This is a genomic window from Streptomyces hawaiiensis, from assembly GCF_004803895.1.
Taxonomy (GTDB): Bacteria; Actinomycetota; Actinomycetes; order Streptomycetales; family Streptomycetaceae; genus Streptomyces; species Streptomyces hawaiiensis.
This window is the reverse complement of the sequence record NZ_CP021978.1, coordinates 1822283-1936581: the sequence shown is the minus strand read 5'-3', so window position 1 is coordinate 1936581 and position 114299 is coordinate 1822283. Positions and strand designations below refer to the sequence as shown.

102 protein-coding genes, 1 tRNA gene and 2 pseudogenes (1 of these 105 cut by a window edge) are annotated in these 114299 nt (G+C 71.5%); 60 read left to right on the top strand and 45 right to left on the bottom strand.

The genetic code is table 11. The annotated features are described in order from the left end of the window. The first annotated feature begins 49 nt into the window (after positions 1–49). On the top strand, positions 50–856 hold the full coding sequence (locus CEB94_RS08950; protein ID WP_175431656.1) for an SGNH/GDSL hydrolase family protein: 807 nt from the start codon (positions 50–52) through the stop codon (positions 854–856). Between the two features lie 4 nt (positions 857–860). Here the strand turns inward: CEB94_RS08950 and CEB94_RS08945 are convergent, their stop codons facing one another. The 4 genes from CEB94_RS08945 to CEB94_RS08930 form a co-directional block, all read right to left on the bottom strand. Next, on the bottom strand, positions 861–2525 hold the full coding sequence (locus CEB94_RS08945; protein WP_246111758.1) for a serine/threonine-protein kinase: 1665 nt from the start codon (positions 2523–2525) through the stop codon (positions 861–863). A gap of 115 nt (positions 2526–2640) precedes the next feature. After that, complete coding sequence (locus CEB94_RS08940; RefSeq protein ID WP_175431655.1) at positions 2641–4230, bottom strand: HoxN/HupN/NixA family nickel/cobalt transporter; 1590 nt, start codon at positions 4228–4230, stop codon at positions 2641–2643. Next, positions 4227–6176, bottom strand: coding sequence for a tetratricopeptide repeat protein (locus tag CEB94_RS08935; RefSeq protein WP_175431654.1), 1950 nt, complete (start codon positions 6174–6176; stop codon positions 4227–4229). The genes CEB94_RS08940 and CEB94_RS08935 overlap by 4 nt, the downstream gene beginning before the upstream one ends. A gap of 101 nt (positions 6177–6277) precedes the next feature. Further along, on the bottom strand, positions 6278–7810 hold the full coding sequence (locus CEB94_RS08930; protein ID WP_175431653.1) for a DUF4331 domain-containing protein: 1533 nt from the start codon (positions 7808–7810) through the stop codon (positions 6278–6280). Between the two features lie 226 nt (positions 7811–8036). On the opposite strand from CEB94_RS08930, the gene CEB94_RS08925 reads away from it, so the two are divergent. From CEB94_RS08925 to CEB94_RS08915, 3 genes are all read left to right on the top strand, one after another. Beyond that, positions 8037–8579: a sigma-70 family RNA polymerase sigma factor gene (locus CEB94_RS08925; protein ID WP_175431652.1), complete on the top strand. Its 543-nt coding sequence runs from the start codon at positions 8037–8039 to the stop codon at positions 8577–8579. Next, entirely contained in the window at positions 8576–9394 is an 819-nt protein-coding gene (locus tag CEB94_RS08920) for an anti-sigma factor (protein ID WP_175431651.1), read from the top strand. The genes CEB94_RS08925 and CEB94_RS08920 overlap by 4 nt, the downstream gene beginning before the upstream one ends. A 126-nt stretch (positions 9395–9520) precedes the next feature. Further along, a complete protein-coding gene (locus CEB94_RS08915; protein ID WP_030850794.1) occupies positions 9521–9787 on the top strand; it encodes a hypothetical protein in 267 nt (88 codons plus the stop codon). A 177-nt stretch (positions 9788–9964) separates the two neighbouring features. Here the strand turns inward: CEB94_RS08915 and CEB94_RS08910 are convergent, their stop codons facing one another. Together CEB94_RS08910 and CEB94_RS08905 are read right to left on the bottom strand one after the other, a co-directional pair. After that, positions 9965–10747: an ABC transporter permease gene (locus CEB94_RS08910; protein ID WP_175431650.1), complete on the bottom strand. Its 783-nt coding sequence runs from the start codon at positions 10745–10747 to the stop codon at positions 9965–9967. Then, entirely contained in the window at positions 10744–11709 is a 966-nt protein-coding gene (locus CEB94_RS08905; protein ID WP_175431649.1) for an ATP-binding cassette domain-containing protein, read from the bottom strand. The genes CEB94_RS08910 and CEB94_RS08905 overlap by 4 nt, the downstream gene beginning before the upstream one ends. Positions 11710–11772: 63 nt before the next feature. Between CEB94_RS08905 and CEB94_RS08900 the strand changes: the two genes are divergently transcribed. After that, positions 11773–12531, top strand: a complete 759-nt coding sequence (locus CEB94_RS08900) for a TetR/AcrR family transcriptional regulator (RefSeq protein WP_175431648.1) — start codon at positions 11773–11775, stop codon at positions 12529–12531. Here the strand turns inward: CEB94_RS08900 and CEB94_RS08895 are convergent. The 3 genes from CEB94_RS08895 to hmgA all read right to left on the bottom strand — a co-directional run bounded on the left by CEB94_RS08895 (position 12528) and on the right by hmgA (position 15893). Then, positions 12528–13682, bottom strand: coding sequence for a type ISP restriction/modification enzyme (locus CEB94_RS08895; RefSeq protein WP_175436945.1), 1155 nt, complete (start codon positions 13680–13682; stop codon positions 12528–12530). The two genes, CEB94_RS08900 and CEB94_RS08895, sit on opposite strands and share 4 nt — an antisense overlap. Before the next feature lie 26 nt (positions 13683–13708). Beyond that, a complete protein-coding gene (locus tag CEB94_RS08890) occupies positions 13709–14458 on the bottom strand; it encodes a GntR family transcriptional regulator (protein WP_175431647.1) in 750 nt (249 codons plus the stop codon). Positions 14459–14546: 88 nt separating this feature from the next. Further along, entirely contained in the window at positions 14547–15893 is a 1347-nt protein-coding gene (gene hmgA, locus CEB94_RS08885) for a homogentisate 1,2-dioxygenase (protein WP_175431646.1), read from the bottom strand. A 153-nt stretch (positions 15894–16046) separates the two neighbouring features. On the opposite strand from hmgA, the gene CEB94_RS08880 reads away from it, so the two are divergent. The 11 genes from CEB94_RS08880 (at position 16047) to CEB94_RS08830 (ending at position 30424) form a co-directional block, all read left to right on the top strand. Continuing rightward, positions 16047–16643, top strand: coding sequence for a hypothetical protein (locus CEB94_RS08880; RefSeq protein ID WP_175431645.1), 597 nt, complete (start codon positions 16047–16049; stop codon positions 16641–16643). Continuing rightward, entirely contained in the window at positions 16640–17260 is a 621-nt protein-coding gene (locus CEB94_RS08875) for a TetR/AcrR family transcriptional regulator (RefSeq protein ID WP_175431644.1), read from the top strand. The genes CEB94_RS08880 and CEB94_RS08875 overlap by 4 nt, the downstream gene beginning before the upstream one ends. Before the next feature lie 101 nt (positions 17261–17361). After that, entirely contained in the window at positions 17362–19629 is a 2268-nt protein-coding gene (locus tag CEB94_RS08870; protein WP_175431643.1) for a molybdopterin oxidoreductase family protein, read from the top strand. Positions 19630–19763: 134 nt separating this feature from the next. After that, positions 19764–21218 (top strand): CitMHS family transporter, encoded by a 1455-nt coding sequence (locus tag CEB94_RS08865; RefSeq protein WP_175431642.1) that lies wholly within the window; start codon positions 19764–19766, stop codon positions 21216–21218. 24 nt (positions 21219–21242) lie between these two features. Then, entirely contained in the window at positions 21243–22562 is a 1320-nt protein-coding gene (locus CEB94_RS08860) for an MFS transporter (RefSeq protein WP_175436944.1), read from the top strand. Between the two features lie 100 nt (positions 22563–22662). Then, entirely contained in the window at positions 22663–23250 is a 588-nt protein-coding gene (locus CEB94_RS08855) for a hypothetical protein (RefSeq protein ID WP_246111757.1), read from the top strand. 484 nt (positions 23251–23734) lie between these two features. Then, on the top strand, positions 23735–24682 hold the full coding sequence (locus tag CEB94_RS08850; RefSeq protein ID WP_246111756.1) for a class F sortase: 948 nt from the start codon (positions 23735–23737) through the stop codon (positions 24680–24682). 198 nt (positions 24683–24880) lie between these two features. Further along, a complete protein-coding gene (locus CEB94_RS08845) occupies positions 24881–26221 on the top strand; it encodes an ABC transporter ATP-binding protein (protein ID WP_175431639.1) in 1341 nt (446 codons plus the stop codon). 125 nt (positions 26222–26346) lie between these two features. After that, the gene (locus CEB94_RS08840) at positions 26347–27735 is read left to right on the top strand and encodes an aldehyde dehydrogenase family protein (protein ID WP_175431638.1); all 1389 of its coding nucleotides are present in this window, start codon (positions 26347–26349) and stop codon (positions 27733–27735) included. 31 nt (positions 27736–27766) lie between these two features. Continuing rightward, positions 27767–28849, top strand: a complete 1083-nt coding sequence (locus tag CEB94_RS08835) for a Zn-dependent alcohol dehydrogenase (RefSeq protein WP_175431637.1) — start codon at positions 27767–27769, stop codon at positions 28847–28849. 207 nt (positions 28850–29056) lie between these two features. Further along, on the top strand, positions 29057–30424 hold the full coding sequence (locus CEB94_RS08830) for an MFS transporter (RefSeq protein WP_175431636.1): 1368 nt from the start codon (positions 29057–29059) through the stop codon (positions 30422–30424). Here CEB94_RS08830 and CEB94_RS08825 read toward each other — a convergent pair. From CEB94_RS08825 to CEB94_RS08815, 3 genes are all read right to left on the bottom strand, one after another. Continuing rightward, complete coding sequence (locus tag CEB94_RS08825) at positions 30413–31381, bottom strand: DMT family transporter (protein WP_175436943.1); 969 nt, start codon at positions 31379–31381, stop codon at positions 30413–30415. The two genes, CEB94_RS08830 and CEB94_RS08825, sit on opposite strands and share 12 nt — an antisense overlap. A gap of 145 nt (positions 31382–31526) precedes the next feature. Continuing rightward, positions 31527–32237 carry an ArsR/SmtB family transcription factor gene (locus CEB94_RS08820; protein ID WP_175431635.1) on the bottom strand — a complete coding sequence of 237 codons (711 nt, stop codon included), beginning with the start codon at positions 32235–32237 and terminating at the stop codon, positions 31527–31529. 46 nt (positions 32238–32283) lie between these two features. Continuing rightward, on the bottom strand, positions 32284–32925 hold the full coding sequence (locus tag CEB94_RS08815) for a TetR/AcrR family transcriptional regulator (protein ID WP_175431634.1): 642 nt from the start codon (positions 32923–32925) through the stop codon (positions 32284–32286). A gap of 76 nt (positions 32926–33001) precedes the next feature. Here CEB94_RS08815 and CEB94_RS08810 point away from each other — a divergent pair, with 76 nt between their 5' ends. The 3 genes from CEB94_RS08810 to CEB94_RS08800 all read left to right on the top strand — a co-directional run bounded on the left by CEB94_RS08810 (position 33002) and on the right by CEB94_RS08800 (position 35165). Further along, a complete protein-coding gene (locus tag CEB94_RS08810) occupies positions 33002–34153 on the top strand; it encodes an acyl-CoA dehydrogenase family protein (RefSeq protein WP_175431633.1) in 1152 nt (383 codons plus the stop codon). Between the two features lie 60 nt (positions 34154–34213). After that, positions 34214–34459, top strand: coding sequence for a YiaA/YiaB family inner membrane protein (locus CEB94_RS08805; RefSeq protein WP_175431632.1), 246 nt, complete (start codon positions 34214–34216; stop codon positions 34457–34459). A 70-nt stretch (positions 34460–34529) separates the two neighbouring features. Continuing rightward, complete coding sequence (locus tag CEB94_RS08800; protein WP_175431631.1) at positions 34530–35165, top strand: TetR/AcrR family transcriptional regulator; 636 nt, start codon at positions 34530–34532, stop codon at positions 35163–35165. Between the two features lie 17 nt (positions 35166–35182). On the opposite strand, the gene CEB94_RS08795 is transcribed toward CEB94_RS08800, so the two are convergent. Further along, positions 35183–35644, bottom strand: a complete 462-nt coding sequence (locus CEB94_RS08795) for a MaoC family dehydratase (protein ID WP_175431630.1) — start codon at positions 35642–35644, stop codon at positions 35183–35185. 109 nt (positions 35645–35753) lie between these two features. Between CEB94_RS08795 and soxR the strand changes: the two genes are divergently transcribed. Next, positions 35754–36221: a redox-sensitive transcriptional activator SoxR gene (gene soxR, locus CEB94_RS08790; protein WP_175431629.1), complete on the top strand. Its 468-nt coding sequence runs from the start codon at positions 35754–35756 to the stop codon at positions 36219–36221. Here soxR and CEB94_RS08785 read toward each other — a convergent pair. After that, entirely contained in the window at positions 36178–36945 is a 768-nt protein-coding gene (locus CEB94_RS08785) for a 3-keto-5-aminohexanoate cleavage protein (protein WP_175436942.1), read from the bottom strand. The genes soxR and CEB94_RS08785 overlap by 44 nt on opposite strands. Before the next feature lie 75 nt (positions 36946–37020). Beyond that, positions 37021–37623 (bottom strand): hypothetical protein, encoded by a 603-nt coding sequence (locus tag CEB94_RS08780; RefSeq protein WP_175431628.1) that lies wholly within the window; start codon positions 37621–37623, stop codon positions 37021–37023. A 264-nt stretch (positions 37624–37887) separates the two neighbouring features. On the opposite strand from CEB94_RS08780, the gene CEB94_RS08775 reads away from it, so the two are divergent. After that, a complete protein-coding gene (locus tag CEB94_RS08775) occupies positions 37888–40686 on the top strand; it encodes a penicillin acylase family protein (protein WP_175431627.1) in 2799 nt (932 codons plus the stop codon). Between the two features lie 19 nt (positions 40687–40705). On the opposite strand, the gene CEB94_RS08770 is transcribed toward CEB94_RS08775, so the two are convergent. Beyond that, on the bottom strand, positions 40706–42022 hold the full coding sequence (locus CEB94_RS08770; RefSeq protein ID WP_175431626.1) for a serine-threonine protein kinase: 1317 nt from the start codon (positions 42020–42022) through the stop codon (positions 40706–40708). A 92-nt stretch (positions 42023–42114) separates the two neighbouring features. Further along, positions 42115–43344 carry an exo-beta-N-acetylmuramidase NamZ family protein gene (locus CEB94_RS08765; protein ID WP_175431625.1) on the bottom strand — a complete coding sequence of 410 codons (1230 nt, stop codon included), beginning with the start codon at positions 43342–43344 and terminating at the stop codon, positions 42115–42117. A 175-nt stretch (positions 43345–43519) separates the two neighbouring features. On the opposite strand from CEB94_RS08765, the gene CEB94_RS08760 reads away from it, so the two are divergent. Genes CEB94_RS08760 through CEB94_RS08750 form a run of 3 tightly spaced genes read left to right on the top strand, consistent with a single transcriptional unit; the run spans position 43520 to position 46576 of the window. Then, positions 43520–44293, top strand: coding sequence for an SDR family oxidoreductase (locus CEB94_RS08760; protein ID WP_175431624.1), 774 nt, complete (start codon positions 43520–43522; stop codon positions 44291–44293). After that, positions 44290–45954: a class I adenylate-forming enzyme family protein gene (locus CEB94_RS08755; protein WP_175431623.1), complete on the top strand. Its 1665-nt coding sequence runs from the start codon at positions 44290–44292 to the stop codon at positions 45952–45954. The genes CEB94_RS08760 and CEB94_RS08755 overlap by 4 nt, the downstream gene beginning before the upstream one ends. A gap of 28 nt (positions 45955–45982) precedes the next feature. Beyond that, positions 45983–46576 carry a TetR/AcrR family transcriptional regulator gene (locus tag CEB94_RS08750; protein WP_175431622.1) on the top strand — a complete coding sequence of 198 codons (594 nt, stop codon included), beginning with the start codon at positions 45983–45985 and terminating at the stop codon, positions 46574–46576. Between the two features lie 172 nt (positions 46577–46748). Here CEB94_RS08750 and CEB94_RS08745 read toward each other — a convergent pair whose 3' ends face one another. Both CEB94_RS08745 and CEB94_RS08740 read right to left on the bottom strand, forming a co-directional pair. Continuing rightward, positions 46749–47963, bottom strand: coding sequence for an acyl-CoA dehydrogenase family protein (locus tag CEB94_RS08745; RefSeq protein ID WP_175431621.1), 1215 nt, complete (start codon positions 47961–47963; stop codon positions 46749–46751). A 5-nt stretch (positions 47964–47968) separates the two neighbouring features. After that, positions 47969–49003, bottom strand: coding sequence for a phosphotransferase family protein (locus CEB94_RS08740; protein WP_175431620.1), 1035 nt, complete (start codon positions 49001–49003; stop codon positions 47969–47971). A gap of 199 nt (positions 49004–49202) precedes the next feature. Here CEB94_RS08740 and CEB94_RS08735 point away from each other — a divergent pair, with 199 nt between their 5' ends. Then, the gene (locus CEB94_RS08735; protein WP_175431619.1) at positions 49203–50147 is read left to right on the top strand and encodes an NADP-dependent oxidoreductase; all 945 of its coding nucleotides are present in this window, start codon (positions 49203–49205) and stop codon (positions 50145–50147) included. Between the two features lie 22 nt (positions 50148–50169). On the opposite strand, the gene CEB94_RS08730 is transcribed toward CEB94_RS08735, so the two are convergent. From CEB94_RS08730 to CEB94_RS08715, 5 genes are read right to left on the bottom strand one after another with little or no spacing between them, the layout of a single operon-like run. Next, entirely contained in the window at positions 50170–50505 is a 336-nt protein-coding gene (locus tag CEB94_RS08730; RefSeq protein ID WP_175431618.1) for a DUF202 domain-containing protein, read from the bottom strand. Next, on the bottom strand, positions 50502–50636 hold the full coding sequence (locus tag CEB94_RS41665; RefSeq protein WP_281292497.1) for a hypothetical protein: 135 nt from the start codon (positions 50634–50636) through the stop codon (positions 50502–50504). The genes CEB94_RS08730 and CEB94_RS41665 overlap by 4 nt, the downstream gene beginning before the upstream one ends. A gap of 26 nt (positions 50637–50662) precedes the next feature. Next, positions 50663–51055 (bottom strand): YidH family protein, encoded by a 393-nt coding sequence (locus CEB94_RS08725; RefSeq protein ID WP_175431617.1) that lies wholly within the window; start codon positions 51053–51055, stop codon positions 50663–50665. A 38-nt stretch (positions 51056–51093) separates the two neighbouring features. After that, complete coding sequence (locus CEB94_RS08720; protein WP_175431616.1) at positions 51094–51609, bottom strand: NUDIX hydrolase; 516 nt, start codon at positions 51607–51609, stop codon at positions 51094–51096. Positions 51610–51654: 45 nt separating this feature from the next. Then, entirely contained in the window at positions 51655–52560 is a 906-nt protein-coding gene (locus CEB94_RS08715) for a DMT family transporter (RefSeq protein WP_175431615.1), read from the bottom strand. Positions 52561–52925: 365 nt separating this feature from the next. Between CEB94_RS08715 and CEB94_RS08710 the strand changes: the two genes are divergently transcribed. The 4 genes from CEB94_RS08710 to CEB94_RS08695 all read left to right on the top strand — a co-directional run bounded on the left by CEB94_RS08710 (position 52926) and on the right by CEB94_RS08695 (position 56890). Beyond that, positions 52926–53876, top strand: coding sequence for a hypothetical protein (locus tag CEB94_RS08710; protein ID WP_175431614.1), 951 nt, complete (start codon positions 52926–52928; stop codon positions 53874–53876). 34 nt (positions 53877–53910) lie between these two features. Beyond that, positions 53911–55446, top strand: coding sequence for an APC family permease (locus tag CEB94_RS08705; protein WP_175431613.1), 1536 nt, complete (start codon positions 53911–53913; stop codon positions 55444–55446). 111 nt (positions 55447–55557) lie between these two features. After that, positions 55558–56283 carry a molybdopterin-dependent oxidoreductase gene (locus CEB94_RS08700; protein WP_175436941.1) on the top strand — a complete coding sequence of 242 codons (726 nt, stop codon included), beginning with the start codon at positions 55558–55560 and terminating at the stop codon, positions 56281–56283. Next, complete coding sequence (locus CEB94_RS08695; RefSeq protein ID WP_175431612.1) at positions 56267–56890, top strand: cytochrome b/b6 domain-containing protein; 624 nt, start codon at positions 56267–56269, stop codon at positions 56888–56890. The genes CEB94_RS08700 and CEB94_RS08695 overlap by 17 nt, the downstream gene beginning before the upstream one ends. A gap of 31 nt (positions 56891–56921) precedes the next feature. Here the strand turns inward: CEB94_RS08695 and CEB94_RS08690 are convergent, their stop codons facing one another. The 4 genes from CEB94_RS08690 to CEB94_RS08675 are packed head-to-tail and all read right to left on the bottom strand — an operon-like array spanning position 56922 to position 60725. Beyond that, the gene (locus CEB94_RS08690) at positions 56922–57953 is read right to left on the bottom strand and encodes an L-idonate 5-dehydrogenase (RefSeq protein ID WP_175431611.1); all 1032 of its coding nucleotides are present in this window, start codon (positions 57951–57953) and stop codon (positions 56922–56924) included. A gap of 17 nt (positions 57954–57970) precedes the next feature. After that, positions 57971–58735, bottom strand: coding sequence for an SDR family oxidoreductase (locus CEB94_RS08685; protein WP_175431610.1), 765 nt, complete (start codon positions 58733–58735; stop codon positions 57971–57973). Positions 58736–58748: 13 nt separating this feature from the next. After that, positions 58749–60146, bottom strand: coding sequence for a GntP family permease (locus tag CEB94_RS08680; protein ID WP_175431609.1), 1398 nt, complete (start codon positions 60144–60146; stop codon positions 58749–58751). 60 nt (positions 60147–60206) lie between these two features. Further along, positions 60207–60725: a gluconokinase gene (locus CEB94_RS08675; RefSeq protein WP_175431608.1), complete on the bottom strand. Its 519-nt coding sequence runs from the start codon at positions 60723–60725 to the stop codon at positions 60207–60209. 138 nt (positions 60726–60863) lie between these two features. On the opposite strand from CEB94_RS08675, the gene CEB94_RS08670 reads away from it, so the two are divergent. Then, positions 60864–61565, top strand: coding sequence for a FadR/GntR family transcriptional regulator (locus CEB94_RS08670; protein ID WP_175431607.1), 702 nt, complete (start codon positions 60864–60866; stop codon positions 61563–61565). A gap of 6 nt (positions 61566–61571) precedes the next feature. Here CEB94_RS08670 and CEB94_RS08665 read toward each other — a convergent pair whose 3' ends face one another. Then, on the bottom strand, positions 61572–61946 hold the full coding sequence (locus CEB94_RS08665) for a YchJ family protein (protein WP_175431606.1): 375 nt from the start codon (positions 61944–61946) through the stop codon (positions 61572–61574). A gap of 63 nt (positions 61947–62009) precedes the next feature. Continuing rightward, positions 62010–62094, bottom strand: a tRNA-Leu gene (locus CEB94_RS08660). A 195-nt stretch (positions 62095–62289) separates the two neighbouring features. On the opposite strand from CEB94_RS08660, the gene CEB94_RS08655 reads away from it, so the two are divergent. From CEB94_RS08655 to CEB94_RS08645, 3 genes are all read left to right on the top strand, one after another. Continuing rightward, positions 62290–63615, top strand: coding sequence for a M20/M25/M40 family metallo-hydrolase (locus tag CEB94_RS08655; RefSeq protein ID WP_175431605.1), 1326 nt, complete (start codon positions 62290–62292; stop codon positions 63613–63615). Positions 63616–63765: 150 nt separating this feature from the next. Beyond that, a complete protein-coding gene (chpH, locus tag CEB94_RS08650) occupies positions 63766–63999 on the top strand; it encodes a chaplin ChpH (protein ID WP_030608446.1) in 234 nt (77 codons plus the stop codon). A gap of 130 nt (positions 64000–64129) precedes the next feature. Then, the gene (locus CEB94_RS08645) at positions 64130–65185 is read left to right on the top strand and encodes a chaplin family protein (protein WP_175431604.1); all 1056 of its coding nucleotides are present in this window, start codon (positions 64130–64132) and stop codon (positions 65183–65185) included. Between the two features lie 78 nt (positions 65186–65263). On the opposite strand, the gene CEB94_RS08640 is transcribed toward CEB94_RS08645, so the two are convergent. Continuing rightward, complete coding sequence (locus CEB94_RS08640; RefSeq protein ID WP_010045410.1) at positions 65264–65452, bottom strand: DUF5703 family protein; 189 nt, start codon at positions 65450–65452, stop codon at positions 65264–65266. Between the two features lie 47 nt (positions 65453–65499). On the opposite strand from CEB94_RS08640, the gene CEB94_RS08635 reads away from it, so the two are divergent. Beyond that, positions 65500–66201: a hypothetical protein gene (locus CEB94_RS08635; protein WP_175431603.1), complete on the top strand. Its 702-nt coding sequence runs from the start codon at positions 65500–65502 to the stop codon at positions 66199–66201. A 63-nt stretch (positions 66202–66264) separates the two neighbouring features. On the opposite strand, the gene CEB94_RS08630 is transcribed toward CEB94_RS08635, so the two are convergent. The 3 genes and pseudogenes from CEB94_RS08630 to CEB94_RS08620 all read right to left on the bottom strand — a co-directional run. Next, entirely contained in the window at positions 66265–68709 is a 2445-nt protein-coding gene (locus CEB94_RS08630; protein WP_175431602.1) for a helix-hairpin-helix domain-containing protein, read from the bottom strand. Further along, positions 68706–69692 (bottom strand): aldo/keto reductase, encoded by a 987-nt coding sequence (locus CEB94_RS08625; protein WP_175431601.1) that lies wholly within the window; start codon positions 69690–69692, stop codon positions 68706–68708. The genes CEB94_RS08630 and CEB94_RS08625 overlap by 4 nt, the downstream gene beginning before the upstream one ends. 60 nt (positions 69693–69752) lie before the next feature. Continuing rightward, positions 69753–70853, bottom strand: a pseudogene (locus CEB94_RS08620) (pectate lyase family protein); the annotation flags it as partial. A 210-nt stretch (positions 70854–71063) separates the two neighbouring features. Here CEB94_RS08620 and CEB94_RS08615 point away from each other — a divergent pair. Both CEB94_RS08615 and CEB94_RS08610 read left to right on the top strand, forming a co-directional pair. Further along, entirely contained in the window at positions 71064–72119 is a 1056-nt protein-coding gene (locus CEB94_RS08615) for an LLM class F420-dependent oxidoreductase (RefSeq protein WP_175431599.1), read from the top strand. A 464-nt stretch (positions 72120–72583) separates the two neighbouring features. Next, entirely contained in the window at positions 72584–73372 is a 789-nt protein-coding gene (locus tag CEB94_RS08610; RefSeq protein WP_175431598.1) for a ferritin-like domain-containing protein, read from the top strand. Positions 73373–73383: 11 nt separating this feature from the next. Here CEB94_RS08610 and CEB94_RS08605 read toward each other — a convergent pair whose 3' ends face one another. Next, positions 73384–74379 carry a magnesium and cobalt transport protein CorA gene (locus CEB94_RS08605; RefSeq protein ID WP_175431597.1) on the bottom strand — a complete coding sequence of 332 codons (996 nt, stop codon included), beginning with the start codon at positions 74377–74379 and terminating at the stop codon, positions 73384–73386. 61 nt (positions 74380–74440) lie between these two features. On the opposite strand from CEB94_RS08605, the gene CEB94_RS08600 reads away from it, so the two are divergent. The 4 genes from CEB94_RS08600 (at position 74441) to mshC (ending at position 77911) form a co-directional block, all read left to right on the top strand. Then, positions 74441–75127 carry a histidine phosphatase family protein gene (locus CEB94_RS08600; protein ID WP_175431596.1) on the top strand — a complete coding sequence of 229 codons (687 nt, stop codon included), beginning with the start codon at positions 74441–74443 and terminating at the stop codon, positions 75125–75127. Between the two features lie 78 nt (positions 75128–75205). After that, positions 75206–75793, top strand: a complete 588-nt coding sequence (locus tag CEB94_RS08595; protein ID WP_175431595.1) for a DUF3090 domain-containing protein — start codon at positions 75206–75208, stop codon at positions 75791–75793. Further along, entirely contained in the window at positions 75757–76587 is an 831-nt protein-coding gene (locus CEB94_RS08590; protein ID WP_175431594.1) for an SCO1664 family protein, read from the top strand. Before CEB94_RS08595 ends, CEB94_RS08590 begins: the two co-directional genes overlap by 37 nt. 94 nt (positions 76588–76681) lie before the next feature. Next, on the top strand, positions 76682–77911 hold the full coding sequence (gene mshC / locus CEB94_RS08585) for a cysteine--1-D-myo-inosityl 2-amino-2-deoxy-alpha-D-glucopyranoside ligase (RefSeq protein ID WP_175431593.1): 1230 nt from the start codon (positions 76682–76684) through the stop codon (positions 77909–77911). Positions 77912–77975: 64 nt separating this feature from the next. On the opposite strand, the gene CEB94_RS08580 is transcribed toward mshC, so the two are convergent. The 6 genes from CEB94_RS08580 to CEB94_RS08555 form a co-directional block, all read right to left on the bottom strand. Beyond that, on the bottom strand, positions 77976–78950 hold the full coding sequence (locus CEB94_RS08580; protein ID WP_175431592.1) for a PAC2 family protein: 975 nt from the start codon (positions 78948–78950) through the stop codon (positions 77976–77978). Between the two features lie 158 nt (positions 78951–79108). After that, positions 79109–79780 carry a FadR/GntR family transcriptional regulator gene (locus CEB94_RS08575; RefSeq protein ID WP_175431591.1) on the bottom strand — a complete coding sequence of 224 codons (672 nt, stop codon included), beginning with the start codon at positions 79778–79780 and terminating at the stop codon, positions 79109–79111. 126 nt (positions 79781–79906) lie between these two features. Beyond that, on the bottom strand, positions 79907–81523 hold the full coding sequence (locus CEB94_RS08570; protein WP_175431590.1) for a glycerol-3-phosphate dehydrogenase/oxidase: 1617 nt from the start codon (positions 81521–81523) through the stop codon (positions 79907–79909). Positions 81524–81531: 8 nt separating this feature from the next. Next, positions 81532–83070 (bottom strand): glycerol kinase GlpK, encoded by a 1539-nt coding sequence (gene glpK / locus CEB94_RS08565; RefSeq protein ID WP_175431589.1) that lies wholly within the window; start codon positions 83068–83070, stop codon positions 81532–81534. Positions 83071–83153: 83 nt separating this feature from the next. Continuing rightward, positions 83154–83948, bottom strand: a complete 795-nt coding sequence (locus CEB94_RS08560) for an MIP/aquaporin family protein (RefSeq protein ID WP_175431588.1) — start codon at positions 83946–83948, stop codon at positions 83154–83156. Positions 83949–84213: 265 nt separating this feature from the next. Then, complete coding sequence (locus CEB94_RS08555) at positions 84214–84987, bottom strand: IclR family transcriptional regulator (protein WP_175431587.1); 774 nt, start codon at positions 84985–84987, stop codon at positions 84214–84216. Positions 84988–85289: 302 nt separating this feature from the next. Between CEB94_RS08555 and metH the strand changes: the two genes are divergently transcribed. The 4 genes from metH to CEB94_RS08535 all read left to right on the top strand — a co-directional run bounded on the left by metH (position 85290) and on the right by CEB94_RS08535 (position 93338). Further along, on the top strand, positions 85290–88805 hold the full coding sequence (metH, locus tag CEB94_RS08550; RefSeq protein ID WP_175431586.1) for a methionine synthase: 3516 nt from the start codon (positions 85290–85292) through the stop codon (positions 88803–88805). 126 nt (positions 88806–88931) lie between these two features. Beyond that, positions 88932–89633: an HAD family hydrolase gene (locus CEB94_RS08545; protein WP_175431585.1), complete on the top strand. Its 702-nt coding sequence runs from the start codon at positions 88932–88934 to the stop codon at positions 89631–89633. 409 nt (positions 89634–90042) lie between these two features. After that, positions 90043–91647 (top strand): ABC transporter substrate-binding protein, encoded by a 1605-nt coding sequence (locus CEB94_RS08540; protein ID WP_175431584.1) that lies wholly within the window; start codon positions 90043–90045, stop codon positions 91645–91647. Positions 91648–91754: 107 nt separating this feature from the next. Then, positions 91755–93338: an ABC transporter substrate-binding protein gene (locus CEB94_RS08535; RefSeq protein WP_175431583.1), complete on the top strand. Its 1584-nt coding sequence runs from the start codon at positions 91755–91757 to the stop codon at positions 93336–93338. A gap of 70 nt (positions 93339–93408) precedes the next feature. On the opposite strand, the gene CEB94_RS08530 is transcribed toward CEB94_RS08535, so the two are convergent. Then, the gene (locus CEB94_RS08530; RefSeq protein ID WP_097215673.1) at positions 93409–94080 is read right to left on the bottom strand and encodes a response regulator; all 672 of its coding nucleotides are present in this window, start codon (positions 94078–94080) and stop codon (positions 93409–93411) included. A gap of 14 nt (positions 94081–94094) precedes the next feature. Further along, positions 94095–95153: a RecB family exonuclease gene (locus CEB94_RS08525; protein WP_175431582.1), complete on the bottom strand. Its 1059-nt coding sequence runs from the start codon at positions 95151–95153 to the stop codon at positions 94095–94097. 1107 nt (positions 95154–96260) lie between these two features. Between CEB94_RS08525 and CEB94_RS41865 the strand changes: the two are divergent. The 3 genes and pseudogenes from CEB94_RS41865 to CEB94_RS08510 form a co-directional block, all read left to right on the top strand. Further along, positions 96261–97463: pseudogene (locus CEB94_RS41865) on the top strand (site-2 protease family protein); the annotation flags it as partial. Between the two features lie 53 nt (positions 97464–97516). Beyond that, positions 97517–98419 carry a tRNA (adenine-N1)-methyltransferase gene (locus tag CEB94_RS08515; protein ID WP_175431581.1) on the top strand — a complete coding sequence of 301 codons (903 nt, stop codon included), beginning with the start codon at positions 97517–97519 and terminating at the stop codon, positions 98417–98419. A gap of 318 nt (positions 98420–98737) precedes the next feature. Beyond that, positions 98738–99316: a hypothetical protein gene (locus CEB94_RS08510; RefSeq protein WP_175431580.1), complete on the top strand. Its 579-nt coding sequence runs from the start codon at positions 98738–98740 to the stop codon at positions 99314–99316. Positions 99317–99375: 59 nt separating this feature from the next. On the opposite strand, the gene CEB94_RS08505 is transcribed toward CEB94_RS08510, so the two are convergent. Further along, complete coding sequence (locus CEB94_RS08505; protein WP_175431579.1) at positions 99376–99681, bottom strand: ferredoxin; 306 nt, start codon at positions 99679–99681, stop codon at positions 99376–99378. A gap of 245 nt (positions 99682–99926) precedes the next feature. Here CEB94_RS08505 and arc point away from each other — a divergent pair, with 245 nt between their 5' ends. The 6 genes from arc (at position 99927) to prcA (ending at position 106069) form a co-directional block, all read left to right on the top strand. Further along, positions 99927–101693 carry a proteasome ATPase gene (gene arc / locus CEB94_RS08500; protein WP_175431578.1) on the top strand — a complete coding sequence of 589 codons (1767 nt, stop codon included), beginning with the start codon at positions 99927–99929 and terminating at the stop codon, positions 101691–101693. A 233-nt stretch (positions 101694–101926) separates the two neighbouring features. Then, a complete protein-coding gene (gene dop, locus CEB94_RS08495) occupies positions 101927–103438 on the top strand; it encodes a depupylase/deamidase Dop (RefSeq protein ID WP_342789594.1) in 1512 nt (503 codons plus the stop codon). Positions 103439–103616: 178 nt separating this feature from the next. Next, on the top strand, positions 103617–103835 hold the full coding sequence (locus tag CEB94_RS08490) for a ubiquitin-like protein Pup (RefSeq protein ID WP_019757212.1): 219 nt from the start codon (positions 103617–103619) through the stop codon (positions 103833–103835). A 32-nt stretch (positions 103836–103867) separates the two neighbouring features. Further along, positions 103868–104461, top strand: a complete 594-nt coding sequence (locus CEB94_RS08485) for an endonuclease VII domain-containing protein (RefSeq protein ID WP_175431577.1) — start codon at positions 103868–103870, stop codon at positions 104459–104461. Then, a complete protein-coding gene (gene prcB, locus CEB94_RS08480; protein ID WP_175431576.1) occupies positions 104413–105258 on the top strand; it encodes a proteasome subunit beta in 846 nt (281 codons plus the stop codon). Before CEB94_RS08485 ends, prcB begins: the two co-directional genes overlap by 49 nt. A 67-nt stretch (positions 105259–105325) precedes the next feature. Further along, complete coding sequence (gene prcA / locus CEB94_RS08475) at positions 105326–106069, top strand: proteasome subunit alpha (RefSeq protein WP_175431575.1); 744 nt, start codon at positions 105326–105328, stop codon at positions 106067–106069. 377 nt (positions 106070–106446) lie between these two features. On the opposite strand, the gene CEB94_RS08470 is transcribed toward prcA, so the two are convergent. Next, positions 106447–107499, bottom strand: coding sequence for a LacI family DNA-binding transcriptional regulator (locus tag CEB94_RS08470; protein ID WP_175431574.1), 1053 nt, complete (start codon positions 107497–107499; stop codon positions 106447–106449). 46 nt (positions 107500–107545) lie between these two features. Between CEB94_RS08470 and CEB94_RS08465 the strand changes: the two genes are divergently transcribed. The 7 genes from CEB94_RS08465 to CEB94_RS08435 form a co-directional block, all read left to right on the top strand. Next, positions 107546–108805 (top strand): MFS transporter, encoded by a 1260-nt coding sequence (locus CEB94_RS08465; protein WP_175431573.1) that lies wholly within the window; start codon positions 107546–107548, stop codon positions 108803–108805. A gap of 9 nt (positions 108806–108814) precedes the next feature. Beyond that, positions 108815–110176: a Pup--protein ligase gene (pafA, locus tag CEB94_RS08460; protein WP_175431572.1), complete on the top strand. Its 1362-nt coding sequence runs from the start codon at positions 108815–108817 to the stop codon at positions 110174–110176. 333 nt (positions 110177–110509) lie between these two features. Beyond that, the gene (locus CEB94_RS08455; RefSeq protein WP_175431571.1) at positions 110510–111490 is read left to right on the top strand and encodes an FKBP-type peptidyl-prolyl cis-trans isomerase; all 981 of its coding nucleotides are present in this window, start codon (positions 110510–110512) and stop codon (positions 111488–111490) included. A gap of 56 nt (positions 111491–111546) precedes the next feature. Then, entirely contained in the window at positions 111547–111918 is a 372-nt protein-coding gene (locus CEB94_RS08450) for an FKBP-type peptidyl-prolyl cis-trans isomerase (RefSeq protein WP_175431570.1), read from the top strand. A 129-nt stretch (positions 111919–112047) separates the two neighbouring features. Beyond that, the gene (locus CEB94_RS08445; RefSeq protein WP_175431569.1) at positions 112048–113025 is read left to right on the top strand and encodes a helix-turn-helix transcriptional regulator; all 978 of its coding nucleotides are present in this window, start codon (positions 112048–112050) and stop codon (positions 113023–113025) included. A gap of 17 nt (positions 113026–113042) precedes the next feature. After that, positions 113043–114110, top strand: coding sequence for a helix-turn-helix transcriptional regulator (locus tag CEB94_RS08440; protein WP_175431568.1), 1068 nt, complete (start codon positions 113043–113045; stop codon positions 114108–114110). A 101-nt stretch (positions 114111–114211) separates the two neighbouring features. Further along, positions 114212–114299, top strand: partial view of a hypothetical protein gene (locus tag CEB94_RS08435; RefSeq protein ID WP_175431567.1) — the 5' end (the start) only. 206 nt of this gene lie beyond the right edge of the window; 88 of the gene's 294 nt are visible here — the first part of the coding sequence; it begins with the start codon at positions 114212–114214; its stop codon lies off the right edge, out of view.

Genomic DNA, 114299 nt, shown 5'->3' with positions numbered 1-114299 from the left:
CGTAGCTGCTACGACGGTTATGGCAGAGATCCTGCTAAAGGGAGGTTCCATGAGACGTTCCCGATTTGTCGTCCTCGTGAGCTCGCTCCTCCTCGCCGTCGGCACCGCCCTCACCGGGGCAGCAACGGCGCAGGCGTCCTCACTCGCCGCAACTGGCGGCTATGTGGCCCTCGGTGACTCCTACTCCTCCGGAGTCGGAGCCGGCAGCTACATCAGCTCCAGCGGCGACTGCAAGCGCAGCACCAAGGCCTACCCCTACCTCTGGGCCGCCGCCCACTCACCCTCGACCTTCGACTTCACGGCCTGCTCGGGCGCCCGAACGGGTGATGTTCTGGCGAGTCAGCTCACCCCGCTCGGCGCCTCCACCGCCCTCGTCTCGATCAGCGTCGGCGGCAACGACGCCGGATTCGCCGACGTCATGACGACCTGTGTGACCCAGTCCGACAGCTCCTGCGTCTCCCGCATCAACACCGCCCGGGCGTACGTCGACTCCACGCTCCCCGGCAAGCTCGACGGCGTGTACTCGGCCATCCGCTCCAAGGCCCCCGCGGCCCGGGTCGTCGTCCTCGGCTACCCCCGCTTCTACAAGCTCGGCGCCACCTGCCTCGGCCTGTCCGAGACCAAGCGCAAGGCCATCAACGACGCCTCCGACCACCTCAACACCGCCATCGCAAAGCGCGCCGCGAACCACGGCTTCGCCTTCGGTGACGTACGCACCGCCTTCACCGGCCACGAGATCTGCTCCGGCGACTCCTGGCTGCACAGCGTCAGCTGGCTCAACATCGGTGAGTCTTACCACCCGAAGGCACCCGGCCAGTCGGGCGGCTACCTGCCCGTGCTCAACAACAACGACTGACCGCTCAACCGGAGTCCCCGTCCGAATTCGAGCCGGAATTCGAGTCGGAATCCGGGTCCGAGCCCGGGTCCGTGCCGGAAGGAGAAGGGGAGGCCCCGTCCGTCGGGGTCTCCGTCTCGCACGTCACCGAGAACGGCACCGACGCGGACGTCGTCCGCACCGGTTCCCGCACCTCGACGCCGATCTCGTTCTCGAACGTCCCGGTCTCCGCATCGGTCGTCACCCGCACCGTGTCCTGCTTCGAACGGCCGCCGTCCTCCGGGAACGACAGCGTCTTCCAGCCCCCGTCGAGCACCTGGCCGTCCTGCGTCACCCAGCGGTAGCTCACCTCGGCCGGCAACCGCCCCACCGTGAGCGTCGCCGTGAACTCGGGCGCCTGGGCGTTCGGCGGCGGACAGCTGCCCGAGTAGTCCGTGCGCCGGCCCTCCAGGGCGACCCGCACCGACTGCGGCGGCGGACTGCTCTCCTCGCTCTTGCTCGGTGTCGGCGACGGGCTGGACTTCTCGGTCCCGGTGTTCCGCGGCGGGCTCTTGGCCGCGGTGGGCGTACTCTCCCCGGCCCCCTGGTCGTTGCCGCCGGAACCGTCCCCGTTGTTCAGCAGCGCGTACGTCAGCCCGCCCACCGCGAGCGCCAGCGCGATCACGCCCGCGACCAGCACCCGCCCGGCCCTGCGGTCGCCGCCCCTGCGGTCGCCGTCCCGGCCGGTGGCCGTCGTGGGGGCGGTCGAACCGGACGGCGCCGACCGACCCGGGAACGGCATCGGGGGCGTGGGAGCGGGCTCGGGGTGGCCCGCGACCGTCGGTGGGAACGGCACCGCCCGCGTGGTGTCCGCGCGCGGTGAGCCACCCGCGGCGACGACCCGCAGATCCTCTTCGGCCCGCTCGGCCGGCAGCCGCTGCTCGGGGTCCTTGCGCAGCAGCCCCTCGATCACCGGGGCGAGCGGACCCGCCCGGTACGGCGGCGGCAGCTCCTCGTCGACGATCGCCCGCAGCGTGCTCAGCGGGGTGTCGTGACGGAAGGGGGAGTGGCCCTCGACCGCCGCGTACAGCAGCACCCCGAGCGACCACAGGTCGGACTCCGGGCCCGGCGTACGGCCGAGCGCCCGCTCCGGGGCGAGGAACTCGGGCGAGCCGATCACCTCCCCGGTCATGGTCAGCGCCGAGCTGCCCTCGACCATGGCGATGCCGAAGTCGGTCAGCACGATCCGGCCGTCGTTCGAGATCAGCACGTTGGCCGGCTTCACATCGCGGTGCAGGACCCCGGCCTCGTGCGCGGACCGCAGCGCCGCCAGCACCTCGGCGCCGATGTGCGCGGCCCGCTGCGGTGTCATCGGGCCCTCGGCGTCCAGGACCTCCGCGAGGGAGAGGCCGCGGACCAGTTCCATGACGATCCACGGCCGGCCGTCGTCCGTCGCCACGTCGTACACCGTCACCACGTTGCGGTTGGCGACCCGGGCCGCCGCCCACGCCTCCCGCTCCAGCCGCGCGTACATCCGCTGCACGTCGTCACCCGCCAGCCCGGCCGGGGCGCGCACCTCCTTGACGGCGACCTCGCGGTGCAGCACCTCGTCGCGGGCGCGCCACACCGTCCCCATGCCGCCCTCGCCGAGCGGTGCCAGGAGCCGGTAGCGGCCCGCGATCACACGCTCATGGCCCGGTTCTTCGAACACGGCGCCCCCATTCGCAGCCCGGGCGAAATCTCCATGAGGTGTCTTTTCCCCATGAGGTCGGATTTCCTCACGACGTCCGCTTTTCTCCTGACGTCCGATGCCTCACGAACGTAACTCAGCCGAGTGCGGATGCCGCCCCCTTGAACACCAGTCCGGCACCGAGAACCACCACGGCGAAGGCCGAGCCGAGCGGAGCGGTCCGGCGCACCAGGGCCGCCATCGGGCCCGCCGTCCAGCGGGGGCGTCGGTCCATGAGCCGGGTCATGCCGCTGCCCGCCTTGACGACGGCGTACCCGGCGGCCGTGAGGGTGAGCGCCAGTCCGACGCCGTACGCGACGACGAGCAGCAGCCCGAACCAGGCCTGGCCGAGGGCCGCGGCGCCGACCAGCACCACCACGGCGGACGGGCTGGGCACGAGTCCCCCCGCGAAGCCCATGAGGATCGTGCCGCGGAGGGTGGGGGCGACGGGGTGGCTGTGGGTGAAACCGCCGTGGGTGTGCTCGACCGTGTGGGGATGGGAGTGGGGGTGGGTGTGATCGTGCGGATGGTCGTGGTCGTGGTCGTGGTCGTGATGGTGGTCATGGTCGTGCGCGTGGCCGTGGTGGTGGCTGTCGTGGTCGTGGGTGTGGCTTCCGTGGTCGTGATGACGGCCGTGCGGGTGGGCGGGCGCGCGGTTGCGCAGGGCGCGGCGGACCAGGCTCGCGCCCGCCAGGGTCACCAGGAGGCCGCTGGCGACACCGAGCCAGGCGATCACCGACGGCGCCGCCGCCGAGCCGGCCGTGACCAACAGGCCCAGGGCGACCACGCCCAGGGTGTGCGTGACCGTCACCGAGGCGGCCATGGGCAGGACGTCCTTCATCCGGGCCTGGCCGCCCCGGGCCGCCGCCGTCGCGGCCATGATCGTCTTGCCGTGCCCCGGGGCGAGCGCGTGCATCGCACCCAGGACGACGGCGATGAGGAGGGCCAGCGCGGCGAAACCGGCGGTGAGGTTCTGCCGGGCCACCAGGTCGTCCAGGGCACGCGTCCAGCGGTCCGCGCCGCGCGGGAGCACGGAGGCCGCGGGAGCGTCCGACTCCTCCCCGGCCAGGGCGGCGCCGCCGGGGCGCACCCGCAGGGCGGCCGACCCGGTGTCGGCCGGGGAGGACAGCAACTCCTCCGGGTAGCTGGTCAGCTCGGCCGATATCGACTTCTCCGGCACGTCCGACGCGGCGAGCGTCATACGGTCGCCCCGCGCGGTGACCTCCCGCCAGCCCGGGCCGCCGGAGGCCCCCGCGCCGCGGAAGCCGAGGGACACCGTCTTCTTGCCCGCCGGGAGAGGAGCGGTCAGCTCGCACTCCACACGAAGAGTGTCGAGCCCCGCCTGCCCGGGCCGCACGCGCGCGTGGCTGCGCTCGGCGGTGAGGGCGACCCCGCGTCCGTCGACGGTCGCCCTGCTGTCCTCGGCGGCCGCGGCGCACCGCTCGCGGGCCCACATGGCGATGCCCAGCCGCTCGATGTCCGGCCCCGCCTGGGTCGCCGGGATCTCGGCGAGGTCCTCCACATGATGGACCCGCAGCTCGCCGGGGGCGGCGACCAGACCGTCGTAACGGTTGACGGTGAAGTTGCCCAGCGGGTGGGCGCTCGCCGTGGCGGCGGGCAGCAGGGTGAGCGCGCAGGCGGCCGTGAGGACGGCGGCGCCGGACGCGAACAGCCGGCGCAGGGTCACCGGTTGTCCTCCAGGTCCTTGAGTGCGGTACGGGCCTCGCGCGCGCCGAGGGGCGAGAAGCCGGGGTTCAGGTCCAGCGCGGCCTTCAGATGCGTGCGGGCCTCGTCTTCGCCGCCGGTGGCGCGTTCGATGACGCCGCGGTGGTAGAGGAAGGCGGCGTTGCGGTAGCCGGTGGCGGTCGCCCGGCGGGCGTACGGCAGGGCTTCCTCGTCGCGGCCGTTGACGTGCAGGGCCCAGGCGAGGGCGTCGGCGGTGTGCACGCTGTGGCGGCGCTCCCACTCGGCGCGGGCGGAGCGCAGGGCTTCCTTCTTGTCGCCGTGGTCGGCGGCGGCCATGGCCGAGTCGAGGTCGGCGTTGACGCCGCCGGCGCGGGCGAGGGCCGTCCAGGCGTCGACGAGGGCGTACTGGTCGCCGGCCTTCGCCCGGTCGCCGTCGGCGTCGCGGTCCTCGTACAGCTCGCCGAGGGCGACGAGCGGGCCGGGCAGCGGGAAGCGGGCGACGACCTGCTCCAGCCCCGTCACGGCGCCCGCCCGGTCACCACTCGCGGCCTGGGCGCGGGCGCGTCCCTCCAGGGCGGGCAGGTACGCGTCGTCGGCGGCGAGGGCACGGGCGTAGTGGCCGAGGGCCGTCTTGTACTCGCCCTGGTTCCAGGCGAGTTGCCCGAGAGCGGTGGCGACGTACGCGACGTCGGCGGGCGCGTTCGCGGAACTCAGGGCGCGCTCCAGCACCTCACGCGCCGTGCGGACGTCGCCGCGCAGCTCGTGCACGTACGCGTACCGCGTGAAGACGGGCACGCCGGGGCGCCTGTCGTCGGCGGTCTCGGCGGCCTTCGCGGCGTCGTCGTACCGGCCGAGTTCGACGAGGGCGTCGATGCGGGTGCACAGGGCGCGTTCGTTGTAGGGGTTCTGCTTCAGGGCCCGGTCGGCGTGGTTCAGGGCGCCGGGGAAGTCGTGCCGGGCGGCGGCGAGGGCGGCCTGCCCGGCCAGGGCCCGGTCGTTGCCGGGCTCCAGTGCGAGGGACCGCTTCAGGGCGCGCTCGGCCTGCGGGTACCGGGAGGGGTCACCCTTCGTGCGGGCCTGCTCGACGTAGGCGACGCCGAGGGTGGCCCAGCCGCCGAAGTCCCTCGGCTGGGCGCGGAGGTGCTTCTGCAGGGACGCGATCCCCGCGTCGAGGTCCCCCCGGGCGAGATCGCCGGGCGACAACGCCCCGGCCGCCGACACGGCGTCGACGCCGGCCCCGCGGTCCTGCACGCCCCCGATGGCGACGGCCCCACCGGTCACCGCGACCGCCAGCAGCACGGCACACCCGGCCAGATGCAGGGCCCGCCACCGCCGCCCCCCGTCGGCGGCCCGCCGCATCGCGGCGACCCGCTGACCGGCGCCGGGCTCCGTGCGGGAGTCGCTCCCTTCGGGGCAGACGCGAGACGTGCCGTCGCTGCCGGTGCCGGTGCCGGTGCGGTCCTCACCGAGTGCCGAGAGGTCGACCCGGTCCCCACCACAGGACCCAGCCGTGCCCTCGGCTCCGCCGCCTTCCGTGCGGGCGGTGCTCGCCCGGGGCCCGGCTTCGCCGGTTTCCGTGTGCGCGGTGCTCGTCCGGGTCTCGGCCTTGCCGGTTCGCGTGCGGGTGGTGTTTGTCTGGTCCTCGGCTTCGCCGGTTTCCGTACCGGCGGTCGCCGTCCGGGACTCGGTCTCCTCCTGCTCCGGGTCTGTCGTGGCGGGTTGGTTCTGGCCGGGGCCGGACGCGTCCTTCGTCGTGGCCCGTGGCACGGTCGCCCCGGCCCCGTTCGCTCCGCCCGCGGCCGGCGCACTGCCCTGCGGAGCACCAGGCTCGGCGGCCCCCGCCCCGGCGGCCGAGCCACCGTGCCGCTCCGCGGGCTCCGGGTCCGTCGACGGCGCTCGGTCGTCGCCGCGCCTCTCCGGTGTGCTGTCGGTCGTACGCGGAGGCATGACCTCTCCTCGGTCGGATGTGCTGGTGCGGGAGTCGGCGGCGCGGCCCGTGCCGTGGGGGTTGGGGAACGGGCCGCGCCGGTCGGTGGGAGCGGAGCGGGTCAGTACGCCCGGTTCCGCATGCGGCGCCACCACATCAGGGCCGCGCCGACCAGGACGATGCCGCCCGCCCCGGCCCCCGCGGACGCGGCGATCAGGCGCATGTCGTCCGAACCCTGCGCGCCGGCCGGCTGGAGCGCGTCACCGAGCTGGCTGCGGACGTCGTTGCCGCCGTCCACGCCCTTGGCGAGCGGACCGCGCGAACCCTCCGTCGGCAGCGCGACGTACGGGAAGGCCTTCTCGAACTTCTTGTCGTTCTTGTCGACCGCGTCACCGAGGTCGTTCTTCGCGCCCAGCAGCTCGCCCTCGACGACCTGGAGCGAGGCGTCGATCACGTCGTCCGTCAGGCGACGGCCGTTCGGGAAGCCCGCGTTGTCGCCGTCCAGGACACCCAGCCGCTTGGGCTTGGCGGCCGGCTTGATGGACGTGTTCAGACGCAGCTGCTCCGACGGCGTCACGTGCGGGGGCTGGTTGAGGTCCTTGACGCCCTTGAGGAACACGTCGACCAGGTCGTTGCGCGGCTCGGCGGGCGCCGGGATCTTGTAGATCGCCTCGATGAGCTTCGGCAGCTCCGGGTTGGTGACGTTCTGCAGGAACTGGGCGTCGTCCCGCGGCGCGGACGCGTTGAACTTGTCCTTGTCCTTCAGCGGGTTGACGACCTCGTTGACCAGCGGGTTGCCGAGGCGCGAGACCTGAGCGAAGTAGCCCTGGGCGTTCTTGCGCTGGGTCGTCGACCAGATGCCGACGACCGGCTGCTCGTGCGACTCGGTGATGAAGCTGTTGGGGACCTGCAGGGCGATCGAGTTGACGTTGTAGCCCTTGAGGGTGTCGTTGCCGACCTCGGAGAGGTTCCCGCCGTACAGCAGGTCGAAGACGCGCAGGTCCAGGAAGAAGGGGTCGTCGGCCTGCCCGGCGAACGTCTGGGCGCCCCCGGCGAGCTTGTGCACCGCCTGCTTGCGCAGGGTGTCGTAGTCCGGCATCGACGCCTTGCCGACGTTCGACGGCGCCACCGGCACGTCGTCGGCGACCTTGGTCTTCGACACCGCCTTCAGATTGCGCAGCTTGACCAGCTCGAGGTCGTACGTCTGCGTGATGTTGAGGTCGGCGTCGTCGAGGCTCTCGACCGGGCCCGTGTTGTACAGGAACGTCTTGTCGTTCTTCGTGTGCGTCTTGAACGTGTACCGGAAGAGGAGGTCCTCCTTCGCGTCACCGTCGCTGTCGATGCGCAGGTCGTACTGGGCGTCCTCGGCGAACGTGAAGAAGTTGGGCCCGCCGGCCGGTTCCTCGAAGGGGATCCAGTTCGCGACGATGGTCGTCGTGTCCGGCTTGTCCGGACTGACGAACGCGTACACGTCCGTGTTGTCGTACTGCGGGGTGCCCGAGATCAGCGGGGCCTCACGGTGGCTGGAGGCGGAGGCCGCCTCAGGTTCCAGCGCGGTCACACCGGCGGCTGCGAGCCCGCCGGCGGCCAGCGCGCCACAGATCACGGTCGCGATGTTCGCGCGTCCCGCGCCGGTCCTGGAGATAGGTGTCATGCCGTCCGTCCTCCGTGCCAACTTGCCTGACACACGCCATTCGGAGCGGTCGGCGAAGCGGATTGGTCGAATCTCAAACGTTCTTACGGCGCATCTGAAAAGTTGTTTCATCGCCGGCGACCCGCATTTTCGGCGCGTTGATCCGTAACCCCATCCGGAGGTGTGTGCGTTGCGAATGCCTCGTACGAGGGGACAGGCCCGGTGCGGCCTGGGAGAGGGGGACCGAGTGGGGGCGGACGAGCTGCTGTTGCGCGTGGCGGGCGGAGACCAGCAGGCCTTCGAGGAGCTGTACGGACTGGTGTCCGCCCCCGTGTTCGGGCTCGTACGGCGTGTGGTGCGCGACCCCGCCCAGTCGGAGGAGGTGGCGCAGGAGGTGCTGCTCGAACTGTGGCGGTCCGCGGCGAAGTTCGACCCGGGCCGGGGCAGCGCGATGTCGTGGATCCTCACCCTCGCCCACCGCCGCGCCGTCGACCGGGTGCGCAGCGCCCGGGCGGCCGGGGAGCGCGAGCAGCGCGAGGCGCTCCGCGCGAACCAGCCCGCCTTCGACCAGGTCACCGAGGAGGTCGAGGCCGGCCTCGAACGCGAGTGGGTGCGCCGCTGCCTGGACCGGCTCACGGACCTGCAGCGCCAGTCGGTCACCCTCGCCTACTACGAGGGCTACACGTACCGTGAGGTGGCCGAGCAGCTCTCCCTGCCGCTGGGCACCGTCAAGACGCGGATGCGGGACGGGCTGACCCGTATGCGCGAGTGCCTGGGAGGTGTGGCATGAGCCTCTTTCGCCGCGAGGATCCGCACTCGCTCGCCGCGCCCTACGCTCTCGACGCCCTGGAGCCCCCGGAACGCGTCCGCTTCGAGAGGCACCTCAGGGACTGCGGCCGCTGTGCCGCCGAGGTGCGCGCACTGACGGAGGACGCCGTCCGGCTCGCCTGGTCCGCGGCGGCCCCGCCACCGGCCGCGATGCGCGACCGGGTCATGCTCGCCGTACGGACGACTCCGCAGGACCCCGCACCGCAGGGCGCGCCGCGCGAGCCGGCACGAGCGCGTGCGACACAGCTGCCGCCGCACGTGTGGGGCGCCCAGCCGCCGCCGCGGCAGCGGCAGCGGCGCCGGATTCCGCTGTTCGTGCCCTTCGCGACGGCCACCGCAGCCGCGGCCCTCGTCGTCGCGTCGCTGTTCGCCGTGCAGGCGAACCGGGCCGAGGACCGGCTGACCGCCGAGCAAGATCGGTCACGTGAGATCGCCCACGTTCTGGCGGCTCCGGACGTCCGTGCGGGCAGTGGCCGGGACGGACGGGGCCGCATCATCGGAGTGATCGCTTCCGCCACGGAGGGGAGTGCGGTGGTCACCCTCGGCGGATACGGCGTCCCGCCGGGCGGACGCGTGCACCAGTTGTGGGCCATGCGCCCGGGCGCGCAACCGCGCTCCCTGGGGCTCTTCGAGGGCGACACGCCCCTGGTCGCAACGGGTTTGGGCACCTCCGCGACGTCACTGGCCGTGACCGTCGAGCCCGCCGGGGGATCGCCGCAGCCCACTACCCAGCCGGTCGTCCAACTCGCCCTGAAATCTGTTGGATTCGGAGAGTAATCGGAGATACATCGTCAACCCCCTTATGGGGAAGGTGAATCCTGTGACCGCGATACACGAGTGCCGGGACGGGGCGATAGGGTTAACCTGCCCGGGCCGGGTGGACTCGTACGGGTGGGGAGTGACATGGATCAGATAACAGTGCGCAGCAGGGCCAGGGTCCCTGCGATCACCTGCGGGAGCAGCGCGACCAGTTCGCGCCTCGACCGCCACCTCTCGGTGCTGGGCGGCCCTGCCGTCCCCCAGCGGGAGACGGTCGAGGCGACGTCGCTGATGCGGGAACTGACCGCGCGTCAGCCGCACGACCGCAGTGGCAGGGGTGCGCGTGTACGTCGCGTCTCGCTCTTCGCGCCGCTGCGCCGGTTGCGCCGCTCGTTGTTCGGCAGCAGGTAGGGGCCCGCGCTCGGGCGGTCACACCGCCCCGACGCCAGCGCTGCGACACCCGTCGTCCGTCATCCCCGCGGCACGCAGCGGCGCCAGGTGTGTTCCCGAGCGCGGCACGCCCCCTGTCGGTGCCTCATCCCCGCCCGGCAGTGACCGGGGGCGACGTCCGCGGCTCCGGCCGCCCGTTCACCGCTCCCCGTGCGCGTACTGACGCACGGCCAGCGGCACGAACACCCCGAGCAGCACGGCGCACCACACGAGCGACCCCGCGACGGGGTGGGCCACCGGCCAGGCCGCCCCGTCGGGCACGGGCGCGTTGCCGAACAGATCCCGCAGGGCCGTCGACACCGCGCTGATCGGATTCCACTCGGCGACCGTCCGCAGCCAGCCCGGCAGCCCGCTCGTCGGGATGTACGCGCTGGACAGCAGCGGCAGCAGGAACGTCGCCCCGCCCAGCTGACCGGCCGCCTCCTCGTTGCGGGTGAGCAGGCCGAGGTAGATCCCGGCCCACGTGCAGGCGAAGCGGAACAGCATCAGCAGCGCGAACGCCCCCACCGCCGCGAGCACGCCGCCCTCGACCCGCCAGCCCACGGCCAGACCCACCAGCAGGAACGGCACGGTCCCGGCGGCCGTGGCCACCAGGTCCGCCGCGGCCTGCCCCAGCGGTACGGCCGCCCGGCTCATCGGCAGTGTGCGGAAGCGGTTCGTCACGCCCCGGTGCGTGTCCTGGGCCGCCTGGAACATGCCGGCCATGATCCCGCCCGAGGCGGTCGCGACCAGCAGCCCCGGCACGAGGAACGACCGGTAGGCCTCGCCCGGCACCGCCAGCGCGCTGCCGAAGACGTAGCCGAAGAACAGCAGCATGCTGATCGGCATGGTCTGGGTGAGGACCAGCAGCCCCGGGTTGTTCCGCAGCCGCAGCAGCTGGCGGCCCAGCATCGCGGTCCCGTCGTACGCCAGCATGCTCATGCGGCACGCTCCTTCTCGTCGGTCGTTGCGGTCGTGGTCTCCGTCAGGCGCAGGAACACGTCGTCGAGGGTCGGCGGGCGCAGGCTCACGTCGAGCAGCGGCACACCCGCCGTGTCCAGGGCGCGCACCAGCAGCGGGATCGTGAGTGTCGGGTCCTTGCTGACCGCGCCGACGGCGTTGCGCTCGTGGTCGAACGACGGCTGCGCCCCCGTCAGCCGGTCGAGCACGGCCGCGGCCTTCGTGAGCACGCCCGCGTCCGGCACGACGACTTCGGCGTGCGCCCCGACGAGCGACTTGAGCTGCGCCGGCGACCCGGTGTGCGCGACCCGGCCCCCGTCCACCAGGGCGATGTCGTCGGCCAGTTGGTCGGCCTCCTCCAGGTACTGCGTGGTGAGCAGCACGGTCGTGCCCTCGGCGGTCAGGCCGCGCACCACGTCCCAGATGAGGGTGCGGCTGACCGGGTCGAGGCCGGTCGTCGGCTCGTCCAGGAACAGCACGTCGGGGCGGCGGATCAGGCTCGCCGCGAGGTCCAGGCGGCGGCGCATGCCGCCGGAGTAGGTGGACGCGGGGCGGTCGGCGGCCTCCGTCAGCCCGAAGCGGTCGAGGAGTTCGGCGGTCCGCCCGGCCGGTTCCCGCACCCGGTGCAGCCGGCCGAACAGCTGGAGGTTCTGGCGTCCGGTGAGGTCACCGTCGATCGAGGTGTCCTGTCCGGTGACGCCGATCCGGCCGCGTACCGCGGTGGCCTCGCGGACGAGGTCGTGCCCCGCGACCCGGGCGGAGCCCGCGTCCGGCCGCAGCAGTGTGGTCAACAGCTGTACGGCCGTCGTCTTGCCCGCCCCGTTCGGCCCGAGGACCCCGCAGACCGTGCCCTCGGCGACCGCGAGATCCAGCCCGCGCAGGGCATGGACCTGCCCGAACCGCTTCTCCAGACCCTCACTAAGTACAGCGTACGTAGAAGTCATGGCAGGACCATAGCGCACTACGTACGCTGTACGTAACTAGGATGGTGGCCGAGGTGATGACCGATGGCGGGCCGAGCGGCCGTACCCGAAGTGATCTGGGCGCGCCCCGAGCGCACCGGCCGTGGGCCGAAACCGGCGTTCACCCGCGCCGACATCGCGGCGGCGGCGGTGCGGATCGCCGACGAGGCGGGGCTGGACGGGGTCACCATGCGGCAGGTCGCCGCGGAGCTGGGCTGCGGCACCATGTCGCTGTACAACTACGTCCCCCGCAAGGAGGACCTGTACGAGCTGATGATCGACGCCATCGGCGCCGAGCACGAGATGTTCGAGCCCACGGGCGACTGGCGCGCCGACATGCTCCGCAACGCGGAGGAGACGCGCGCCATCATGTACCGCCACACCTGGGTGCCGCGCCTGATGCCGGGGGTGTTCGGCTTCAGCCCCAACACGCTGCGCTATCTGGAGCACTGCCTGGCCTGCCTCGAACCGCTCGACGTGCCGGCCGGCACGAAGACGGAGCTGATCGCGCTGCTCAACGGCGTCGTGACGACGTACACCGGGAACGAGATCGCGACCGCTGAACGCACCCGCTCCATGCCGTGGTCGGCGGAGGACGAGAACGCGGTCCGCATGGCCTATCTGGGCCGTCAGATCGCCACCGGCGCGTATCCGCGGATGACCGCGGCCTTCATGGAGCAGAGCGGGCCGGTCGATCTGGAGGCGATCTTCAGACGGACGCTCGAACGCGTCCTGGACGCCTTCGACCCCGAGCTGCGCCAGAGCGGCCCCGAGCCGCGTCAGAGCGGCCCCGAGCCGCTCTAGAGCAGCGCCAGTTGTCCCTCGGGGCCCTCCTCGGGCCCCTCCAGCACCGACGCCGGGCGGCGGGCCGCGCTCGGTACCGGGAGGACGCCCGCCTCGCGCAGCTCCGTCGCCGTGATCGGCTCGGGGAGTTCCGGCTCTTCCAGGGGCCGCAACCCGGCGAGGAGCGCGAGGACGGTGATCAGCTCCAGCAGCTCCGACGTGAAGGTCTGTGGCCAGGTGGCGGGACGGATCGCCGCCAGTGTGCCCGGCTCGGGGGCGGCGACGCGGCTCGCGAACCACTGCTGAAGGACGCGGACTCCGCCCACCTCGAAGTCCCAGGCCTCCGGCGGCACCGGGGAGATGCGGCCCTCGTCCAGGAACAGGGCCTCCTCGTCCCGGTCGTAGTGCAGCTCCACGGGCCGGGAGGGCAGCGGGGCGCGGACGTAGGGGCGGCGGCCGCCGGGCAGTTTCGGGCGTTCGCCGTCGCGGCACATCAGCCACAGCGTCCGGTGGCCCAGCTCCAGACCCCGCTCCCACGCGTCGGCGTCCCCGGTGAGCGGGACGGTGAGGTCCGGGCGGGCCGTGGCCGTGATCCAGGCCAGTACGTCCAGCGGCTGCGGGGGGCTGCCCAGGCGGGTGCCGAGGTGCTCCAGCAGGCCGGGGGCCAGGTTCGGCTCGCGGCCGCCCGGGCGCCGGAAGAGCGGGCGGACGCGGCCAGGACGCAGCAGCGGGAGCAGCGAGGTGACGAGCAGGGGCGGGGTGGCCCCGGGCGCCTCCACCACGAAGACCTGCCGCTCGTCCGCCACCCGCCACAGCTCCGGGCGGGCCGCGTCGATCAGCCGCTGGTCGGGGATCAGCCACTGCTCGTCATAGGGCGCGAGCAGGACGCGCTCCGGCTCCGGGCAGGGTCCCGAGACGCGCACCAGCTTCTCCGTGCCGCTGCCGGTCCGGCCGGGCAGCTGGCCGACGGCCGTGTGCAGGGTGCGCGAGCGGGTCGGCTCGAACAGGGCCTCGCGGTCGGGCCCCTCGGCCTTCACCAAGGCGTCCCAGCGGGCCTTCAGGGACGCCGCGTCGGGCGCCGCCGGCCAGCCCCGGCCGAGCCGCGGCGGTGCGACGGACCACGGCATGAGGTCCGCCAGCGGCGGAGCGTCGTCGTGCGTCACGCACCGCATCGTACGACCTGCAGACGACACGCGGGTCAGGTGGCGTCCAGGGTCACCGTGAAGGAGAACCGGTCCCCCCGGTAGTGGATGACGGCCACATCCAGAGCCCGCCCTTCGGGGTCATACGTCACGCCCGTGTAGTGCAGGATCGGGCTCAACAGGGGGACCTGGAGCAGCTTCGAGGTCTCCGGGTCGGCGAGCCGCGCCTCCACCGTGTCCGTGATGCGGCTGATGTCCGCCCCCACCACGTCCCGCAGCACCTTGGTCATGGGCCACCGGACGAGGTCGTCCAGGTCGATCCGCGCGGCCAGTTCGGGCCGCACATAGTTGCGGGCGTGATTCGTCGGCTCACCGGTCTTCTCGTCACTCCGCAGCCGGTGGTACGTCGAGACCTCTCGCACCTCCGGGAAGAACTCGGCGAGTTCGCCGGGCACGGGCGCGCTGCCGTGGTCCAGCAGTTCGGTCGTCATGCCGGACTGCTGGGCCACGATCGCGTCCACCGAGCCGAGCAGCCGCACCGGGGAACCCCGGCGCGCGTGCGGCTCGATGAACGTGCCACGCCGGCGGTGGCGCGTGATCAGCCCCTCGTCCTCCAGCTCCTTCAGCGCCTGCCGCATCGTCAGCACGCTCACGCCGTAGTGCCCGGCCAGCTGCTCCTCGGTGGGCAGCCGCAGCGGGTCCCGGGGCGAGCGGCCGAGGATCGAGGCGCGCAGCGACTGCGACACCTGATACCAGAGCGGCAGCTTGCGGTTCAGGACGATGGAGTCCGGGGCGAAGGAGGTCACGGGCCATCCGTACCGGTAGGAAATGATCAGTGCAAGGGGGCTTCTGACGGATCTCCGGCGACGCCGTGGAGATCCGTCAGAAGCCCGCCTAGGGGCGGAAGTGCCGCTCCAGGCCCTGCCAGACGTCGTCGTAGCGCTGCTGGAGGTGTTCGGCGCGGGCCGCGTGCGGGGTCAGGGCGAGCGGCCAGCGCGTCTCGAACATGAACGCCAGACCGTCGTCGATCTTCTGCGGCTTCAGCTCGGCGGCGCTCGCCCGGTCGAACGTCTCCCGGTCCGGGCCGTGCGCCGACATCATGTTGTGCAGCGAGCCGCCGCCCGGCACGAAGCCTTCCGCCTTCGCGTCGTAGGCGCCCTCGATCAGGCCCATGTACTCGCTCATCACGTTCCGGTGGAAGTACGGCGGGCGGAACGTGTCCTCGCCCACCAGCCAGCGCGGCGCGAACACCACGAAGTCGGCACCGGCCAGCCCCGGGGTGTCCGACGGGGACGTCAGCACCGTGAAGATCGACGGGTCCGGGTGGTCGTAGGTGATGGTGCCGAGCGCGTTGAAGCGGCGCAGGTCGTAGACGTAGGGCACATGGTTGCCGTGCCAGGCCACCACGTCGAGGGGGGAGTGGTCGTAGGTGGCCGTCCACAGGTTGCCGCAGAACTTGTTCACCACCTCCGCCGGGCCCTCGACGTCCTCGTACGCGGCGACCGGGGCGCGGAAGTCCCGGGGGTTGGCGAGCCCGTTGGCGCCGATCGGGCCCAGGTCGGGGAGGCGGAAGGGCGCGCCGTAGTTCTCGCACACATACCCGCGGGCAGACTCGTCGAGGAGGTCCACACGGAAGCGGACCCCACGCGGAATCAGCGCCACATGTCCCGGCTCCACATGGAGCAGGCCGAACTCGGTGCGCAGCAGCAGCCCGCCGCGCTCCGGGACGATCAGCAGCTCGCCGTCGGCGTCGCTGAACACCCGGTCCATCGAGGCGTTGGCCGTGTAGAGGTGCACGGCGATGCCGGTGCGCTGGGTGGCGTCGCCGTTGCCGCCGAGGGTCCACAGGCCCGCCAGGAAGTCGGTCTCGGGCGCCGGGTCGGGCAGCGGGTTCCAGCGCAGGCGGTTGGGGTCGGGCACGGTCTGGGTGAAGGGGGCGGTGCGGACCGAGCCGTTGTGGCCCCGGGTGAACGCCGGATGCGCGGCCGAAGGGCGGATCCGGTACAGCCACGAGCGGCGGTTGTGCGCCCGCGGCTCGGTGAACGCCGAACCGCTCAGCTGCTCCGCGTACAGCCCGAGCGGGGCCCGCTGGGGAGAGTTGCGGCCCTCGGGCAAAGCCCCCGGGACGGCCTCCGAGCTGTGCTCGTTGCCGAAGCCGGAGAGGTAGGTCAGCCCTTCGGCGGTCTTCCGCGCTTCCCCACGCTCGATCCCGCTCGTGCGGGAGGTACCCCCATCGCCCATGATCGCTGCTCCCTTGCCGTTCGATTCCTATGCAGTACCGTAGGATTGCGTTTTCCCCGACGCAAGAGGGGCGCGCCCCTCCTCTTGACGGATGACCCGAACCCGACTTGAGAACGATCCGCCGGACCGGACGTGTGTTCTACGCTCCCGGACATGACGTGGACACGGAGACCTCTCGCCGCGCTCGCGCTCTGTGTCCTCCTCCTGGCCGGATCCGCGGGCTGCGGCTCCGGCGATGCCCGGAAGGGCGACGCGTCGCCCACGCCGGTGGGCAAGATCCTGGAGGACCGGGACCATGAGGGGCGGCCCTATCGCGACGTCGGGCAGGAGGGCGCCCCCGACGTCGGAATCGAGGTCCAGCCCGGCACGGCCGGTGGCTGGGACGTACGCCTGACCGTGCGGAACTTCCGCTTCTCGCCGGCCGGCGCGGCGGCCCGCGCGGTCGCCGGGCGAGGCCTCGCGCGCCTCTTCGTCGACGGCCGTCCCGTCGCCCGGCTCCGCGCCCCCGCCTACCGCCTGGACGCCCGCCTCGTGCCGCGCGGCACGCACCGCCTCACGGCCCGCCTCTACGCCGACGACGGCACCGTGTGGGCGGTGGACGGCAAGCCCGTGGAGAGCACGGCCGACATCACCGCGTCGGAGCCGGGCCCGGGGGCGACGCCGGACACGGCCTCCCGGCGCAAGGCCCGGACGCAGGGCGCGGACACCGGGGGGCGAGGTTCACCGGCCCGCCCCGGAAGGGCATCATGAAGCCCGTGCCCCACGCGACATCGCTCCGTCGTGCGCCCGTGCAGCGGCGCAGCGCCGAACGCCTGACCAGGATCCTCGACGCCTGCGCCGACCTCCTCGACGAGGTCGGCTACGACGCCCTGAGCACGCGTGCCGTCGCCCAGCGGGCCTCGGTCCCGATCGGCTCGGTCTACCGCTTCTTCGGCAACAAGCGCCAGATGGTCGACGCGCTGGCACAGCGCAACCTCGAGCGGTACTCCGAGCGCGTCACCCAGCGCCTGCGGCAGGCCGGTGCGGACGGCGGCTGGCGCACGGCCATGGACGCCGTGCTCGACGAGTACCTGGAGATGAAGCGCACCGCGCCCGGCTTCTCCCTCGTCGACTTCGGCAACCAGATCCCGGTCGGCGCCCGCGACGGCGAACCCAACCACCGCGTCGCCGACCGCCTCACCGAACTGCTCTCCGGCTACCTCGACCGCGAGCCCGACGAGGATCTGCGCCGCGTCTTCCTCATCGCCGTCGAGACGGCCGACACCCTCGTGCACCTGGCGTTCCGGGTCGCGCCGGAGGGGGACGAGCGGATCATCGGCGAGGCCCGGGAGATGCTCCGCGGCTATCTGGCCCGGGCCCTCGACTGACCTCGATCCCGTAAGGCCCTCCCCGTCGGGCATACCGGTCGGTATGCTCGGGCGCGTCAGCGCGTCAGCGCGTCACCGTAGCCGCCGCCCCGGGAGGACCCGTGTCCCGCACCGCCCTGCGTATCTGCCCCCTGTGCGAGGCCACCTGCGGCCTGACCCTCACCATCGAGGGGACGCGCGTCACCCACGCCCGCGGGGACCGCGACGACGTCTTCAGCCAGGGGTTCATCTGCCCCAAGGGCGCCTCCTTCGGGGCGGTCGACTCCGACCCCGACCGGCTGCGCACACCGCTCGTGCGGCGGGACGGCGAGCTGCGCGAGGCCACCTGGGAGGAGGCCTTCGACGCGGTCGCCGCCGGCGTCCGGCCCGTCGTCGAGCGCCACGGCCCGAACTCCGTCGGGGTCGTCCTCGGCAATCCCAACGTGCACACCATGGCCGGTGCCCTCTACCCGCCCGTCCTGCTCGCCGGGCTCGGCACCCGCAGCGTCTTCACCGCCTCCACGGTCGACCAGATGCCCAAGCACGTCTCCAGCGGCCTCCTCTTCGGCGACGCGAACGCCATCCCGGTGCCCGACCTCGACCGCACCGACCATCTGCTCCTGATCGGCGCCAACCCGCTGGAGTCCAACGGCAGTCTGTGCACCGCCGCCGACTTCCCGGGCAAGCTGAAGGCCCTCAAGGCCCGGGGCGGCACCCTCGTCGTGATCGACCCGCGGCGCACCCGCACCGCCAAGCTCGCCGACCGGCACATCGCCGTCCGGCCCGGCACCGACGCGCTGCTGCTGGCGGCGATGGCGCGGGTGCTCCTCGACGAGGGCCTCGTCGAGCCGACCCCACACGTCCAGGGCATCGAGGAACTGGCCCAGGAACTGAGCGAGTTCACGCCCGAAGCGGTCGCCGGGGCCTGCGACGTCGAGGCCGGCGTCATCCGCGCCCTCGCCCGCGACCTGGCCGCCGCCCCGACCGCCGCCGTATACGGCCGCATCGGCAGCTGCACCGTCCCGCACGGCACCCTGGCCAGCTGGCTCGTCGACGTCCTGAACATCCTCACCGGCAACCTCGACCGCCCCGGCGGCGCGCTCTTCCCGCAGGCCGCCACCGACAAGACCCCGCGCCCTGCCGGACCCGGCCGCGGCTTCGCCCTCGGACGCTGGCACTCCCGGGTGAGCCGGCACCCCGAGGCGAAGGGCGAACTGCCCCTGTCGGCCCTCGCGGAGGAGATCGACACCGCCACCGAAGAGGGCGAGCCGGTGCGCGCGCTCATCGCCGTCGCCGCCAACCCCGTGCTGTCGGCACCCGACGGCGACCGGCTCGACAAGGCGCTCGACTCCCTCGACTTCATGGTCAGCGTCGACCCGTACCTCAACGAGACCTCGCGCCACGCCGACGTCGTGCTGCCCCCGCCCCCGCCCTCCCAGAGCCCGCACCACGACTTCGCCTTCAACACCCTCGCCGTACGCAACCAGGTCCGCTACACCCGCCCCGCCATCCCGCTGGAGCCCGGCCGCATGGCGGAGACGGAGATCCTGGCCCGGCTCATCCTGGCCGTCACGGGCATGCACGGAGCCGACCCCGCCGCCGTCGACCAGATGGTCATCGACCAGACCCTCGGCAAGGCCGTGAAGGAACCGCACTCCCCGGTCCACGGCCGCGACCCCCGCGAGCTTGCCGCGCTGCTCACCGGCGACACCGGCCCCGAGCGACGGCTCGACATGATGCTGCGCCTCGGCCCCTACGGCGACGGCTTCGGCGTACGACCGGACGGCCTCGGTCTGGAGAAGCTGCTCGCGCACCCGCACGGCATCGACCTCGGCCCCCTGGAGCCTCGCCTGCCGCAGCCCCTGAAGACCCGCAGCGGCCGGGTGGAGCTGCTGCCCGGCCCGATCGCGGACGACCTGCCCCGCCTGCGGGCGGCCCTGGCCGAACGCCCCGAGGGGCTCGTCCTGGTCGGCCGCCGCCATCTGCGCTCCAACAACAGCTGGATGCACAACGTGCCCGCCCTCACCGGCGGCTCCAACCGCTGCACCCTGCACATCCACCCCGAGGACGCCGAGCGGCTGGGTGTCGAGGACGGGGCGGCCGTGCGCGTCAAGGGCGCCGGGGGAGAGGTCACCGCACCCGCCGAGGCCACCGACACGATCCGCCCGGGCGTGGTGAGCCTGCCGCACGGCTGGGGCCACAACCGCCCCGGAACCCGCCTCAGCCACGCCTCCACCGACCCCGGCGTCAACGTCAACCAGCTCCTCGACGGCCGTCTCCTCGACCCGCTGTCGGGCAACGCGGTCCTCAACGGAGTGCCGGTCGAGGTGGCCCCCGCGACGGCCCCGGAAGGCGCATCCGTGACCGAAAAGCTCACCGCTCTGACCTGAGCAAAGCTGTGACCAGCAGTTTTGCGCTTATTGCTCGCACGTCAACGTCTTGTTAACGCTGCTTGAACGCACCTAACGTCTCGGACACCGCCGGCCCTGGTGGGAGTTCAAGGGCGAACGTTAGGTATCCACTCATGCTGACCATCCTCGGCTTCGCCATGATCGCGACCTTCCTGGTCCTGATCATGATGAAGAAGATGTCGCCGATCGCGGCGCTCGTGCTGATTCCCGCGCTGTTCTGCGTGTTCGTCGGCAAGGGCGCCAAGCTCGGCGACTACGTCATCGACGGCGTGACCAGCCTCGCCCCCACCGCGGCGATGCTCATGTTCGCGATCGTCTACTTCGGCGTGATGATCGATGTCGGTCTCTTCGACCCGATCGTCCGCGGCATTCTCAAATTCTGCAAAGCCGACCCGATGCGGATCGTCGTCGGCACCGCCGTGCTCGCCGCGATCGTGTCGCTGGACGGCGACGGCTCGACGACCTTCATGATCACCGTCTCGGCGATGTACCCGCTGTACAAGCGCCTGAAGATGAGCATGGTCGTGATGACCGGTGTCGCCGCCATGGCCAACGGTGTGATGAACACCCTCCCGTGGGGCGGCCCCACCGCCCGCGCAGCGACCGCGCTGAAGCTCGACGCCAGCGACATCTTCGTCCCGATGATCCCGGCGCTCCTGGTCGGCCTGCTCTTCGTCTTCGTCCTCTCCTACGTGCTCGGTGTGCGCGAGCGCCGGCGGCTGGGCGTGCTGACGCTGGACGACGTCCTGGAGGAGGAGAAGGAGACCGAGACGGTCCTCGTCGGCTCCGGCGGCTCCGACGACGGCAAGGTCTCGATGCGCAAGGGCGGCACGGCTGCCGCCACGGGCGCCACGGGTGGTGCGGGCTCCGGCACGGATGCTCCCGGGGACGCTGTGGACTCCGCCGCATCCGCGGACGACGACGGCTTCCAGGGCCTCGACCCGAACCGGGCCACGCTGCGCCCCAAGCTCTACTGGTTCAACGCGCTGCTCACGGTCGCCCTGCTCACCGCCATGATCATGGAGTGGCTGCCGATCCCGGTGCTGTTCCTGATCGGCGCCGCGCTCGTCCTCTCGGTGAACTTCCCGAACATCCCCGACCAGCGGGCCCGCCTGGCCGCCCACGCCGACAACGTCCTGAACGTCTCCGGCATGGTCTTCGCCGCCGCCGTCTTCACCGGCGTCCTCCAGGGCACCGGCATGGTCGACCACATGGCCAAGTGGATGGTGGACGTCATCCCCGGCAGCATGGGCCCGCACATGGCCCTCGTCACCGGCATCCTGAGCCTGCCGCTCACCTACTTCATGTCGAACGACGGCTTCTACTTCGGTGTCCTGCCCGTCCTCGCCGAGGCGGGTGCCGCGCACGGGGTCACCCCGCTGGAGATGGCCCGCGCCTCCCTGGTCGGCCAGCCGCTGCACATGTCCAGCCCGCTCGTCCCGGCCGTCTACGTCCTGGTGGGCATGGCCAAGGTCGACTTCGGCGACCACACCAAGTTCGTCGTGAAGTGGGCCGCCCTCACCTGCCTCGTCATCCTCGGCGCGGGCATGCTGTTCGGGATCATCTGAGCCGCTTTCATGGAGGACGTCATGGTGAGGCCCGGTGGGAACCGCGGCTGGCTGCTCCGCCTCGTCATCGCCTTCAGCTTCGCGCAGGGGGCGGTGTCGATGGCCCGGCCCGCCGTCTCCTACCGGGCCCTCGCGCTGGGCGCGGACGAGCGGGCGATCGGCGTGATCGCCGGTGTGTACGCGCTGCTGCCCCTGTTCGCGGCCGTGCCGCTGGGCCGCCGCACCGACCACGGCCGCTGCGCGCCCCTGCTGCCGGTCGGCGTGGTCCTCATATCCGGCGGCTGCGCCCTGAGCGGCGTCGCCGGCTCCCTGGGGACGATGGCCCTGTGGAGCGGGGTGATGGGCCTCGGGCACCTGTGCTTCGTCATCGGCTCCCAGTCCCTCGTCGCCCGCCAGTCCGCGCCCCACGAACAGGACCGCAACTTCGGCCACTTCACGATCGGCGCCGCCCTCGGCCAGCTGGTCGGCCCGGTCGCCGCCGGCGCGCTGATCGGCGGCGAGGACATGGCCGGCAGCAGCGCGCTCGCCCTGATCGTGGCGGGCGCCACGGCGGCGGTCGCGTTCACCTCGCTGTGGCGCATCGAGCATCGCCGTACGGCGTCCACGTCCCGCGCGGACAAGGGTGACCGGGTCCCGGTCCGGGGCATCCTGCGCACCCGGGGGGTGCCCGCGGGCATCTTCATCAGCCTCGCAGTGCTGTCCGCGACCGACATCCTGACCGCCTACCTCCCGGTGGTCGGCGAGCACCGGGGCATCGCGCCGTCCGTGATCGGGATCCTGCTCAGTCTGCGCGCGGCGGCGACGATCGCCTGCCGCCTGGTGCTGACGCCCCTGCTGCGGCTGCTCGGCCGGACCCTGCTGCTGACCGTCACCTGTCTGCTGGCGGCCCTGCTGTGCGCGGGCATAGCCCTGCCGGTGCCGGTGTGGGCGCTCGCGCTGCTGCTGGTCGCGCTGGGCTTTTGCCTCGGGGTCGGTCAGCCGCTGTCCATGACGACGGTCGTCCAGGCCGCCCCCGACGACGCACGTTCCACGGCCCTGGCCCTGCGCCTGACCGGCAACCGGCTCGGCCAGGTCGCCGCGCCCGCCGCGGCCGGGCTGATCGCCGGAGTCGTGGGTGTGGCGGCGCCGTTCGTGATGCTCGGAGTGCTGTTGCTGGTGTCGTCCGGGGTCGCCGTCCGGTCGCCGCGGGAGCCGGAGGAGGCGGGCGAGGCGGACGAGGTAGACGAGACGGGCGAGGCGGACGAGCCAGGCCCTGCGGTCGGGCCGGAGACGGGCGGTGCGGGCCGCGCGGCGCGAAGACGCCTCAGGTGTGGGGTGCCGCTGCGCCGGAAGAGCGATATCTGACGCGTCGTAGGGCGGTGCTGCGCCCTTTTCGGCGGTGGGGTGACAGAGAGTCAGGTGACGAGGTGTCTGTATGTAAATCATCTGACTTGGAGGCATGTTCATGCCCGTCGTACCCCTCGCGCGTCGTGCCGGCACCCGTACCGCCGTCCTCGCCGCCCTCACCCTCGCAGGGACCACCCTGAGCGGGGTGTCCGCCGTCGCCGCTCCGGTCCCGGGGGACAACGGAGACGTCAAGATCCACGCCAGCACGACGGCCTCGGACAACCAGCGCAACGACCCGAAGGTCTGCGACTTCTACCTCGCCGCGTTCAACTTCGACTCGGGCGAGAAGGTCAACTGGACCATCCAGACCCAGCCGGAGGTTCCGGGCGGGGCCACGCGCACCGGCAGCTTCACGGCCGACCCGACCGGCCAGGGCCGTACCGCGGCCGTCGACCTGCCCAACGGGCAGTACAAGCTGACGTGGCTCACCGACCAGGCCCACGGCGCCGGCAAGTTCAAGGTGTTCAAGGTCGACTGCCCGACCTCCAAGCCGACGACGCCGGTCGGCGGCCCGCCCGCCGGCGGTGGCGGCATTGCCCGCGGTGAGGCCTTCACGCCGGTCACCGGCGCGGCCGCGGTCGGCCTGGCCGCCGTCGCCGGGACGGTCTGGTTCCGGCTCCGTCGCCGCCCCGATGGCGCCGCGTAGGCCACGTTCCACGGATCGCTCCGCCCGTCTCGGGCAGGGCGGGGGCGCGCTCGGGTCCGACGCCGGGTCGGTGAGGCGGCGTGGAGGCGGTGCCGGGCCCGGCGCCGCCTCGGCGGTTCGGCGTGGGACCGGCTCCGGTTCCGCCGACGTGCCGTCGGGGCGGCGCGGGGGCGGGGCCGGGGCTGTCGCGGTTCCGGTGGGGCGGCGGGGCGCTGCCGCCGGCCTCGGGACCCGGTCCGGCTCCGGTTCTGCCGCCGTGCCGTCGGGGCGGCGCGGGGGCGGGGCCGGTCCTGCCCGTGTGTCGCCGGGGCGGCGTGGGGCCGGGTCCGCCGCGGCCCCGGTGGTCCGGCGTGGTTCCGGATCCGGCTCCGGCGCCGTTCCGGCGGGGCGGTACACCACAGCCGCCGGCGTCCCCGGGGCGTGGTCCCGGCGGCCCCGTAGGCCCTGGTACCGCAGGCGTGCCTACCGGCTGACGCGGACGATCGTGGTGGCCGTCTCGCTGGTGCTGGTGGTCGGCGTCTGCTGGGATCGGGGCGAAGAGCCCGGCGCGACGGTGACGGCCCTCCCGCCGGACTTCACCACGGCCGCCCACCCGGCCGGCACCGGCACCGGCACGGCCGCCCTGCCCGCCGACTCCACCGCCCCCGGCCCCCGCACCGGCCCACCCCGGGCACAGGCATCCCCTCCGGCCGCGGCCCGCGGCAACGGGCGCGCCCCCGGGCCGCCCGTCAACGGGGCCCGCACACCCGGCCCCGCCGTCAACGCCCCCGCCGCCAACGGCCCCCGCACCCAGAGGCCCCGCACCCCCGAGCCCTCACGCCCCGGGCTCCGCAAAGACAGGCCCGTCACGTCGCACCACCGGCCCGGAGCCGCCACCCCGCGCCCCGCTCCCAAGCCCGCAGCCCCACGCCCCGCTCCCCGGCCTGTCACCCCCGTCACCCGGAAGCCTCGCCCCCCGGCCGGCCTCCGCCCCCTGCCCCGCTCCCGGGCCACCCGCCTCCTCATCCCCTACCTCCGCCTCGACGCCCCGGTCATGGACCTCGGCCTCGACCGCGACCGCCGCCTCGCCGCACCGCCGGACGACGACCCCAAGCTCGTCGGCTGGTACCGGCACGGCGCCTCGCCCGGCGAGCAGGGCACCGCCGTGGCCGTCGGACATCTGGACACGGACAGCGGGCCCGCCGTCTTCGCGGGGCTGACCGAGCTGAAACGGGGCCGGATCGTCAAGGCCCGCCGCGCCGACGGACGGATCGCCGTCTACACGGTCGACAAGATCAAGTCGTACGAGAAGGCGCACTTCCCGAGCCAGGAGGTGTACGGCGCCCGGGGCCGCCCCGAGCTGCGTCTGATCACCTGCGGCGGCAGCTACGACCGCAGGAAGGGCTACTCCGGGAACGTGGTCGTCTTCGCCCACCTCACCGGCATCCGCTGACCCGGGCAGGTCCCGCCCGAAGGCCGAAACCGGGCCGTCCGCCTTCTCACCAGATGGACCGATGCCCCCGATCTCGCCCGGTGTCTTCCCCCGGCCGCACACATTCCGTTAACTTCCGTGACCCACAGCCCCGTACGACCCGCACGGGGCTTCCGACCGCGGAGCACCAGCGCCCTGATGACCCCTCGGGGGCACCCCATGACACGCGCCATCTCCCTGCACGACGTCAGCAAGGCCTACACGCGGGGCGCCCGCGTGGTGGACCGGCTGTCGCTGGACATCTCGCCCGGCGAGTTCCTCGTGCTGCTCGGCCCGTCCGGCTGCGGCAAGTCGACCGTGCTCAGAATGATCGCCGGGCTGGAGGAGATCGACGAGGGCCGGCTGCTGCTCGACGGCGAGTACGCCAACGACCTGCCGCCGTCCGGCCGGGACATGGCGATGGTCTTCCAGAACTTCGCCCTCTACCCGAACATGACCAGCCGCGCCAACATCGGCTTCCCGCTGCGCATCGAGGACCCGGCCACGGACCCCCGCCCCCGCGTCGACGCCACCGCCCGCATGCTCGGCATCGAGGACCTCCTCGACCGCCTGCCCGGCCAGCTCTCCGGCGGCGAGCGTCAGCGCGTGGCCATGGGCCGGGCCATCGCCCGCCACCCCTCCGCCTTCCTGATGGACGAGCCGCTGTCCAACCTCGACGCCAAGCTCCGCACCCATCTGCGGGCCGAGATCTCCCGGCTCACCCAGGAGCTGGGCGTCACCACGATCTACGTCACCCACGACCAGGCCGAGGCCATGTCGCTCGGCGACCGGGTCGCCGTGCTGCGCGGCGGCGTGCTCCAGCAGGTCGACAGCCCTCGCGCGGTCTACGCGCTGCCCCGCAACGTCTTCGTCGCCGCGTTCATCGGCACCCCGCGCATCAACCTGCTGCGCGGCCTGGTGCGCGCTCCGCTCGACGGGGCGATGACCATCAGCCTGGGCAAGCAGTTCCTGCGCCTGCCCGAGCCGCTCTCCCTGGACCACCAGCTCCTGCGTGTCCAGCAGGGCCGCGAGGTCATCGTCGGCCTGCGCTCCGAGGCCGTCCGGATCGCCAAGCACAGCGCGGCCCGCCCCGGCGAGGTGCCGATCACCGGCCTGGTCGAGCACGTGGAGTTCCAGGGGCACGAGATCCTGGTGCACTTTAACACCGGCTCCAGCCCCGCCGTCGTCCCCGAACTGGAGGCCCCGCGCCCCCGCCCCGGCCGCCCCGCCCGGCGGCGCCGCCGCGACGGCTCGGTCCTCACGCGGTTGCGGGAGCGGACCGGGGCCGGGCGGGCGGGCCCCGTCGTGACCCTGGACGACCCCCGGGACGACGAAGTGCGGCAGCCGTCCGCCGAGCCCCGCCTGCCCGGCGACCTCATCGTCCGCACCACCCCCGACCTCGCCCTCCGCCACGGCATGCAGGTGCCGCTCCTGGTCGACCTCGCCCACCTCTTCGTCTTCGACCGGCAGGGCGACCGCATCTGCCCGCACCCGGCCCGCCTGCCCGACCTGGGGGACTGAGGAGCCGCACACCAGGGCGAACAGGCCGTGCTGTGACGACCCGGACCCCGGGACGTCTGGCGCCGGAAAACTATCGCCGCTAGTTTATGTTCCGGACGATGACGCCCCGCCCCGGAGGAAGCGCGATGAAGGCACACGACGGCATGTACATCCAGGGTGCCTGGCGCCCCGCCGCCGGCCAGGACGTGATCGAGGTCGTGAACCCGGTCGACGAGCAGGTCATCGGCACGGTTCCCGCGGGCACCGCCGAAGACGTCGACTGCGCCGTACGCGCCGCTCGCGCCGCCCTGCCGGAGTGGGCCGCGACCCCGCCCGCCGAGCGCGCGGCGCGTCTGTCCGCCCTGCGGGACGTGCTCGTGGCGCGCGCGGACGAGATCGCCGAGACCGTCACGGCCGAACTCGGCTCGCCGCTGAAGTTCTCGCAGGCCGTCCACGCGGGCGTGCCGATCGCGGTGGCCGGCTCGTACGCCGAGCTGGCGGCGGCCTACGCCTTCGAGGAGAAGACCGGCAACTCGGTCGTGCACCAGGAGCCGGTCGGTGTCGTGGCCGCCATCACGCCCTGGAACTACCCGCTGCACCAGATCGTCGCCAAGGTCGCCCCGGCCCTGGCGGCCGGCTGCACGGTCGTGGTGAAGCCCGCCGAGGACACCCCTCTGGTCGCCCGCCTCTTCGCCGGCGCGGTGCACGAGGCCGGGCTCCCGGCGGGCGTCTTCAACCTGGTCACCGGTCTCGGCCCGGTCGCCGGCCAGGCCCTCGCCGAGCACCCCGGCGTCGACCTGGTGTCCTTCACCGGCTCCACCGCCGTGGGCCGGCAGATCGCCGCGATCGCCGCCGGGCAGGTCAAGAAGGTCGCCCTCGAACTGGGCGGCAAGTCCGCCAACGTCATCCTCCCGACCGCCGACCTGGCCAAGGCGGTCAACGTCGGCGTCGCCAACGTCATGTCCAACTCCGGGCAGACGTGCAGCGCCTGGACGCGGATGCTGGTCCACCGCGACCAGTACGACGAGGCGGTCGGGCTCGCCGCGGAGGCCGCCGCCAAGTACGGCGACCGCATCGGCCCGGTCGTCAACGCGGGGCAGCGGGACCGGGTGCGCGGCTACATCGAGAAGGGCGTCGCCGAGGGCGCCCGCCTGGTCGCCGGCGGCCCCGAAGCCCCGCGCGAGCAGGGCTACTTCGTCAGCCCGACCGTCTTCGCCGACGTCACCGAGGACATGACCATCGCGCAGGAGGAGATCTTCGGCCCGGTCCTGTCGATCCTGAGGTACGAGGACGAGGAGGACGCCCTGCGCATCGCCAACGGCACGGTCTACGGCCTGGCCGGCGCCGTCTGGGCCGGGGACGAGGCCGAGGCGGTGGCCTTCGCGCGCCGGATGGAGACAGGCCAGGTCGATATCAACGGCGGCCGCTTCAACCCGCTCGCCCCCTTCGGCGGCTACAAGCAGTCCGGCGTCGGCCGCGAACTCGGCGTGCACGGCCTGGCCGAGTACCTCCAGACCAAGTCCCTCCAGTTCTAGACCCCGTTCGAGTCAGGGAGTCCCTTCCGTCATGGCTGTCCGCGCCGCCGTCCTGCCCGCCGTCGGCTCCCCGCTGGAGATCACCGGCATCGACCTGCCCGACCCCGGACCCGGCCAGGTCCGCGTCCGGCTCGCCGCCGCCGGGGTATGCCACTCCGACCTGTCCCTGTCCGACGGCACCATGCGGGTGCCCGTCCCCGCCGTCCTCGGCCACGAGGGCGCCGGCACGGTCGTCGCCGTCGGCGAGGGCGTCGCTCACATCGCACCGGGCGACGGCGTCGTCCTCAACTGGGCCCCGTCCTGCGGCGCCTGCCACGCCTGCTCGCTCGGCGAGGTCTGGCTGTGCGCCAACGCCCTGGGCGGTGCCGCCGACGTCTACGCCCGTACCACCGAGGGGATCGACCTCCATCCCGGCCTGAACGTCGCCGCGTTCGCCGAGGAGACGGTCGTCTCCGCCTCCTGCGTCCTGCCCGTCCCGGACGGCGTCCCGCTCACCGACGCGGCCCTGCTCGGCTGCGCGGTCCTCACCGGCTACGGCGCCGTCCACCACTCGGCCCGCGTCCGGCAGGGCGAGACGGTCGCGGTGTTCGGCGTCGGGGGAGTGGGCCTCGCCGCCCTCCAGGCCGCCCGGATCGCGGGCGCCTCGAAGATCGTCGCGGTGGACGTGTCGGCCGGGAAGGAGGAGCTGGCCAGGGCGGCCGGCGCCACCGACTACGTCGTCGCCTCCGACGCCACGGCCCGCGAGATCCGCGGCCTCACCGGCAAGCAGGGTGTCGACGTCGCCGTGGAGTGCGCGGGCCGCGCGGTCAGCATCCGCGCGGCCTGGGACTCCACCCGCCGCGGCGGCCGCACCACGGTCGTCGGCATCGGCGGCAAGGACCAGCAGGTCACCTTCAACGCCCTGGAGATCTTCCACTGGGGCCGCACCCTCTCCGGCTGCGTCTACGGCAACTCCGACCCGGCTCAGGACCTCCCGGTCCTGGCCGAACACATCCGGGCGGGCCGCCTCGACCTGAGCGCACTGGTGACGGAACGCATCTCCCTGGACGGCATCCCGGCGGCCTTCGAGAACATGCTGGCGGGCAAGGGCGGCCGGTCACTGGTCGTCTTCTAGCCCGATCTTCCCGGTGCCCCGGCCTCCTCGCGAGGCCGGGGCCGTCGGCATGCCCGGATCCGCGGTGGATGCCCCCTAGTCGATGCCCAGTACAGGCAAAAGTCCTGGTGCGTGATCCGTTGACGTACATACCGTCCGGTCAGTACGTTCCCCGGAACTCAAGCCACCCCCCGTTCCGTCCCCCGCACCCCCCGGAGCGTGCACCGCATGGACACAGCACCTTCCGCTCAGCCCGTCACGACCACGCCCGCCGTCGGCAACCGCCGCAAGGTGGCCACCGCGGCGGCGCTCGCCTCGGCCGTCGAGTGGTACGACTACTTCGTCTTCGGCATCGCCGCCGCCCTCGTGCTCGGCGATCTCTACTTCCCCGCCGGCAGCTCCACGGCAGGCGTCCTCGCCTCGTTCGCCACCTTCGCCGTCGGCTTCCTCGCCCGGCCCATCGGTGGCATCGTCGCGGGCCACCTCGGCGACAAGCGCGGCCGCAAGCCGATGCTCGTCCTCGCGCTCACCCTGATGGGCGTGGCCACCACCGGCATCGGCCTGCTGCCCACGTACGACACGATCGGCGTGGCCGCCCCGATCCTGCTCGTCCTGCTCCGCGTCGCCCAGGGCGTCGCCGTCGGCGCGCAGTGGGGCGGCGCGATGCTCCTGGCCACCGAGTACGCCCCCGAGGGCAAGCGCGGTGTCTACGGCAGCGTCGTCCAGCTCGGCGTCCCCATCGGCGTGGTCACCGCCAACACCGTCTTCCTGCTGGCCGGCGCCCTCACCACTGACTCGGCGTTCGCGGCCTGGGCCTGGCGCGTGCCGTTCCTGGCCGGCCTGCTGGTCCTCGTCCTCGCCTGGTACATCCACACCCGCGTCGAGGAGACCCCGGCGTTCCGGGAGGCCGAACGGGCGCTCGGCGAGAAGGAGAAGTCCGAGCAGAACTCGCCGCTGCGCACGATCATGCGCGGCCACCTGGGCACGGTCTTCCTGGCCGGCGGCTCCTTCGCCGTGAACACCGCCACCTTCTACATCCTCATCACCGGCGTCCTCGACTACACGACCCGCGAGCTGGACATGGACAAGGGCGCGGTGCTCACCGTCTCGCTCTGCGTCAGCCTCACCCAGCTCGTGCTGATCCCGGCCGCCGCCGCGCTCTCCGACCGCATCGGCCGCATCCGGATCTACGCCTTCGGCGCGGCCGGCATCGCCCTGTGGGCCGTACCGCTCTTTCTGCTGATCGACACCGGCTCGCTGCTGTGGCTCGCGGTCGGCACGTTCGTCGCCAGCTGCTTCCTGAGCATCATGTACGGCCCCCAGGCCGCCCTGTTCGCCGAGCTGTTCACGCCCGAGATGCGCTACACCGGCGCCTCCCTCGGCTACCAGATCGCGGCCGTCGCCGGCGGCGGGCTCGCCCCCTTCGTCATGGTGCTGCTGCTGGAGGCGACCGGCACGTCCATGGCCGTGTCCGGCTACATCATCGCGCTCTCGGTGATCGCCCTGGTCTCCATCAAGGTCCTCGCGGACCGGGCGCGTAGGGCGGAAGCGGAGAGCGCGCCCGAGGCCGAGGCGGAGGCCGAGTCAGCGAGCTGAGTCCGTGGCCTCTTCGGGCCGGGGCTCCGGAACCGCTCCCGGAGCCCCGGCCCGAGCCGCCGCCCGCGGCCGCGACCGGGACACCGCCACACCCGCCAGGCACAGCACACCGCCCACCAGCGTGAGCAGCCCGGGCACCTCGCCCAGGAACAGCCAGGACATCAGGACGACCAGCGCGGGCGCCGCGTACGTCGTCGCGCCCATCCGGCTCGCGGTCGTCCGGGACAGCGCGTACGCCCACGTGGTGAAGGCGAGGGCGGTCGGGAAGACGCCCAGGTAGACCATGTTCAGCGTCGCGGAGGCCGGAGCGTCGGCGGCCTCCTGGACGAGCTGCCCCGCGAACGGCAGGCACAGCACCGCGCCGACCAGGCAGCCGTACGTCGTCACCTGCAACGGGCTGGCCGTGCCCAGCGCCGGCTTCTGCGCCACGACACCACCGGCGTACGCGATGGCCGCCAGCAGGCACAACGCCACCCCGAGCATCGAGGAACCGCCCTCGCCGGACATCGACAACCCCACGGTCACCGCACCGGCGAACGACACCGCCATCCCCGCCAGCAGCCGCGGCGGCATCGGGTCGCCGAGCAGCCGGGAACCGAGCAGCGCGATGAGGATCGGCCCGGTGTTCACGACCAGGGCGGCCGTGCCGGCGTCGACCTGCTGCTCGCCCCAGTTGAGGGCGACCATGTAGAAGCCGAACCACAGCAGCCCCGATATCGCGATCCCGCGCCAGGCCGAGCGTGGCGGCACCCCCTCCCGCCGCAGCAGGCAGATCGCCCCCAGCGTCAGCGCTCCGGCCAGCAGCCGCCCGAGCGCCAGCGCGCCCGGCGAGTACGCGTCACCCGCGCTGCGGATCGAGACGAAGGCGGACGCCCACAGCACGACGGTGACCGCAGCCGCACCGGCGGCCAGCAGTTCCGCCCGGCGGGCGGGACGGGAGGGGGAGGTGTTCGACATCATGCTCCTGAGGCTAGGTGGGGGAGGGACCCGGAAGCTCGCGTATTTCGGACGGGGCACCGGACGCGGCCAGGGCCTGTCGTTCGGATCAGGTCCGCGGGGAGGGACTGCGCCGTTCAGCCACCCGAGCGGGCCGCAGACGGCCTCAGCGCAGCGCCGCCGCCTCCACGCCCAGCAGATCGAGGAGGGCGCGTTCACCGGCCGCCGTCACCTTCACGGCCCGCTCCGAGCCGATGCGCACGCACCACCCCGCGTCCAGGGCGTGCCGGCACAGGGCCGCGCCCGCCACGCCCGCGAGATGAGGACGGCGTTCGGTCCAGTCGAGACAGGCCCGGACCAGCGGACGCCGGCCCCGCCGTTCGAGGCCGATCCCGGCCGCCTCGAACCAGGCCAGTCCGGCGTCGGTGAGCGCGAACCCCCTCTCCTGCTGCAGCAGCCCGCGGGTCGTCAGCGCGTCGGTGACCGCGATGCCGAGCCGCCCGGCGAGATGGTCGTAGCAGGTGCGTCCCCGGGCCATCGCCGAGCCGGCGCTCGACTCCCGCAGATTCCGCGGCCGTACGGCCGTGCCCGGCGAGACCTGGGCGGCCAGGTCCTCCACCAGCTGCGCGACGCGGGCGTCGGCGAGCCGGACGTACCGGTGCCGGCCCTGCCGCTCCTCGGCGAGCAGCCCGCCCGCGACGAGCCGGCCCAGGTGCTCGCTCAGCGTCGACGCGGCGACCCCCGCGTGCCGCGCCAGCTCGCTCGCGGTCCAGGCCCGTCCGTCCAGCAGCGCCAGCAGGCACGCGGCCCGGGTCTCGTCCGCGAACAGCGCGGCGAGCCGGGCCAGGGCCGTGGCCTGCGGGTCCCTCGTCGTCATGCCTCCAGCATGGAACACGGACGGTTCGGTCCCCGCCGAAGTATCGCTACGCCGTGCGGCGCACCTGTTCGTACTGCTGCGCCAGTCCGTCCAGCAGGGCCGTCAGCCCGGTCTCGAAGGCGCGCTCGTCGATCTTCTCCTGCTGCTCGGCGAGGAGGTGGGCCTGCTGGAGATGCGGGTAGTCGGCGGGGTCGTAGGCGCTCGCGTCGTCCACGAAGCCCCCGGCGAAGGAGCCGAGCGCGGAGCCCATCACGAAGTAGCGCATCAGCGCGCCGATGGACGTGGCCTGCGCCGGCGGCCAGCCCGCGGCGACCATCGCGCCGTAGACGGCGTCCGCGAGGCGCAGTCCGGCCGGGCGGCGGCCGGGGCCGCGGGCCAGCACCGGGACGATGTTCGGGTGGTCGCGCAACGCGGCCCGGTAGGAGACGGCCCAGTCGTGCAGCGCGGTCCGCCAGTCCCGGCCGTCCTGGAACATCGACAGGTCCACCTGGCCGCTCACCGAGTCGGCGACCGCCTCCAGGATCTCGTCCTTGGTGCGGAAGTGGTTGTACAGCGAGGGCCCGCTGACCCCCAGTTCGGCGGCCAGCCGCCGTGTGGAGACGGCGGCCAGACCCTCCGCGTCCACGAGCGCGCGGGCCGTCTCGACGATCCGGTCGGTGCTGAGCAAGGGCTTGCGCGGTCGGGCCATGGCGCACATAGTAGGGCTGCACAGAGAAACTAGCAGTGCTAATTTAAATGTACGGCTTTCAATGGGGTGACCTGTGGTGAATCTGGAGCTCAGTGAGGAGCAGAGCGCGGTCCGGCAGCTCGCGCGGGACTTCGTGGAGCGCGAGATCACCCCGCACGTCGTCGCCTGGGACCGCGCCGAAGAGGTCGACCGGGCGATCGTCGAGAAGCTCGGCGAGGTCGGCTTCCTGGGTCTGACGATCGACGAGGAGTACGGCGGCTCCGGCGGCGACCATCTGGCGTACTGCCTGGTCACGGAGGAACTGGGCCGGGGCGACTCGTCCGTGCGCGGCATCGTCTCCGTCTCCCTCGGGCTCGTGGCCAAGACCGTCGCCGCCTTCGGGAGCGAGGAGCAGAAGCGGCGCTGGCTGCCCGGACTGACCTCCGGCGCGTCGGTCGGCTGCTTCGGTCTGACCGAGCCGGGCACCGGCTCGGACGCGGGCAACCTGGCGACCCGGGCGGTACGGGACGGCGACGACTACGTCCTCAACGGCACCAAGATGTTCATCACCAACGGCACCTGGGCCGACGTCGTCCTGCTCTTCGCCCGCTCCACGGACGCACCCGGCCACAAGGGCGTCTCCGCCTTCCTCGTCCCCGCCGACGCCCCCGGCCTGACCCGCCGCACCATCCACGGCAAGCTCGGGCTGCGCGGCCAGGCCACCGCCGAACTCGCCCTGCAGGACGTGCGCGTACCGGCCTCCGCCCTGCTCGGGGAGGAGGGCAAGGGCTTCTCGATCGCCATGTCGGCTCTCGCCAAGGGCCGGATGTCGGTCGCCGCGGGCTGCGTCGGCATAGCTCAGGCCGCCCTCGACGTCGCCGTGCGGTACGCCGGGGAGCGCGAGCAGTTCGGCAGGACCATCGCCCACCACCAGCTCGTCCAGGAGCTGCTCAGCGACATCGCCCTGGACGTCGACGCCGCCCGGCTGCTGACCTGGCGGGTCGCCGACCTGATCGACCGGGGGCAGCCCTTCGCCGTCGAGTCGTCCAAGGCCAAGCTGTTCGCCTCGGAGGCCGCCGTCCGTGCCGCGAACAACGCGCTCCAGGTCTTCGGCGGCTACGGGTACATCGACGAGTACCCGGCGGGCAAGCTGCTGCGTGACGCCCGCGTGATGACCCTCTACGAGGGCACCAGCCAGATCCAGAAGCTGGTCATCGGGCGGGCGCTGACGGGGGTCTCGGCGTTCTGAGTACGCGTCTGAGTACTTCGGCGGATGTGGCGCGGGCCACGTCCGCCGATGCTTTCCCCCATGAGTGACACACCGGGCAAGCAGCAGAACACGGCCGCCTTCTACGGCCAGGCCGTCGCCTCCTTCGCCGTCGCCATGGCGGCCACCGCCATCGGCATCTACCAGCTGAGCGCCGACGCCTGGGTGCGGGCCTTCCTCGCCATCGCCGTCCTGTACCTGGTCACCTCCTCCTTCACCCTGGCCAAGGTGATCCGGGACCGGCAGGAGGGGGCGGTCCCTTCGTACGCCCCCTTCGAGAAGCGCTGAGCGGCCACACTAAGCGCTCGCTCACCTTCGGCGGTATGGTGTTGCTCCTGCCAGTGGAGAGGGGCGATCGATGAGTACGGCGGAGGAGACGGCCGGCGGCGAGGCGCAGGCGTGGGGCGAGGTCACGCCCGACGCGGCGCGGCGGCTGCTGGTCGCCGCGGTGGAGGCCTTCGCCGAGCGTGGCTACCACGCCACGACGACCCGTGACATCGCGGGCCGCGCCGGGATGAGCCCGGCCGCGCTCTACATCCACTACAAGACCAAGGAAGAGCTGCTGCACCGCATCAGCAGGATCGGGCACGAGAAGGCCCTGGAGATCCTGCGGACGGCGGCCCGCCGCGAGGGCAGCCCCACCGAGCGGCTCGCCGACGCGGTGAGCTCCTTCGTGCGCTGGCACGCGGGCGGGCGTACCACCGCGCGGGTCGTGCAGTACGAACTCGAATCGCTCGGGCCCGACGCCCGCGCCGAGATCCTCGCGCTGCGCCGCAAGGTCGACGGCGAGGTGCGCGGGATCATCGAGGAGGGCGCGCGGTCGGGCGAGTTCGAGGTCATCGACGTGCACGGCACGACGCTGGCCGTGCTGTCGCTCTGCATCGACGTGGCGCGGTGGTTCAACGTCGACGGGCCCCGTACGCCGGAGCAGGTCGGCGAGCTGTACGCCGACCTCGTGCTGCGGATGGTCGGGGCCCAGGTCCCGGCGGCCTGAGGTCCGGGAGTCCCGCCTCAGAAGTAGTAGCGCGCCACGGACTCGGCGACGCAGACCGGCTTGTCGCCGCCCTCGCGTTCGACGCTGAAGGCGACGGCCACCTGGACGCCACCGGGCACCTCGTCGACCGCGCTGATCGTCGCGGTGGCGCGCAGACGGGAGCCGACGGGGACCGGGGCGGGGAAACGCACCTTGTTCGTGCCGTAGTTGACGCCCATCTTCACGTCCTCGACGGCGATCAGCTGCGGTCCGAAGAGGGGCAGCAGCGACAGGGTCAGATAGCCGTGCGCGATGGTGGTGCCGAAGGGGCCCGCGGCGGCCTTCTCCGGGTCGACGTGGATCCACTGGTGGTCGCCGGTGGCCTCCGCGAAGAGGTCGATCCGCTTCTGGTCGATGTCGAGCCAGTCGGTGTACCCCAGTTGTTCGCCCACCGCCGACTTCAGGTCGTCGACGGACGTGAAGATCCTCGGCTCTGCCATGTCTTCCAGGCCTCTCGTGTGCAGGGGGTCTGCCGCTCATATGTCTAAGCGACTGCTTAGCATGGTCGGCCGTAGGGGCTGTGTCAACGGACTCGGTAGGGTTCGAGGGGTGCCTCAGATTCCAGAGAAGATCCATGAGCTCACCGTCGGCCAGCTCGCGGCGCGGAGCGGCGCCGCCGTTTCCGCCCTGCACTTCTACGAGTCCAAGGGCCTGATCAGCAGTCGCCGGACCTCGGGCAACCAGCGCCGCTACTCCCGTGACACGCTCCGCCGGGTCGCCTTCATCCGGGCCGCGCAACGGGTCGGCATCCCCCTGGCGACGATCCGCGACGCGCTCGCGGAACTCCCCGAGGAGCGCACGCCCACCCGGGAGGACTGGGCGCACCTCTCCGAGGTCTGGCGCACCGAACTGGAAGAACGCATCAAGCAGCTGAACCGCCTCAGGGATCACCTCGCCGACTGCATCGGCTGCGGCTGCCTCTCCCTCGACACCTGCGTCCTGTCCAACCCGGACGACGTCTTCGGTGAACGCCTCACGGGTTCCCGCCTGATGGTCGACCGCAGCGGTCGCGGGTAGCGCCTGCCCGGCCCGCCCCGTACTCCGTCAGCCCGGCCGCGACCAGTTGCGCGTTCGACCCCGCCCGTTGCCCGCCGGGCAGGACCAGGACGTCCTCCAGCCCGACGCGCGTGGCCAGGCCGAGCCGGCCCGCGAGCCGCAGCACCGGCCAGGCGCCCCCGTCCTCGCCGTGCAGCAGGACCGGCCGTCCGTGGGCGGCCCCGATGCCGGACAGCAGCGCTCGCGCGCAGGAGACGGCGCCCAGCGGGTCCGTGTCCGTCACCTCCGCCAGAACCCTCAGCACCTTCGGTCCGAGCGGAGAGGCCGCGAACCGCTCGGCGCCGTCCGTCCCGGACCAGATGCCGGCCTCGACGCCCACTCCGAGCTCCATGAGCAGCGCGGCCGTCTCCTCCGCGCCCGGTTCGTGCCAGTTGACCGAGGCGTGGTCGGGCAGCACGGTCCACTCACGGATCCGCTCCAGCCGGGCGGCCGGGTCGGGCTCCGCCCACGCGCCCGTGGTCACACCGAGCGGCACCGGCACCCGCGCCCGGATCACCGGCAGCGTCATCGCGAGCACCCGCGGCGACAACGTGTCCCGCCCGCACGGCGTCTTGGGATGGACGTGAATGTCCGTCGCACCGGCGGCGACGGCCTCGGCGGCCGAGTCGGCCAGCGACTCGGGTGTCAGCGGCACGGCCACACCGTCAGCGGCCGTCCGCGAACCGTTCAGGCACACCTGCATCATGCCGCCGATGGTGCCAGTCACCACCGACAGTGGGGGTACGGCATCCCCGGCGCACCCCCCGCGCACCCGCATCCGTCAAGCCGACACCAACAACCTCGCCCGCCTGGCGTACGCCAGGGACTCGGGCGTGAGCACCGGACGCGGCACCAGGATTCCGCAGTCCGCGCAGACCGGACCGGACGAGGGTTCGTGGTCCAGGTCGTACCTCCAGACGAGCTGCTCACCGCCGCACACCGGGCAGGCCGAGCCCGGCTCGCGCTCCAGCGCGGCGATCAGCCGGCGCAGCACCTCGGCCAGCGGTTCACGGGGATGGACCGCCGGATCGTCGCACCACGCCACACCGAAGCCGCCCCAGGTCAGCCGGTGCCAGTCGTCCACACTGCCCGGCCTGCGCAGTCCGTCGTGCTTCTCCTTCTTGCGGCGCTCGGCGAACTCGACCTCGTAGGCCAGCCAGACCGCCCGCGCCTCCTCCAGTTCGTCCAGTGCGGCCACGAGCCGCACCGGATCGGGGGAGCGGTCCTCGGGACCGAACCCCGCCCGGGAGCAGAGATGGTCCCAGGTCGCCCTGTGTCCGTAAGGGGCGAACCTCTCAAGGCACTTGCGCAGCGAATAGCGCCGCAAGGCCAGATCGCACCGCGGATCGCGGACCTGTCTCGCCAGACTTCGGAAACCGGCCATCGTCCTGCACCTCCGTCACACCTGCACCTGTAATCCGGTCACTTCGGCGTCGTCGTACGGACGTCGCCGAATAGACGTATCGACAAGCGAATCGGCTCCATCCGATTTCAAATGGCCTCCATAAGCGGCCCGAAGAGGCTCGCGTGTCGACTGCCGTGTTTCGTGTGCCTGTTGTGCTGACTTCAAAAAGTGACGCTTGTTCATCTTCAAGCCGGGGGATACCGGCGGTAACATCCGGCCCACCCCCGTCGGGAGGAGCCCCCCATGCCACGGCGTGACCCACGCACCGTTCTCGACAGAATGAGAACTCCCAGCGGAATCCCCGGGTTCCTGAAGACAGCATCGGTATGCGCCCTGATCGCAGGTTGTTTGTCGCCGCTTGCCCCGGCCGCCGCCTCGGAAACAGCGACCGCGCAGGCCACGGCCGCCGCGAACGACCACTGCGGCAACCAGTGTTCGGACATCCTCCCGCCCGGCCAGAACGGCAATGCCACCCTCGCCCAGATCCTCCTCAACCAGGCCTTCGGCACCCAGCCCGAGCACGCCGAGGACCAGCTCGGGCCCTACGCCGGGCTCGCCAAGGGCTACTCCGGCCTCACCAACGACAAGATCAACGACTTCTTCAACGACGCGTCCTTCGGGGTCCCCGCCGATCAGGTCGCCTCCAGCGTCAAACCCGCCGGACGCGGTGACGTGACGATCGTCCGGGACAAGAAGACCGGTGTGCCGCACATCACCGGAACCACCAGATACGGCACGGAGTTCGGCGTCGGCTATGCGGCAGCCCAGGACCGGCTGTGGCTGATGGACGTCTTCCGGCACGTCGGGCGCGGTCAGGTGACCTCCTTCGCGGGCGGCGCGCCCTCCAACCAGGGTCTGGAGCAGCAGTTCTGGCGGCACGCCCCGTACACCGAGGCCGAACTGCAGGCGCAGATCGACAACGCCGTCGCCACCAACGGGGAGCGGGGACAGCAGGCCCTCGCCGATGCCAAGGCCTACCTCGACGGCATCAACTCCTACATCGACGCCTCCGACAGCGGCCGCTCCTTCCCCGGGGAGTACGTGCTCACCGGGCACAAGGACTCAGTCACCAACGCCGGGACCATCGAGCACTTCAAGATCACCGATTTGGTCGCGCTGGCCTCCGTCATCGGCGCGCTGTTCGGCTCCGGCGGAGGCGGCGAGGTCAACAACGCCCTCTCGCTGCTGGCCGCCCAGGAGAAGTACGGCGTCACCGAGGGCACCAAGGTCTGGGAGTCCTTCCGGATGCGCAACGACCCGGAGGCCGTCCTCACCCAGCACGACGGCAGCTTCCCGTACGGGACCAAGCCCGCCGACCCGCAGGGCACTGCCCTGCCCGACGCCGGCTCCGTGGAACCGGAGCCGCTCGTGTACGACCGCACCGGCAGCGCCACCACGGCCGGTGCGACCGGCGCGTCGGGTGACGCCGCGAAGGCGGCCACGTCGTCGGCCAGGCGCGGCATGTCCAACGCCCTCGTGGTCAGCGGCAAACACACGGCCAGTGGCCACCCCGTCGCCGTGTTCGGCCCGCAGACCGGCTACTTCGCCCCTCAGCTGCTCCTGCTCCAGGAGATCCAGGGCCCGGGCATCAGCGCCCGCGGCGCCTCCTTCGCCGGCCTGAGCATGTACGTCGAACTCGGCCGCGGCCAGGACTACGCGTGGAGCGCCACGACCTCCGGCCAGGACATCATCGACTCCTACGCCGTCGAACTGTGCCAGGACGACTACCACTACCTCTACCGCGGCACCTGCACGCCGATGGAGAAGATCGAGCAGAAGAACGCCTGGAAGCCCACGGTCGCCGACGGCACCGCGGCCGGCTCGTACACCATGCGCGTCTGGCGCACGAAGTACGGCCCCGTCGAGTACCGCGCGACAGTCGGCGGCAAACGGGTCGCCTACACCACCCTGCGCTCGTCCTTCATGCACGAGGCCGACTCCATCATCGGCTTCCAGATGCTGAACGACCCGGGCTACGTCAAGGGCCCGGACTCCTTCCAGAAGGCCGTGCAGCACATCAACTACACCTTCAACTGGTTCTACGCCGACTCCGAGCACACCGCGTACTACAACAGCGGTGACAACCCGGTCCGCGCGAGCGGCGTCGACGCCGAGTTCCCGGCGTGGGCGCGGCCGGCGTACGAGTGGCGCGGCTGGGACCCGGCGACCAACACGGCCGACTACACCCCGCCCTCCGCCCACCCTCACTCCACCGACCAGGACTACTACGTCTCCTGGAACAACAAGCAGGCCAGGGACTACACGACCGCGCCCTGGGGCAACGGTCCCGTGCACCGCGGCAACCTCCTGGATGACCGGGTGAAGAAGCTCGTCCAGCAGGGCGGGGTGACCCGGGCCGCCCTGGTGAAGGCCATGGCCGACGCCGGACTGGCGGACCTGCGGGCCGAGGACGTCCTGCCCGAGCTCCTGAAGGTCGTCACCAGCTCGCCCGTCGGCGACCCCGCCGCCGCGGCCGCCGTGAGCAAACTCCAGGCCTGGGCCGCCGCCGGAGGCAAGCGCACGGAGACCGCCGCCGGATCCAAGAAGTACGCCGACGCCGACGCGATCCGCATCCTGGACGCCTGGTGGCCCCTGCTGGTCAAGGCCCAGTTCGAACCGGGCCTCGGCAGCGAGCTGTACACGGCCGTCACGGCCGGCCTCCCCGTCGACGAGTCCCCCTCGGCCGCGCACGGCCCGACCGGCTCGCACGCGGGCAGCTCCTTCCAGTACGGCTGGTGGAGCTACGTCGACAAGGACCTCCGGGCCGTCCTCGGTGAACAGGTGAAGGGGCCGCTGGCTCGCGAGTACTGCGGTGACGGCAGTCTCGGCGCCTGCCGGGACACCCTCGTCAGCACGCTGAAGGAGGCGGCGGGCAAGACCGCCGCCCAGGTCTACCCCGGCGACGACGTGTGCGCGGCGGGCGACCAGTGGTGTGCCGACTCGATCAACCACCGCACCCTCGGCGGCATCAAGCACGGCAAGATCAGCTGGCAGAACCGGCCGACCTACCAGCAGGTCGTGGAGTTCACCTCACACCGGTGACGCGCCACGCGGCGGCGGGTCAGCGAACGCGACCCGCCGCCAGCACCAGCCGGGCCAGTTCCGCGTGCAGGATGTCGCTGTGCGCACCGGCCGGCGGGCCACCGCGTCTGACCACCGCCGCCGCGTCGACGTTCACGCACCCCGAAGCGGGCAGTTTCGCCTCCAGGGCCTCGGCCAGGGTGTACGCGCGCGTGCCCGGCACCGCCCGCACCCCGCCGTAGCCCATCGCGCCCCACTTGGCGCCCAGGGCCCGCCCCATGTCCAGTCCGCCGGCCGAGCGGCTGTCGCCCGCCATCCGCGAGGCCAGTGGATACATCGTGCCGAGAGCCGCGTCGTGCCGGGAGTGGCAGCACACCAGGGGACCGTCGACGCGGTTGTGCTGTCCCTGGAGCACCCCTCCCGCGCGGGCGTCGTGCGGCAGCCGGGCCGCGAACGCGTAGTGCGAGAACGCCCCTTGGAGCAGCGTCAGCGACTTCACCGTGCGCACGCCCTCGGGAAGACCCCGCAGCGCGAACGACACCAGCCGCGCGCCGAAGCTGTGCCCGACCAGGTGTACGCGCACGCCCGGAGCCGCTTTCGCGAGCTGTCCGACGACCCGGCCCAGCCCCCGTTCCCCGACCGTCCCGGCGCGCCGCTTCATCGCGTAGTACGTCGCCTGCCGCAGCAGTTCGTGCGCACCGTCCCAGGGGTTGGGGATCCTGAACCCCCGCTGCGCCCCGGGCGCCTCCAGTTCCGCCAGCGCCCGCGCGAAGTCCTCGCAGGCCGCCGCCGACGACCCGGCGAACATCTCCGGCTCGCTCTGCGGCACGCCCTCCGCCACCGTGTCCGCCGCGAACAGCGCCTGCGGCCCCGGAGCCACCACCTCCACCAGCGTCCGCACCAGCCGCCCGAACTCCTCCAGCTCGGCCTCCTCCGGCGGCTGCTGCTCCAGCAGCCGGGCGATCTGGTCGACCAGGATCGCCCGGCCCGGGAAGGTCTCCAGCAGGGCGTGGCGCGTGTCCTTGTCCAGCACCGGGCGCCTCGGCGGCTCGGCCGCCACGGCCCGCGGGAAGTCCGGGATCGGCTCGTCGGAGAACCGCATCGCCGGCCACAGCACGCCGACGTACCCGATCCGGGCCGCCGGGGCCAGCCGCGGCACGGGCGCGAAGAAGCGGTCGTAGAGGCGGGTCGCGCCCGAGCGGTCGGTGTTCCAGCCGTGCGCGAAGACGATCAGATCGCGCACGCCGCGCTCGGTCACCCCGGCGAGCAGCCGGTCGCGCCGGCGGCCCTCCGGGTCCCCGTCCGCGTCGAAGGCCAGCTCCCAGTAGGGAGTCACACTCATCGCCGGATCCGCCATGACAGGCCCCCTGCTCCCCGGGTGACGCCACGATGTGGGCGCATCGTCCTGCCAACGGAGGAGCTTGGCCATACGTCACGGGCGCATTCGGCTCAGCGGTAGAGGAGGTACGTCCGCCGCATCGCGCGGAACGCCGCGAGATCCTCCTGCCACCCGGCCACCACCTCGTCGGTGTCCGCACCCGCGTCGATCATCGTCCGTACGCGCGTGGAGCCGGTGAGCTTGTCGATCCAGTGGTCCGGGCGCCAGGCGAAACCGCTCCAGACCTGCTTGGCGGTCACGAGCAGGGCGATCCCCGTCCGTACGGGATCGAACGCCGCCCGGTCGTGCACATGGAGCTGTACACCGCCGATCGTCCTGCCCTGGAACTTCGAGAAGGCGGGCGAGAAGTACGCCTCCCTGAACCGTACCCCGGGCAGGGCGAGTTCGTTCGCCGCGGCTGCCCAGCGCCGGTCGACTCCCTCCGCGCCCAGCAGTTCGAACGGGCGGGTCGTGCCGCGCCCCTCCGACAGGTTCGTGCCCTCGAACAGGCACGTCCCCGAGTACACCAGTGCCGTCTGAGGCGTCGGCATGTTGGGGCTCGGCGGCACCCAGGGCAGCCCGCAGGCGTCGTAGAACTGCGAGCGCTTCCAGCCCGACATCGTCACGGTCTCCAGCGGCACCGGCTCGGTCAGGAACTCCTGGTTGAACAGCCGCGCCAGCTCGGCGACGGTCATCCCGTGGGCCTGGGCGATGGGCTGCCGTCCGACGAACGTGGCGAACTCCTTGTGCAGGACCGGGCCGAGGGCCGCCCGACCCGTCACCGGGTTCGGCCGGTCCAGGACCACGAACCGCTTGCCGGCGAGCAGGGCGGCCTCCATGCAGTCGTACAGCGTCCAGATGTACGTGTAGAAGCGGGCGCCGACGTCCTGGATGTCGAAGACGACCGTGTCGACGCCGGACGCGGTGAAGATGTCCGCGAGCGGCCGGCCGCTCTTGAGATACGTGTCGTAGACGGGCAGGCCGGTCGCCGGGTCGTCGTAGCGGCCTTCGGAGCCGCCGGCCTGGGCGGTGCCGCGGAAGCCGTGTTCAGGGCCGAAGACGGCCCTGAGATCCACTCGGGCGTCCGCGTGCATGACGTCGACGATGTGCCGGACGTCGCGGGTGATGCCGGTGGGGTTGGTGACGATGCCGATGCGCTGTCCGCGCAGGGGTTCGTAACCGGACGCGGCGAGGTTCTCGAAACCGGTTCGCCGGTGAGGCCGGGCTTCGGCTGTGGTGGGGGTGAGCGACGCGGCTGCCGCAGTGGTCGCTGTGAGTAAGGTCCGTCTGGAAAGGCGCATGGGGTGACCTCCGTGATCCGTTCCGGGCCGCTTTCGTGGTGGCTGGTTGCGCCCACGCGGCGGAGCCGCAAATCGGTACAGCCCCGCGCCCCTTAGGGTGCTGCGCCACCCCCTTCCTTGAAACATACCGACCGGTTAGTCTGGCGCCACTGCAGAGCCGCGACTGAGGAGACCGATGATGGGAGCCTTTCAAGAGGCCGGAGTCGTTGTCACGGGGGCCGGTGGCGGGATCGGCGCCGCGCTCGCCCGGCGGTTCGCCGCGGAAGGGGCCCGGGTCGTGGTCAACGACCTCGACGCCGAGCGGGCCAAGCAGGTCGCGGACGAGGTCGGTGGCATCGCCCTGCCCGGCGACGCCTCGGCCATCGTCGACGACGCCCGGGACGCACTCGGCGGGACCGTCGACGTGTACTGCGCCAACGCAGGTGTCGCCTTCGAGGGCGGGGCCGCCGACGGACCGTTGGACGACATGGCCTGGGCCGCCTCCTGGGACGTGAACGTGATGGCGCATGTCCGGGCCGCCCACGCCCTGCTGCCCGGCTGGCTGGAGCGCGGCAGCGGCCGGTTCGTCTCCACCGTGTCCGCCGCCGGGTTGCTCACCATGATCGGGGCCGCTCCCTACGCCGTCACCAAGCACGGGGCGCTCGCCTTCGCCGAGTGGCTGTCGCTGACGTACCGGCACCGGGGCGTGAAGGTCCACGCCATCTGCCCGCAGGGCGTCCGCACCGACATGCTGGCCGCCACCGGCAGCGCGGGCGACCTGGTGCTCCAGCCGACCGCGATCGAGCCGGAGGCCGTGGCGGACGCCCTGCTCAAGGGCGTGGCGGAGGACCGGTTCCTGATCCTGCCGCACCCCCAGGTCGCCGCCTACTGTCAGGCCCGGGCCGGTGACCCGGACCGGTGGCTGTCCGGCATGAACCGCATCCAGCAGCAGTGGGAGGAGTCCCGGTGACCGAGTCCCGCTACGCGGCCAAGCCCTGGCTCGACCTGCTCAGCGACGCCCAGAGGGGCGCGATCAGCCCCGACGACTCCCTCGTGCACGCCCTGCGCCGGGCCGTGGCCCAGACGCCCGGCAGCGACTTCCTGGCCTACTTCGACGGCCGCCTGACCTACCGGGAGGTCGACGAGCTCAGCGACTCCGTCGCCGGGCACCTCGCGGCGCGCGGCCTGGAACCCGGCGACCGGGTCGCGGTGCTGCTGCAGAACTCCCCGCACTTCGTGCTCGCGCTGCTGGGCGCGTGGAAGGCGGGCGCGGTCGTCGTGCCCGTCAACCCGATGTACAAGTCGGGTGAGGTCTCCCACGTCCTGCGGGACGGTGAGGTCGCCGCGCTGATCTGCTCGGACCGGGCCTGGGAGTCGTATCTGCGCGAGACGGCGGCGGACTCGCCGGTGCGGATCGTGCTCACCGGATGCGAGCTGGACTTCCAGAGCCGCGGCGACGCGCGCGTGCTGACCTTCGAGCGCCTGCCGCAGGCCCCGGACGCCGACGACCTGGTGACCGTCGCGCGGGCCGGGCACAAGCCGCCCGGGGACCGGGACCCCGACCCCTCCGGGATCGCGCTGATCAGCTACACCTCGGGCACGAGCGGCACGCCCAAGGGCGCCACCAACACGCACCGCAACATCATGTACAACGCCGAGCGGCAGCGGACCGGGCTGGGGCTGCCCGAGCGGCCGGTGTACTTCGCGCTGGCGCCGCTGTTCCACATCACCGGCATGGTCTGCCAGTTCGGCGCCTGCCTGAACAGCGGGGGCACGCTCGTGCTGGCCTACCGCTTCGAGTCCGGCGTGGTGCTGGACGCGTTCGCCGAGCACCGCCCGCACTACACCGTCGGGCCGTCCACGGCCTTCATGGCGCTGGCCGCCCACCCCTCCGTCACCCGCGACCACTTCTCCTCCTTCCGGGTGATCTCCTCCGGCGGCGCCCCGCTGCCGCCCGCGCTGGTGGAGAAGTTCCGGGCCGGTTTCGGGCCGTACATTCGCAACGGCTACGGGCTGACCGAGTGCACCGCCCCCTGCGCCTCGGTGCCGCCCGGCCTGGAAGCACCGGTAGACCCGGTGTCCGGAACCCTCGCCGTGGGACTGCCGGGCCCCGACACGGTCGTCCGGATCGTCGACGACGCCGGTGAGGAAGTCCCCTTCGGCAAGCAGGGCGAGATCGTCGTCGCCGGGCCGCAGGTCGTGCCGGGCTACTGGCGCCGCCCCGACGCCACCGCCGCCACGTTCCCCGGTGCCGAACTGCGCACCGGCGACATCGGCTTCATGGACGAGCGGGGCTGGCTGTACGTCGTCGACCGCAAGAAGGACATGATCAACGCGTCGGGCTTCAAGGTGTGGCCGCGCGAGGTCGAGGACGTCCTCTACACGCACCCGGCGGTGCGCGAGGCCGCCGTCGTGGGGGTGCCCGACGGGTACCGCGGGGAGACCGTCAAGGCCTACATCAGCCTGCGTCCGGACGCCGACACGGACCCGGATGCACTCGCCGCCTACTGCAAGGAGAGACTGGCCGCCTACAAATATCCGCGCCAGGTGGAGATCCTGCCGGACTTGCCGAAGACGGCCAGTGGGAAGATCCTCCGTCGGGAGCTTCGTTCCCGTACGCAAGGCAACTGACAGCAGAACGGAAAGGCAGGTGGCGGCAGTGCCCAGGACCACGGACTCGGACGGCACGCCCGTGCCTCAGCGGCTCCTGGCCGCCGCCACCCGGCTCTTCGCCGAGCAGGGCTACGACCGCACCTCGGTGCAGGAGATCGTCGAGGCGGCCGGAGTCACCAAGGGAGCGCTGTACCACTACTTCGGCTCCAAGGACGACCTGCTGCACGAGGTGTACGGGCGCGTGCTGCGCATCCAGCAGGAGAGACTGGACGCCGTCGCGGGCGCCGACGAGCCGGTCGAGAAGCGGCTGCGGGCCGCGGCCGCGGACGTCGTGGTGACGACCATCGACAACCTCGACGACGCGATGATCTTCTGGCGGTCGATGCACCACCTCAGCCCCGAGAAGAACAAGCAGGTCCGCGCCGAACGCCGCCGCTACCACGAACGCTTCCGCGCGCTGGTCGAGGAGGGCCAGCAGTCGGGCGTCTTCTCCACGGCGACTCCCGCGGACCTGGTCGTGGACTACCACTTCGGGTCCGTCCACCACCTGTCGACGTGGTACCGCCCGGAGGGCCCGATGAGCCCCCAGCAGGTGGCCGACCACCTGGCGGACCTGCTGCTGCGAGCCCTGCGTCCGTAAACATTGACTTGGGCTGGCCCGACCCAGCCCGTCCGGCGCTTGAGGACGAGGCCGTTCAGGCCGAAGGGGGGTCTGGGGGCGCAGCCCCCAGCGGGGTCGAAGGGGCGGAGCCCCTGGTGATGGGACGGGTAGGGGCGGCGGGGGCGAAAAACCCTCCCGCCGCCCCGCCGCGTCACACGTACCGCTTCAACTCCCGCCGCGCCAGCGACCGCTGGTGCACCTCGTCCGGCCCGTCCGCGATCATCAGCGTCCGCGCCGCCGCGTACAGCTCCGCCAGCGGGAAGTCCTGGCTCACCCCACCCGCCCCGTGCAACTGAATCGCCCGGTCGAGGATCTCCACCACCGCCCGAGGCGTAGCGATCTTGATGGACTGGATCTCGGTGTGCGCCCCCCGGTTGCCCACCGTGTCCATCAGCCACGCCGTCTTCAGCACCAGCAGCCGCAACTGCTCCACCGTCACCCGCGCGTCCGCGATCCAGTTGTGGACCACACCCTGCTGCGCCAGCTCCTTGCCGAACGCGGTCCGGGACACGGCCCGCCGGCACATCAGCTCGATCGCCCGCTCCGCCATGCCGATCAGCCGCATGCAGTGGTGGATGCGCCCCGGCCCGAGCCGCGCCTGGGCGATCGCGAAACCGCCGCCCTCCTCACCGACCAGGTTCGGCACCGGCACGCGCGCGTGGTCGAAGACCACCTCGGCGTGCCCGCCGTGGTGGTGGTCCTCGTAGCCGAACACCCGCATCGCGCGCCGGATCGTGACGCCCGGGGTGTCGCGGGGGACCAGCACCATGGACTGCTGGCGGCGGATGTCCGCCCCGTCCGGGTCGGTCTTGCCCATCACGATGAAGATCTTGCAGTCCGGGTTCATCGCCCCGGAGATGTACCACTTGCGGCCGGTGATGACGTACTCGTCGCCGTCCCGCTCGATCCGCGTGGTGATGTTGGTGGCGTCCGAGGAGGCCACCTCCGGCTCGGTCATGGCGAACGCCGAGCGGATCTCACCCGCGAGCAGCGGCTCCAGCCACTGCTTGCGCTGCTGATCGTCGCCGAACTGGGCCAGCACCTCCATGTTCCCGGTGTCGGGCGCCGTGCAGTTCGTCACCGTCGGAGCCAGCTGCGGTGAGCGGCCCATGATCTCGGCGAGCGGCGCGTACTGGAGGTTGGTGAGCCCGGCCCCGTACTCGGAGTCCGGCAGGAACAGGTTCCACAGGCCCTGCCTGCGGGCCTCGGCCTTGAGTTCCTCGACCACCGCCGGGGTCTGCCACGGCGAGCCGAGCCGGGCGCGCTGCTCCTCCGCGACGGCCTCGGCCGGGTACACGTACTCGTCCATGAAGGCGAGGAGTTTGGCACGCAGCTCTTCGGTGCGCGCGTCGAAAGCGAAGTCCATGTGGATCAGCCCTCCTGGAGGCCTTCGTGGAGCGTGGTCAGTCCGTGCCGGACGAAGACGGGAACGAGATCGCCGATGCGGTCGAAGCCGCGGCCGACCGTCTGGCCCAGCGTGTAGCGGTAGTGGATGCCCTCGAGGATCACGGCGAGCTTGAACCAGGCGAACGCCGTGTACCAGGAGACCGCGGAGACGTCGCGCCCCGAGCGCGCGGCGTACCGCTCGATGAGTTCGGACGGTGCCGGATGCCCGGGGGCCTCGGCGGTCGTCGAGACGGGGGAGTCGGGCATGCCGAGCGGCATGCTGTACATCACCAGCAGGCCGAGGTCGGTGAGCGGGTCGCCCAGCGTCGACATCTCCCAGTCGAGGATCGCCCGGATCGAGTCGTCCTCGCCGATCAGCACGTTGTCGAGCCGGTAGTCGCCGTGCACCACGGCCGGGGCGGGGGAGCGGGGCAGCTCGCGCCCGAGGGCGGCGTGCAGCTCGTCGATGCCGTCCAGGTCGCGGTTGCGGGAGGCGTCCAGTTGCTTGCCCCAGCGCCGCAGCTGCCGGTCCAGGAAGCCCTCGGGCCGGCCGAAGTCCGCGAGACCCACCTCGCCCGGGTCGACCGCGTGCAGCTCCACCAGCGTGTCGACGAGGTTCAGCACCGCGCCCCGGGTCCGCTCCGGACCGAGCGGGGCCAGCTGGTCGGCGGTGCGGTAGGGGGTGCCGTCGACGAACTCCATGACGTAGAACGGCGAGCCGAGCACCTCCTCGTCCTCGCACAGCAGCACCGGCTCCGGAACCGGCACGGCGGTCGGGTACAGCGCGCTGATCACCCGGTGCTCGCGCTTCATGTCGTGCGCGGTGGCCAGGACATGGCCGAGCGGGGGCCGTCTCACGACCCACCGGGAGGTGCCGTCGGCGACGGCGTAGGTTAGGTTCGACCGTCCGCCCTCGATCAGCCGGCCGGACAGCGGACCCTTCACCAGGCCGGGCCGCTCGCGGTCGAGCAGGCCGCGCAACCGGTCGAGATCGAGTCCGGGCGGATGGTCGGGGCTCATGGATCGCTCCTCCGGGCAGGTGAACAGTTCCCGACTCATGATGCCGACCGGTCGGTATGTCGTCCAGAGCGGGACCGAAACGTGATCGGAGCCACGATAGGCCGACGGCTCCTCCCGCGAGTCGGCAGGGGAGGTTTCGGCCGGTTCGTTCAGGCCATCCGGCTTGCGTGCCCCGCGACGACCCCGGAAGGTCAGAGCCATGAAGGCCATCAGCTACTCACGGTACGGCGGTCCCGAGGTGCTGGCGTTCGGGGAGGTGCGCGACCCGAAGGTCGGCCCCGACGCTGTGCTGGTGAAGGTACGGGCGGCATCCGTGAACCCCGTCGACTGGAAGGCCCGTGAGGGGTACCTCGACGGCATCCTCGCCCCCGTGTTCCCCGTGGTGCCCGGCTGGGACGTCTCGGGCGTCGTCGTACGGCCCGGTGTGGCCGTCTCGGAGTTCGACGTCGGGGACGAGGTCATCGGGTACGTGCGTGAGGACTTCCTCTCCCGCGGCACCTTCGCCGAGTACGTGGCCGCACCCCTGCGCACCCTCGCCCGCAAACCGCGCAACCTCTCCTTCGAGGAGGCGGCCGGGCTGCCGCTGGTCGGGCTCACCGCCTACCAGGTGCTGATCAAGGTGCTCCAGGTCAAGCGGGGCGAGACCGTCCTCGTGCATGCCGCGGCCGGCGGCGTCGGCTCGATCGCCGTGCAGCTCGGCATCCACCTGGGTGCCCGGGTGATCGGTACGGCGAGCGAGACCAATCACGACTTCGTGCGCGGCCTCGGCGGCGAACCGGTGGTGTACGGCGAGGGCCTGGGCGAGCGGGTGCGGGGGCTGGCGCCCGAGGGTGTGGACGCGGTGTTCGACACCGTCGGCGGCGACGCGCTGAAGGTGTCGGCGAACCTGCTGGCTCCCGAGGGCCGTCTGGTGTCGATCGCCGACAACGAGGTCGTGAACTACGGCGGCCGTTACTACTTCGTCCGCCCCGACGCGCAGGACCTCCAGCGCCTGGCCGACCTGGCGGAGCAGGGCGTGGTGAGCGTGCACGTCGACGAGACGTTCCCCCTGGAGCGGGCGGCGGACGCGCACCGGCTGAACCAGGAGGGCCGCACCCGGGGCAAGATCGTCGTGACGGTGGACTGGGAGAGCGACGGCGAGTGAGGAAGTGAGGGACCGGGGTGCCCTAGAGAACGAGGGCGGTCCCGCACACCGCCATCGCCACCGTGCACAGCACCGCGAGCGCCGCGTGCCGGGGCGCGAACGCGGCAGGGCTCGCGGTGGCCGCGAGGGTGCGGATACGCCGGTGGGCGACGCTCAGGACGCCCAGCCAAAGCACACAGCACAGGGCGCCCGCGACGATCCCGACCGCCGACGCCCCGCCGTGCAGCACGGTCTTCACCGCGAGCACGGCGACTACGGTGCCCGACAGCGTCGTACGCCGCCAGGCGAGCCGGGTCCGCTCGGGCTGGAGGCCGGGGTCGCGGTCGGGGTCGTGCCGCCGGGCGGCCGGGGCGCTCACTGCTCGTACTCCGTGAGCACGGCGGGGGTGGTGCCCGGCGGTGTCGTGCGCCGCCGGGCGAGCCGGGTCCGCTCGGGCTGGAGGCCGGGGTCGCGGTCGGGGTCGTGCCGCCGGGCGGCCGGAGCGCTCACTGCTCGCCCCCTGGCGGCCGCCGCGCTCACCCCTCCCACCCCACGAGCACCACCACGACCATGGCGACGGCCACGACCGCGACGACGAGGCTCAGCAGTGCCGGGAACCGGGACACCGGCAGATCCTCGCCCCGGCGCATGGCCCGCTCGCAGCGGACCCAGTGGTTGACGGCCCGCAGCGAGCACAGCACGCCCGCGGCCAGCAGCGCGAGCGCCAGCCCCGCCCGCCAGGCCCACCGCAGGTCCGGCAGGAACTGGTCCACGGCGAAGCCGCCGCCGATCAGCGCCAGCGCGGTGCGCAGCCAGGCCAGGAAGGTACGTTCGTTGGCCAGCGAGAACCGGTAGTCGGGCGTCTCGCCGTCCTCCCGGACCTCCGCGGGCGCGAACCACAACCGGACGTTCCGTACCAACTCGATCACATGCGCGACCCTACCCGGGAGCCCGGTCCGGCCCCGCGTCAGCCTGCCGACCGGAACGCCTTGAGCCGCTCGTACGCCGCCAGCCCGTCCGGCACCCACTCCCAGTCGCCCAGGCGCCGCTCGATCTCGGCCTCGGGCAGGAAGTCGTGCCAGGCCACCTCCTCGGCCTGCGGCCGCACGGGCAGGTCGCAGCGGACCTCGTGGACCGCCGACCACCAGCTCCGGCCGGAGCCGTCGTCGTAGAGGAACGTGAAGAGGTGCCGTGGCTGCGGCAGGCCGCTCACGCCCAGTTCCTCCTCGGCCTCGCGCAGGGCCGCCGTCTCGTAGGACTCGCCCGCGCCGACGACTCCGCCGACGAACATGTCGTAGAGGGAGGGGAAGACCAGCTTGGTCGGGGTGCGCCGGTGCACGAAGACGCGGCCCTCGGCGTCCCGGGCCTGGATGAACACGCAGCGATGGCGCAGCCCCCGGGCATAGACCTCACCGCGGGGGAACTGCCCGATGACCTGGTCGTTCTCGTCGACGATGTCGAGGATCTCGTCAGCAGCGCTCATGCCCCCATCCAAGCAGGGCACGCGCCCCCGGCGGGGCGGGGTCCGTCAGGGCGAGGCCGGGCTCACCGCGGGCGCGGCCACCCGTGCCCGCTCCGGCGCCCCCTGCGGCATCGCCGGATGCAGCCCCAGCAGCACGATCCCGGCGACCACCGCGAGCAGACCACCGGCCTCCCAGCTCAGGGCCACCGCGTCGGTGCGCAGCCGGTCGCCGAGGAAGCCGACGCCGCAGACGATCCCGGCGAGCGGCTGCGCCGCGGTCAGGGCGGGCAGCGACTTGCGCAGGGACGCGGTCTCGAACGCGCTCTGCACGAGGACCAGCCCCGTGACGCCCAGCGCGAGCACCGCGTACGGCTCCCAGCCGGTGAGCAACTCGGCGATGCCGCCCTGCGCGGCCTTCTGCCCGCTGACCCGGGTCAGCGCGTCCTGCACGCCGTAGAGCAGTCCGGCGGCCAGGGCCAGCAGGACCGGACCGGAACTCAGCCGGGACCGCCTGCCGTGCGTCGTGAGCACCAGCGCGAGCCCGATCATGACTCCGATGATCAGCCACTGCCGCACCGGATCGGCCGTCGCGGCGCCGCCCTCCGGCTGACCGGCCACGATGAACGCGGTCACCCCGCCCGCCAGCAGCAAGAGGCCCGCCCAGCCCTGGCGGCCCAGCGGCTGCCGGGTCTGCTTGCGGGAGAGTGCGAGCGCGAAGAGCAGGTTCGTCGCCAGCAGCGGCTCCACCAGCGACAGCTCACCCTGCCCCAGCGCGGCGGCGCCCAGTCCCATGCCGACCACCATCAGCGCGATGCCGCCGAGCCAGCGCGGCACCTTCACGAGGTCGATCAGCAGCCGGAAGGAGAGGAAGTCGCTCAGCGGGGCCCGCTGAGCCGCGTTCTGCTGGAGGACGAAGCCGAAGCCCAGACAGCAGGCGGCGCCCAGGGCGAGCGCCAGAACTAGAACCGACACGCGGTGTACCTCGATCGTCAGGTCGGGTCACGGTTGCGTAAGGGCCGACTGTACCGGCCGGCTCCGCCCGGCGCGCCCGTACGTCATGCCATCGTCGGCGGCGGTGGCAGCCCACGCTATGGCGTACGCCACAAAGGGCAAAAGGGAAGAATCGGATCACGAACCCACCGGCCCCCCGCGCCCCTTGGATCACAAAACCCTCACAACTAACGGCAGTTGACGCGTGTAACGCTCCGGCGACCCTTGACGACGACCATTGGCTGAGGGTTGGCTGTGCGTGATCAGTTCATGGCAAAGCGCACATCCGCGCTCCCTCTGCCGCCGTGAGCCGAAACACCAGAAGAGCGCGTGAGGAAGTTCCCGCGGTGTCCCCACCCCCGCCTCCCCTCGGCCGTGGCCGCAGACGTGCGTCTCAGGCCTTCGACGAGGCTCTCGACGACGCCGACCTCATGGCCGCCCGCGCCGCACTGGCGCAGGGCCGCTGGCAGAATGCCCGTTCCCTCCTGGTTCACACCGGGGACGACTGGGACCGGCGCGGCCATCGCGTCACCGTCCTCGCGCTCGAGTCCTCCTGCGCGGCATGGGCCCGGGAGTGGCTGCTCGCCGAACCCGAGTCCGCCGACGCCTCCGTGCTGCTCGCCCTCGCCCAGGTCCGGCGCGCCCTGCACGGCAAGGCCAAGCCGGACCGCGCCCGCGAGGCCTGCCAGGCCGCCGCGGCCCGTGCCCCCGCCGACCCCACCCCCTGGCTCGGCCTGCTCATGCTGGAGTGCGCGGTCGGCGGCGACCAGGACGTGGTCCGTGGCTTCGAGGCGGTCCGCGGCCGGTACGCCGACCACCACCATGCCCACCATCTGATGGTCGCCCGGCTCGCCGGCCGCCGCGCCGAGGCCGGCCCGGACCCGCTGCACGAGGTCTACGACTTCGCCAACTGGGCCGCCGAGCAGGCCCCCGCCGACTCCCCGCTCGCGATCCTTCCGGTCATCGCGCACGCCGAGCGCTACCGCGTGCTGGCCGCCGCCGGGCACGGACCCGCCGACCCGGCCGCCTCCGGCCACTGGACGGGCCGCCGCGCCCGGCAGGTCATGAAGGCCGCATTCGACTGGTGGCTGGAGTGGGAGCTGGAAGGGCACCCGCGGCGGCTGATCGACCTGAACTTCCTCGCCCACGCCAAGTTCTGCGAGGGGCGGGGCGCCGAGGCCGCCGCCCTGTTCCACCGGATCGGCCGCCACGCCACCCCGGCGCCCTGGTCGTACCCGGACCGCGACCCGCACACCGCTTTCGCCGCCGCCCGCGCCGGCGCGCTCGGCACGGCCTGACACCCCCGACCCGAAGAGTGAGGACGCTCCCCCGATGACCACGGACAGTTCGAGAACGAGCACATCCGCCTCCGGCGGCATCAGTACGTTCAAGGGGCAGGAGCGCGCTCTGCGCGCCAACCGGCTCGGCACCGGGGGACTGCTGCTCTCCGTCCTCGCCGCGACCGCCCCCCTCATGGTCGTCGCCGGTGTCATGCCCACGACATTCGCGGTGATGGGTATCGTCGGCCAGCCGCTGCTCTTCGTCGTCCTCGGCGTCGTCCTGATCCTCTTCAGCGTCGGATACGCCGAGATGAGCCGCCACGTCCACAACGCGGGCGCCTTCTACGCGTACATCTCCCGGGGCCTCGGCGGCACCGCCGGCGCGGGCGCCGCCCTGGTGGCGCTCGTCGCCTACAACGCGCTCCAGGTCGGCATCTACGGCATCTTCGGCTTCGAGGTCTCCGGACTCCTCGCCACCTACGCCGACCTGGACATCGCCTGGTGGATACCGGCGCTCGTGGCCGGGCTCGCCGTCGGGCTGCTGGGCTGGCTCAAGATCGACGTCAACGCCCGCGTGCTCGGCGTGCTGCTGGTCATCGAGGTGCTCCTGGTCGTGGTCTTCGACGTGGCCGCCATCGCCGACCCCGGGAAGGAAGGTCTCTCGCTGCACGCCTTCAACCCCGACACCCTCACCGGCGCCGGTGTCGGCACCGCGCTGTGCTTCTGCATCGCCGCGTTCCTCGGCTTCGAGCAGGCCCCGGTGTACGCCGAGGAGACCAGCCGCCCGCACGTCCTGGTACCGCGCGTGATGTTCCTCGCCGTCGGCGGGGTCGCCGTCTTCTTCGCGCTGAGCTCCTGGGCCCTCACCGTCGCCACCGGGCCCTCCGCCATCGTCGGCACGTCCCAGAAGCAGAGTGCCGGACTGCTGTTCTTCCTCACTGACTCCCGCCTCGGCGGTACCTTCACGGACGTCCTGCACATCCTGTTCGTCACCGGCATGTTCGCCGCGCTGCTCAGCTTCCACAACGTCGTCGCCCGCTACGCCTTCGCCATGGGCCGCGAGGGGCTGCTGCCCGCCGCCTTCGGCCGCACCAGCGGCAGCAGCGGCGCCCCGGGCACCGGCTCGCTGCTCCAGACCGTCGTGGCCGTCGTGGTCGTGGTCGCCTTCGCGATCGCCGACGACAAGCCGGCCGGCGACCCGACCGCGCCCGTTCTGCACCTGTTCACCTGGTTCGGCAACATCGGCGCCCTCGGCGTGATCGTGCTGATGGCGACGGCGTCCCTGTCCGTCATCGTCTTCTTCGTCCGCCGCGGCGCCGCGGGCGCCCAGGCCTGGCGGCTGGTCACGTCCGCGCTGGCGGGCATCGCCCTGCTGGTGATCGCCGGCTACACGGTGAAGGACTTCGAGGTGCTGGTCGGCGCCGGCCCCGACTCGTCGCTGAGCTGGGTGCTGCCCGGCATCATCGGCCTCGCCGCGCTCGCCGGCGTGGTCCTCGGCCTGGTGCTGCGCGCCCGCGCCCCCGAGAAGCACGCCCGGATCGGCCTCGGCAACGAGGCGTTCCAGCTGGACAAGGCGGCCTCCTCCTGAGGCGGCCCGCGTAAGAAGTCGTTACGGAAGTCTGACGAGCACCCGCGAACCCTGTCCTCCCGGGGCCGCGGGTGTTCGAATGAGTACGTGAACGAGGACGTACCCAAGGGTGTGAACGACGACCACCCCGAAGAGCGGGGCACCCCGATCGGCCGCCGCGTCTTCCTCGGCACCCTTGCCCTGGGTGCCGTCGGCGTGGTCGCCGCGCCCCCGCTGCAACGCGGCCTGGAGGGCTTCCTCGGCGGCGCGGCCGACAAGGACCCCACGGGCCTGACCGGCCTGCTCCCCAACGGCGGCGGCTTCCGCTACTACTCGGTCGCCTCGTCCGTCCCGCGCAAGAACGCCGACAGCTACCGCCTCACCCTGGACGGCCTGGTCGACCGCCCCACCACCTACACCCTCGACGACCTCAAGGCCCTGCCCCAGACCCGCATGGTCCGCGACGTCCAGTGCGTCACGGGCTGGCGCGTCCCCGACACCCCCTTCGAGGGCGTACGCCTGTCCAGGCTCCTGGACGCCGCCCGGGTGCGCCCCACGGCCAAGGCCATCCGCTTCACCTGCTTCGACGGCACGTACACCGAGAGCCTCACCCTCGACCAGGCCCGCCGCGCGGACGTCCTGGTGGCCCTGCGCATGCAGGACAAGGACCTCGGCCACTCCCACGGCGGCCCGGTCCGCCTCTACGTGGCACCCATGTACTTCTACAAGTCCGCCAAGTGGCTCTCCGGCATCACCGTCACCGACGAGGTCCGGCCGGGCTACTGGGAGGAGCGCGGCTACGACGTCGACGCCTGGGTGGGCCGCTCGAACGGACGCGACGATGACCCTACGAGCTGACACACCGCCGGCCACGCTCCAAGTGCGCCGCTTCACCACCCTGCAGCGCTGGACCCACCGCACCACGGCCGCGCTGATGGGCATCTGCGTCCTCACGGCGGCCTGCCTCTACGTCCCGCAGCTCGCCGAACTCGTCGGCCGCCGCGCCCTGGTCGTCACCCTGCACCAGTGGTCCGGCCTCGCCCTGCCCGTCCCCGTCCTGGCCGGCCTCGCCTCCCGCGCCTTCCGCGCCGACCTCGGCCGCCTCAACCGCTTCGGCCCGCACGACCGCACCTGGCTGCGCGCGGTCCTGCACCGCGACAGACGCCAAGCGTCCCGCCCCGCGGCCAAGTTCAACGCCGGCCAGAAGCTCTACGCGGCCTGGATCGCCGGCGCCACGCTGGTCATGCTCGCCACGGGCCTGATGATGTGGTTCACCCACCTCACCCCCATCCTCTGGCGCACCAGCGCGACCTTCGTCCACGACTGGCTGGCCCTCACCCTCGGCATCGTCGTGGCCGGCCACATCGGCATGGCCCTGGCGGACCCGGAGTCCAGAAGGGGCATGCGCACGGGCAAGGTCACCAAAGCCTGGGCAGACCAAGAGCACCCCTTGTGGCGCCCGTAAGTCTCAGGGGCGCGGGGAACCGCGAGACCCGTCACGGCGCGAGGGCGAAATCCAACAGCACCTTGCAGGACCGACTCCGATCAGCGGCCAGCGCAAACGCGGACTCGGCCTCCCCCACGGGAACCACCGCACTGATCAGCCCGTCGAACGCCGGCTCCCCGGCCAGCAACGCCAACGCGTCATCGAACTCACGGTCGAAGCGGAACGCCCCCCGCAGCTCGATCTCCCGGCTCACCACCAGATTCCCCGCGAACGGACTGTGCCCCGCGGGCAACATCCCCAGCTGCACGACGACCCCACCCCGCCGCACCAGCCGCAGACAGGTGTCGAGCCCCGCCGCCACCCCGGACGCCTCGACGGCCACATCAACCTCGTCCGGCCGGCCCCGGTCGTCGGGATCATCGGCCCGCACGACCGTCCCGGCCCCGGCGATCCGCCCGTACGCGAGCGCCTCGGGCAGCAGATCCGTGACGGTGACGTGCCCGGCCCCGGCCGCCTTCGCCGCCGCGACCACCAGACACCCGATGGGCCCGGCACCCGTCACCAGCACATGCCGCCCCGCCACCTCCCCGGCCCGCCGCACCGCGTGCAGGGCGACCGACAAGGGCTCGGCCAGCGCGGCCCGCCGCAGCTCCAGCCCGTCCGGCAGCGCCCGCACCTGCCCACACGGCACGACCACCTGAGCCGCGAAACCCCCCTGAACATGGGGAAACCGGGCCGCACTCCCGAGATAGCGCGTATCCCGGCAGACGTTTCGCCGCCCGGCCGCGCACTCCGGGCAGACCCCGCACGGGGTGGCCGGATGCACGGCGACGGCGCTACCCGGTGCCGGTCCCGACGCGCCGGCACCGTACTCCACGACGGTCCCCACGACCTCGTGCCCGAGTACCATCGGCTCCCGCAGCCGGAAGTCACCGACCCCGCCGTGCCGCCAGTAGTGCAGATCGGACCCGCACACCCCGCCGTACCGGACGGCGACCAGCGCCTGCCCCGGCCCGGGCTCCGGCGCCGGCAACTCCGCCACCCGCAGATCGCGCTGACCGTGGATCACACAACCCAGCATCACAGCCTCCCGGCAGGTCACAGCACGCTCGTCATACCGCCGTCGACATACAGAACCTGCCCGCTGACGAAGTCCGCCGCGGGGGAGGCGAGGAACAGCACCCCGCCCACCAGGTCCCGCGTCCGTCCCCAGCGCCCGGCCGGGGTGCGCCGCCGCACCCAGGCGCTGAACTCCTCGTCCTCAACCAGCGGCCGGGTCAGCCCGGTCTCGATGTAGCCCGGGCCGAGCCCGTTGACCTGCACCCCGTGCGGGCCCCAGTCCGCGCACATGCCCTTGGTGAGCATCTTCAGCGCGCCCTTGGTGGCGGCGTACGGCGCGATCCCGGGCCGCACCACCTCGCTCTGCAGCGAGCAGATGTTGATGATCTTCCCGTGGCCGCGTTCCGTCATCCGGCGCGCCGCCTCACGGCCGACCAGGAAGGCACTGGTCAGGTTGGTGTCCAGGATCCGGTGCCAGTCGGACTCGCCGAACTCCAGCAGCGGGGCACGCAGTTGCATGCCCGCGTTGTTGACGAGGATGTCGAGCGGGCCCACCCGCTCCTCGACCTCGGCGACCCCCGAGGCCACCGAGGATCCGTCGGTCACATCGAACGCGACCGTGTGCACCCGGTCACCGGGCAGCCCGGCGGCGGCCTCGGCGAGCCGGTCCTTGTCGCGGCCGTTCAGGACGACCGTGCAGCCGGCCTCCGCCAGACCGCGCGCGAGGGCGAGTCCGATGCCCCGGCTGGAGCCGGTGACCAGCGCCGTACGACCGCCGATGTCGAAGAGAGGGTGAGCCGTCATCGCCGTGGCACTCCTAGATCACGAGGGACAACAGCAGGACGAGAGCGCCGGCGACGACCGAGATGATCGTCTCCATGACGGACCAGGTCTTGATGTTCTGGCCGACGCTGAGGCCGAAGTACTCCTTCACCATCCAGAACCCGGCGTCGTTGACATGGCTGAAGAAGAGCGAGCCGGCGCCTATGGCCAGGACGAGCAGGGCGGCGTGCGTGGTCGACATGTCGGCCGCGAGCGGGGCGACCAGACCGGCGGCCGAGACCGTGGCCACCGTCGCCGAACCGGTCGCGAGGCGGATCACCACCGCGATCAGCCAGGCCAGCAGCAGCGCGGGGATGGACCAGTCCTCGGAGATGTCGAGGACCATCCGGCCCACCCCGGTGTCGATCAGCGTCTGCTTGAAGCCGCCACCCGCGCCGACGATCAGCAGGATGCCCGCGATCGGCATGAGGCTCTTCTCGACGAGCGGCGAGATCCGCTCCTTGGAGAACCCCGCGGGCCGCAGCAGTGTGAAGATGCCGACCAGCACCGAGGCGAGCAGGGCGATCATCGGGGCGCCGATGACGTCGAAGACCCGCTGCACCGGGTTCTCGGGGTCGTCCACGACGATGTCGACCAGCGCCTTGGCCAGCATGAGGAGCACCGGCAGCAGCACGGTGAAGAGCGTGGCACCGAAGCCGGGACGCTTGTCGAGCTCCTCGGAGGCGCGCTGCGGGATCATCTTCTCGGGGGCCGGGACGTCGACCCAGCGGGCCGCGTACTTCGAGAACACCGGCCCGGCGATGATCACCGTGGGGATGGCGACGAGGACGCCGAGCCCCAGCGTCACGCCGAGGTCGGCTCCGACGGCGTCGATCGCGACCAGCGGACCGGGGTGCGGCGGCACCAGGCCGTGCATCACGGACAGGCCCGCGAGCGCCGGGATGCCGATGCGCATCAGCGAGTAGTTGCCGCGCTTGGCGACCATCAGCACCACGGGGATCAGCAGCACGATGCCGACCTCGAAGAACAGCGGCAGCCCGATCACGGACGCGATCAGCACCATCGCCCACGGCATCGACCGCCCGCCGGCCTTCTCGAGGATGGTGTCGACGATCTGGTCGGCGCCGCCGGAGTCGGCGAGCATCTTGCCGAGGATCGCCCCGAGGGCGATCAGCACACCGACGCCGGCGACCGTGGAGCCGAGGCCGGTGCTGAAGCTGAGAAGCACCTTGTCCAGCGGCGCCCCGGCGATCGCGCCGAGCGCCAGCGACCCGATCGTCAGCGACAGGAAGGCGTGCAGCTTGAACTTGGTGATGAGCAGGACGATGACGGCGATGCCCGCCAGGACGGCGATGCCCAGCTGAGCGTGGCCGGCCGAGGTGATCGGCTCGGGTGCGTCCGCTGCCAGCATCTCGACGCTGAGTCTGGTCACGGTGGGTTCCCTTGCGTTGGGGAGAAGGGGAGGGGGAGGGGAAGGGGAAACCGCCAGGGGCTACTGGGCGGGCTCGGGGAGGTCCCGCAGGGCGTGCGCCGCCCGTTCGGTGATCTCCTCCGGGCCGCCCGTGACGTCCACCGTGACCCCCGCCTCGTCCGCCGCGAGGGGCTGGAGCGTGGCGAACTGGGAGTCGAGCAGCGCCGTGGGCATGAAGTGCCCCTGCCGGTGCGACATCCGGTCCTCGATCAGCGCGCGGTCACCCGAGAGGTGCACGAAGACCACGCCGGGCGCGGCGGCCCGCAGCCGGTCGCGGTACGACCGCTTCAGTGCCGAGCAGCTGACCACCCCGCCGAGCCCGGCCCGCCCGTGCGCCCACTTGCCGATGGCGTCGAGCCAGGGCAGACGGTCGTCGTCGGTGAGCGGGGTACCGGCCGACATCTTGGCGATGTTGGCCGGCGGGTGGAAGTCGTCGCCCTCGGCGTACGGAACGCCGAGCCGGGCCGCGAGCAGGGGACCGATGGTGGTCTTGCCGGTGCCCGCTACGCCCATGACCACGACGACATGGGGGGTGTTCATCGCTGCCTCACTGTCTGCTGTCCGAGGTCGACACGTGATGTCGACGCAACTGAAACCCATTAGGTACGACGAATTCAAGAGGTCGTGCTCAATAAGTCTGACTTTTCGTCTCCGTGATCTACCCCGTACGCTGAGTGCATGAGCACACCGGGCCGGGGGCTGCACGGCCATGTACTGGACACCCTCGGCCCCGAGATCACGGCGGGTGAGTACCCCCCGGGCAGCGTCCTGCGCACCGACGAACTCGCCCAGCGTTTCGACGTGTCGCGCTCCGTGATGCGCGAGGCGGTCCGCGTCCTGGAGTCCATGTACCTGGTCGAGTCCCGCCGCCGCGTCGGCGTGACGGTCCGCCCGAAGTCCGAGTGGAACGTCTACGACCCGCAGGTCATCCGCTGGCGGCTGGCCGGCGCCGACCGCCCTGGACAGCTGCGTTCCCTCACGGTGCTGCGCTCGGCGATCGAACCCGTCGCGGCCGGCCTCGCCGCCCGGCACGCCACGTCCGAGCAGTGCGCCGCACTCACCGAGTGCGCCCTCGGCATGGTCGCCCACTCACGCGGTCACAAACTGGAGGGGTACCTCCTCCACGACGTCGCCTTCCACCGCGTCATCCTGGACGCCTCCGGCAACGAGATGTTCGCCCGCCTCGGCGACGTCGTCGCCGAGGTCCTGACGGGCCGCACCCAGCACGACGTGATGTTCGAGGACCCCGACCCGGCCGCCGTCACCCTGCACGTCCAGGTCGCCGAAGCGGTCCGGGCGGGCGACGCCGCCCGCGCGGAGGAGCTGACCCGCGAGATCACGGTCGGCGCCCTCCAGGAACTCGACATCCTGGCGCCGTAGCCCCCGCTACGCCAAGAACTCCCCGGCGATGTAGACCCAGGCCCCGTCGACCCGCTCGAAACCGCTCCGCTCGTGCAGCGAACCGCCCCGGTACGACGCCCGGAACTCCACGGTCCCGGTGGAGTGGAACGCGGACCCGTCGCCCGTCCCCAGGATCTCCAGCCCGGTCCACCGCGTCCCCGGATCCAGCTCCAGCGTCCCGGGCCGCGTCCGCGGATGCCACGTCCGCAGCAGATACCCGGCGTCCCCCTTCACGAAGGCGCAGTACCGCGACCGCATCAGCGCCTCGGCGGTCGGCGCGGCAGCGGCGGCGGAGTGGAACCGGCCGCAGCATGCCTCGTAGGCCTGGGGGAGCCCGCAGGGGCAGGAACGCCTGGTCATGGTCACCTCTCCGCGGCAACGACCGAGGGCCGCGACCTCGCGGTCACGGCCCTCAGTTTCATGTGTCCGAGGGGGGACTTGAACCCCCACGCCCGATAAAGGGCACTAGCACCTCAAGCTAGCGCGTCTGCCATTCCGCCACCCGGACAAGGTGTCTGTCGCGCGGGTTCTCCCCGCGGCGACGACGTAAACATTACCAGGCTTTCAGGGGTGGCCGATCACCCCCGTCCGCACCCCGAGAGGGCGTGAACGGCGTGTGACGGGCCGGCAGGGCCCTTGGGGAGCGGGCCGTGGAGAGAGAGGATGAGGGGGACCCACCAGCAGTGACACCGGGAGGAAGCACGTGAGCGAGACGGACACGGCCAGGAGCGTCACCGGCGAGGACGAGGTCGTGGACCTCTGCCGCGAGCTGATCCAGATCGACACCAGCAACTACGGCGACCACTCGGGTCCGGGCGAGCGCAAGGCGGCTGAGTACGTCGCCGAGAAGCTCGCCGAGGTCGGGCTCGACCCCCAGATCTTCGAGTCCCACCCGGGCCGCGCCTCCACGGTGGCCCGGATCGAGGGCGAGGACCCCTCCCGGCCCGCGCTCCTCATCCACGGCCACACCGACGTCGTCCCGGCCAACGCGGACGACTGGACCCACCACCCCTTCTCCGGCGAGGTCGCCGACGGCTGCGTGTGGGGCCGCGGGGCCGTCGACATGAAGGACATGGACGCGATGACCCTCGCGGTCGTCCGCGACCGGCTGCGCAGCGGGCGCAAGCCCCCGCGCGACATCGTGCTCGCGTTCCTCGCCGACGAGGAGGCCGGCGGCACGTACGGCGCCAAGCACCTCGTCCGCAACCACCCCGACCTGTTCGAGGGCGTCACCGAGGCGATCAGCGAGGTGGGCGGATTCTCGTTCACCGTGAGCGAGCAGCGGCGGCTCTACCTGATCCAGACGGCCGAGAAGGGCATGCACTGGATGAAGCTCACCGTGGCCGGCACGGCCGGGCACGGGTCGATGATCCACCGGGACAACGCGATCACCGAGCTGTCGGAGGCCGTCGCCCGGCTGGGCCGGCACAAGTTCCCGGTCCGGGTCACCAAGACCACCCGCGCCTTCCTCGACGAGCTCGGTGACGCGTTCGGCACCGAGCTCGACCCGGAGGACATGGAGTCGACCCTCGCGAAGCTCGGCGGCATCGCCAAGCTCATCGGCGCGACCCTGAGCAACACGGCCAACCCCACGCAGCTCGGAGCCGGTTACAAGGTCAACGTCATCCCGGGCGAGGCGACCGCGCACGTCGACGGACGGTTCCTGCCCGGACACGAGGAGGAGTTCCTCGCCGACCTCGACCGGATCCTCGGCCCGAAGGTGCGGCGCGAGGACGTCCACGCCGACAAGGCCGTGGAGACCACCTTCGACGGGGCGCTCGTGGCGGCGATGCAGTCCGCGCTGCTGGCCGAGGACCCGACCGCCAAGGCGGTCCCCTACATGCTCTCCGGCGGTACGGACGCGAAGTCCTTCGACGACCTGGGCATCCGCGGGTTCGGCTTCGTGCCGCTGAAGCTGCCGCCGGAGCTGGACTTCGCCGGCATGTTCCACGGCGTGGACGAGCGGGTGCCGGTGGAGGGACTGCAGTTCGGCGTGCGGGTGCTCGACCGCTTCATCGACGCGTCCTGAAACCACCCCTGCGAAACGGTGATATTCGGTCGCGCGTACGGAATCGACTGGGAAGAGTGAATGCGACCATAAGCTCGTAGCCTCATTACTCCAGCCTCGTTACAGGTAATGCGATCGCAAGATGGGTCGCTTTGCCAACTAGGAGGAATAATGATCAAGAAGGTCGTCGCTGCTGCGGCTGCCACCGGTGGGCTGGTTCTCGCGGGCGCGGGCCTGGCCGTCGCCGACTCGGGTGCTCAGGGTGCCGCCGTGCACTCCCCGGGCGTCCTGTCCGGCAACGTTGTTCAGGTGCCCGTTCACGTCCCGGTGAACGTCTGCGGCAACACGGTCTCCGTGATCGGGCTGCTGAACCCCGCCTTCGGCAACACCTGCATCAACAAGTGATGCGTCCCCCTCACTGAGGGGAGTCCAAAGCCATCGGTCCCGGAGCGCGAGCCATGCGCTCCGGGACCGAACGCTTCTTTCGCGGAATTCGAGAAGAATTCGAGACAGGGTCGAAGGCAGGTATTCAGCAATGCGACAGGCTACCCGCAAGGGTCTGATGACCGTGGCGGCCGCGACCGGCGTGATCGCCGCCGCGGGCGGCTCCGCTCACGCCGACTCGGGCGCCCAGGGTTCGGCGTCGGGCTCGCCCGGCGTGCTCTCCGGAAACTCGGTGCAGGCGCCGGTGCACGCGCCGGTCAACGTGTGCGGGAACACGGTCAACGTCGTCGGTGTGCTCAACCCTTCGGTGGGCAACTCGTGCGCCAACCAGGGCGGTGGATCGTCGTCGGGGGGATACGGCGAACACGGCGGCAAGGGCGGCTCGCACGTGGACGGACACGCCACCGACTCACCCGGCGTCGGCTCCGGCAACCACGTCCAGGCGCCGGTCCACGTGCCGGTGAACGTCTGCGGCAACAGCGTCGACGTCATCGGTGTGCTCAACCCGTCGCTGGGCAATTCGTGTGCCAACGGGGGCGGCGGACCGTCGTCGGGGGGACACGGCGGTCACGGCGGCTCGCACGCGGACGGACACGCCACCGACTCACCCGGCGTCGGCTCCGGCAACCACGTCCAGGCGCCGGTCCACGTGCCGGTGAACGTCTGCGGCAACAGCGTCGACGTCATCGGCATCGGCAACCCCAGCACGGGCAACGACTGCTCGAACGGTGGCGGCGGCCACCACGGCACCCCGCCCGGCGGCGGCCACGAGAACCCGGGCCAGCCGGGCGACCCCGGCCATCCGGGGAACCCCGGTGACCCGGGCGACCCGGGGAACCCCGGACATCCGGGTGACCCTGGTCACCCCGGCAACCCGGGTGACCCCGGCACTCCTGGTCACCCCGGCAACCCCGGTGAGCCCGGCCACCCCGGCACCCCGGGCACCCCGCCCTCCACCGATGGCGAGACCTCGGGCGGCTCCTCGCACGGCAACAAGCCGGGCGGCCAGTTCGTCACCCAGCCCGAGGGCGACGCCCAGCTCGCCAGCACCGGCAGCGACCTGCCCCTCGGCCTCGCCCTTCCGGCCGGCGCGGGCGCGCTGCTCGCGGGCGCGATCCTCTACCGCAAGGCGCGCGCCTCGGCCTGATCCCCCCGCAAAACGGAGCGGGCCCCGCCGATGCGGGGCCCGCTGCGTCATGTGCCTTCTTCCCGTGCCCGTCTCCGCTCACCACGTGGCCCGCACCTGGCGGATGATCCGCCGACGCAACCGCACCTTGCGGCTGCCGTCGCGCAGCAGGCTCAGACGGTGCAACTCCCAGTGTCCGTACTCCGCGTGGTCCGTCAGCAGACGTGCCGTTTCCTTGCGGGAGACCCCGCGCGGAACGTACACGTCGACAAATTCGTATTCCGGCATCGCATCTATTGTGCGGGCTGGGGCCTGGTACGGATAGCGTCTGCACTATGTCTGATGCTGCGCAGTCCACCGCTGCCGAGGTACGCGCCGCCGCCGAGGCGGTCAAGACCGCGCTCGACCGCCACCTGGCCGCGGTCGAACGCAGGTCGGGAGAGGACGACCCGGCTGTCTACGAGGCTTTCAACCAGCTGGCCGCGGCCGCAGAGGTGTACGACGAACTGCTCTATGACCGCTACGACGAGGTCACGCCCTTCGAGATCCCCGGTGCGGAGGACGCGCTGCCCCCGTACACGGGTCCCGAGGAACCGAACGCGCTGAGCGTACTGATCCGCCGCGACTACGCCGTCGCCGAACCGCAGCGGCTGCTGGCTCAGGCACAGCGGATCGAGGCGGCGGAGGGTGAGGACGGCGCTCAGGCCTCCGGGACGGTGCACGGCGCGCTCGGGCTGCTGTTCGGCGAGTTCGAGCCCGACGAGATCGCCTCCCGGCACAAGGAGTTCGGGCTGGAGGAGGGCGACTCCACACTCTGGGTGACGGCGGCGGACGACCCGGCCGAGCCCGGCGAGTGGCTGGAGGCACCGTTCGAGCAGGTCGACCCGCAGCAGGTGGTCTGCCGCTTCGACGTCAGTGCCGTCTTCGACGAGGAGATCGACGACGTCGACGTCGACGATGACGGAGACGGGGACGAGCTCGAGGGCGACCTGGACGAGGACGAGGACCTGGAACCGCTGGACGCGGACCGCCGCTGAGCGCGCACGCCGGCGACCACGGGGGTGGTGGTCATGGGCCCCGGCCCATGACCACCACTCCTCTCACGTGCCGCTGATCTGCGGCGCGAGCAGCACCGGAAGCCGGGTCGTCCGCGGCTTCGCGGGAATCTCGGCCACGGCCCGGGGAAGCGCCTGCTCCACGCCGTGCACCACGGACAGATGCCGGTCGGCCCGCCCGAACGCCGTGTACACCCACGGCCGGCTGAGAGCCTGGGACGCATCTCCCGGCAGCACCACGACCACCGCGGGCCACCGGCTCCCCACGGCCTGGTGCGCGGTCAGCGCCCACCCGTGCCGCACGGACTGCTCCACCCGCTCCTTCGGTACGACGACGTTCTCGCCCTCGCACGACAGGTGCAGCCCCTCGCCGTCCGCCGTCACCACACGACCCTGCAGCGCACGCCCCGGCACGGGGGAGTAGACGATCCGGTCCCCGGGGTCGAAGCCGCCGAAGCGGCCCGGGCCCGGGTTGAGCCGTTCCTTCAGCGCCGCGTTGAGCGCACGCGTCCCGACGGCCCCGCCGTGCCCGGGGGTGATCACCTGGGTCTCCTCGGCCGGTACGCCGATCGCCCGCGGCACCGAGTCCACGACGAGCTGCACCGTCCGGTGCACGGCCTCGCCCGCGTCCCGCACGGGCACGATCACGACCTCCTTGCCGGGGGCCTCGACCTGGTTCAGCTCGCCGATGCCGATTCCGGAGACCAGCTCGCCCAACGGCCCCTGATCCGGCCGCCGCGAGGCCACTTGGGGGCAGATCCGCGCCGCGAGCAGGTCCGCGAACACCCGCCCCGGCCCCACGGACCACAGCACCGCCGGATCCCCGGCCAGCACCAGCCGTGCCCCGTCCGGCAGCGACTCCGTCAGCAGAGCCGCCGCCTCGACATCCAGCTGGGGCGCGTCGAGCACGACGAGCAGATCGAGATCGAGGGCCCCGTCCGCGTCCCGGCCGGGCCCTTCGAGGCCGGCGAGCAATCCGGAGACGGTGGCGACGGGGGAGTCGGCGGGAGCCTCCTCAGCTCGCGCGGAGACGTCCGCCGCCTGGCCGGACCGTCGCAGCAGCGCCGCGAAACGGTTGCGGCCGATCGGGCCGTGTGTGGCCGCCCAGGCCCGCAGCCCGAAGGACCGCGCGGCGTTCAGCAGGGCCGCGGGCTCGGCCAGGGACGCCTCGCCGCCGGTGTGCAGCACCAGGCCCTGCCCGGCGACCGCGCGGATCAGCTCCGCCGTCGACCTCTGGGCCGCGGCGGCGGCCCGCTCCCAGTCCTCGGCCGAACCGTCCTGCTTGGGCACCGAGTTGACCAGCCTGGCCAGGCCGTCGGCCAGGCTCTCCTCCGCCAGCGCGTACCGCTCCAGCCCGACCAGGACACGGACCGGCCGCTCCTCGTCCTCCTCCGCGCCTTCCTCGTCGCTCCGGGCCGGGGCACCGGCCTTCACCTCCAGGGCGTCCTGGAAGACCAGTGCCTCACCCTCCGCGATCGCGTCCTGCACGGCGCCGGCGGGTTCCGGCACGCCCCGCTGGGCCAGGGCCGCGAGGAGCGCCGGCATCTCCAGGGCGGTGTGCCCGGCCAGCGCCGCCTGCTCCAGGAGCCAGCCGGTGAGGGCCCGGCCCCGCCGCTCGTCGTCCGGGCCGCACTCGGCGCCGAGCAGGGCCCGGGCGAAACCGTCGGCCTGCTCGGGTCGCACGCCTGCGATCCGCAGCAACTGCCAGGGGTCGGTGCGCAGCTGTTCGTCCGCACCCTCGCCCAGTGCGGCGGCGATCTGCGGCGCGAGCGCTTCCGGCGCGCCGCCCTCGGCGAGCACCTGCCGCACGGCTCGGACCGCCTCCGGCGCGGGTGCCGCCGAGGTCGCGACAGGCTCGGGTGCCACGGGCTGCGGCCGCCGTTCCGGCTCGGGGGCGGAGCGCCGGGGGGCGGGCCGGGGCTCTTCGAACACCGCGGCCACCGGCTTCTCGCCGCTCTCGACGGCCCGTACGGCCGCGAGCAGATCGGCGGCTTTGCCGCTCAGCTTGGTACCGCTCGCGATGGGTGCCTTCTTCTCGGCCTTGCGCTGCTCGATGCGCTCCCGCTCGGCCTGCTGAGCCCGCAGCTCGGCCTCGGCCTCGGACACCTGCCCGGCTCCGGTTTCAGTGCTCTGGGCGTCGGATGCCTGCGCGTCGCCGGTTTCAGTGCTCTCGGCGTCCGATGCCTGCTCGGCTCCGGTTTCAGTGCTCTGGGCGTCGGATGCCTGCCCGGCTCCGGCTTCAGTGCTCTCGGCCTTGGACGCGTGTTCGGTGCCGGCTTCAGTGCTCTCGGCGTCCGATGCCTGCGCGTCGCCGGCTTCAGCGCTCTCGGCGTCCGATGCCTGCCCGGCGCCGGCGTCACCGCCCTCGGTGTCGGGCGCCTGCTCGGTGTCGGCCGCACCACTCCCCGCCCTGTCGGCCGGCCCCGGTGTGCTGTCGGCGCCCGGCGTCCCCGGCTCGGCGTCCTCCGTGGTCTCGGGCTCCGTGCTCACAGCGTGCTCCAGTCGTGATCGGGATAGCGGTGCACGGGCGCCGACACATCGTCGAGCGCCCGGCAGATCTCGTCAGGAAGACTAAGGGTCTCCACTGACAATGCCGCCGTGAGCTGCTGCGCGTTGCGCGCGCCGACGATCGGGGCGGTCACGCCGGGCCGGTCGCGGACCCACGCCAGGGCCACCTGGAGCGGCGTCACCGCCAGCCCGTCGGCCGCGGTCGCCACGGCGTCCACGATGCGGCTCGCCGTGTCGTCGAGGTACGGCGCGACGAACGGCGCGAGGTGCTCCGACGCACCGCGCGAGTCCGGCGGCATCGCGTCGCCCCGGTACTTGCCCGTCAGCACCCCGCGCCCGAGCGGCGAGGACGGCAGCAGGCCTATGCCCAGATCGAGCGCGGCCGGCAGCACCTCGCGCTCGACGCCACGCTGGAGCAGGGAGTACTCCAGCTGCGCACCGGCCAGCCGGGTCCGGGTTCCGGGGGCCGCCAACTGCCAGGTCGCGGCCCTGGCCAGCTGCCAGCCGCAGAAGTTGGAGACGGCGGCATAGCGGGCACGCCCGCTGGAGACTGCCAGGTCGAGAGCCTGGAGCGTCTCCTCCAGCGGGGTGTCCGGGTCGAACGCGTGCACATGCCACAGGTCGACGTACTCGGTGCCGAGCCGGGAGAGCGAACCGTCCAGCGCGGAGAGCAGATGGCCGCGGGAGCAGTCGAAGCGGCGGTCGGGGTCCGGCACGCTGCCGGCCTTGGTCGAGATGATCAGATCACGACGGGGCACCAGCCCGTCCATGAGCCTGCCGAGCAGGTACTCGGCCTCACCGTCGCCGTACACGTCCGCGGTGTCGACGAGGGTCCCGCCCGCTTCCCAGAACGACTTCATCAGGTCCGCGGCGTCGTGCTCGTCGGTGTCCCGCCCCCAGGTCAGGGTGCCGAGCCCGATCCGGGACACACGAAGGCCGGTGTGGCCGAGATGCCTCTGCTCCATGAACGCCGAGATTACTGGCCAGAACCTACGGTGTGGGTGGCTGCGGACCACCGATTGCTAGCACTTGCCGTCCGAGACCTGAAGGCCCTTGCCGGCGCCCGCCGTTCGGTTCACGATGGCCGGCACGCAGCCGGCGGCGTCCGCAGTGAACGAGTACGGGAGGGTGACGGTGGTGTTCGACTTCGGGTCGGGGCCGGCCGGACGGTTCTCGCTGCCGGGGCTGGACCAGGTCACGTTGTCGAAGATGTTGCCGCCGACCTGCCAATAGCCGGCCTGGTCGGTGTAGAAGGTGCCGAGGACGTCCTTGGAGTCCTCGAAGTAGTTGTTGTCCACCTTGGCGCGGGCGCCGGCCCGGGAGTTGATGCCGGACTCGTTGAGGCGCACGTAGTGGTTGTTGTAGATGTGCGCGATGCCGCCGCGCAGCAGCGGGGCGCGCGAGTCGATGTTCTCGTACCGGTTGTGGTGGTACGTGATGTAGCCGTTCGACCGGTCGCTCTCGCTGTTCCCGACCAGGCCGCCCCGGCCGGAGTTGCGCAGGACGCTGTAGGACAGGGTCACGTACTGGGTGTTGTCCTTGAGGTCGAACAGGCCGTCGAAGCCCTCCGACTCGCCGCCCGAGGCCTCCAGGGTGGTGTGGTCGATCCAGACGTTGCGGACGTTGCGCTCGATACCGATGGCATCCCCGCCGTTGGACGTGGGGGAGCCCGACTTCTTGACGTTCCGGACGGTCACGTTCTGGATGATGATGTTCTTCGATTCGCGGATGTGGATGCCCAGTTGGTCGAAGACGGCGCCACTGCCGACTCCGACGACGGTCACGTTGCTGACCTTCTTGAGCTCGATCACGCCGTCGGCGGTGTCGCAGCCGCTGCCGGAGACCTTCTTGGTGTTGGCGTGGTTGATGGTTCCCGCGACCTCGATGATGATCGGGGTGCTCGTGCTCGCCCGGCCGCACAGGGCCTGGTGTATCGCCGTTCCCGTCGTCGCCCGGACCGTCCGGCCTCCGGCGCCGCCGGTGGTTCCTCCGTTCTGGGCCGCGTAGCCGGTGGCGCTGCCGGTCGCCGCCGATGCCTCGGGCATCGACACCAGCGTGCCGGTCGCGGCGGCGAGGGCCATCGTGGCCAGTGCCGCGTGGAGCCTCAGGGGGAGTGCTCGCTTCATCCTTGCCTCTCCGTTCGTCTGCGGAAGGTGGGTGATGGAAAGCGCTTTCCAGCGAAAGTACGAACTTGCCGTGCACGCGTCAATGGTCGCGTCCTTGATTTTTGTTCACGCATCTGAAAGGCAGATCGGGGTGTGGCCGTGTACCGCGCCCCCGCGCCCGCGCTAAGGTGCCCGCACAAGGCACGTTACTGATCAGTAAGGGGATGTGGCATGCAGCTCGGTATCAACCTCGGCTACTGGGGTGCCGGAATGGACGCGGACAACCTGGCCGTCGCCCAGGAGGCCGACCGGCTCGGATACGCCGTCTGCTGGGCCGCCGAGGCCTACGGCTCCGACGCCGCCACCGTACTGAGCTGGGTCGCCGCCCAGACCGAGCGCATCGACGTCGGCTCCGCCATCTTCCAGATCCCGGCCCGCCAGCCCGCGATGACGGCCATGACGGCAGCCACCCTCGACTCCCTTTCCGGCGGCCGCTTCCGCCTCGGCCTCGGCGTCTCCGGCCCGCAGGTCTCCGAGGGCTGGTACGGCGTCAAGTTCGACAAGCCGCTCGCCCGCACCCGCGAGTACGTCGAGATCGTCCGCAAGGCCATGACCCGCGAGCGTCTGTCCTACGAGGGACAGCACTGGACGCTGCCCCTGCCCGGCGGCCCGGGCAAGCCGATCAAGCTGACCGTGCACCCGCAGCGCGAGCACATCCCGCTGTACATCGCCGCGATCGGCCCGAAGAACCTCGAGCAGACCGGCGAGATCGCCGACGGCGCTCTGCTGATCTTCCCGTCCGCCGAGCACCTCGAGGACACGACGATCAAGCACCTGCGCGCCGGGCGAGAGAAGGCCGGCAAGACCCTCGACGGGTTCGACGTCTGCCCGACCCTGCCGCTCGCCGTCGGCGACGACAAGGACGTGGCCACGCTCGCCGACACCTTCCGCCCCTACACTGCGCTGTACGTCGGCGGCATGGGCAGTCCCAAGCAGAACTTCTACAACCAGCTCGCCCAGCGCATGGGCTACGAGCAGGAAGCCGCCGAGATCCAGAGCAAGTACCTCTCCGGCGACAAGCAGGGCGCCGCGGCCGCCGTGCCGCACGACCTGATCGACAAGACGACCCTGCTCGGTTCCGTCGACCGGATCGCGGACCGGATGAAGGCCTATGCCGCGGCCGGAGTCACCACCCTGTCCCTCGCGCCCGCGGGCTTCACGCTCGACGAGCGGCTCGCGTCCCTGAGGGCCGGCACGGAGGCCCTGGAACGCGCCGGGCTCGCCTAGGGGCTCCCCGCAAAGTCCGCCTGCCGCGCGACGCGGGGTGCGCCCACTCGCCGCGCCGGACGCCGCAGGGCCTGTTGTGAAAGTGGCGCCTGCCCCCGACGCCCGGCACTCCGCCAAGCTCCGCGAGGAGGGGGCACCCCCTCACCACGCACCGGACGCCGCGCCGCCAGCCCGAAGGGCGGGCGGCGGCGATCATCGGACGGGCCCGAGAGGTTTCAGCGGCCGTGGTGGGGGCTCGGGGGTCTTCCCCGCCACGGCCGTCACGCGGAACAACGCGCCGGGCCCCCGGGGGTTACGGCGGAGCGTGTGTGCCGGACCCGGCACACACGTCCCCGGGTCCTCCATTCGGCGGAGTTGTCCCTCACACCTGTTGCACTGCCCTCCACCCCGCACTTGACTCGGTCTTCGCGGAAACCTGCGGAATGCCGCAGTACGCCCACGCGCGCGCGGGAGAGGTGCCCACGATGCTTTCGGCCAAGAGTCTGTTCCAGGAGATCCTCGACAACGACGAGTCCTTCGCCCTGTTCTGCTCCATCGCCGCGAGCGGTGAGTCCCAGGGCGGCTGGGAGAACGCCCGTATCGCCGCGCTCGTGCCCGAGACCGAACGTGAACTCGCCCCCAAGATCAGCCGGCACGGCGCCGACGAGGACAAGCACGGCCGGATCTTCAACGCGCTGATGAAGAAGCGCGGCCTCGACCCCGTCCCGGTCCCGCCGGAGACCGACTACACCATGCTCCTGGAGAAGAACGGCATCGGCCTCGCCCACGAGCAGCTCAAGCGCGACGAGCGGCTCACGGTCCAGGACATCGTCACCTACCTCTCGCACAGCAGGGTCACCGAGCAGCGCGCCTCCGAGCAGATGGACCTGCTCCGCAAGCACTTCGCCGACCACCCCGGCATCGGCCGCGCGGTCAAGCAGATCTCCCACGACGAGGACAACCACCTCGCCTACTGCCACGAGGAACTGCTGCGCTTCGCCCACGCGGGCCACGGCCGGGCCATCCAGCGCACCCTGCGCGAGTGCGCGCACGCCGAGATCCGGATCTACCGGGACGTCAGCCTCGCCGTCATGGCGCACATGGGCCGCATCCTCGGCTGGTCCAAGGCCAAGTCGGCGGTGCTCGCGGCGGGCATCCACGCGATGTACGCGTACGAACGCATGGGCGGCTGGCGCCGGATGGTGTCGCTGACGGCGCCCGAGCGCCGCAACGCCCTCGGCGGTCCCGCGTCGCCGGAACCCGAGTTCGCCTGAGCCGGCTCGCTCTACAGCCAGCCCCGGCGCTTGAACAGCCGGAACACCATCACCTCCAGCCCGGCCATCAGCACCAGCAGCGCCGGATAGGACCAGACCCAGCGCAGCTCGGGCATGTGCTCGAAGTTCATGCCGTAGATCCCCGCGAGCATCGTGGGGATCGCGGCCATGGCCGCCCACGCGGAGATCTTCCGCATGTCGTCGTTCTGCCGGACGCTCATCTGCGCCAGGTGCGCCGAGAGAATGTCCGACACCAGCCGGTCCAGGTTCTCCACGGACTCGTTCACGCGCGTGAGGTGGTCGCTGACGTCGCGGAAGAACGGCCGGGCCCGGTCGTCCACGAACGGCACGGTCACCCCGGACGACGCCGTGCCCGCCAGCCGGCTCATCGGCGGGGCCAGCGGGCCGGTCGCCCGGCGGAACTCCAGGACCTGCCTCTTGAAGTCGTAGATCCGGGACGCCGTGTTCCGTGAGCCCCCGCCGTCCGGCGAGAACACCTCGGCCTCCAGCCCCTCCAGGTCGGTCTGCAACTCGGTCGCCACGTCCAGATAGTGGTCGACCGTGGCGTCGGCGACCGCGTACAGCACGGCCGTGGGGCCTTTGACGAGCAGCTCCGGCTCCTGCTCCAGCCGGTGGCGCACGGCCTTGAGCGGGGAGCCCTCGCCGTGCCGGACGGTCACCACGAACGAGTCGCCCAGGAAGATCATGATCTCGCCGGAGGAGACGGTGTCGCTCTGCGGCTCGTACGCCACCGGCTTGAGCACCACGAAGAGCGAGTCGTCGTACACCTCCAGCTTGGGTCGCTGGTGGGCCTTGAGGGCGTCCTCGACGGCCAGCGGGTGCAGCCCGAATTCCCGGGTCACATGGTCGAATTCGCCTTCCGTCGGCTCGTGCAGCCCGATCCACACGAACCCGCCCGCCGTGCGGGCCTCACCCAGGGCGTCGGAGAGGTCCTCGGGCCCTTCCGTCCGCTGTCCCTCGCGGTAGATGGCACAGTCGACGATCACGAAGCGAGTCTCCCGTCACTCGAACAACACCGTACGCGCGCGTGCGCCTACGCTGGACCGCATGCCCACGCTGATCCTGGTCAGGCACGGACGCTCCACCGCCAATACAGAGGGACTGCTCGCCGGCTGGACGCCCGGTGTCGCCCTCGACGAGCGCGGCGCCGCGCAGGCCGCCGCGCTCCCCGGGCGGCTGGCCGAACTGCCCCTCGCCGAAATCGTCACCAGCCCGCTCCAACGCTGCCGGGAAACCATCCGGCCGCTGCTCGAGGCCCGGCCGGACCTGAGCCCGCACACCGACGAGCGCATCGGCGAGTGCCACTACGGCGACTGGTCCGGCCGCAAGCTCGCCGAGCTGACGGACGAGCCCCTGATGGAGGTGGTGCAGGCGCACCCCTCCGCGGCGGCGTTCCCCGGCGGGGAGTCCATGCGGGCCATGCAGACGCGCGCCGCCGAGGCCGTACGCGAGTGGAACGCGCGCGTGGAGCGCGACCACGGAGCCGACGCCGTCTACCTGATGTGCTCGCACGGCGACATCATCAAGTCGCTCGTCGCGGACGCACTCGGACTTCACCTGGACCTCTTCCAGCGGATTTCCGTCGAACCGTGTTCCATCACCGCGATCCGCTACACACGACTGCGTCCGTTTCTCGTCCGGCTCGGCGACACCGGCGACTTCACGACCCTCGTGCCGCGCGAGGAACCGCCGGGCGGCGAGGCCGAAGTCGGGGGTGGTGCGGGCGCACCGTGATCGTTCGCCGCAGTAGGGTGAAGCGGTCGCAGCAGTGCCGTGGTCACACGGTTCCCACGATTCCAATGGAGACAGGACGTGTCCCGTCAGGTGTTCCTCTACGACCATCCGGAGCGTTTCGTAGCCGGTACGGTCGGACTGCCCGGGCGCCGTTCGTTCTTCCTCCAGGCCTCCGCCGGCTCCCGGGTGACCAGCGTGGCCCTGGAGAAGACCCAGGTCGCCGCGCTCGCCGAACGCATGGACGAACTGCTCGACGAGGTCGTACGCCGTAGCGGCGGCAGCGCCCACGTCCCCGCCGTCGCACCGTCGGACACCGACACCGCCCCGCTGGACACCCCCATCGAGGAGGAGTTCCGGGTCGGCACCATGGCGCTCGCCTGGGACGGCGACGAGCAGCTCATGATCGTCGAGGCGCAGGCGCTCGTGGAGCTCGACGCGGAATCCGAGGAGGACCTCGCCGAGGCCGAGGAGCAGCTGCTCCAGGACGAGGAGAACGGGCCCCCGATGCTGCGGGTCCGGCTCACCGGCGCGCAGGCCAGGGCCTTCGCCAAGCGCGCTCTCGACGTCGTCAACGCCGGGCGGCCGCCGTGCCCGCTGTGCAGCCTCCCGCTCGACCCGGAAGGACACGTATGTCCGCGCCAGAACGGATACCGCCGCGGAGCGTGACACCTCCACCGGACGCCGCCGAGCTGCTCGCCCGGGGCGAACTGACCGTGCGCGGACGCATCCGTGAGGCCTCCAACGCGGCCCTGTACTGCACGGTGTCGTACGACGGCGAGGACGCGGCCTGTGTCTACAAGCCGGTCGCGGGGGAGCGGCCCCTGTGGGACTTCCCGGACGGGACGCTGGCCCAGCGCGAGGTCGCCGCGTACGAGGTCTGCGAGGCGACCGGCTGGGGCCTCGTGCCGCCCACCGTGCTGCGCGACGGCCCCTACGGCGAGGGCATGTGCCAGCTGTGGGTCGAGGTGGCGCCCGAGGCGGAACTGCTCGCCCTGGTCGACGGCGAGGAACCCGAGCCGGGCTGGAAGGCGATCGGCTTCGCCGAGGTCGGCCAGGGGCGCACCGCGCTGCTCGTGCACGCCGACGACGAACGGCTGCGGCGGCTCGCGGTCCTCGACGCGGTCATCAACAACGCCGACCGCAAGGGCGGGCACCTGCTGCCCACCGGGGACGGGCGGTTGTTCGGCATCGACCACGGGGTGACCTTCAACGCCGAGAACAAGCTGCGGACCCTGCTGTGGGGATGGGCGGGAGAGCCCCTCACCCAGGAGGCCGCCGACGTCCTCGAAGGCCTCAGGAAGGGCCTGGCCGAGGGCGGGACGCTCACCGCGCGGCTCGAACCGCTGATCACCGGCGCGGAGATCGACGCCACCCGCGCGCGAGTCGCCGCGCTGCTGGCCTCGGGGACCCACCCCGAGCCCAGCGGGGAGTGGCCGGCGATTCCCTGGCCGCCCGTGTAGCAGCACAGTCGCCCGAGCACCGCAAGAGCGCCTTCTCGGCCGTGTGGCCCGCTCCCATTCGTATATGGAACTTCAGTCCGGTTAGGCTCAGGGCATGCATGCCTGGCCCGCTTCCGAGGTCCCCGCCCTGCCTGGTCAGGGCCGCGACCTGAGGATCCACGACACCGCGACCGGCGGTCTCGTCACCCTCGACCCCGGTCCCGTCGCCCGTATCTACGTCTGTGGCATCACCCCGTACGACGCCACGCACCTGGGACACGCGGCGACCTACAACGCGTTCGACCTCGTGCAGCGCGTGTGGCTCGACACCAAGCGGCAGGTTCACTACGTCCAGAACGTCACCGACGTCGATGACCCGCTCCTGGAGCGGGCGCAGCGCGACGGCCTCGACTGGGCCGCACTCGCCGAGAAGGAGACCGCCCTCTTCCGCGAGGACATGACGGCCCTGCGGATGCTGCCGCCGCGGCAGTACATAGGCGCCGTCGAGGCCATACCCGGGATCGTCCCGCTCGTCGAGCGGCTCCGGGACGCCGGCGCGGCCTACGAACTGGACGGGGACGTCTACTTCTCCGTCGAGTCCGACCCGCACTTCGGCAAGGTCTCGAACCTGGACGCCGCCGCGATGCGGCTGCTGTCCGCCGAGCGCGGCGGCGACCCGGACCGCCCCGGCAAGAAGAATCCCCTCGACCCGATGCTGTGGATGGCGGCCCGCGAGGGCGAGCCCAGCTGGGACGGCGGCTCGCTCGGGCGCGGACGGCCCGGCTGGCACATCGAGTGCGTGGCCATCGCCCTCGACCACCTCGGCATGGGCTTCGACATCCAGGGCGGCGGCTCCGACCTCGCCTTCCCGCACCACGAGATGGGCGCCTCGCACGCCCAGGCCCTCACCGGCGAGTTCCCCATGGCCAAGGCGTACGTGCACGCCGGCATGGTCGCCCTGAACGGCGAGAAGATGTCCAAGTCCAAGGGCAACCTGGTCTTCGTCTCCAGGCTGCGGCACGACGGCGTCGACCCGGCCGCCATCCGGCTCGCGCTGCTCGCCCACCACTACCGCGCCGACTGGGAGTGGACCGACCAGGTCCTCCAGGACGCCGTCGCACGGCTCGGCCGCTGGCGGGCCGCCGTGTCCCGGCCCGACGGGCCGCCGGCGGAGGCACTCGTCGAGGAGATCCGCCAAGCCCTCGCCAACGACCTGGACGCCCCGGCGGCGCTCACCGCGGTCGACCGCTGGGCCGCGCTCCAGGAGCGGAGCGGCGGCACGGACATCGGCGCGCCCGGGGTGGTCTCCCGGGCGGCGGACGCGCTGCTGGGCGTAGCGCTGTAGCCGAGAAGTAGACCGAGGGGCGTCTCCCGGCCGGGAGACGCCCCTCGGGTGTTCGTGCGGTGCCTCAGTCCTCCGACGACTCGTCGTCGTCCGTGCCCGGCTTCGGCGGGCGCGTGCGGCCACTGGGGTTGTCCCGCAGGTACGACGTGCTGTCGCTGCCGTCCGCCGTGGCGTGACCGCCGGCCGCGGGCGGCCCGCCGCCGTCGTGGCGCCGCAGATAGCGCTCGAACTCCCGGGCGATCGCCTCGCCGGACGCCTCCGGCAGCTCGGCGGTGTCCCGGGCCTCCTCCAGCGACTGGACGTACTCGGCTACCTCGCTGTCCTCGGCGGCCAGCTGGTCCACGCCGACCTGCCAGGCGCGCGCGTCCTCGGGCAGCTCGCCCAGCGGGATGCGCACGTCGATCAGGTCCTCCAGGCGGTTCAGCAGGGCCAGCGTGGCCTTCGGGTTCGGCGGCTGCGACACGTAGTGCGGCACCGCCGCCCACAGCGAGACGGCCGGGACGCCCGCGTGCGTGCACGCCTCCTGGAGGACGCCGACGATGCCCGTGGGGCCCTCGTACTTGGTCTCCTCCAGGTCCATGCGGCGGGCCAGGTCCGGGTCGGACGTCGTACCGCTGATCGGAACCGGACGGGTGTGCGGGGTGTCACCGAGCAGCGCGCCCAGCACCACCACCAGTTCCACGCCCAGTTCGTGCGCGAAGCCCAGCAGTTCGTTGCAGAACGAACGCCACCGCATGGACGGTTCGATGCCCCTCACGAGGACGAGATCACGCGGCTTCTCACCGCCGACGCGGACCACCGACAGCCTGGTCGTGGGCCAGGTGATCTTGCGGACGCCCGCTTCCATGAACACCGTCGGGCGGTTGACCTGGAAGTCGTAGTAGTCCTCGGCGTCCAGCGCCGCGAACACCTCGCCCTTCCATTCCCGGTCCAGATGCGCGACCGCGGTGGAGGCGGCGTCGCCGGCGTCGTTCCAGCCCTCGAACGCGGCCACCATGACCGGGTCGATCAGCTCGGGAACCCCCTCGAGCTCGATCACCCAGCGCCTCCTTCCGACGTGCCCTCGCTTGACCACCCAACCTTACGGCGTGCCGCGGGGGCGCCCGCAGCCCCCTTGCAGGGGGAGTGCCCCCATCACTGCCCCGCGATCCGCCCCTGAACACCCCGGGTTCCTCCGAGCGGTCAGTGAGGCCCTGGTCACAGCGTGGAGCGCAGCCACTGCTCCACACTCGCGATGTGCACGGTCGCCCACGAGCGCGCCGCCTCGGCGTCCCGGTCGCGCAGGGCGGCGAGGATCGCACGGTGCTCGCGCAGGGTGCGGGCGACGGCGTCCTCCTGCGTGAGGCCGCGCCAGATCCGGGCCCGGGTGGTGGGGCCCGACAGCCCGTCGAGCAGCGAGCACAGCACGGAGTTGCCCGAGCTGTGCACGATGCCCCGGTGGAACTCCAGGTCGCAGGCGACCAGATCCTCCACGGACGGGTTCTCGCCGAGCTTGTCCAGCTGGGCCGTCAGCGCGTCCAGCTGCTGCTCGCTGATCCGCACGGCCGCCATCGCGGTCGCGGCCGGCTCCAGGATGCGGCGTACGGCCAGGAACTCCAGGACCGTGTCGTCGCGGTGGAAGTCGACGACGAAACTCAGCGCCTCCAGCAGCAGTTGCGGGTCGAGGCTGGTGACGTACGTGCCGTCGCCCTGCCGTACGTCCAGGATCCGGATGAGCGACAGGGCGCGCACGGCCTCCCGCAGGGAGTTGCGGGACAGCCCGAGATCGGCGGCGAGTTCGCTCTCCTTGGGCAGCCGGTCGCCCGGGCGCAGCGCGCCGGAGACGATCATCCCCTTGATCTTCTCGATCGCCTCGTCGGTGACTGCCATGGCGGCCTCCCTGTCGCTTAAGACCTCCGACGTATTCAGGTCATTATGCGGGGGAGGGACGCGGAAGGGGCGGCTCCGTCGGCGTGGAGCCGCCCCTTCCGCAACGAGGTCCCCTCGGACCCGCGGCTACTTCTTGTCGAGCAGGTCCTGCACCTTGGCCCGCACGTCGTCGGTGGCGAGGCCGCGGATCGTCAGCGTCGTGCGGCGGCGCAGCACGTCGTCCTGCGTCTCGGCCCACTCGTGGTCCCGGGCCCAGACGACCTGCGCCCAGATCTCCGGGGCGTCGGGGTGGACGCGCTCGGCGAGTTCGGGGCTCTCGTTGGCCAGGCGGGCGATGTCGAAGGCCAGCGAGCCGTAGTGCGTGGCCAGGTGCCTGGCCGTGTCGGCCGCCATGCGCGGGCCGGGCGCCGGCCGGTCGGTGAGCAGCCGGTGGGCGACCGCGCGCGGGTTGGCGATGCCGGGCAGCGGCAGCTTCTTCGGCAGCGCGCTGATCGGCTCGAAGTCGTCGCCCAGCGGGTGGCCCGGCAGCGCCTCCAGCTTCTTCATGATCGTCCGGCCGATGTGGCGGAAGGTGGTCCACTTGCCGCCCGCGACGGACAGCATGCCGCCCCGGCCCTCGGTGACCACCGTCTCGCGCTTGGCCTTGGCGGTGCTGCCGGGGCCGCCCGGCAGCACGCGCAGACCCGCGAAGGCGTACGTGATGAGGTCGCGGTCCAGCTGCTGGTCGCGGACCGAGAAGGCGGCCTCGTCGAGGATCTGGGATATGTCCTTGTCGGTGACCGAGACATCCGCCGGGTCGCCCTCGAACTCCTCGTCGGTGGTGCCGAGCAGCAGCATGTCCTCCCAGGGGAGGGCGAAGGTGATGCGGTACTTGTCGATCGGGGTCGCGAGCGCGGCCTTCCAGGGGGAGGTGCGCTTGAGGACCAGGTGCGCGCCCTTCGACAAGCGGATGGACGGCGCCGCGTTCTGGTCCTCCATCTTCCGCAGGTGGTCGACCCAGGGGCCGGTCGCGTTCAGCACGAGCCGGGCGCTGACGCCGAACTCGTCGCCGGACAGGCGGTCCTTCAGCTCGGCGCCGGTGACGCGGCCCTGGGTGAAGCGCAGGCCGGTCACCTCGGCGTGGTTGAGGACGACCGCCCCCGCCTCGACGGCCCCGCGGACCGTCATCAGCGCCATGCGGGCGTCGTTCATCTGGTCGTCGCCGTAGACGGCCACGGCCTTGAGGTTCTCCGTGCGCAGCTCCGGCACGTCCTGCGCGGCCTTGGCCGGCGAGAGCAGGTGCCCGACGCCGTCACCGAACGCGGAGAGCGCGGAGTAGGCGAAGACGCCCGCGCCGAGCTTCGCCGCGCCGTGCGGCCCGCCCTTGTACACGGGGAGGTAGAACGTGAGCGGGTTCGCCAGGTGGGGAGCCACCTGGCGAGAGACCGCACGGCGCTCGAAGTGGTTCTCCGCCACCAGCTTCACCGCGCCGGTCTGCAGGTAGCGCAAACCCCCGTGGAGCAGCTTGGAGGAGGCGGAGGACGTGGCGCCGGCGAAGTCGCCGGCGTCGACCAGAGCCACCCTGAGGCCGGACTGCGCGGCGTGCCAGGCGGTGGAGATGCCCAGGATGCCGCCGCCGATCACGAGAAGGTCGTACGACGCCTTGGAGAGCTGCTCCCTGGTCTCGGCTCGGCTCGGGTTCGAGCCGAAGGCCGGGTGCGTCCCCAGGGCAGGCACGGACTGCAGGGTGGACTTGGTGGTCATGCTGTTTCTTACTCCTCGTCCTCGAGCCAGCCCATGGTCCGCTCGACGGCCTTGAGCCAGCTCTTGTACTCACGGGCGCGGGTCTCCGCGTCCATGCGGGGGGTCCACTCGGCGGCCCGCCGCCAGTTGGCGCGCAGGTCGTCGGTGCTGTTCCAGAAGCCGACGGCGAGACCGGCGGCGTAGGCGGCGCCGAGGCAGGTGGTCTCGGCGACCATCGGGCGCACCACGGGGGCGTCCACGAAGTCGGCGAGCGTCTGCATCAGCAGGTTGTTGGAGGTCATGCCGCCGTCGACCTTCAGGGCGGCCAGCTCCACGCCGGAGTCCTTCGTCATGGCGTCGGCGATCTCGCGCGTCTGCCAGGCGGTGGCCTCCAGGACGGCACGCGCCAGGTGCGCCTTGGTGACGTACCGGGTCAGGCCGGCGATCACACCGCGGGCGTCGGAGCGCCAGTACGGGGCGAACAGGCCGGAGAAGGCCGGCACGAAGTAGGCGCCGCCGTTGTCCTCGACCGACAGGGCGAGAGTCTCGATCTCCGCGGCGGTGGAGATCAGGCCCATCTGGTCGCGCATCCACTGCACCAGCGAACCGGTGACGGCGATCGAGCCTTCGAGGGCGTAGACCGTCTTCTGGTCGCCGATCTTGTAGCCGACGGTGGTCAGCAGGCCGCTGTAGGAGTTGATGATCTTGTCACCGGTGTTCATCACCATGAAGGTGCCGGTGCCGTAGGTCGACTTGGTCTCGCCCTCGGCGAAACAGGTCTGGCCGAACAGGGCCGCCTGCTGGTCGCCGAGCGCGGAGGCGACCGGGATGCCGCCGAGCAGGTCGCCCAGCTTGCCGCCGGTGATCTCGCCGTAGACCTCGGCGGAGGAGCGGATCTCGGGCAGGATCTGCTTCGGGACGCCGATGGACTCGCAGATCTTGTCGTCCCACTGCATGGTGTGCAGGTTCATGAGCATGGTGCGCGAGGCGTTGGTGACGTCCGTGACGTGCTTGCCGCCGTCGGCACCGCCGGTCAGGTTCCAGATGACCCAGCTGTCCATGGTGCCGAAGAGGATGTCGCCCGCCTCGGCGCGCTCCTTGAGACCGTCGACGTTGTCGAGCAGCCAGCGGGCCTTCGGACCGGCGAAGTAGGAGGCCAGCGGCAGGCCCGTCTCGCGGCGGAAGCGGTCCTGGCCGACGTTGCGGCCGAGCTCGCGGCACAGGGCGTCGGTGCGGGTGTCCTGCCAGACGATGGCGTTGTGGACGGGCTCACCGGTGTTCTTGTCCCACAGAACGGTGGTCTCGCGCTGGTTGGTGATGCCGATGGCCTTGATGTCGTCGCGGGTGATGCCGGCCTTCTGGATGGCCCCGGCGACGACCTCCTGGACGTTGGTCCAGATCTCGTTGGCGTTGTGCTCGACCCAGCCCGGCTTCGGGAAGATCTGCTCGTGCTCCTTCTGGTCGACGGAGACGATCCGGCCGTCCCGGTCGAAGACGATGCAGCGGCTGGAGGTGGTGCCCTGGTCGATGGCGGCGATGAAAGGGCCGGCGGTGTGCGCGTCGGTCACAGTGTGCTCCTGGTAATTCCGGGTTTAAGGGGCTTTACGTACGGCGCGTGCTGGAAGTTTCGCTTCGGGCGCGAGGATCGCTCCTAGGCGAATGCGACGTTGTAGATGCCTGCCGCGATGGCGCCGCCGATCAGCGGACCCACCACGGGGACCCAGGCGTAGCCCCAGTCGGAGCCGCCCTTGTTGGGCAGCGGCAGCAGGGCGTGCACGATCCGCGGACCGAGGTCACGGGCCGGGTTGATCGCGTACCCCGTCGGACCGCCGAGGGACAGGCCTATGGAGACCACGACGAGCGCGGTGATCAGGGCGCCCAGGGTGCCCAGGCCGTTGCCCTTGTCGTTCAGGCCCTGCGTGAGCACGGCGAGCACCAGCACGATGGTGCCGATGATCTCCGTCGCGACGTTCTGCCAGGCGACCCGGACCTCGGGGCCGGTGGAGAAGACGCCCAGCACGGGGCCGGCGCCCTTCTCCCGGGCCTCGACGGCCTTGGCCGTGGTGTCCTGCGCACCGGGACCGCCGACGATCTCGCGGTCGGTGAGGTGGGCGTGGAACTGGCCGTAGTAGGCGATCCAGACCAGGGCCGCGCCGATCATGGCGCCGAGGATCTGTCCGGCCCAGTAGACCGGGACGTTCTTCCAGTCGCCGTCCTTGATCGCGAGGGCGAGGGTGACGGCCGGGTTCAGATGCGCGCCGGACAGCGGCGCCGAGGTGTATACGGCCGTGAGCACCGCGAAGCCCCACCCGAAGGTGATGGCGAGCCAGCCGGCGTTGCGGGCCTTGGAAGCCTTGAGCGTGACGGCGGCGCAGACGCCGCCGCCGAGCAGGATGAGTATGGCGGTACCGATGGTCTCGCCGATGAAGATGTCGGAGCTGGACACCCGCGACTCCTTTGTCCTTCGTCCAGGGGTGAAGTGCGATACCGGCCTGGCGTTGTCACACTCTAGCGCGTATTGCCGGTAGCTGTTCGACAATGTCGACCGATGGACGGGAGTCTTGCTTCGGGGTTACGAGCACGTCAAGAGCTCTGTTGCCGAAAACACGATCGTTACTGATCGAGCCGTACTTATGGATCTTTGCCGCAGGTGAGCGCGGACATGCCGAGGACCGGAACGCCGTACGGCGCCCCGGTCCGGTGGTGTGCTCTCAGAACCGCCCGGCGCCCAGGTCCCGGGAGACCGCGCGGGCGCAGTCCCGGACCGCCGCGATCAGCTCGGGCCGCAGCGCTCGCTCTTCGTCGGGCCGGCACAGTCGCTCCACGGCGCCGGTGATGCCGACCGCGCCCACCGGCATGCGCCGGCGGTCGTGGATGGGCGCCGCGAGCGAGGCGACGCCCTCCCAGGTCTCCTCCACGTCCGCCGCGTACCCGCGCGCGCGGGTCACGTCCAGGATGTGCTCGAAGCCCTCCGGCTCGCACACCGTCCGGTCGGTGAACGCCTTGCGGTCGGCCTCCAGGGCCTCGCTGTGCGCCACCGGGTCGTAGGCGGACAGCACCTTGCCCAGGGCCGTGGAGTGCAGCGGCTGCATGGCCCCGATCTCCAGGACCTGCCGGCTGTCGTCGGGCCGGAAGACGTGGTGCACGATCAGCACGCCCTGCTGGTGCAGGACCCCCAGGTAGACACTCTCGCCACTGGAACGGGCCAGGTCGTCGGTCCACACCAGGGCGCGTGCCCGCAGCTCGTGCACATCGAGGTAGGTGGTGCCCAGGCGCAGCAGCTCCGCGCCCAGCTGGTAGCGCCCGGAGGCGTCGTCCTGCTCCACGAAGCCCTCCTGCTGGAGGGTGCGCAGGATGCCGTGGGCGGTGCCCTTGGCCAGGCCCAGCGACGAGGCGATGTCCGACAGGCCGAGCCGCCGCTCGCCGCCCGCGAGCAGCCGCAGCATCGCGGCCGCCCGTTCGAGCGACTGGATGTTCCGTGCCATCGCCGTACTGCCTCCGTCCCCTTAGACCGCCGACGAGCCGGGCCCAGAGCCCTCGTTCGGCAATGCCGAACACTACCGGTCGTTGCCGACCTCTCGCTAATGGCCGGTCGCCATTTGTTGTGCCACCGGTGACCGATGCGTCGCCCGCGGCCGTCCCGGCGCCATGGAAGTCCGGCCCGTGGACGCGGTGCCCATCCGAGCCCCCTCCCGGTTACGCTGGCGCGGTGCGCCCTTCCCGGATGCCCGCCGGCTGTCCGGGAACCGCAAAGCCGACAGCCGTCGCATCCGAGGGAGCCCTTTTCATGGCCTCGTTGCCGCCGACCCCTTCCGCAGACAGCCGGACCCGCGTGTCCGCGCTCCGAGAAGCCCTGGCCACCCGCGTGGTCGTGGCCGACGGAGCCATGGGCACCATGCTCCAGGCGCAGGACCCCACGCTCGAGGACTTCGAGAATCTCGAGGGCTGCAACGAGATCCTCAACCTGACGCGCCCGGACATCGTCCGTTCGGTCCACTCCGAATACTTCGACGTCGGTGTGGACTGCGTGGAGACCAACACCTTCGGCGCCAACCTCACCGCCCTCGGCGAGTACGACATCCCCGAGCGCGTCACCGAGCTGTCCGAGGCCGGCGCCCGGATCGCCCGCGAGGTGGCCGACGAGTTCACCCGCAGCACCGGACAGCAGCGCTGGGTGCTCGGCTCGATGGGACCCGGCACCAAGCTGCCCACCCTCGGCCACACCACCTTCGGCGCCATCCGGGACGCCTACCAGCAGAACGCCGAGGGCCTGCTCGCCGGCGGCGCCGACGCGCTGCTCGTGGAGACCACGCAGGACCTGCTCCAGACCAAGGCCTCCGTCATCGCCGCCCGCAGGGCCATGGAGGCCACCGGCCTGTCCGTACCCCTGATCGTCTCGGTGACCGTCGAGACGACCGGCACCATGCTGCTCGGCTCCGAGATCGGCGCGGCCCTGACCGCGCTGGAGCCGCTCGGCATCGACATGATCGGCCTGAACTGCGCCACGGGCCCGGCCGAGATGAGCGAGCACCTGCGCTTCCTGTCCCGGCACTCGCGCATCCCGCTGTCCTGCATGCCCAACGCGGGCCTGCCGGTGCTGACCAAGGACGGCGCCCACTACCCGCTGACCGCGCCCGAGCTGGCCGAGGCGCAGGGCACCTTCGTCCGGGACTACGGCCTCTCCCTGGTCGGCGGCTGCTGCGGCACCACACCCGAGCACCTGCGCCTGCTGGCGGAGCGCGTCCGGGACGTCGCCCCGACCGAGCGCAGCCCGCAGCCCGAGCCGGGCGCGGCCTCCCTGTACCAGTCGGTGCCGTTCCGGCAGGACACCTCCTACCTGGCCATCGGCGAGCGCACCAACGCCAACGGCTCGAAGAAGTTCCGCGACGCCATGCTGGACGGCCGCTGGGACGACTGCGTGGAGATGGCCCGCGACCAGATCCGCGAGGGCGCGCACATGCTCGACCTGTGCGTGGACTACGTTGGCCGCGACGGCGTCGCCGACATGGAGAAGCTGGCCGGCCGCTTCGCCACCGCCTCCACCCTGCCCATCGTGCTGGACTCCACCGAGGTCGACGTCATCCGGGCCGGTCTGGAGAAGCTCGGCGGCCGCGCGGTGATCAACTCGGTTAACTACGAGGACGGCGACGGCCCCGAGTCCCGCTTCGCCAAGGTCACCGCACTCGCCCAGGAGCACGGCGCCGCCCTCATCGCGCTGACCATCGACGAGGAGGGCCAGGCCCGCACCGCCGAGAAGAAGGTCGAGATCGCCGAACGGCTCATCGACGACCTGACCGGAAACTGGGGCATCCACGAGGAGGACATCCTCGTCGACTGCCTGACCTTCACCATCTGCACCGGTCAGGAGGAGTCCCGCAAGGACGGCATCGCCACCATCGAGGGCATCCGCGAGCTGAAGCGGCGCCATCCGAAGGTACAGACCACGCTGGGCCTGTCCAACATCTCCTTCGGCCTCAACCCGGCCGCCCGCATCCTGCTGAACTCCGTCTTCCTCGACGAGTGCGTCAAGGCGGGCCTGGACTCCGCGATCGTGCACGCGTCGAAGATCCTGCCGATCGCCCGCTTCAGCGAGGAGGAGGTCCAGACGGCGCTGGACCTCATCCACGACCGCCGCGCCGAGGGCTACGACCCGCTGCAAAAGCTCATGCAGCTGTTCGAGGGCGCCACCGCCAAGTCCCTCAAGGCCGGCAGGGCCGAGGAACTGGCCGCCCTGCCGCTGGACGAGCGCCTCAAGCGCCGCATCATCGACGGCGAGAAGAACGGCCTGGAGGCCGACCTCGACGAGGCCCTCCAGGAGCGTCCCGCCCTCGACATCGTCAACGAGACCCTGCTGGACGGCATGAAGGTCGTCGGCGAACTGTTCGGCTCCGGCCAGATGCAGCTGCCGTTCGTCCTGCAGTCCGCCGAGGTCATGAAGACGGCCGTCGCCCACCTCGAACCGCACATGGAGAAGACCGACGAGGCCGGCAAGGGCACCATCGTGCTCGCCACCGTCCGCGGCGACGTGCACGACATCGGCAAGAACCTCGTCGACATCATCCTGTCCAACAACGGCTACAACGTCGTCAACCTCGGCATCAAGCAGCCGGTCTCCGCGATCCTGGAAGCCGCCGAGGAGCACAAGGCCGACGTCATCGGCATGTCCGGTCTCCTGGTCAAGTCCACGGTGATCATGAAGGAGAACCTGGAGGAGCTGAACCAGCGCGGCCTGGCCTCCGGCTACCCGGTGATCCTCGGCGGCGCCGCCCTCACCCGGGCCTACGTCGAGCAGGACCTGCACGAGATCTACCAGGGCGAGGTCCGCTACGCCCGCGACGCCTTCGAGGGCCTGCGCCTGATGGACGCCCTCATCGGCGTCAAGCGGGGCGTGCCCGGCGCGAAGCTGCCCGAGCTCAAGCAGCGCCGGGTCAGGGCAGCGGCCCCGGCCGTCGAGGAGGAGCGCCCCGAGGAGGGGCACGTCCGCTCCGACGTCGCCATCGACAACCCCGTGCCCGAGCCGCCCTTCCGCGGCACCCGCGTGATCAAGGGCATCCAGCTCAAGGAGTACGCGAGCTGGCTCGACGAGGGCGCCCTGTTCAAGGGCCAGTGGGGCCTCAAGCAGGCCCGCACCGGTGAGGGCCCGTCCTACGAGGAACTCGTCGAGAGCGAGGGCCGGCCCCGGCTGCGCGGCCTGCTGGACCGGCTCCAGACGGAGAACATGCTGGAGGCGGCCGTGGTCTACGGCTACTTCCCGTGTGTCTCCAAGGACGACGACCTGATCATCCTCGACGAGCAGGGCAACGAGCGCACCCGCTTCACCTTCCCGCGCCAGCGCCGGGGCCGCCGCCTGTGCCTGGCCGACTTCTTCCGGCCGGAGGAGTCCGGCGAGACGGACGTCGTCGGCCTCCAGGTCGTCACCGTCGGCTCGCGCATCGGTGAGGAGACCGCGCGGCTCTTCGAGGCCAACGCCTACCGCGACTACCTCGAACTGCACGGGCTGTCCGTGCAGTTGGCCGAGGCGCTCGCCGAGTACTGGCACGCGCGCGTGCGTTCCGAACTCGGCTTCGCCGGCGAGGACCCGAACGAGATGCAGGGCATGTTCGAGCTGAAGTACCGCGGTGCCCGCTTCTCCCTCGGTTACGGCGCCTGCCCCAACCTGGAGGACCGCGCCAAGATCGCCGACCTGCTCCAGCCGGAGCGCATCGGCGTCCAGCTGTCCGAGGAGTTCCAGCTGCACCCCGAGCAGTCCACGGACGCCATCGTGATCCACCATCCGGAAGCCAAGTACTTCAACGCCCGCTGAGCGGCCCCACCGGGCACACGGGCCAAAAGAGGCGCTTCGACCGCGCACGACGTAGACTGGTCGGTCCACCGCAGGCCGGTTCCCCTCGTGGGAACCGGCCTGAACGTCCCTCAAGGAGGTACGTGGATGACCAGTACGGTCCCCGCGCTCGGAACACGCACGGCCGAAGACTCCGCCCTTCAGGCGGTACTCCTCGACATGGACGGCACCCTGGTGGACACCGAGGGCTTCTGGTGGGACGTCGAGGCCGAGGTCTTCGCCTCCCTCGGCCACACGCTCGACGAGTCCTGGCGGCATGTCGTGGTCGGCGGCCCCATGACCCGCAGCGCGGGCTTCCTCATCGAGGCCACCGGTGCCGACATCACCCTCGCCGAACTCACCGAGCTCCTGAACGACGGCTTCGAAGACCGCATCGGCCGCGCCCTGCCGCTGATGCCGGGCGCCGGACGGCTGCTCGCCGAGCTGTACGAGTACGAGATCCCCACCGCCCTGGTCTCGGCCTCGCACCGGCGCATCATCGACCGGGTGCTGACGTCGCTCGGCGCCCACCACTTCAGCCTCACCGTGGCCGGTGACGAGGTGCCGCGCACCAAGCCCCACCCCGATCCGTACCTCGCCGCCGCCGTCGGACTCGGCGCGGACCCGGCCCGGTGCGCCGTCATCGAGGACACCGCGACCGGGGTCGCCGCCGCCGAGGCAGCGGGCTGCCACGTCGTGGCCGTGCCCTCCGTGGCTCCCATCGCCCCGGCCCTGCGCCGCACGGTCGTCACCTCCCTGGAAGAGGTTGACCTGACATTTCTGCACGGGCTGATGACGGAAATGCGCTAGCCGTTCACCCAGCGTGCAGCGGCGTTAGGGCGGTAATTCCGAAGGCGAATTCGAACCCCTCCGGATGTGCGAATTCCCATACCTTCGAACCCGTTTACGCGTGTGACGTTCCCCACCCGGCCCGGGGTCGACAGCCGATCCGGCATGTGCTGCGCAACCCCTCCGCAGGGCTGTCGGCGTGCCCTTGTGTCCCGATTGATGGAACGCTGCACCAAAGCTTCCGCTGTCGGGTTTTCGGTCTGTCCACGCCCGGTTCCGCAGCGTGATGGGTGCTCAACTCCGGTGGCTGCGAACCCTCCTGCCGGTCCGGACTAATCTCGTTGCGAGAACATCGCCCCACCCCCGTGATCCGCTGCGCCACCCCTGCATGCCGGGTACACGGAGTCGACAGCTCTGGAGAAACTCGAGCATGAACCGCAAGACTTTGGTGCTGCCGGCCGTGATCGGCCTGCTCGCGCCGGTGCTCGCCGCCTGCGGCGGGTCCGACAGCGGGAGCGGCGACAGCGGCGCGATCGTCGTCGGCACCACGGACCGGTTCACCGCCTCGAAGGACGCCCCCGCGCCCCTCGACCCGGCGTACGCCTACGACGTCGGCACCTGGAACATCCTGCGCCAGACCGTGCAGACCCTGATGATCCAGCCGCGCGGCGAGGGCGAGCCGGTACCGGAGGCCGCCGAACGATGCGGCTTCACCGACACCGGCAACGAGCGCTACGCCTGCACCCTGCGCGACGGCCTGAAGTTCGCCAACGGCAACGCTGTCACCGCGGCCGATGTGAAGTACTCCATCGACCGCGCGCGCTCCCTCAAGGCCGACAGCGGCGTGTTCGCGCTGCTGTCCACCATCGACACCGTCGAGACGCAGGGCGACCGCGAGGTCATCTTCCACCTCAAGACCGCCGACGCGACCTTCCCGTTCAAGCTGTCGACCCCGGTCGCCGGCATCGTCGACCCCGACGACTACCCGAAGAACAAGCTGCGCGACGGCTTCGACCTGGAGGGCTCCGGCCCGTACACCCTCAAGGCCGACGTCGACAACGGCGAGCTGGTCAAGGCCGAGTTCACCAAGAACCCCGACTACAAGGGGACCCTCGAGGTGAACAACGACAAGGTCGACATGGTCTCCTTCAAGGACGCCGACGCCATGGGCAAGGCGCTGGACAAGGGCGACATCGACCTGATGACCCGCACCATGTCGCCGGATCAGATCCGCGAGCTCTCGGGCGACGCGGACTCCGGCGTCGACCTCGTCGAGATGCCCGGCCTGGAGATCCGCTACCTGGGCTTCAACACCGACGCCCCGACGGTGAAGTCCAAGGCCGTGCGTCAGGCGATGGCCCAGGTCGTCAACCGCAGCGAACTGGTCTCCAAGGTCTACGGCTCCCAGGCCGAGCCGCTGTACTCGCTGGTCCCGGCCACTGTCACCGGCCACTCCAACTCGTTCTTCAACAAGTACGGCGAGCCGAACGTCACCAAGGCCCGTTCCCTGCTCAACCAGGCGAACATCACCACGCCGGTGAAGCTCACGCTGCACTACACGACCGACCACTACGGCCCGGCCACCAAGAAGGAGTTCGAGGTCCTGCGCGACCAGCTGAACTCCAGCGGCCTGTTCGACGTCGGCATCAAGGGCACCCCGTGGGACACGTTCCGCCCGGCCGAGAAGAAGGGCGAGTACGACGTCTACGGCATGGGCTGGTTCCCGGACTTCCCGGACGCCGACAACTTCCTCGCGCCGTTCCTCGACGCGGACAACACGCTCGGCTCGCCGTACGACAACAGCCAGATCCGCAACACCCTGATCCCGGAGTCCCGCCGTGAGGCGGACCGGCTGTCCGCCGCCTCCAGCCTGACGGACATTCAGGACATCGTCGCCGGTGACGTGCCGGTGCTGCCGCTCTGGCAGGGCAAGCAGTACGTCGCCGCCCGCGACGACATCACGGGTACCGCCTACGCGCTCAACTCCGCCTCGACGCTCCAGCTGTGGGAGCTCGGGCGGGGTGTGAGCGGCTGACGGACCCGCTGGATCCCCGGGGCCTGTGACCGCGGCCCCGGAGAACCGTGCCCCGGAGCCGGGGACATGCTCCGGGAGTTCTCGAGAACCGACGACAAGGCACACACGTGAACATACGCAACCAGTGGCCGGTCCTGCCCATCGTGGCGGGGCTCGCCTCCGGACTGCTGACCGGCTGTGGCACGGAGAGCGGAGACGCCGCGGGGGGCGGCTCCAACGTGGTGGTGGGGATGTCCGACGACGTCCTGGCCACGGACCCGGCCTCCGGCTACGACCCCGGCTCCTGGCTGTTGTTCAACAACGTCTTCCAGTCCCTGCTCAGCTTCCCCAAGGGCGCCACGGAACCGCAGCCGGAGGCCGCCGAGAGGTGCGCGTTCAACGACACGCAGACCACGGTCTACACGTGCACGCTGAAGGACGGGCTCAAGTTCAGCAACGGTGACGAGCTCACCTCCGAGGACGTCAAGTTCTCCTTCGACCGCATGCTGAAGATCAACGACCCCGACGGGCCCGCGATCATGTTCCCCATGCTGGACAAGGTCGAGACGCCGGACGAGAAGACGGTGGTATTCCGCCTCAACACGGCCGACGCCACCTTCCCGAGCAAGATCGCCTCCGGTGCCGGCTCCATCGTCGCCCACGGCCAGTACGACGCCGACGGGCTCCGCAAGGACGGCAAGGCGGTCGGCTCCGGCCCCTACCAGCTCGACTCGTTCGACGACGGGCAGGCGGTCTTCTCCGTCAACGAGCACTACAAGGGCACCGCCAAGGTGAACAACACCGGCGTGACGCTCAAGTTCTTCGACGGCGACCAGACGGCCCTGAAGCAGGCCATCCAGGACGGGGACGTCGACATCGCCTACCGCGGTCTCACCGCGGGCGACATCTCGGACACCGAGAAGGCCGGCGACGGCAGTGGCGTCGAGGTCGTCGAGGGCAGCAGCGCCGAGGTACAGCACCTGGTGTTCAACATGGACGACCCGGTCGCCGGGAAGCTCGGCGTCCGCAAGGCCATCGCCCACCTGCTCGACCGCGAGGCCCTCATCAAGGACGTCTACCAGGGCACCGCGACCCCGCTGTACTCCATCATCCCGGCCGGTATCGCGGGCCACAACACGGCCTTCTTCGACACCTACGGGGCCCGCCCCTCCCGGTCCAAGGCCCAGGACGCGCTGCGCGAGGACGGCATCACCGGCAAGGTGAAGCTGACCCTGTGGTCGACCCCCTCCCGCTACGGCCCCGCGACGGACCAGGAGCTGAAGGCCATCGCCGGCCAGCTCAACGCCAGCGGCCTGTTCGACGCCGACGTCAAGTCCGTCCCCTTCGGCCGGTACGAGAAGGACATCGCCGCCGGCAAGTACGGCGTGTACGTGAAGGGCTGGGTGCCCGACTACCCGGACGCCGACAACTTCACGGGCCCCTTCTTCGGCAAGGGCAACGTGCTGAACAACAACTACGACAACAGCACGATCACCGGCTCGCTCATCCCGCGCACCGCCGCCCTCACCAACCGGGCCGCCACCGACAAGGAGTTCGGGGAACTGCAGGACATCGTCGCCGACGAACTCCCCGTCCTGCCGGTGTGGCAGGCCAAGCAGTACGCGGTCGTCCGCGACGGCGTCTACGGCCTGGAGTACTGCCTCGACGCGTCGACGGTGTTCCGCTTCTGGGAGCTCAGCAAGGACGTCTGACACACAGGTGTGAAGAAGGGCGCCCCCCGCTCGGCGGGGGGCGCCCTTCTGTCATGCCCAGCGCGCTGGCCTACTGCGCGCCTGGGCGCACCAGCCCGCTCTCGTACGCGTACACAGCGGCCTGCACACGGTCGCGCAGGCCCAGCTTGGTGAGCACATGCCCCACGTGTGTCTTGACGGTGGTCTCGCTGACGAACAGATCGGCGGCGATCTCCGCGTTGGACAGCCCGCGCGCCACCAGCTTCAGCACCTCGACCTCACGGTCGGTGAGCGTGTGCAGTGTGTCCGGCACCGGCTCCTCACCCGACGGCAGGTGCGTGGCGTACTTGTCGAGCAGCCGGCGCGTGATGCTCGGCGCGAGCATCGCCTCGCCGGAGGCGACCACCCGGATGGCCTGCACCAACTCGTTGGCGGGAGCGTCCTTGAGCAGGAACCCGCTGGCCCCGGCCCGCAGTGCCTCGACCACGTACTCGTCGAGATCGAAGGTGGTCAGCACCAGCACCTTCGCCGGGCCGTCCCGCCCGGGTCCGGTGATCTGCCGGGTCGCCTCCACACCGTCCATCCGCGGCATGCGGATGTCCATCAGGACCACGTCGGGCTGCAGGGCCCGCACCTGGTCGAGCGCCTGGAGGCCGTCTCCGGCCTCGCCGACGACCGCGATGTCCTGCTCGGCCTCCAGGATCATCCGGAAGCCGGTACGCAGCAGGGGCTGGTCGTCGACCAGTAGGACGCGGATGGCCACGTAAGTCTCCTTCGCTAGTCCGGCCCCATTCTGCCCTGCGCGGACCCGCCGGACTCAGCCGCCCTCACCGGTTGCGCCGGCAGTTCCGCCGCGCGCACCGGCAGCGGGTACGGCGGGGGAGTGCCGCCGAACTCCGGGCAGTGGGCCTGGTGGTCGCACCATCCGCACAGCTTCGTGGGACGCGGCCGCCAGTCGCCCGTCTCGGTGGCCAGCCGGATCGCCTCCCACAGCGCCAGCAGCTTGCGCTCGACCCGCTCCAGGTCGGCGAGGACCGGGTCGTACGTCAGCACCTGGCCGCTGCCGAGATAGACCAGCTGGAGCCGCCGGGGGACCACGTTCTTCAGCCGCCACACCACCAGGGCGTAGAACTTCATCTGGAACAGGGCGCCCTCGGAGTACTCCGGCCTGGGCGCCTTCCCCGTCTTGTAGTCGACGATCCGGACCTCACCCGTGGGGGCCACGTCGACCCGGTCGATGATGCCGCGCAGCCGCAGCCCGGACTCCAGCTCGGCCTCGACGAACAGCTCCCGCTCGGCCGGCTCCAGACGGCTGGGGTCCTCCAAGGTGAACCAGCGCTCGACGAGCTGCTCCGCCTCGCCCAGCCAGCGCGCCAACCGCTCGCCCTGCGGATCGTCGGCGAACAGCTCCACGACCTCCGGCCGCGACTCGCGCAGCCGGTCCCACTGGCCCGGGACCAGCGACTTCGCCCGGGGCGCCGTGCGCTCGGCGGCCGGGGCGTCGAAGAGCCGCTCCAGGACCGCGTGCACCAGCGTGCCCCTGGTCGCCGCCTCGCTCGGCTTCTCCGGCAGCCGGTCGATGACACGGAAGCGGTACAGCAGCGGGCACTGCATGAAGTCACTGGCACGCGAGGGGGACAACGAGGCGGGCGGTATGGCGGTGGACCCGGTCACGAGGTCGCTCACGGCGGCGGTCTCGGCCGCCGCCTCCGCCACCGTCTGTGTCTCTGCCGCCGTCTGCGCTGCCGTCTCCGCGGGCCCGGCCGGGACCGGCGGATCCGCCGCCGCGGCAGGACCGCCCCCGGGCGGCGCCGCGCCCTCGCTGCTCGTCTCCATGCCCCAGACCATACGGCCCGCCACTGACAGTGACCCAGCCGCGTTCCGTGGGGGAAGCCGGGAGAGGAGGTCGACGTACGGGAAACACAGGGGTGCCGGGGCGGAGCGCACTCCGACGGACGCATACCATCGACTCGAGACCCTCCCGCCCGGCAGGCGCGGGAGACGCTTCGACGAGGGGAAACCGGTGGACGAGAGCGGCGGGCGCGGGCAGCCGCGGTCCGGCAACGACGAGTCGGCCGAGCGCCACGAGGGGCTCCCGCCCCGGGCCACCGACCCGGCCCCCGCCGACGAACAGCCCACGGACGAGCACCGTTCCGCTCCCGAGCAGCCCGCCCCGGGGCCAGAGCCGACCGGTCCGGCCGCGCCCGCCGGCACCCCGGCAGCCTCTCCGGACGCCCCGAAGGACGACTCGGCGGACCGGCACGGTGCTTCGCCGGACCCGCGGAGCCCGAACGCCACGGCCCCCGCCCCCGCCGAGCGCAACGCAACCCCCGCCCGCCGGAGGCGGACACGCACCCCGACCGCGCAGACGCCGACGTACCGGAGTCGGCAGCCGCCCGCGCAGACGCCGACGTACCGGAGTCGGCAGCCGCCCGCGCAGACGTCGACGTACCGGAGTCGGCACCCGACGGCGCAGACGCCGACGGCCCGCACGCGGCAGCCGCCCGCGCAGACGCCGACGTACCGGAGTCGGCACCCGGCCGCGCCGACGTCGACGGCCCGCACGCGGCAGCCGCCCGCGCCGGGGGTGGTGAAGGCGGTTCACCGGAGGCGGACACGCACCCCGACCGCGCCTACGCCGATGGTCCGCATGCGGCACCCGACCGCGCCGATGCCCACCCTCCGCACGCGGCACCCGCCCGCGCCAAGGGTGATGAAAGCGGTTCGCCGGAGGCCGACTCGCACCTCGACCGCGCCTACGCCAGCGGCCCGCAGTCGGCCTCTGCCGCCGGGCGGCCCGAGCCGGACCGGCTGCACAAGGCACAGGCCCCGTCCCCGGCCCCGGGCTCCGGTGATCCGAACCGCCGGCAGCAGCCCGCCGCCGCCCCGGATCCCGGCCACCCGAACCACCGCCCGGACCCTTCCGTCCCCGCCCACGGCGACCGCCCCCTCGCCCGCTCCGCCGAAGGCAAGGGCCCCGCCCCCCAGCGGCCGGAGCCCCGGGGCGGGCTGCTCATGGGGCGGCCCTTCGGGGTGCCCGTGTACGTCGCGCCGAGCTGGTTCCTCGTCGCCGCGCTGATCACCTGGGTGTTCGGCGGCCAGCTGGAACGCGTGCTGCCCGAGCTCGGCGCCGCCCGCTACCTGGTCTCCCTCTTCTTCGCGGTCGCCTTCTACGCCTCCGTACTCGTCCACGAACTGGCCCACACGGTCGCCGCCCTCCGCTTCAAGCTCCCGGTCCGCCGCATCCAGCTCCAGTTCTTCGGCGGCGTCTCCGAGATCGAGAAGGAGGCCGAGACCCCCGGCCGGGAGTTCGTACTGGCCTTCGTCGGGCCCCTGCTCTCCCTCGTCCTCTCCGGCGTCTTCTACGCCGCCATGCAGGCCGTGGAACCCGGCACCGTCCCGGGCGTCCTGCTCGCCGGCCTGATGATCTCCAACCTCATCGTGGCCGCGTTCAATCTCCTGCCCGGCCTGCCCCTCGACGGCGGCCGCATGCTCCGCGCCGTCGTCTGGAAGATCACCGGCAAGCCGATGAAGGGCACCATCGCCGCCGCCTGGGTCGGCCGCGCCCTCGCCGTCTCCGTCCTCATCGGCCTGCCCCTGCTGACCCAGTCAGGCGCCCTCGGCACCAACGCCGTCGACAACGTCGGCATGGACACCGTCCTCGACGCCCTGCTCGCCGCCATCCTCGCCGCGATCATCTGGACCGGCGCCGGCAACAGCCTGCGCATGGCCCGCCTGCGCGAGCACCTCCCCGAGCTGCACGCCCGGACGCTCACCCGCCGCGCGGTCCCTGTCGAGACCGACACCCCGCTCTCGGAAGCCCTGCGCCGCGCCAACGCCGCCGGAGCCCGCGCCCTGGTCGTCGTCGACGCCGACGGCCAGCCCCTCTCCCTCGTCCGCGAGGCCGCCATCGTCGGCGTGCCCGAGCACCGCCGCCCCTGGGTCGCCGTCGGCTCCCTCGCCCAGGACCTCACCGACGGCATGCGCGTCTCGGCGGAACTGTCCGGCGAGGAACTCCTGGACGCCCTGCGCACCACCCCGGCCACCGAGTACCTGGTGGTGGAGGAGACCGGCGAGATCTACGGCGTCCTCTCGGCGGCCGACGTGGAGCGCGCCTTCGTCAAGGCGATGGCGAGGCCGTCCTAGGGCGGCAGGTCCCCGTGGTCGGAGGCCCTCTCCGGGGCCGGTAGGCTGGTCACATGTCCGAACCGACCGGTGCCGCCCGCAGGCGCGGGCCCTTCAAGGTCGGGGACCAGGTTCAGCTGACCGACCCCAAGGGCCGCCACTACACGTTCACGCTCGAGGCCGGGAAGAACTTCCACACCCACAAGGGTTCCTTCCCCCACGACGAACTGATCGGCGCTCCCGAGGGCAGCGTTGTCCGCACCACGGGAAACGTCGCCTACCTCGCGCTGCGCCCCCTGCTCCCCGACTACGTCCTGTCCATGCCCCGCGGCGCCGCCGTGGTCTACCCCAAGGACGCGGGGCAGATCCTGGCCTTCGCCGACATCTTCCCCGGCGCACGCGTCGTGGAAGCGGGCGTCGGCTCCGGCTCGCTCAGCAGCTTCCTGCTGCGGGCCATCGGCGACCAGGGCATGCTGCACAGCTACGAGCGCCGCGCCGACTTCGCCGAGATCGCCCAGGCGAACGTGGAGCGCTACTTCGGCGGCCCGCACCCGGCCTGGCAGCTCACCGTCGGCGACCTCCAGGACAACCTGTCCGACGCCGATGTCGACCGCGTCATCCTCGACATGCTCGCCCCCTGGGAGTGCCTGGAGGCCGTCTCCAAGGCGCTCGTCCCCGGCGGCATCCTGTGCTGTTACGTCGCGACCACCACCCAGCTCGCCCGGACCGTCGAGTCCATCCGCGAGATCGGCTCCTTCAACGAGCCGACCTCCTGGGAATCGATGATCCGCAACTGGCACGTCGAGGGCCTGGCCGTCCGCCCGGACCACCGGATGATCGGCCACACCGGCTTCCTGCTCACCGCCCGCCGCCTCGCCGACGGCGTCGAGCCGCCCATGCGCCGCCGCCGCCCCGCCAAGGGCGCCTACGGCGAGGACTACACCGGCCCCAACGCCGACGGCGGCACCGCCCGCTGAGGCGGCCCCTCACCGCACCCAACGCACAGGCGCCGTGCCGGAGTTACCGGTTCCGTACCGGAACTCCGCCACGGCGCCTCTTTGTTGCCGCCCCGGGTGAATCCCCGCGGAACGCCGTTGACCTGCCGCGAAGGCCGTAACGGCCCACGTCGTGCCGCAGCAGGGGCCCTGCCCGCACAGGCCGCTGACACAGCGGCAGGGACCGTAACCCTTCTGACTTCCCCGGCGCGAGACATGCACACCCCGCCGTTCCCTCGAGGTGTGACGTGTGGCACCATGCTGGCCACCCCACCGGCACAGCCTCAGGAGACCCTCCTAGTGCAGTCTTCCGCCGTCCCGGAGCTCGCCCACACCCACACCCGCCCCATCCACTGGCTCGCCACCGCGACGGCCGTCGCGGGCGTCGTGGCCTTCTCCTCGGTCCTGCAGCCCGGCGCGGCGACGGCGGCCCAGTCCGCCGCCCCCGAGACCAAGAGCGCTCCCGCGCACACCACTCCGCCCGACCCGGCCGCGGTGACGTTCCCGATCGACTGCGGTCCGGTGAAGGCCGTGGTGAAGAAGCGCGCTTTCGGAGACCTCGACGGCGACGGCAGGCCGGAGACGGTGGCCGTGGTCCACTGCGACTCCCCGATGGGCACCCCGCCGGACGGCGTGTACGTCCTCACGCGCGGGGCCGACGGCGGCAAGCCGCGGATCGTGGCCACCCTGCTCGACCTCGAGGACGGCACCACCGTCACCGACTTCGCCGTGCGCGACGGCGCCGTCACGGCCACGCTCCTCGGCTACTCGTCGGCCGACGTGCCGCGTTGCTGCCCCGACGAGAAGAGCGACGTGAAATGGCGTTGGCACAGCGGCTCGTTCGTCCGCTCGGCCCCGGCCGGAGCCCGCAGCGTCTGAGGCACCTGCGACGGCACGTGTGAGATATCAGACAGTAGTAACAGAACGTAGAGAAGTGGTCACTCCGCGTCCGGTCCGTAGACCTCGGCCCTGTCCGAAACCCGACGTACGTGGATGCAGTCGCCCGGACACTCCTTCGCGGAGTCGATCACGTCCGTGAGGAGCGGCAGCGGAACGGGCGTTGTCGCACCCTTGTCCTGGAGCAACTCGTCGTCGGCGCTCTTCACATAGGCCAACCCGTCGATGTCCAGCTCGAACACCTCGGGCGCGTACTGGGCGCAGATGCCGTCACCGGTACACAGGTCCTGGTCGATCCAGACCTCCAGCTCCGCGCCGTCGACCCCGGCCACCTGCTGCACGCTCATCTCTCCTGCCGTTTCTCCGCCGAGCCGTATCGGGAATCCGGCCAGCTCCGGCGGGTGTTGAACAGTTCGACCCTACCTCCGGCTGGGTTCCAATCATGTTCGCTGGGTATTCCCCTGGCGTGAGGGAGAGCGCAAGGGTGAAGATCGGACACACCCCGACCGTCTTTGTGATCTAGGGGTTTCAATCGACACCCGCCCAGGTAGGGTCTGGAAGCGTCCAGCTCCCCATGGAGGAGGTGAGGACCGTGGCAGCCCACGACGACGACATGAACCGCGGCATCCGCCCGGGACGCGGGTCCGACGACCCGGCCGGGCAGATTGCCTACCTTGAGCAGGAGATCGCCGTCCTGCGACGCAAGCTCGCCGACTCTCCGCGACACACGAGGATTCTCGAAGAGCGGATCGTCGAGCTGCAGACCAATCTGGCCGGCGTGTCCGCGCAGAACGAGCGACTCGCCAACACACTCCGTGAGGCTCGTGACCAGATTGTGGCCCTCAAGGAGGAGGTCGACCGGCTCGCACAGCCGCCGGCCGGCTTCGGCGTCTTCCTGACGGCCAACGAGGACGGCACCGCCGACATCTTCACCGGCGGCCGAAAGCTCAGGGTGAACGTCAGCCCCAGCGTCGAGCTCGAGGAGCTCCGGCGCGGCCAGGAAGTAATGCTCAACGAAGCGCTCAACGTGGTCGAGGCCATGACGTACGAGCGCGTCGGTGACATCGTCACCCTCAAGGAGATCCTCGAGGACGGCGAACGGGCCCTGGTGCTGGGACACACCGACGAGGAGCGGGTGGTACGGCTCGCCGAGCCGCTGCTGGACGTCACCATCCGCCCCGGCGACGCCCTCCTGCTCGAACCCCGCTCCGGCTACGTCTACGAGGTCGTGCCGAAGAGCGAGGTCGAGGAACTCGTCCTCGAAGAGGTCCCCGACATCGGCTACGAGCAGATCGGCGGTCTCGGTGGCCAGATCGAGGCCATCCGCGACGCGGTCGAGCTGCCGTACCTCTACCCGGACCTGTTCAAGGAGCACGAGCTGCGCCCGCCCAAGGGCGTCCTGCTCTACGGTCCTCCCGGATGCGGCAAGACGCTCATCGCCAAGGCCGTCGCCAACTCGCTGGCCAAGAAGGTCGCCGAGGTCACCGGCCAGGCCGCCGGCAAGAGCTTCTTCCTCAACATCAAGGGCCCCGAGCTCCTGAACAAGTACGTCGGCGAGACCGAGCGGCAGATCCGCCTCGTCTTCCAGCGTGCTCGTGAGAAGGCCAGCGAGGGCACCCCCGTCATCGTCTTCTTCGACGAGATGGAGTCCCTGTTCCGCACCCGTGGCTCCGGTGTCAGCTCGGACGTGGAGAACACCATCGTCCCGCAGCTGCTCGCCGAGATCGACGGTGTGGAGGGCCTGCAGAACGTGGTCGTGATCGGTGCCTCCAACCGCGAGGACATGATCGACCCCGCCATCCTGCGGCCCGGCCGCCTGGACGTGAAGATCAAGATCGAGCGTCCCGACGCCGAGGCCGCGAAGGACATCTTCGGCAAGTACCTCACGGAGCGCCTCCCGCTGCACTCCGACGACCTCGGTGAGCACGGCGGCAGCAAGGCCACCACCGTCCAGAGCATGATCCAGACGGCGGTAGAACACATGTACACCGAATCCGAGGAGAACCGCTTCCTGGAGGTCACCTACGCCAACGGTGACAAGGAAGTCCTCTACTTCAAGGACTTCAACTCCGGCGCCATGATCGAGAACATCGTCGGCCGCGCCAAGAAGATGGCGATCAAGGACTTCCTCGAGAAGAACCAGAAGGGCCTTCGCGTCTCCCACCTCCTCCAGGCCTGCGTGGACGAGTTCAAGGAGAACGAGGACCTGCCGAACACCACCAACCCGGACGACTGGGCCCGAATCTCCGGAAAGAAGGGCGAACGGATCGTGTACATCCGCACGCTCATCACCGGAAAGCAGGGTGCGGACACCGGACGCTCCATCGACACGGTGGCGAACACCGGTCAGTACCTGTAAAAGGCAGGGCGGCTGCGGGTGCCCTCGGCGGGTACCCGCAGCCGACTGTTTTTCAGGCCACGGCTGGAGCACGCAATGACGCAAATGATCTCCCCACCAGCGCAAAGGCGTTCTAGGCTCTTGCGTACCGCCGAGTCGCGCAGTGCGGGGACGGGCACCGCACACGCAACCGAGCGCCAGCGGTATCTGAGCGGCGCCCACGACCGAGGGTGCCGCCGGGCAAGGAGGGCCGCATGACCGTACGGCGAGTAATGGGCATCGAGACGGAGTACGGGATCTCCGTCCCCGGCCACCCCAACGCCAATGCCATGCTCACCTCGTCCCAGATCGTGAACGCCTACGCGGCGGCGATGCACCGGGCCCGCCGGGCCCGATGGGACTTCGAGGAGGAGAACCCGCTGCGGGACGCGCGAGGCTTCGACCTCGCCCGCGAGGCCGCCGACTCCAGCCAGCTCACCGACGAGGACATCGGCCTGGCCAACGTGATCCTCACCAACGGTGCACGGCTCTACGTCGACCACGCACACCCCGAGTACAGCTCCCCCGAGGTGACCAACCCCCGGGACGCCGTCCTCTGGGACAAGGCCGGCGAGCGGATCATGGCCGAGGCCGCGGAACGGGCCGCCCAGCTGCCCGGTGCCCAGCCGATCCACCTGTACAAGAACAACACCGACAACAAGGGCGCGTCCTACGGCACGCACGAGAACTACCTGATGAAGCGGGAGACCCCCTTCTCGGACATCGTGCGCCACCTGACGCCGTTCTTCGTCTCCCGTCAGGTCTTCGCCGGAGCGGGCCGCGTCGGCATCGGCCAGGACGGACACGAGCACGGCTTCCAGCTCAGCCAGCGGGCCGACTACTTCGAGGTCGAGGTCGGCCTCGAGACGACGCTCAAGCGCCCGATCATCAACACCCGCGACGAGCCGCACGCGGACGCCGAGAAGTACCGGCGCCTGCACGTGATCATCGGCGACGCGAACCTCTCGGAGATCTCGACCTACCTCAAGCTGGGCACGACCTCGCTGGTGCTGTCGATGATCGAGGACGGTTTCATCGCCGTCGACCTGGCCGTCGACCAGCCCGTCCGCACGCTCCACCAGGTCTCGCACGACCCGTCCCTGAAGCGCCTGGTCAAGCTCCGCAGCGGCCGTACGCTCACGGCGGTCCAGCTGCAGATGGAGTACTACGAGCTGGCGCGCAAGTACGTGGAGGAGCGGTTCGGGGCCGACGCCGACGACCAGACCAAGGACGTCCTGTCCCGCTGGGAGGACACCCTCACCCGTCTGGAGCACGACCCGATGAGTCTGGCCGGAGAGCTGGACTGGGTCGCCAAGCGGGAGCTCATGGAGGGCTACCGGCGCCGGGACAGCCTCGACTGGGACGCGCCGCGACTGCACCTGGTCGACCTCCAGTACGCCGATGTACGGCCCGAGAAGGGCCTGTACAACCGTCTGGTGGCCCGCGGGCGCATGAAGCGGCTGCTGACCGACGCGGACGTCGAGCGGGCCCGTACGGTGCCGCCGGAGGACACCCGCGCCTACTTCCGCGGCCGCTGCCTGGAGCAGTACGCGGACGACGTCGCGGCGGCCTCCTGGGACTCGGTGATCTTCGATCTGCCGGGCCGGGACTCGCTGCAGCGCGTCCCAACCCTGGAACCGCTTCGCGGAACGCGTAATCACGTCAAGGAGCTCCTGGACCGCTGCCGCACCGCGGAAGACCTGGTCAGGGTCCTGTCGGGCGGGTGAACGCGTTGAGCGGGTACTCGTCGGGAACCGGCCGGACAGGGTGGAAAATCCCTGGCCCGGGAATCATCGAGGTGGTCCCCGTACGTTGGAGCAACTGCGGGGCCATTGTCAGACCCGGCGAGTAGGGTCTGATCTTGACCGAGCAACTGTGTCGGGCGAACCGAGCGGGGTGAGGGATATGGCGACCAAGGACACCGGCGGCGGACAGCAGAAGGCCACCCGGTCCACCGAGGAGGTCGAGGAGCAGGCGGCGGAGACGCAGGCTTCCGAGGACCTCAAGGAGCGTCAGGAGAAGCTGAGCGACGACGTGGACTCGGTTCTGGACGAGATCGACGACGTCTTGGAGGAGAACGCCGAGGACTTCGTGAGGTCATTCGTTCAGAAGGGTGGCCAGTAGCCTTCGAAACGAAGGTGGCGGGGGAGCTCGAGTTGGCAAATCAAGAAGGTGTGAAGCGCTGCGTGCGGTGCGGTGAAGACAAGCCGTACGCGGCCTTCGCTCGCAGGCGGTCCAACCTGGACGGCCTCCAGCGGCACTGTCGGGATTGCGCTTCGGACTATCACCGGACGCGTCAGGAGAGCCTGGGGCGGAAGGTCCGCCCGAAGGCTCAGGTGCCCGAGGGTCACAAGCTCTGCTTGAAGTGCGGCGAGGTGAAGCCGTGGAGCGAATGGCACCGCAACGCAACGGCGTCGGACGGGCTATCGACGCGCTGCAAGGCGTGTAGGGCGGCTGAAGGCCGTGCGGGGCATCTCTTGCGAAACTACGGCCTCACAGAAGCCGAGCGGGACGAGATGGTCTCCTCTCAGATGGGGCTCTGCATCATCTGCCTAAAAGCCCCGGCTGCTCATGTGGATCACTGCCACGAGACGGGTAAGGTCCGTGGCGTACTGTGCTTCAACTGTAATTCGGCCATCGGCAAGTTGGGAGACGATCCCGACGCCGTCCGCCGGGCCGCCGCTTACTTGGAAGGAATCGCGTGGAAGCCAACACTCGTAGCACCGGGCGTCTACCGGCTGCCTTCCTGACGCCAGGGTCCTCCTCCTTCATGGACTTCCTGTCCGAGCACCAGCCGGAGATCCTGCCCGGCAATCGGCAACTGCCTCCCACCCAGGGCGTGATCGAGGCGCCGCACGGGACGACCATCGTCGCGGCGACGTTCCCCGGCGGTGTGGTGCTCGCCGGTGACCGGCGGGCGACCATGGGCAACGTCATCGCGCAGCGGGACATCGAGAAGGTCTTCCCGGCCGACGAGTACTCGGCGGTGGGCATCGCCGGTACGGCGGGCCTGGCCGTGGAGATGGTGAAGCTGTTCCAGCTGGAGCTGGAGCACTTCGAGAAGGTCGAGGGTGCGCAGCTGTCCCTCGAGGGCAAGGCGAACCGGCTGTCGACGATGATCCGCTCCAACCTCGGCATGGCCATGCAGGGCTTGGCCGTGGTGCCGCTGTTCGCGGGGTACGACGTGGACCGCGGCAAGGGCCGCATCTTCTCCTACGACGTCACCGGCGGTCGCTCCGAGGAGCTGAACTACGCGGCCACCGGTTCCGGGTCGATCTTCGCGCGTGGCGCGATGAAGAAGCTCTTCCGGGACGACCTCAGCGAGGCCGAGGCCACCACGCTCGTCATTCAGGCGCTCTACGACGCGGCAGACGACGACTCGGCGACCGGTGGTCCCGATGTCGCCCGCCGGATCTATCCCATCGTCACCGTGATCACCGACGACGGCTTCCGCCGGCTCACCGAGACCGAGGCGTCCGAGATCGCGCGCTCGATTCTCGAGCGGCGGCTGGAGCAGCCCGACGGGCCGCGGGCCGCCCTGCTGTAGCGGCGATCGTCTTCGTGAGGGTGGTCCAGTGAACCGACGGAATCTTCAAGAGAGGGACGGATAACCGGTGTCGACGCCGTTCTATGTCTCACCCCAGCAGGCCATGGCCGACCGGGCGGAGTACGCCCGGAAGGGCATCGCCCGTGGCCGCAGCCTGGTCGTGCTGCAGTTCGCCGACGGCATCGTCTTTGTCGGCGAGAACCCCTCCCGTGCGCTGCACAAGTTCAGCGAGATCTACGACCGGATCGGCTTCGCGGCCGCCGGCAAGTACAACGAGTACGAGAACCTGCGGATCGGCGGCGTGCGCTACGCCGACCTGCGGGGTTACACCTACGACCGGGACGATGTGACGGCCCGGGGCCTGGCGAACGTCTACGCGCAGACGTTGGGCACGATCTTCTCCAGCGCGGCCGAGAAGCCGTACGAGGTGGAGCTTGTCGTCGCGGAGGTCGGGGAGACGCCCGAGGGCGACCAGATCTACCGGCTGCCGCACGACGGCTCCATCGTGGACGAGCACGGCTCGGTCGCGGTGGGCGGCAATGCCGAGCAGATCAGCACCTATCTGGACCAGCGCCACCAGGAGGGCATGACGCTCGCGGAGGCGCTGAAGTTGGCGGTGCAGGCGCTGTCCCGTGACACCAACGGCAGCGAGCGGGAGATTCCCGCGGAGCGGCTGGAGGTGGCGGTGCTGGACCGCACGCGCCCGCAGAAGCGCAAGTTCAGGCGGATCACCGGGGGCCAGCTGTCCCGGCTGCTCGACGCGGCGAACGGTGGCGGTACGGAGGATGCGGGGTCGGAGGACGCCGAGTAGTCCTGGTGTGGTGCGGCGCGTCCCGGGCCGGGTTCGTGTCCGGGGCGCGCTGTCGTGTGCGTGCCTGCGCGTGCGCCGCCGGGTGGTGGGTCGGGGCCGCGTCGGGGGGTGTCCGTCCTCGGATTGGCGCGATGGGGTTGCGTACCGGCTGACTGTTCGTTGACGCTCCAACCGCTGCGGGCCAACACTCCCCGACACGTCCCCTGTGCGTACGCGGGTGCGGGAGCGTCCCGCTTGGCGCCGCAGACGCACTGCTGCGGGCCGCCCCCCCCCGCTGCGGGCATGCGTGCCGCTCAGGGCGGCACGGGTGGGCGCAGCGGTACCTCGTCGCGCCGAGTTGCGCGACGCCTCGGCCCCTGCACCGACGCCGGGCACCGTCAGCTGGGCCCGGCCGTGGAGCCTCGTAGCACCAGTTGCACCGGGATGTCCCCTTCCTCGGGCGCTCGGCCCTCCAGTACGGCCAACAGCGCCCCCATGCCCCGCTCCCCGAACAACTCCGCGTTCAGGCGGACCGTCGTCAGTTCCGGGTCCATGGCCGTGGCCAGGGCCAGGTCGTCGACGCCCGTGACCGACAGGTCGTCCGGGATGCGCAGCCCCAGGCGGCGGGCCGCTTTGTACGTGCCGGCGGCGAGCTGGTCGTCGTCGCAGATCACGGCGGTGGGGCGAACGCCGGGAGCCGAGAGGCCGGCTTCGGCGGCCGCGACCGCTCCCTTGATGGAGATCGGAGAGCGGGCCGTGCGGATCGACGTGCCCGCTACCTCCGACAGCCGCGCCGCCAGTTCCCGGGCGCGTACGTCGAAGGTCCAGGAGGGGACGTCCGCTGCCAGATGGAGGAAGCGGCGGTGGCCCAGGGACAGCAGGTGCTCCGCGGCCTGGCGGACGCCGTCGGCGATGTCCAGGTTCACCGTCGCCGCGCCCAGGCTCCCGGTGGGGTCGCTGTCCAGCATCACCAGGGGGAGTGCCTCCCCACGGATCGCGGTCAGCGCGTCCGCGGCCATCGAGGAGGCGATCACGCCGTCCAGTGCGGCCTGCGCGGAGGCGAAGGGGTCGCGGGCGGGGCCGATGCCCTCGGGGGAGGGGTAGAGGACCACGCCGAAGCCGTGCTCGGCGGCGACGCGGGCGGCGCCCGTGTAGACACCGGCGAAGAACTCAGTGGTGAGGGCCGGGACGACCAGGAGGACCGTGCGGGTGCGGCCCAGGCGCAGGTTGCGGGCGGCCAGGTTCGGTCGGTAGCCCAGGTCGCGGGCGGCCTCGCGGACGCGCTCGGCGGTCGCTTCCGCGACGCGGCCGCGCCACTTGTCGCCCAGGACCAGGGACACGGCCGCCTGGGAGACGCCGGCGGCCTGGGCGACGTCCCGGCTCGTGGGGCGGGTGCTGCCTCGTGCCACCGTCGGCCTGCTCCTTCGTCTGGACTCGCGAACAGCGGCCATGGTACGTATGGAAGCCGACGTTATACGTAAAACCTAAGGCGGGGACATGGCCACGGGATACCTGGAGATCCTTCGGGCGCGACACGCCGCCCGGCTGCTCGTCGGCACGCTCGTGGGCCGGCTGCCCAACGCCACGGCGGCCATCGCGATCGTGTTGTTCGTCCGGGCGGAGGGCGGGACGTACAGCCTGGCGGGGGCCCTGGCGGCCGTCTACGGCGTCGCCAACGCCGTGGGACAGCCCGTGCTGGGCAGGATCGTGGACCTGCGCGGGCAGCCCCGTGTGCAGCTTCCTGCGGCCGTCCTCTCCGGGCTCGCGATGGCCGTCTTCGCCTTCTCCGGGATCGGGTCGCTGCCGCTCGCCTACGCAGCCGTCGCCGGCGCCGGGCTCTTCACGCCGCCCCTGGAGGGCGGGCTGCGGGCCCTGTGGTCCTCGGTCCTGAAGCGGGAGGACCAGGTGCACACGGCGTACGCCATGGACGCCGTGGCCCAGGAGGTGATGTTCACCGTCGGGCCGCTGCTCGTGACGCTGTGCGTGTCCCTGTGGTCGGCCCAGGCCGCGCTGCTCGTGCTGAACGTGGTCGGGGTGCTGGGGGCGCTGTCCGTGGTGGTGTCGCCGCCCTCGCGCGCGTGGCGGTCGGCGCCGCGCGAGGCGCACTGGCTCGGCGCGCTGCGCTCGCCCGGGCTGCTCGCGCTGCTGGCGGCGTTCCTGTTCATCGGGATGGCGCTCGGCTCCATCACGGTCGCCTCGGTGCCCTACGCGGACGACCACGGCGGGGACGCCGTGTACGGCTGGCTGATGGCCGCCCTGGGCTTCGGGGCGCTGGTCGGCGGTGCCGTCTACGGGGCCCGGCAGTGGGCCGGTGAGCCGGCGCGGCGACTGCGGGTGCTGGTGGCCCTTCTGGTGGTGTGTTATCTCCCGCTGATGCTCATGCCGGACGCGGTGCCCATGGTGGCGCTCACCGCGCTCGCCGGGGTCTTCCTCGCGCCCGCCATCGCCTGCGCGTTCGTCCTGGTCGACCGGCATGCCCCGCGCGGCACGGTCACCGAGGCGTTCTCCTGGCTGGTGACGACGTTCACCGTGGGCCACTCGGTCGGAACGGGCGTCGCGGGGCCCGTGGTCGAGGCGGGCGGGGCTCTGTGGGGCTTCGCGGTGCCGGGTGTCGCCGGTGGCGTGTCCTTGCTGGTTTTGACCGCGACAGGACGGGTAGTCGCAGCTCCCGGCGAGGGAGCGGTTGTTGCGGCCGGTTCGGAAAATGATCCAAACCGTGCTGCCGAACCCCGTTTCAGTTCAGGGGATCGGGCGTAATGTTCCCTCATGGACCGCCGCATTTTCGGGCTGGAGAACGAGTACGGCGTCACGTGCACGTTCAGGGGACAGCGCCGCCTGTCTCCTGACGAGGTGGCGCGGTACCTCTTCCGCCGTGTCGTGTCATGGGGCCGCAGCAGCAATGTCTTTCTGCGAAACGGCGCCCGCCTCTATCTCGACGTGGGATCGCATCCGGAATACGCGACACCGGAATGCGACAACGTGACCGAACTGGTCACCCACGACAAAGCAGGCGAGCGCATTCTCGAAGGACTCCTGGTGGACGCCGAACGACGCCTGCACGAGGAGGGAATCGCGGGCGACGTCTACCTCTTCAAGAACAACACCGACTCGGCGGGCAACTCCTACGGCTGCCACGAGAACTATCTGGTCGCCCGGCACGGGGAGTTCTCCCGGCTCGCGGACATTCTCATTCCGTTCCTGGTCACACGGCAGCTGCTGTGCGGTGCCGGCAAGGTGCTGCAGACGCCGCGCGGCGCCGTGTACTGCGTCAGCCAGCGGGCCGAGCACATCTGGGAGGGCGTCTCCTCGGCGACGACCCGCTCCCGGCCCATCATCAACACACGAGACGAGCCGCACGCCGACGCCGAGCGCTACCGCCGCCTGCACGTCATCGTGGGCGACTCCAACATGTCCGAGACGACCATGCTGCTCAAGGTCGGCGCCACCGACCTGGTGCTGCGCATGATCGAGGCGGGCACGGTGATGCGCGACCTCACCCTGGAGAACCCGATCCGGGCGATCCGCGAGGTCAGCCACGACATCACCGGCCGGCGCAAGGTGCGCCTGGCCAGCGGACGCGAGGCCTCCGCCCTGGAGGTGCAGCGCGAGTACTACGAGAAGGCCGTGGACTTCTGCGAGCGCCGGGGCATCCGCACCGGCACCGTCGAGCAGGTCCTGGAGCTGTGGGGCCGCACCCTGGACGCGATCGAGGCCGAGGACCTCGACCGCATCGGCACCGAGATCGACTGGGTCATGAAGTACAAGCTCATCGAGCGGTACCGCGCCAAGCACAACATGACCATGTCGAATCCGCGGGTCGCGCAGATAGACCTCGCCTACCACGACATCCACCGCCGTCGTGGCCTGTACTACCTGCTCGAGAAGAAGGGCCAGGCGGCCCGTATCTGCAACGACTTGAAGATCTTCGAGGGCAAGTCCGTTCCGCCGCAGACCACTCGGGCCCGGCTGCGCGGCGACTTCATCCGGCGGGCCCAGGAACAGCGCCGTGACTTCACGGTCGACTGGGTTCACCTCAAGCTCAATGACCAGGCTCAGCGGACCGTGCTGTGCAAGGACCCGTTCCGTTCCGTGGACGACCGGGTGGAGAAGCTGATCGCCGGAATGTGAGCCGGCGCCGGCCGGATTCGTCTCCGTCCGTCCGTGATCCCGCTGCCCGGAGGTGTTCGCGCCTCCGGGCAGCGGGCTTTCCGCGTGTCTGCTGTAAGAGGTTTCACTTTGGGGAGGTTGAGCCGCCTGAGCGGAATCATTCCTCGGCACGCTCCGGTCGCTCGACGGCGGCAGCGCTTCCTGACCGTCCGTCCGCGAGCCGCACACCCAGTGACGTCGCCCGGGCCGGAGAACCGGCCCGGGTGACGTCGTGTCGCGCGGTGAACCGAGCGGGGAGCGTGTACGCCGTAGAGTGGCGGCCATTGCCCCCCACCCCCGATCCCAGTTGGACTGATGAACTACAACACGAAACGACTCGTGGCCGCGCTGCTGGCCGTTCCCGCCCTGTTGTTCACCGCCGCGTGCGGGTCGGACGACGGGAACAACGGTGACGCGGCGGGAGGCGTCGCCGAGGTCAAGGGGAAGGTCGGGGCGAAGCCCGAGATCTCCGTGCCCAAGGACGGCAAGCCGTCCGACAAGACCGTGGTCGAGACGGTCTCGGCGGGCAGCGGGGCCCCGATCAAGGGCTCGGACTTCGTCCGCCTGGACTGGACCGTCGAGAAATGGAGCGGTGGCCAGGAGCTCGGCGGCACCTGGGCCGCGGGATCGACGGGTGACAACGCACCCCGACGGCAGTCCATCGAGCAGATCGGCAAGCCGAGTCAGCAGCTCCCCGAGAAGGTCCTCGACGCGGTCAAGGGCAAGAAGCCCGGCAGCCGGATCCTGGTGCAGGGCACCGCGGGTGATCTGATCGGCCAGAGCCTGAACACGTCCTCCGGGATCTCCGCGAAGGACGTGCTGATCTGGGTGGTCGACCCGGTCGGGGCCGCGAGCGTCGACGTCAAGGGCGAGGCCAAGGGCGAGCAGGCGGCCTCCGAGGCGGGCATGCCCGAGGTGAAGTCCCCGTCGCAGAAGGCCGCGGTCATCACCGTCCCCAAGGGCGAGAAGGCTCCCAAGGACCTCAAGCAGCAGGTGCTGATCAAGGGCGACGGCAAGAAGGTCGAGGCCGGCCAGGGCCTCATCGCCCAGTACACCGGGGTCAAGTGGGAGGACGGCAAGAAGTTCGACTCCTCCTGGGACCACGGCGGCGCGACCGCCTTCCAGATCGGCAACGGCTCCGTGGTGGCGGGCTGGGACAAGGGCCTCGTCGGCAAGCACGTGGGCGACCGGGTGCTGCTGGTGATCCCGCCCTCCCTCGGCTACGGCGCGAGCCCGAACAGCGAGCTGTCCAAGAACACGCTGGTCTTCACCGTGGACATCCTCGGCACGGTCTGACCCGGCCGGTCTGTGAGACTGTTCCCGACGCAGGTCACGTAACAAGGAGAGATGAAGTGAGCATCGACAAGCCCGAGATCGACTTCCCGGGCGGCGAGCCCCCGGCGGACCTCGAGATCAAGGACATCTGGGAGGGCGACGGCCCGGTCGCGCAGGCCGGCCAGACCGTCACCGTGCACTACGTGGGTGTCTCCTTCAGCACTGGTGAGGAGTTCGACGCCAGCTGGAACCGCGGCACCCCCTTCCGCTTCCCGCTGGGCGGCGGCCGGGTCATCAAGGGCTGGGACCAGGGCGTACAGGGCATGAAGGTCGGCGGCCGCCGTCAGCTGACCGTTCCCGCCCACCTCGCCTACGGCAACCAGAGCCCGACCCCTCTGATCAAGCCGGGCGAGACGCTGATCTTCGTGGTCGACCTGCTCGGGGTCTGAGCAGGATCCGAACAGACTCGATCATGTGGGGCCCATGCCTGTTCGGGCATGGGCCCTCGGCTTTTGCCGTGCCACCGTGTGGCGGTACGGTCATCGCTCGTAAGCACCATAGGGAGGCGAAGCGCGTCGATGGCCATTGCCAAGGCCGAGCGGCTGATGAACCTGGCGCTGTGTCTGCTCGGGACACGCCGGCCGCTCAGCAAGCGTGAGCTGCGCGACTCCATCGAGGCCTACGTCGAGGCCTTCGGGCCGGGCAACGGCGCGAGCGGCTCCGATGATTCGTTCAACCGCATGTTCGAGCGCGACAAGGACGACCTGCGTGAACTCGGGCTGGTCATCGAGACCGTCGAGAGCCTCGACGGCGACGTCGGCTACATGGCCCGCCGCGACAGCAACCGCCTCCCGCCCATCACCCTGGACGCGGAGGAGGCCGCCGCTCTCGGGCTGGCCGCCAAGGTGTGGCAGCAGGCCCGGCTCGCCGGAGCGGCCAGCGGCGCCCTGCAGAAGCTGCGCGCGGCCGGACTCCCCGAGGACGTCGACCCGTACGGGTCGCACGGCGCGCTGGAGCCGCGCATCCCCGTGCACGAGTCGGCGTTCGAGCCGCTGATGCTGGCCTGCCGGGACCGTCGGCCCGTCGCCTTCGACTACCGCAAGGCCACCGCCGCCCACCCCGAGCAGCGGCACGTGGAGCCGTGGGCGCTGGAGTGCTGGCGGGGCCACTGGTACCTGGCGGGCTGGGACCGCGACCGGGGCGCCGAGCGGGTCTTCCGGCTGTCGCGGATCACCGGCAAGGTCCGCTCGCGCGGTGGCCGGTACACCGCTGACGTGCCGGACGTCGTCACCGTCCGGGAGACCGTCGCGGGCTGGGCCGGGGAGACCGCCGACCGCTCGGCGCGGATCCGGCTGCGTACGGGATCGGGATACCCCCTTCGGGCGAAGGCCACCTCCGTTCGGGAACTCGGCGACGGCTGGGACGAGTTGGAGATTCCGTACGGTCACGGCTTGGACGCCTGGCTGGTGGAGTTCGGGCCGGACGTGGTCGTCCTGGAGCCCGCCGAGCTGCGGGCCGACGTGGTGGACCGGCTGCGGGCCGTGGCCAAGGGCTGAGGGGGAGCGGAGAGACAGTGGCAGGCAAACCGGTCAGGCCCGTGAACGCCATCGACCAGACCCGGCGGATGCTCTCGCTGGTGACGTATCTGAAGGAGCGCCCCGGAGCCCGGGTCGAGGACGTCGCGCGCGCCTTCGGCATCAGCGAGGACGAACTGGTCTCCGACCTCGACGTGCTGCCCATGTGCGGCACCAGCTTCCGCGGTGGCGACCTGCTCGACATCGACACCGACGGCGAGCGCATCTGGTGGCACAACCCGGCCGCCCTCGCGGCGGAAGCCGCCGAGCCGCTCAGACTCGCCGCCGACGAGGCCACCGCCCTGCTCGTCGCCGCCCGGGCGGTGTCCACGCTGCCCGGACTGCGCGAGAGCGACCGGCAGGCGCTGCTGCGGGCGACGGCCAAGGTCGAGACCGCGGCCGGCGAGGCGGCGGGCGCCAGCTCGCGCCTGTCGGTGACCTTCGAGTCCGAGGGCGGCGTGTTCGCGGACGTCGACCGGGCGATCGCCGAGCGCCGCCGGCTGTGGATCCGCTACTACTCGCCCGCGCGCGACGAGGTCACCGAGCGGGAGATCGACCCGATCCGCCTGGTCAGCGTCGGGCACACCTATGTCGAGGCCTGGTGCCGCCGTTCCGAGGCGCGCCGCACCTTCCGGCTCGACCGGGTCGCCGAGATCAAAATCCTGGACGAGCCGTCGGCGCCGCCCGAGATCGAGCTGCGGGACCTCTCGCAGGCGCTGGTGCAGCCCGCGGCCGAGGACCCGGAGGTCGTGGTCGAGGTCGGGCCCGGAGGCCGCTGGGTCGCGGAGTACTACCCGCACGACAGTGCGGATGAGCTGCCGGACGGCGGGCTGCGTATCACTCTGCGGACCCCCGAACCGGCGTCGCTCCGGCGCCTGGCGCTGCGGCTCGGGCGGGACGGCCGGATCGTGTCGCCGCCGGAGCTCGCCGACAGCGCCCGGCAGGCGGCCCGCGAGGCCCTGGCGGCGTACGACGGGATCGAGGCGGTGCGGACGGCTCGAGTCGTGGAGGCCGGCGTGCGCGGGCCGCACGCGGTTCCGGACGGGTCGGGCGACGGACCCGAGTGAGCCGCAGGCGCCCACCGGGGTCCACGGCCGGGCACGGCCCGATCCGCGACACCGGCCGTGGCGCCCCGGAGGCGAACGACCCCAGAAAGAGGAGCGAGGGCTTGAGCGAGTCGGTGACGTCCGGTGTGCGGGGCATGACGGTGGAGTCCGCGTTCGCCGGGATGAGAAGCGTGACCCCGGTCGTGTTCA

Coding starts and splice junctions, on each gene's coding strand:
- CEB94_RS08950 (WP_175431656.1), top strand. CDS start 50: ATGAGACGTTCCCGATTTGTCGTCCTCGTGAGCTCGCTCCTCCTCGCC.
- CEB94_RS08935 (WP_175431654.1), bottom strand. CDS start 6,176: ATGCCTCCGCGTACGACCGACAGCACACCGGAGAGGCGCGGCGACGAC.
- CEB94_RS08930 (WP_175431653.1), bottom strand. CDS start 7,810: ATGACACCTATCTCCAGGACCGGCGCGGGACGCGCGAACATCGCGACC.
- CEB94_RS08920 (WP_175431651.1), top strand. CDS start 8,576: ATGAGCCTCTTTCGCCGCGAGGATCCGCACTCGCTCGCCGCGCCCTAC.
- CEB94_RS08915 (WP_030850794.1), top strand. CDS start 9,521: ATGGATCAGATAACAGTGCGCAGCAGGGCCAGGGTCCCTGCGATCACC.
- CEB94_RS08910 (WP_175431650.1), bottom strand. CDS start 10,747: ATGAGCATGCTGGCGTACGACGGGACCGCGATGCTGGGCCGCCAGCTG.
- CEB94_RS08905 (WP_175431649.1), bottom strand. CDS start 11,709: ATGACTTCTACGTACGCTGTACTTAGTGAGGGTCTGGAGAAGCGGTTC.
- CEB94_RS08900 (WP_175431648.1), top strand. CDS start 11,773: ATGGCGGGCCGAGCGGCCGTACCCGAAGTGATCTGGGCGCGCCCCGAG.
- CEB94_RS08895 (WP_175436945.1), bottom strand. CDS start 13,682: ATGCGGTGCGTGACGCACGACGACGCTCCGCCGCTGGCGGACCTCATG.
- hmgA (WP_175431646.1), bottom strand. CDS start 15,893: ATGGGCGATGGGGGTACCTCCCGCACGAGCGGGATCGAGCGTGGGGAA.
- CEB94_RS08880 (WP_175431645.1), top strand. CDS start 16,047: ATGACGTGGACACGGAGACCTCTCGCCGCGCTCGCGCTCTGTGTCCTC.
- CEB94_RS08875 (WP_175431644.1), top strand. CDS start 16,640: ATGAAGCCCGTGCCCCACGCGACATCGCTCCGTCGTGCGCCCGTGCAG.
- CEB94_RS08865 (WP_175431642.1), top strand. CDS start 19,764: ATGCTGACCATCCTCGGCTTCGCCATGATCGCGACCTTCCTGGTCCTG.
- CEB94_RS08855 (WP_246111757.1), top strand. CDS start 22,663: ATGCCCGTCGTACCCCTCGCGCGTCGTGCCGGCACCCGTACCGCCGTC.
- CEB94_RS08845 (WP_175431639.1), top strand. CDS start 24,881: ATGACACGCGCCATCTCCCTGCACGACGTCAGCAAGGCCTACACGCGG.
- CEB94_RS08840 (WP_175431638.1), top strand. CDS start 26,347: ATGAAGGCACACGACGGCATGTACATCCAGGGTGCCTGGCGCCCCGCC.
- CEB94_RS08835 (WP_175431637.1), top strand. CDS start 27,767: ATGGCTGTCCGCGCCGCCGTCCTGCCCGCCGTCGGCTCCCCGCTGGAG.
- CEB94_RS08830 (WP_175431636.1), top strand. CDS start 29,057: ATGGACACAGCACCTTCCGCTCAGCCCGTCACGACCACGCCCGCCGTC.
- CEB94_RS08825 (WP_175436943.1), bottom strand. CDS start 31,381: ATGTCGAACACCTCCCCCTCCCGTCCCGCCCGCCGGGCGGAACTGCTG.
- CEB94_RS08820 (WP_175431635.1), bottom strand. CDS start 32,237: ATGACGACGAGGGACCCGCAGGCCACGGCCCTGGCCCGGCTCGCCGCG.
- CEB94_RS08815 (WP_175431634.1), bottom strand. CDS start 32,925: ATGGCCCGACCGCGCAAGCCCTTGCTCAGCACCGACCGGATCGTCGAG.
- CEB94_RS08805 (WP_175431632.1), top strand. CDS start 34,214: ATGAGTGACACACCGGGCAAGCAGCAGAACACGGCCGCCTTCTACGGC.
- CEB94_RS08800 (WP_175431631.1), top strand. CDS start 34,530: ATGAGTACGGCGGAGGAGACGGCCGGCGGCGAGGCGCAGGCGTGGGGC.
- CEB94_RS08795 (WP_175431630.1), bottom strand. CDS start 35,644: ATGGCAGAGCCGAGGATCTTCACGTCCGTCGACGACCTGAAGTCGGCG.
- CEB94_RS08785 (WP_175436942.1), bottom strand. CDS start 36,945: ATGATGCAGGTGTGCCTGAACGGTTCGCGGACGGCCGCTGACGGTGTG.
- CEB94_RS08780 (WP_175431628.1), bottom strand. CDS start 37,623: ATGGCCGGTTTCCGAAGTCTGGCGAGACAGGTCCGCGATCCGCGGTGC.
- CEB94_RS08775 (WP_175431627.1), top strand. CDS start 37,888: ATGCCACGGCGTGACCCACGCACCGTTCTCGACAGAATGAGAACTCCC.
- CEB94_RS08770 (WP_175431626.1), bottom strand. CDS start 42,022: ATGGCGGATCCGGCGATGAGTGTGACTCCCTACTGGGAGCTGGCCTTC.
- CEB94_RS08765 (WP_175431625.1), bottom strand. CDS start 43,344: ATGCGCCTTTCCAGACGGACCTTACTCACAGCGACCACTGCGGCAGCC.
- CEB94_RS08760 (WP_175431624.1), top strand. CDS start 43,520: ATGATGGGAGCCTTTCAAGAGGCCGGAGTCGTTGTCACGGGGGCCGGT.
- CEB94_RS08745 (WP_175431621.1), bottom strand. CDS start 47,963: ATGGACTTCGCTTTCGACGCGCGCACCGAAGAGCTGCGTGCCAAACTC.
- CEB94_RS08740 (WP_175431620.1), bottom strand. CDS start 49,003: ATGAGCCCCGACCATCCGCCCGGACTCGATCTCGACCGGTTGCGCGGC.
- CEB94_RS08735 (WP_175431619.1), top strand. CDS start 49,203: ATGAAGGCCATCAGCTACTCACGGTACGGCGGTCCCGAGGTGCTGGCG.
- CEB94_RS08720 (WP_175431616.1), bottom strand. CDS start 51,609: ATGAGCGCTGCTGACGAGATCCTCGACATCGTCGACGAGAACGACCAG.
- CEB94_RS08705 (WP_175431613.1), top strand. CDS start 53,911: ATGACCACGGACAGTTCGAGAACGAGCACATCCGCCTCCGGCGGCATC.
- CEB94_RS08695 (WP_175431612.1), top strand. CDS start 56,267: ATGACCCTACGAGCTGACACACCGCCGGCCACGCTCCAAGTGCGCCGC.
- CEB94_RS08690 (WP_175431611.1), bottom strand. CDS start 57,953: ATGCTGGGTTGTGTGATCCACGGTCAGCGCGATCTGCGGGTGGCGGAG.
- CEB94_RS08685 (WP_175431610.1), bottom strand. CDS start 58,735: ATGACGGCTCACCCTCTCTTCGACATCGGCGGTCGTACGGCGCTGGTC.
- CEB94_RS08675 (WP_175431608.1), bottom strand. CDS start 60,725: ATGAACACCCCCCATGTCGTCGTGGTCATGGGCGTAGCGGGCACCGGC.
- CEB94_RS08670 (WP_175431607.1), top strand. CDS start 60,864: ATGAGCACACCGGGCCGGGGGCTGCACGGCCATGTACTGGACACCCTC.
- CEB94_RS08665 (WP_175431606.1), bottom strand. CDS start 61,946: ATGACCAGGCGTTCCTGCCCCTGCGGGCTCCCCCAGGCCTACGAGGCA.
- chpH (WP_030608446.1), top strand. CDS start 63,766: ATGATCAAGAAGGTCGTCGCTGCTGCGGCTGCCACCGGTGGGCTGGTT.
- CEB94_RS08645 (WP_175431604.1), top strand. CDS start 64,130: ATGCGACAGGCTACCCGCAAGGGTCTGATGACCGTGGCGGCCGCGACC.
- CEB94_RS08640 (WP_010045410.1), bottom strand. CDS start 65,452: ATGCCGGAATACGAATTTGTCGACGTGTACGTTCCGCGCGGGGTCTCC.
- CEB94_RS08635 (WP_175431603.1), top strand. CDS start 65,500: ATGTCTGATGCTGCGCAGTCCACCGCTGCCGAGGTACGCGCCGCCGCC.
- CEB94_RS08625 (WP_175431601.1), bottom strand. CDS start 69,692: ATGGAGCAGAGGCATCTCGGCCACACCGGCCTTCGTGTGTCCCGGATC.
- CEB94_RS08615 (WP_175431599.1), top strand. CDS start 71,064: ATGCAGCTCGGTATCAACCTCGGCTACTGGGGTGCCGGAATGGACGCG.
- CEB94_RS08610 (WP_175431598.1), top strand. CDS start 72,584: ATGCTTTCGGCCAAGAGTCTGTTCCAGGAGATCCTCGACAACGACGAG.
- CEB94_RS08600 (WP_175431596.1), top strand. CDS start 74,441: ATGCCCACGCTGATCCTGGTCAGGCACGGACGCTCCACCGCCAATACA.
- CEB94_RS08590 (WP_175431594.1), top strand. CDS start 75,757: ATGTCCGCGCCAGAACGGATACCGCCGCGGAGCGTGACACCTCCACCG.
- mshC (WP_175431593.1), top strand. CDS start 76,682: ATGCATGCCTGGCCCGCTTCCGAGGTCCCCGCCCTGCCTGGTCAGGGC.
- CEB94_RS08575 (WP_175431591.1), bottom strand. CDS start 79,780: ATGGCAGTCACCGACGAGGCGATCGAGAAGATCAAGGGGATGATCGTC.
- CEB94_RS08570 (WP_175431590.1), bottom strand. CDS start 81,523: ATGACCACCAAGTCCACCCTGCAGTCCGTGCCTGCCCTGGGGACGCAC.
- CEB94_RS08555 (WP_175431587.1), bottom strand. CDS start 84,987: ATGGCACGGAACATCCAGTCGCTCGAACGGGCGGCCGCGATGCTGCGG.
- metH (WP_175431586.1), top strand. CDS start 85,290: ATGGCCTCGTTGCCGCCGACCCCTTCCGCAGACAGCCGGACCCGCGTG.
- CEB94_RS08545 (WP_175431585.1), top strand. CDS start 88,932: ATGACCAGTACGGTCCCCGCGCTCGGAACACGCACGGCCGAAGACTCC.
- CEB94_RS08540 (WP_175431584.1), top strand. CDS start 90,043: ATGAACCGCAAGACTTTGGTGCTGCCGGCCGTGATCGGCCTGCTCGCG.
- CEB94_RS08525 (WP_175431582.1), bottom strand. CDS start 95,153: ATGGAGACGAGCAGCGAGGGCGCGGCGCCGCCCGGGGGCGGTCCTGCC.
- CEB94_RS08515 (WP_175431581.1), top strand. CDS start 97,517: ATGTCCGAACCGACCGGTGCCGCCCGCAGGCGCGGGCCCTTCAAGGTC.
- CEB94_RS08505 (WP_175431579.1), bottom strand. CDS start 99,681: ATGAGCGTGCAGCAGGTGGCCGGGGTCGACGGCGCGGAGCTGGAGGTC.
- dop (WP_342789594.1), top strand. CDS start 101,927: ATGACCGTACGGCGAGTAATGGGCATCGAGACGGAGTACGGGATCTCC.
- CEB94_RS08490 (WP_019757212.1), top strand. CDS start 103,617: ATGGCGACCAAGGACACCGGCGGCGGACAGCAGAAGGCCACCCGGTCC.
- CEB94_RS08470 (WP_175431574.1), bottom strand. CDS start 107,499: ATGGCCGCTGTTCGCGAGTCCAGACGAAGGAGCAGGCCGACGGTGGCA.
- CEB94_RS08465 (WP_175431573.1), top strand. CDS start 107,546: ATGGCCACGGGATACCTGGAGATCCTTCGGGCGCGACACGCCGCCCGG.
- pafA (WP_175431572.1), top strand. CDS start 108,815: ATGGACCGCCGCATTTTCGGGCTGGAGAACGAGTACGGCGTCACGTGC.
- CEB94_RS08455 (WP_175431571.1), top strand. CDS start 110,510: ATGAACTACAACACGAAACGACTCGTGGCCGCGCTGCTGGCCGTTCCC.
- CEB94_RS08445 (WP_175431569.1), top strand. CDS start 112,048: ATGGCCATTGCCAAGGCCGAGCGGCTGATGAACCTGGCGCTGTGTCTG.